Source organism: Caenimonas sedimenti, assembly GCF_007833165.1.
Taxonomy (GTDB): domain Bacteria; phylum Pseudomonadota; class Gammaproteobacteria; order Burkholderiales; family Burkholderiaceae_C; genus Ramlibacter; species Ramlibacter sedimenti.
The window spans coordinates 168,493-254,709 of sequence record NZ_VOBQ01000014.1 but is presented as its reverse complement, the minus strand read 5'-3'; the positions used below and the strand labels follow the sequence as shown (position 1 = coordinate 254,709).

Annotated in this window: 79 protein-coding genes and 1 pseudogene (1 of these 80 only partly in view); 32 read left to right on the top strand and 48 right to left on the bottom strand. The window is 68.6% G+C overall.

Going from position 1 to position 86,217, the window contains the following annotated elements; all coding sequences use genetic code 11:
- Positions 1 to 298: 298 nt before the first annotated feature.
- Positions 299 to 1,210, bottom strand: a complete 912-nt coding sequence (gene rsmI, locus FN976_RS18775; protein WP_145894572.1) for a 16S rRNA (cytidine(1402)-2'-O)-methyltransferase — start codon at positions 1,208 to 1,210, stop codon at positions 299 to 301.
- Here rsmI and FN976_RS18770 point away from each other — a divergent pair.
- Positions 1,210 to 1,590, top strand: coding sequence for a YraN family protein (locus FN976_RS18770; RefSeq protein WP_145894571.1), 381 nt, complete (start codon positions 1,210 to 1,212; stop codon positions 1,588 to 1,590). The two genes, rsmI and FN976_RS18770, sit on opposite strands and share 1 nt — an antisense overlap.
- Before the next feature lie 150 nt (positions 1,591 to 1,740).
- Here FN976_RS18770 and FN976_RS18765 read toward each other — a convergent pair whose 3' ends face one another.
- Positions 1,741 to 2,100 (bottom strand): hypothetical protein, encoded by a 360-nt coding sequence (locus tag FN976_RS18765; RefSeq protein WP_186510994.1) that lies wholly within the window; start codon positions 2,098 to 2,100, stop codon positions 1,741 to 1,743.
- Between the two features lie 296 nt (positions 2,101 to 2,396).
- Between FN976_RS18765 and FN976_RS18760 the strand changes: the two genes are divergently transcribed.
- The gene (locus tag FN976_RS18760; protein ID WP_145894569.1) at positions 2,397 to 2,996 is read left to right on the top strand and encodes a phosphoheptose isomerase; all 600 of its coding nucleotides are present in this window, start codon (positions 2,397 to 2,399) and stop codon (positions 2,994 to 2,996) included.
- A complete protein-coding gene (locus FN976_RS18755; RefSeq protein WP_145894568.1) occupies positions 2,993 to 3,631 on the top strand; it encodes a BON domain-containing protein in 639 nt (212 codons plus the stop codon). Before FN976_RS18760 ends, FN976_RS18755 begins: the two co-directional genes overlap by 4 nt.
- 3 nt (positions 3,632 to 3,634) lie before the next feature.
- Here the strand turns inward: FN976_RS18755 and FN976_RS18750 are convergent, their stop codons facing one another.
- The 4 genes from FN976_RS18750 to FN976_RS18735 form a co-directional block, all read right to left on the bottom strand.
- Positions 3,635 to 4,537, bottom strand: coding sequence for an NAD(P)-dependent oxidoreductase (locus FN976_RS18750; RefSeq protein ID WP_145894567.1), 903 nt, complete (start codon positions 4,535 to 4,537; stop codon positions 3,635 to 3,637).
- A 32-nt stretch (positions 4,538 to 4,569) separates the two neighbouring features.
- The gene (locus FN976_RS18745; RefSeq protein ID WP_145894566.1) at positions 4,570 to 4,977 is read right to left on the bottom strand and encodes a tautomerase family protein; all 408 of its coding nucleotides are present in this window, start codon (positions 4,975 to 4,977) and stop codon (positions 4,570 to 4,572) included.
- Between the two features lie 105 nt (positions 4,978 to 5,082).
- Positions 5,083 to 6,219, bottom strand: coding sequence for a PilT/PilU family type 4a pilus ATPase (locus tag FN976_RS18740; RefSeq protein ID WP_145894565.1), 1,137 nt, complete (start codon positions 6,217 to 6,219; stop codon positions 5,083 to 5,085).
- Positions 6,220 to 6,259: 40 nt separating this feature from the next.
- Positions 6,260 to 7,303: a type IV pilus twitching motility protein PilT gene (locus FN976_RS18735; RefSeq protein WP_145894564.1), complete on the bottom strand. Its 1,044-nt coding sequence runs from the start codon at positions 7,301 to 7,303 to the stop codon at positions 6,260 to 6,262.
- 52 nt (positions 7,304 to 7,355) lie between these two features.
- Between FN976_RS18735 and FN976_RS18730 the strand changes: the two genes are divergently transcribed.
- Positions 7,356 to 8,045: a YggS family pyridoxal phosphate-dependent enzyme gene (locus tag FN976_RS18730; RefSeq protein WP_145894563.1), complete on the top strand. Its 690-nt coding sequence runs from the start codon at positions 7,356 to 7,358 to the stop codon at positions 8,043 to 8,045.
- Between the two features lie 29 nt (positions 8,046 to 8,074).
- Here FN976_RS18730 and FN976_RS18725 read toward each other — a convergent pair whose 3' ends face one another.
- Both FN976_RS18725 and FN976_RS18720 read right to left on the bottom strand, forming a co-directional pair.
- On the bottom strand, positions 8,075 to 8,626 hold the full coding sequence (locus FN976_RS18725; protein ID WP_145894562.1) for a DUF3617 domain-containing protein: 552 nt from the start codon (positions 8,624 to 8,626) through the stop codon (positions 8,075 to 8,077).
- 81 nt (positions 8,627 to 8,707) lie between these two features.
- Complete coding sequence (locus FN976_RS18720) at positions 8,708 to 9,187, bottom strand: Lrp/AsnC ligand binding domain-containing protein (protein ID WP_145894561.1); 480 nt, start codon at positions 9,185 to 9,187, stop codon at positions 8,708 to 8,710.
- A 74-nt stretch (positions 9,188 to 9,261) separates the two neighbouring features.
- Between FN976_RS18720 and putA the strand changes: the two genes are divergently transcribed.
- Entirely contained in the window at positions 9,262 to 12,231 is a 2,970-nt protein-coding gene (gene putA / locus FN976_RS18715) for a bifunctional proline dehydrogenase/L-glutamate gamma-semialdehyde dehydrogenase PutA (protein WP_145894560.1), read from the top strand.
- Between the two features lie 7 nt (positions 12,232 to 12,238).
- Here putA and FN976_RS18710 read toward each other — a convergent pair whose 3' ends face one another.
- Positions 12,239 to 12,496, bottom strand: coding sequence for a hypothetical protein (locus FN976_RS18710; protein WP_145894559.1), 258 nt, complete (start codon positions 12,494 to 12,496; stop codon positions 12,239 to 12,241).
- 146 nt (positions 12,497 to 12,642) lie between these two features.
- The gene (locus FN976_RS18705) at positions 12,643 to 14,190 is read right to left on the bottom strand and encodes a class I adenylate-forming enzyme family protein (protein WP_145894558.1); all 1,548 of its coding nucleotides are present in this window, start codon (positions 14,188 to 14,190) and stop codon (positions 12,643 to 12,645) included.
- Between the two features lie 163 nt (positions 14,191 to 14,353).
- On the opposite strand from FN976_RS18705, the gene FN976_RS18700 reads away from it, so the two are divergent.
- The gene (locus FN976_RS18700) at positions 14,354 to 14,695 is read left to right on the top strand and encodes a hypothetical protein (protein ID WP_145894557.1); all 342 of its coding nucleotides are present in this window, start codon (positions 14,354 to 14,356) and stop codon (positions 14,693 to 14,695) included.
- 11 nt (positions 14,696 to 14,706) lie between these two features.
- On the top strand, positions 14,707 to 16,479 hold the full coding sequence (locus FN976_RS18695) for a RecQ family ATP-dependent DNA helicase (protein ID WP_255440578.1): 1,773 nt from the start codon (positions 14,707 to 14,709) through the stop codon (positions 16,477 to 16,479).
- Here FN976_RS18695 and FN976_RS18690 read toward each other — a convergent pair.
- Genes FN976_RS18690 through FN976_RS18680 form a run of 3 tightly spaced genes read right to left on the bottom strand, consistent with a single transcriptional unit; the run spans position 16,385 to position 19,830 of the window.
- A complete protein-coding gene (locus tag FN976_RS18690) occupies positions 16,385 to 17,842 on the bottom strand; it encodes an SH3 domain-containing protein (RefSeq protein WP_145894555.1) in 1,458 nt (485 codons plus the stop codon). The genes FN976_RS18695 and FN976_RS18690 overlap by 95 nt on opposite strands.
- Before the next feature lie 4 nt (positions 17,843 to 17,846).
- A complete protein-coding gene (locus FN976_RS18685) occupies positions 17,847 to 19,148 on the bottom strand; it encodes an SPFH domain-containing protein (protein ID WP_145894554.1) in 1,302 nt (433 codons plus the stop codon).
- 40 nt (positions 19,149 to 19,188) lie between these two features.
- Positions 19,189 to 19,830 carry a hypothetical protein gene (locus FN976_RS18680; protein ID WP_145894553.1) on the bottom strand — a complete coding sequence of 214 codons (642 nt, stop codon included), beginning with the start codon at positions 19,828 to 19,830 and terminating at the stop codon, positions 19,189 to 19,191.
- A 143-nt stretch (positions 19,831 to 19,973) separates the two neighbouring features.
- Between FN976_RS18680 and FN976_RS18675 the strand changes: the two genes are divergently transcribed.
- The 3 genes from FN976_RS18675 to FN976_RS18665 are packed head-to-tail and all read left to right on the top strand — an operon-like array spanning position 19,974 to position 23,400.
- Positions 19,974 to 20,693: a response regulator transcription factor gene (locus tag FN976_RS18675; RefSeq protein WP_145894552.1), complete on the top strand. Its 720-nt coding sequence runs from the start codon at positions 19,974 to 19,976 to the stop codon at positions 20,691 to 20,693.
- Positions 20,657 to 22,783 carry a sensor histidine kinase gene (locus FN976_RS18670; RefSeq protein WP_255440577.1) on the top strand — a complete coding sequence of 709 codons (2,127 nt, stop codon included), beginning with the start codon at positions 20,657 to 20,659 and terminating at the stop codon, positions 22,781 to 22,783. Before FN976_RS18675 ends, FN976_RS18670 begins: the two co-directional genes overlap by 37 nt.
- 5 nt (positions 22,784 to 22,788) lie before the next feature.
- Entirely contained in the window at positions 22,789 to 23,400 is a 612-nt protein-coding gene (locus FN976_RS18665) for a D-Ala-D-Ala carboxypeptidase family metallohydrolase (RefSeq protein ID WP_145894551.1), read from the top strand.
- A 3-nt stretch (positions 23,401 to 23,403) separates the two neighbouring features.
- Here the strand turns inward: FN976_RS18665 and FN976_RS18660 are convergent, their stop codons facing one another.
- Positions 23,404 to 23,910 (bottom strand): pyridoxamine 5'-phosphate oxidase family protein, encoded by a 507-nt coding sequence (locus tag FN976_RS18660; protein ID WP_145894550.1) that lies wholly within the window; start codon positions 23,908 to 23,910, stop codon positions 23,404 to 23,406.
- Between the two features lie 169 nt (positions 23,911 to 24,079).
- On the opposite strand from FN976_RS18660, the gene FN976_RS18655 reads away from it, so the two are divergent.
- Together FN976_RS18655 and FN976_RS18650 are read left to right on the top strand one after the other, a co-directional pair.
- The gene (locus tag FN976_RS18655; protein WP_186510992.1) at positions 24,080 to 25,048 is read left to right on the top strand and encodes a Bug family tripartite tricarboxylate transporter substrate binding protein; all 969 of its coding nucleotides are present in this window, start codon (positions 24,080 to 24,082) and stop codon (positions 25,046 to 25,048) included.
- 2 nt (positions 25,049 to 25,050) lie between these two features.
- Positions 25,051 to 26,706: an FAD-dependent oxidoreductase gene (locus FN976_RS18650; protein WP_145894548.1), complete on the top strand. Its 1,656-nt coding sequence runs from the start codon at positions 25,051 to 25,053 to the stop codon at positions 26,704 to 26,706.
- Between the two features lie 6 nt (positions 26,707 to 26,712).
- On the opposite strand, the gene FN976_RS18645 is transcribed toward FN976_RS18650, so the two are convergent.
- The 3 genes from FN976_RS18645 to FN976_RS18635 form a co-directional block, all read right to left on the bottom strand.
- On the bottom strand, positions 26,713 to 27,702 hold the full coding sequence (locus FN976_RS18645) for a hypothetical protein (RefSeq protein ID WP_222432842.1): 990 nt from the start codon (positions 27,700 to 27,702) through the stop codon (positions 26,713 to 26,715).
- A 211-nt stretch (positions 27,703 to 27,913) separates the two neighbouring features.
- Complete coding sequence (locus tag FN976_RS18640) at positions 27,914 to 29,911, bottom strand: aconitase family protein (protein ID WP_145894546.1); 1,998 nt, start codon at positions 29,909 to 29,911, stop codon at positions 27,914 to 27,916.
- A complete protein-coding gene (locus FN976_RS18635; RefSeq protein ID WP_145894545.1) occupies positions 29,908 to 30,810 on the bottom strand; it encodes a LysR family transcriptional regulator in 903 nt (300 codons plus the stop codon). Before FN976_RS18635 ends, FN976_RS18640 begins: the two co-directional genes overlap by 4 nt.
- A gap of 73 nt (positions 30,811 to 30,883) precedes the next feature.
- Here FN976_RS18635 and FN976_RS18630 point away from each other — a divergent pair, with 73 nt between their 5' ends.
- Genes FN976_RS18630 through FN976_RS18620 form a run of 3 tightly spaced genes read left to right on the top strand, consistent with a single transcriptional unit; the run spans position 30,884 to position 34,084 of the window.
- A complete protein-coding gene (locus FN976_RS18630) occupies positions 30,884 to 31,846 on the top strand; it encodes a hydroxymethylglutaryl-CoA lyase (RefSeq protein ID WP_145894544.1) in 963 nt (320 codons plus the stop codon).
- Positions 31,839 to 33,071 (top strand): CaiB/BaiF CoA transferase family protein, encoded by a 1,233-nt coding sequence (locus FN976_RS18625; protein ID WP_145894543.1) that lies wholly within the window; start codon positions 31,839 to 31,841, stop codon positions 33,069 to 33,071. The genes FN976_RS18630 and FN976_RS18625 overlap by 8 nt, the downstream gene beginning before the upstream one ends.
- 35 nt (positions 33,072 to 33,106) lie before the next feature.
- Complete coding sequence (locus FN976_RS18620; RefSeq protein ID WP_145894542.1) at positions 33,107 to 34,084, top strand: Bug family tripartite tricarboxylate transporter substrate binding protein; 978 nt, start codon at positions 33,107 to 33,109, stop codon at positions 34,082 to 34,084.
- A 116-nt stretch (positions 34,085 to 34,200) separates the two neighbouring features.
- On the opposite strand, the gene rocF is transcribed toward FN976_RS18620, so the two are convergent.
- The gene (rocF, locus tag FN976_RS18615) at positions 34,201 to 35,118 is read right to left on the bottom strand and encodes an arginase (protein ID WP_145894541.1); all 918 of its coding nucleotides are present in this window, start codon (positions 35,116 to 35,118) and stop codon (positions 34,201 to 34,203) included.
- A 129-nt stretch (positions 35,119 to 35,247) separates the two neighbouring features.
- Between rocF and FN976_RS18610 the strand changes: the two genes are divergently transcribed.
- Positions 35,248 to 36,402, top strand: a complete 1,155-nt coding sequence (locus FN976_RS18610; RefSeq protein WP_145894540.1) for a zinc-dependent alcohol dehydrogenase — start codon at positions 35,248 to 35,250, stop codon at positions 36,400 to 36,402.
- Between the two features lie 14 nt (positions 36,403 to 36,416).
- The gene (locus FN976_RS18605) at positions 36,417 to 36,953 is read left to right on the top strand and encodes a hypothetical protein (RefSeq protein WP_255440575.1); all 537 of its coding nucleotides are present in this window, start codon (positions 36,417 to 36,419) and stop codon (positions 36,951 to 36,953) included.
- Between the two features lie 5 nt (positions 36,954 to 36,958).
- Here FN976_RS18605 and FN976_RS18600 read toward each other — a convergent pair whose 3' ends face one another.
- Positions 36,959 to 37,975 carry an asparaginase gene (locus tag FN976_RS18600; protein ID WP_145894539.1) on the bottom strand — a complete coding sequence of 339 codons (1,017 nt, stop codon included), beginning with the start codon at positions 37,973 to 37,975 and terminating at the stop codon, positions 36,959 to 36,961.
- Between the two features lie 48 nt (positions 37,976 to 38,023).
- On the opposite strand from FN976_RS18600, the gene FN976_RS18595 reads away from it, so the two are divergent.
- Positions 38,024 to 39,688, top strand: coding sequence for a 7TMR-DISM family protein (locus FN976_RS18595; RefSeq protein WP_145894538.1), 1,665 nt, complete (start codon positions 38,024 to 38,026; stop codon positions 39,686 to 39,688).
- Between the two features lie 16 nt (positions 39,689 to 39,704).
- Here FN976_RS18595 and FN976_RS18590 read toward each other — a convergent pair whose 3' ends face one another.
- Positions 39,705 to 40,334, bottom strand: coding sequence for a hypothetical protein (locus FN976_RS18590; protein ID WP_145894537.1), 630 nt, complete (start codon positions 40,332 to 40,334; stop codon positions 39,705 to 39,707).
- 105 nt (positions 40,335 to 40,439) lie between these two features.
- On the opposite strand from FN976_RS18590, the gene cls reads away from it, so the two are divergent.
- Positions 40,440 to 41,699: a cardiolipin synthase gene (gene cls, locus FN976_RS18585; protein WP_145894536.1), complete on the top strand. Its 1,260-nt coding sequence runs from the start codon at positions 40,440 to 40,442 to the stop codon at positions 41,697 to 41,699.
- Between the two features lie 12 nt (positions 41,700 to 41,711).
- Here the strand turns inward: cls and FN976_RS18580 are convergent, their stop codons facing one another.
- The 11 genes and pseudogenes from FN976_RS18580 to FN976_RS18530 form a co-directional block, all read right to left on the bottom strand.
- Positions 41,712 to 42,428 carry a suppressor of fused domain protein gene (locus FN976_RS18580; RefSeq protein WP_145894535.1) on the bottom strand — a complete coding sequence of 239 codons (717 nt, stop codon included), beginning with the start codon at positions 42,426 to 42,428 and terminating at the stop codon, positions 41,712 to 41,714.
- Positions 42,425 to 43,198, bottom strand: coding sequence for a tetratricopeptide repeat protein (locus FN976_RS18575; protein WP_145894534.1), 774 nt, complete (start codon positions 43,196 to 43,198; stop codon positions 42,425 to 42,427). The genes FN976_RS18580 and FN976_RS18575 overlap by 4 nt, the downstream gene beginning before the upstream one ends.
- 400 nt (positions 43,199 to 43,598) lie before the next feature.
- On the bottom strand, positions 43,599 to 44,174 hold the full coding sequence (locus FN976_RS18570; protein ID WP_145894533.1) for a hypothetical protein: 576 nt from the start codon (positions 44,172 to 44,174) through the stop codon (positions 43,599 to 43,601).
- An 18-nt stretch (positions 44,175 to 44,192) separates the two neighbouring features.
- Positions 44,193 to 44,335 (bottom strand): annotated as a pseudogene (locus FN976_RS18565) (DUF1801 domain-containing protein); the annotation flags it as partial.
- A gap of 221 nt (positions 44,336 to 44,556) precedes the next feature.
- Entirely contained in the window at positions 44,557 to 45,027 is a 471-nt protein-coding gene (locus FN976_RS18560) for a group II truncated hemoglobin (RefSeq protein ID WP_145894532.1), read from the bottom strand.
- Between the two features lie 120 nt (positions 45,028 to 45,147).
- Positions 45,148 to 45,471, bottom strand: coding sequence for a hypothetical protein (locus tag FN976_RS18555; RefSeq protein WP_145894531.1), 324 nt, complete (start codon positions 45,469 to 45,471; stop codon positions 45,148 to 45,150).
- 19 nt (positions 45,472 to 45,490) lie between these two features.
- Positions 45,491 to 46,048: a dihydrofolate reductase family protein gene (locus FN976_RS18550; protein WP_145894530.1), complete on the bottom strand. Its 558-nt coding sequence runs from the start codon at positions 46,046 to 46,048 to the stop codon at positions 45,491 to 45,493.
- 594 nt (positions 46,049 to 46,642) lie between these two features.
- Positions 46,643 to 46,963, bottom strand: a complete 321-nt coding sequence (locus FN976_RS18545) for a hypothetical protein (protein ID WP_145894529.1) — start codon at positions 46,961 to 46,963, stop codon at positions 46,643 to 46,645.
- Positions 46,964 to 47,437: 474 nt separating this feature from the next.
- Positions 47,438 to 47,980, bottom strand: a complete 543-nt coding sequence (locus tag FN976_RS18540) for a hypothetical protein (protein WP_145894528.1) — start codon at positions 47,978 to 47,980, stop codon at positions 47,438 to 47,440.
- A gap of 451 nt (positions 47,981 to 48,431) precedes the next feature.
- A complete protein-coding gene (locus FN976_RS18535; RefSeq protein WP_145894527.1) occupies positions 48,432 to 48,782 on the bottom strand; it encodes a hypothetical protein in 351 nt (116 codons plus the stop codon).
- Between the two features lie 101 nt (positions 48,783 to 48,883).
- On the bottom strand, positions 48,884 to 49,849 hold the full coding sequence (locus FN976_RS18530; RefSeq protein ID WP_145894526.1) for an AEC family transporter: 966 nt from the start codon (positions 49,847 to 49,849) through the stop codon (positions 48,884 to 48,886).
- An 82-nt stretch (positions 49,850 to 49,931) separates the two neighbouring features.
- Here FN976_RS18530 and FN976_RS18525 point away from each other — a divergent pair, with 82 nt between their 5' ends.
- Positions 49,932 to 52,004, top strand: a complete 2,073-nt coding sequence (locus tag FN976_RS18525) for an ATP-dependent helicase (protein WP_145894525.1) — start codon at positions 49,932 to 49,934, stop codon at positions 52,002 to 52,004.
- A 9-nt stretch (positions 52,005 to 52,013) separates the two neighbouring features.
- Here FN976_RS18525 and FN976_RS18520 read toward each other — a convergent pair whose 3' ends face one another.
- A complete protein-coding gene (locus FN976_RS18520) occupies positions 52,014 to 53,309 on the bottom strand; it encodes an NAD(P)-binding domain-containing protein (RefSeq protein WP_145894524.1) in 1,296 nt (431 codons plus the stop codon).
- 150 nt (positions 53,310 to 53,459) lie between these two features.
- On the opposite strand from FN976_RS18520, the gene FN976_RS18515 reads away from it, so the two are divergent.
- On the top strand, positions 53,460 to 53,786 hold the full coding sequence (locus FN976_RS18515; protein WP_145894523.1) for a hypothetical protein: 327 nt from the start codon (positions 53,460 to 53,462) through the stop codon (positions 53,784 to 53,786).
- A 2-nt stretch (positions 53,787 to 53,788) separates the two neighbouring features.
- Positions 53,789 to 54,937, top strand: coding sequence for a phospholipase A (locus FN976_RS18510; RefSeq protein ID WP_145894522.1), 1,149 nt, complete (start codon positions 53,789 to 53,791; stop codon positions 54,935 to 54,937).
- 11 nt (positions 54,938 to 54,948) lie between these two features.
- On the opposite strand, the gene FN976_RS18505 is transcribed toward FN976_RS18510, so the two are convergent.
- Complete coding sequence (locus FN976_RS18505; protein WP_145894521.1) at positions 54,949 to 55,560, bottom strand: DUF937 domain-containing protein; 612 nt, start codon at positions 55,558 to 55,560, stop codon at positions 54,949 to 54,951.
- 13 nt (positions 55,561 to 55,573) lie between these two features.
- Positions 55,574 to 55,993, bottom strand: a complete 420-nt coding sequence (locus FN976_RS18500; protein WP_145894520.1) for a DUF3597 domain-containing protein — start codon at positions 55,991 to 55,993, stop codon at positions 55,574 to 55,576.
- Positions 55,994 to 56,100: 107 nt separating this feature from the next.
- Here FN976_RS18500 and FN976_RS18495 point away from each other — a divergent pair, with 107 nt between their 5' ends.
- Genes FN976_RS18495 through FN976_RS18485 form a run of 3 tightly spaced genes read left to right on the top strand, consistent with a single transcriptional unit; the run spans position 56,101 to position 59,050 of the window.
- Entirely contained in the window at positions 56,101 to 57,540 is a 1,440-nt protein-coding gene (locus FN976_RS18495) for a cytochrome P450 (RefSeq protein ID WP_145894519.1), read from the top strand.
- Positions 57,537 to 58,421, top strand: coding sequence for a glutathione-dependent disulfide-bond oxidoreductase (gene yghU, locus FN976_RS18490; protein WP_145894518.1), 885 nt, complete (start codon positions 57,537 to 57,539; stop codon positions 58,419 to 58,421). Before FN976_RS18495 ends, yghU begins: the two co-directional genes overlap by 4 nt.
- A complete protein-coding gene (locus FN976_RS18485; RefSeq protein ID WP_145894517.1) occupies positions 58,418 to 59,050 on the top strand; it encodes a glutathione S-transferase family protein in 633 nt (210 codons plus the stop codon). Before yghU ends, FN976_RS18485 begins: the two co-directional genes overlap by 4 nt.
- 10 nt (positions 59,051 to 59,060) lie before the next feature.
- On the opposite strand, the gene FN976_RS18480 is transcribed toward FN976_RS18485, so the two are convergent.
- Positions 59,061 to 59,858, bottom strand: coding sequence for an exodeoxyribonuclease III (locus FN976_RS18480; protein WP_145894592.1), 798 nt, complete (start codon positions 59,856 to 59,858; stop codon positions 59,061 to 59,063).
- Positions 59,859 to 59,868: 10 nt separating this feature from the next.
- Here FN976_RS18480 and pyrE point away from each other — a divergent pair, with 10 nt between their 5' ends.
- Positions 59,869 to 60,549, top strand: a complete 681-nt coding sequence (gene pyrE / locus FN976_RS18475; protein WP_145894516.1) for an orotate phosphoribosyltransferase — start codon at positions 59,869 to 59,871, stop codon at positions 60,547 to 60,549.
- Positions 60,550 to 60,560: 11 nt separating this feature from the next.
- Positions 60,561 to 61,238: a DUF4124 domain-containing protein gene (locus tag FN976_RS18470; protein WP_255440573.1), complete on the top strand. Its 678-nt coding sequence runs from the start codon at positions 60,561 to 60,563 to the stop codon at positions 61,236 to 61,238.
- Between the two features lie 7 nt (positions 61,239 to 61,245).
- On the opposite strand, the gene gatB is transcribed toward FN976_RS18470, so the two are convergent.
- The 3 genes from gatB to gatC are packed head-to-tail and all read right to left on the bottom strand — an operon-like array spanning position 61,246 to position 64,458.
- Entirely contained in the window at positions 61,246 to 62,694 is a 1,449-nt protein-coding gene (gene gatB / locus FN976_RS18465) for an Asp-tRNA(Asn)/Glu-tRNA(Gln) amidotransferase subunit GatB (protein ID WP_145894515.1), read from the bottom strand.
- Between the two features lies 1 nt (position 62,695).
- Entirely contained in the window at positions 62,696 to 64,162 is a 1,467-nt protein-coding gene (gatA, locus tag FN976_RS18460; protein ID WP_145894514.1) for an Asp-tRNA(Asn)/Glu-tRNA(Gln) amidotransferase subunit GatA, read from the bottom strand.
- Positions 64,159 to 64,458: an Asp-tRNA(Asn)/Glu-tRNA(Gln) amidotransferase subunit GatC gene (gene gatC / locus FN976_RS18455; protein WP_145894513.1), complete on the bottom strand. Its 300-nt coding sequence runs from the start codon at positions 64,456 to 64,458 to the stop codon at positions 64,159 to 64,161. The genes gatA and gatC overlap by 4 nt, the downstream gene beginning before the upstream one ends.
- Before the next feature lie 147 nt (positions 64,459 to 64,605).
- On the opposite strand from gatC, the gene FN976_RS18450 reads away from it, so the two are divergent.
- The 4 genes from FN976_RS18450 (at position 64,606) to mrdA (ending at position 69,428) form a co-directional block, all read left to right on the top strand.
- Positions 64,606 to 65,649, top strand: a complete 1,044-nt coding sequence (locus FN976_RS18450; RefSeq protein WP_145894512.1) for a rod shape-determining protein — start codon at positions 64,606 to 64,608, stop codon at positions 65,647 to 65,649.
- A gap of 35 nt (positions 65,650 to 65,684) precedes the next feature.
- Positions 65,685 to 66,611, top strand: a complete 927-nt coding sequence (gene mreC / locus FN976_RS18445) for a rod shape-determining protein MreC (RefSeq protein WP_145894511.1) — start codon at positions 65,685 to 65,687, stop codon at positions 66,609 to 66,611.
- Between the two features lie 13 nt (positions 66,612 to 66,624).
- A complete protein-coding gene (gene mreD / locus FN976_RS18440; RefSeq protein WP_145894510.1) occupies positions 66,625 to 67,143 on the top strand; it encodes a rod shape-determining protein MreD in 519 nt (172 codons plus the stop codon).
- Positions 67,144 to 67,211: 68 nt separating this feature from the next.
- Entirely contained in the window at positions 67,212 to 69,428 is a 2,217-nt protein-coding gene (gene mrdA, locus FN976_RS18435; protein ID WP_145894509.1) for a penicillin-binding protein 2, read from the top strand.
- 13 nt (positions 69,429 to 69,441) lie between these two features.
- Here the strand turns inward: mrdA and FN976_RS18430 are convergent, their stop codons facing one another.
- The 7 genes from FN976_RS18430 to FN976_RS29525 form a co-directional block, all read right to left on the bottom strand.
- Positions 69,442 to 71,217: a patatin-like phospholipase family protein gene (locus FN976_RS18430; RefSeq protein WP_145894508.1), complete on the bottom strand. Its 1,776-nt coding sequence runs from the start codon at positions 71,215 to 71,217 to the stop codon at positions 69,442 to 69,444.
- The gene (locus FN976_RS18425; protein WP_145894507.1) at positions 71,210 to 71,866 is read right to left on the bottom strand and encodes a hypothetical protein; all 657 of its coding nucleotides are present in this window, start codon (positions 71,864 to 71,866) and stop codon (positions 71,210 to 71,212) included. Before FN976_RS18425 ends, FN976_RS18430 begins: the two co-directional genes overlap by 8 nt.
- A 53-nt stretch (positions 71,867 to 71,919) precedes the next feature.
- Positions 71,920 to 73,635 (bottom strand): ShlB/FhaC/HecB family hemolysin secretion/activation protein, encoded by a 1,716-nt coding sequence (locus tag FN976_RS18420; protein ID WP_145894506.1) that lies wholly within the window; start codon positions 73,633 to 73,635, stop codon positions 71,920 to 71,922.
- On the bottom strand, positions 73,632 to 77,387 hold the full coding sequence (locus FN976_RS18415; RefSeq protein WP_145894505.1) for a two-partner secretion domain-containing protein: 3,756 nt from the start codon (positions 77,385 to 77,387) through the stop codon (positions 73,632 to 73,634). Before FN976_RS18415 ends, FN976_RS18420 begins: the two co-directional genes overlap by 4 nt.
- Positions 77,384 to 79,573: a CHAT domain-containing protein gene (locus FN976_RS18410; RefSeq protein ID WP_186510989.1), complete on the bottom strand. Its 2,190-nt coding sequence runs from the start codon at positions 79,571 to 79,573 to the stop codon at positions 77,384 to 77,386. The genes FN976_RS18415 and FN976_RS18410 overlap by 4 nt, the downstream gene beginning before the upstream one ends.
- A gap of 277 nt (positions 79,574 to 79,850) precedes the next feature.
- A complete protein-coding gene (locus FN976_RS18405) occupies positions 79,851 to 83,318 on the bottom strand; it encodes a two-partner secretion domain-containing protein (RefSeq protein WP_186510988.1) in 3,468 nt (1,155 codons plus the stop codon).
- Between the two features lie 41 nt (positions 83,319 to 83,359).
- Positions 83,360 to 83,875, bottom strand: a complete 516-nt coding sequence (locus FN976_RS29525) for a CHAT domain-containing protein (protein WP_255440587.1) — start codon at positions 83,873 to 83,875, stop codon at positions 83,360 to 83,362.
- Between FN976_RS29525 and FN976_RS28920 the strand changes: the two genes are divergently transcribed.
- Positions 83,778 to 84,026, top strand: a complete 249-nt coding sequence (locus FN976_RS28920) for a hypothetical protein (protein ID WP_186510984.1) — start codon at positions 83,778 to 83,780, stop codon at positions 84,024 to 84,026. The genes FN976_RS29525 and FN976_RS28920 overlap by 98 nt on opposite strands.
- 94 nt (positions 84,027 to 84,120) lie before the next feature.
- On the opposite strand, the gene FN976_RS18395 is transcribed toward FN976_RS28920, so the two are convergent.
- The 3 genes in view from FN976_RS18395 to FN976_RS18385 are tightly spaced (at most 27 nt apart) and all read right to left on the bottom strand, a layout consistent with a single transcriptional unit that may run on beyond the window.
- Positions 84,121 to 85,140, bottom strand: coding sequence for a sterol desaturase family protein (locus FN976_RS18395; protein ID WP_145894501.1), 1,020 nt, complete (start codon positions 85,138 to 85,140; stop codon positions 84,121 to 84,123).
- A 27-nt stretch (positions 85,141 to 85,167) separates the two neighbouring features.
- On the bottom strand, positions 85,168 to 86,148 hold the full coding sequence (locus FN976_RS18390; RefSeq protein WP_145894500.1) for a YheT family hydrolase: 981 nt from the start codon (positions 86,146 to 86,148) through the stop codon (positions 85,168 to 85,170).
- 8 nt (positions 86,149 to 86,156) lie between these two features.
- Positions 86,157 to 86,217, bottom strand: the end of a protein-coding gene (locus FN976_RS18385; RefSeq protein ID WP_145894499.1) for a YybH family protein. It continues 389 nt past the right edge of the window; only the last 61 of its 450 coding nucleotides appear in the window; the start codon falls outside the window, past its right edge — the gene reads right to left on this strand; it ends in the stop codon at positions 86,157 to 86,159.

Sequence of the window (86,217 nt, the reverse complement as noted above, 5' to 3'; positions counted from 1 at the left end):
CGTCAATCGGGCATTCTTATGGGTGTTCATCCGGGTGTTCGTGGAGAGTTGACTGGGGGTTTGGCGATTTCCAGTCTCTCAAAACTTCTCCGGGTGAACACCCGAAACAACCTATTGAACCTTCACAGCTAGGAGCCTGGGCGGCAGAGAAACGGGCCTGCGCCGGCACCTGAATCAGCGCCAGGCTAGGCGCGGCTGACGCGGTGTGCTTCCGCACATCAGGAGGCCGTAACGACGCCTGGCGCTGATTCAGGTACCGGCCCGGAGGGTTGGGCCCGTTTCTCTGCCGCCCAGGCTCCTAGCCGCGCGTGGCGTCCTTCAGCTGCAACGCCGCTTCATACAGCGTGTTGCGCGGCGCCCCGGTGATCTCCGCCGCCAGCTTCACCGCCGACTTGAGCGGCAGCTCCGCCAGCAGCAGCCGCAGCACGCGCAGCGGCTCGTCACTGTCCACCACCCGAGCGACCGGGTGCAGTGCCAGCGCGAACTCGCCCCGGCCGCGTTGCGGCCCGGCCTGCAGCCATGCGCTGAATCCGGCGCAGGGCAACGTGGCAATCTCCTCGAACTGCTTGGTGAGTTCGCGGCCGACCGTCACGGGCCGCTCGCCCAGCACGGCCAGTGACGCCGCCAGCGCCGCGATCCGGTGAGGCGCTTCCAGCACGACCACCGCCCGCCGCTCCAGCGCCAGGGCCGCCACCGCGCTGTCGCGCTCGCCGGCCTTGGCCGGCAGGAAGCCGGCGAACACGAAGCCCGGGTCGTCGTCAACTGCGCCTGCAGCGCTCAGCAGTGCGGTCACACTGCTCGCGCCCGGCAGCGGCACCACCGCGTGGCCGGCCGCGCGGACCGCGGCGACGAGACGCGCCCCCGGATCGCTGACGCCCGGCGTGCCGGCGTCACTGGCATAGGCCACGCGCTGGCCCAGCCGCAGGCGCTCCAGCACGGCCTGGGCCGCTTCCGTTTCGTTGTGCTGGTGCACGGCCAGCAACGCGGTGCCCGGCTTGTCGATGCCGTAGGCGCGCAACAGTGTTTGGGTATGGCGGGTGTCCTCGCAAGCGACCGCATCGGCGAGCCCCAGCAGGTGCAGCGCGCGCATACTGATGTCCGCCAGGTTGCCGATGGGCGTGGCGACGACGTACAGGGCGCCTTCGGGATAATGCTGCGCACCGGCGGCCGCGCGTGCGGCGCCCAGTGCGGAGGCGAAAGAAGCGCTCAATGCAACCCCTGTCCAGGAAGACCAGCACCAAGCAGGACGGCGACGCGGCGGAAGGCCGCGCGCTGGCCCACCTGCAGGGCCACGGACTGCGGCTGGTGGCGCGCAATTATCGGACGCCGGGGCGCGGCGGCGGCGAGATCGACCTGGTGATGCGCGAACCCGACGGCACGCTGGTCTTCGTGGAGGTGCGCAAACGCGCGAGCGCCGCCTACGGCGGAGCCGCCGGCAGCGTCCTCGGTGTGAAGCAGCGCCGCATCATCTTCGCGGCGCGCCATTTCCTGATGCGGCTGGCCGGCGACCCGCCGCCCTGCCGTTTCGACATCGTCGGCATGGAAGGCGAGCGCATCCAGTGGCTGCGCGCGGCGTTCGACGCCGGCTAACGCAAAACGGGCAGCCCATGCTGCCCGCCTCGAAGACTGCGCGGAGCATCGCGCAGCGCAGTCTTCCCTGTGGTCAGGATCCGGCTTTGCCGGTCCTGTCCACACTGATCAAGCCACTTGCAAAAGTCGCGCAGCGACTTTTGCAAGTGATCAATTCCGGTCCGCCTTGGCAACCATCGGGGCCGGCTCGGAAGCGACCGGCGCCGGGGCGGCACCCATCTGCTGCTGCTCGACCACCGGCGCCGGGGCTTGAGCCACCGGGGCGGGAGCGGGCTCGGCCACCTGGGCGGTCTGCTGCACCGTGGTCACTTGCGCGGTCGCGACTTGGTCCACGAAGCCGGGAACACCCGTTTCACCCATGGAGGTCAGGTGCGAGCTTTGCTGGCCGGCGCCCAGGGCGTGGTTGGTGACGAAGGGGTTGGGCGGAACGCCCTGAGCCACGGCGACGCCGAACACGGCGACAGCGGACACACCAGCGATGAGACCGGCGATTTTTTTCATAGCAGCCATTGCAACTTCTCCTAGATTTGTGAAAGGGGTTCTGAATTCAGCGGGCTTCAGAGCCTGCGACACGTAGAGTAGGCAGCGGTTCGTGCCGGCGGAGTCAGCCTCATGCGGCAGTCCGTGTCGGGTCGCGTCGGCGGGTGCGTCGGCTTATCGCTGGCTGGACGCGTCCATTGAGGACTACATCGCGGTATTTCGTCACCAGGCGGCCTGTGACCGGGTTGGTCCAGACGTGATCAGGCGTTTCGCGCCGGACCGTGCGTTCACATTCGTTCACAGGGGGCCGGGTATCATCCCCAGTCATGCTCGAGCAACGCATACAGCAGAACTTCATCGACAGCGCGGACCTGAAGTACCAGTCCGCGCAGACCCTCAGCAAGCCGGTGGCGCAAGCCGTGCAGGCGATGCTGGCCTGCGTGACCAGCGGCGGCAAGGTGCTCGCCTGCGGCAACGGGGGCTCCGCCGCCGACGCGCAGCATTTCTCGGCGGAATTCGTCGGCCGCTTCGAACGCGAGCGGCCCGAGCTGGCCGCGCTGTCCCTGACCACCGACAGCTCGATCCTCACGGCGATCGGCAACGACTACGACTTCAATCGCATCTTCTCCAAGCAGGTCCGCGCGCTCGGCCAGGCCGGCGACGTGCTGCTGGCGCTCTCCACCAGCGGCAACTCCGCCAACATCATCGCGGCCATCGAGGCCGCCCACGAGCGCGAGATGACCGTGGTGGCGCTCACCGGGCGCGGCGGCGGCAAGATCGGGAACCTGTTGCGCGAAACCGATGTCCATGTCTGCGTGCCGCACGACCGCACGGCCCGCATCCAGGAAGTCCATATCCTGGTGCTGCACTGCATCTGCGACGGCGTCGATGCCCAGTTGCTGGGCGAACAGGAAACCCCGACATGAGATTGCACTTCCCCTCCCTGGCCGCCAAGGCGCTGTGCGCGGCACTGGCCGCCGCGGCACTGGCCGGCTGCGCGCCCCTGCTGATCGGAGGCGCCGCCGTGGGCGCGATGATGGCGACCGACCGCCGCACCTCCGGCGCGCAGATCGACGACGAGGCCATCGAGCTGCGCGCCGGGGCGCGCATGCGCGAATCGTTCGGCGACAACGCGCACATCAGCGTCAACAGCTACAACCGGCAGGTGCTGCTGACGGGCGAGGTGCCCAGCGAGGCCGTGAAGCAGCAGGCCGAACAGCTGGCCGGCCGCGTCGAGAACGTGCGCGCGGTGATCAACGAGCTCGCCGTGATGCCGGCGACCACGCTGCCCCAGCGTTCGAACGACGTGCTGGTCACCGGCAAGGTGCGCGCCTCCTTCGTCGACGCCTCGGAGCTGCAGGCCAATGCCTTCCGCGTCGTCACCGAACGCGGCACGGTCTACCTGATGGGCCGCGTCACGCAGGCCGAGGCCGACCGGGCGACGCAGATCACGCGCCAGATCCCGGGTGTGCAGCGGGTCGTGCGGATCTTCGAACTGGTGCAGGCCGCGGACGTGCGGCCGGCCACCGTGGCCTCGCCAGCGGCCAGCGCGCCGCGCTAGCGTCTACGTCAGGCGTTTGATCAGGCTGGACGTGTCCCAGCGCTTGCCGCCCAGGGCCTGCACGTCCGCGTAGAACTGGTCGACCAACGCCGTGACCGGCAGCCGCGCGCCGTTGCGCTTGGCTTCGTCGAGCACCAGTCCGAGGTCCTTGCGCATCCAGTCGACCGCGAAGCCGAACTCGAACTTGCCGGCGATCATGGTCTTGCCGCGGTTGTCCATCTGCCAGCTCTGGGCGGCGCCCTTGCCGATCACTTCCAGCACCTGCTCCATGTCGAGCCCGGCTTTCTGGCCGAAGGCAATGGCTTCCGACAGGCCCTGCACCAGGCCCGCGATGGCGATCTGGTTCACCATCTTGGCGAGCTGGCCGGCGCCGCTCGCGCCCAGCAGCGTGAAGGCCCGGGCGAACGCCATGGCGACCGGCTTGGCCGTTTCGAAGGCGGCGGCGTCGCCGCCGCACATCACCGTCAGCAAGCCGTTCTGCGCCCCCGCCTGACCGCCCGAGACAGGAGCGTCCACGAACTGCAGGCCGAGCTTCAAAGCCTGCGCCGCGAGTTCGCGGGCCACATTGGCCGACGCGGTCGTGTGGTCGACCAGGATCGCCCCCTTCTTCATGCCGGCGAAGGCACCATCGGCACCGAGCACGACGGAGCGCAGGTCGTCGTCGTTGCCGACGCAGCAGAACACCAGATCGCAACCGGCAACTGCCTCGCGTGGCGTCGCGGCCGCCGAGCCCTTGAACTCCCTGGTCCAGGCCTCGCGCTTCTCCGCGCTGCGGTTGTAGACGGTGACCTGGTGACCCGCGAGCGCCAGGTGGCCCGCCATGGGAAATCCCATCACGCCGAGGCCGAGGAATGCGACTTGGCGGGCCGGGGCCGGTTCGTAGGTCTTGGGATTGGTGCTGCTCATGGGAATCCTCGGGGTGGTATGACAACCCGATTCTAGGAGGCCGGCCGGGCGCGGTCCGCCACCGCGTAGTGGGCGACGCCGCCGCCGAAGGACCAGTTCTCGCGCAGCGTCTCCACCAGGTTGATCAGGACGTCGTCGGCCAGGAACCCGGTCTCGCGCGCCGCATCGCGCGCCACCTGCGCATAGAAGGCTTCCTTGCGCCCGACCGTGCGCCCCGGCGCCAGGAAGACCTGGATGAACGCGACCCGGTCCGTGTGGCGCACGCCCAGGTATTCAGGCGTGCACACGATCTCGTCCGGCGCCCGGCGCGAGATCAGCTGAAACAGGTCGTCCGGCGGAACGGTGAAGTGCTCGACGAGGGCGTTGTGCACGGCGCGCGAGAGCGCCGCGGCTTCAGCGGACGAAGTGGCGGCGGGGATGTCGATGCGGACGAGTGGCATGGCGGGCTCCTGATGTGGAACCGCCACTTTGCCGGTTCGCGGCCCGCGCGGAAACCGCGGGAGCCGCAGAACAGCTTTGCGGTTCGCGCAAAGCCGCCCAGGTGCCTAGACGATGGCCAGGTGCTCGGTGCCGGCCGAGAGGTCGGAGGACTTCGCGCGCTGGCTGTTCAGCTTGATCTGCAGCCGCAGGTCGTTCACCGAGTCCGCGTTGCGCAGCGCATCTTCGTACGTGACCATGTTGTTTTCGTAGAGGTCGAACAGCGCCTGGTCGAAGGTCTGCATGCCCAGGTTGCGGCTCTTCTTCATGATCTCCTTGATCTCGGAGACTTCGCCCTTGAAGATCAGGTCGGAGATCAGCGGCGTGTTGAGCATGATCTCGACGGCCGGTGCGCGGCCCTTGCCGTCCTGCTTGGGCACGAGGCGCTGCGACACGAAGGCCTTCAGGTTGAGCGACAGGTCCATCAGCAGCTGCGGGCGGCGCTCTTCCGGGAAGAAGTTGATCACACGGTCCAGCGCCTGGTTGGCGCTGTTGGCGTGCAGGGTGGCCATGCAAAGGTGGCCGGTCTCGGCGAAGGCCATGGCGTGTTCCATGGTCTCGCGGTCGCGGATCTCGCCCATCAGGATGACGTCGGGGGCCTGCCGCAGCGTGTTCTTCAGCGCGGCTTCCCAGCTGTCGGTGTCCAGCCCCACTTCGCGCTGGGTGATCACGCAGTTCTTGTGCGGGTGCACGAACTCCACCGGGTCTTCGATGGTGATGATGTGGCCGTAGGTCTGCTCGTTGCGCCAGTCGATCATGGCGGCCAGCGTCGTCGACTTGCCGGAACCGGTGGCACCCACCAGCACGACCAGGCCGCGCTTGGTGAGGACGATCTCCTTGAGCACCTGCGGCACGCCCAGGCCGTCGATGGTCGGCAGCACCTGCGGGATCACCCGCATCACCAGGCCCACCTTGCCCTGCTGCACGAATGCGTTGCAGCGGAAGCGGCCGACGCCCGGGGGCTGGATGGCGAAGTTGCACTCCTTGGTGCGCTCGAACTCGGCCGACTGCTTGTCGTTCATGATCGAACGCGCCAGCGCCAGCGTGTGATTCGCGTTCAGCGGCTGGGGCGAGACCTTGGTGACCTTGCCGTCCACCTTCATGGCGGGCGGGAAGTCGGCCGTGATGAAGAGGTCGCTGCCCTTGCGGCCGACCATCAGCTTCAACAGGTCGTTGATGAATTTTGTCGCCTGGTCGCGCTCCATGAGAGCCTGCCTTTCTCGAAAAACGTACTGCTGGGGATCTCTAGCCTGGGAAATTCTCGGGGATCTTGGCCTTGCCGCGGGCTTCGGCCGGGCTGATCACGTTGCGCTTGACCAGCTCCGTCAGGTTCTGGTCGAGCGTCTGCATGCCGAACGCGTTGCCGGTCTGGATCGACGAATACATCTGCGCCACCTTGGCCTCGCGGATCAGGTTGCGGATGGCGGGGGTGCCCAGCATGATCTCGTGCGCGGCGACCCGGCCGGAGCCGTCCTTGGTCTTGCACAACGTCTGCGAGATCACGGCCTGCAGCGATTCCGACAGCATCGCGCGGACCATTTCCTTCTCGTCGGCGGGGAACACGTCGATGATCCGGTCGATCGTCTTGGCGGCGCTCGACGTGTGCAGCGTGCCGAACACGATGTGGCCGGTTTCCGCCGCCGTCATGGCCAGGCGGATGGTTTCCAGGTCGCGCATTTCGCCGACGAGAATACAGTCCGGGTCCTCCCGCAGCGCGGAACGCAGCGCGGCGGCGAACGACAGCGTCATCGGCCCCACTTCGCGCTGGTTGACCAGGCACTTCTTGGACTCGTGCACGAACTCGATCGGGTCTTCGACGGTCAGGATGTGGCCGTACTCCGTCTCGTTCAGGTAGTTGATCATCGCGGCCAGCGTCGTGGACTTGCCCGAGCCCGTGGGGCCCGTGACCAGCACCATGCCGCGCGGCTTGAGCGCGAGCTCGCCGAAGATCTTGGGCGCGTTCAGCTGCTCGAGCGTCAGGATCTTGGAGGGAATCGTCCGGAACACGGCGGCGGCGCCGCGGTTCTGGTTGAAGGCGTTCACCCGGAAGCGCGCCAGGCCCTCGATCTCGAACGAGAAGTCGCACTCGAGGAACTCTTCGTAGTTCTTCCGCTGCGTGTCGTTCATGATGTCGTAGACCATGGAGTGGACCTGCTTGTGGTCCATGGCGTCGACGTTGATCCGCCGCACGTCGCCGTGGACGCGGATCATGGGGGGAAGACCGGCAGAGAGGTGCAGGTCGGAAGCTTTGTTCTTGACGCTGAAGGCCAGCAGCTGGGTAATATCCACGAATCCCTCTTCCTTATCTTTTGCCCCGGGCGGCATTGGGGGCCGGCCCATTATGACGACGATTGGCGACAAGCTCCAGAGCGTTCAAACCCGGATCGCCTCGGCCTGCGAGGCGGCGGGACGCCCCGTGACCGATGTCACGTTGCTCGCCGTGTCCAAGACCTTCGGCCCCGATGCGGTGCGCGCGGCCTTCGCCGCGGGGCAGAAGGCCTTCGGCGAGAACTACATCCAGGAGGCGGTGGAGAAGATCGCCCTGCTGGCGGACCTGCCGCTGGAATGGCACTGCATCGGCCCGATCCAGAGCAACAAGACGCGGCTGGTGGCCGCCCACTTTCATTGGGCGCACAGCATCGACCGCCTGAAGACGGCCCAGCGGCTGGACGAGCAAAGGCCCGAGGGCCTGCCACCCCTGCAGGTCTGCCTCCAGGTGAACATCGACGGGGGAAGCACCAAATCGGGCATCCCGCCCGGCGAGGCACTGGATCTGGCGCGCGCTGTCGCCGCCCTGCCACGGCTGCGGCTGCGCGGGCTGATGACGATTCCCGAGCCCTTGGAAGACTTCGACGAGCAGGTGGCGGTGCACCGCCGCGCGCGCGAGCTGTTCCAGTCGCTGCGAGCGGCTGGCCTGGCGCTGGACACGCTGTCGATGGGGATGACCGCCGACCTGGAAGCGGCGATCCACGCCGGCAGCACGATGGTGCGGGTGGGCACGGCCATCTTCGGGGGCCGGCCGCCGGCCTAGTCCGGGCTCGGGCGGGCCGCGCCGCCTCGTTATTTCGCGGGCATCTGCATCGGCTTGACCGTGCCGCAGTCGGCGCCCAGCCACTTGCCCGAGGTGTCCATGCTCATGGTCTCGGGCTTTCCGGCCACCACGGTCTTCATCGTCATCTTGCTCCGGTACGCCTCCGGACTGACCATGGTGTATTCGCCCTCCCCGCTGCTGGGCGGGTTGGCGCAGCTGAACGCCATCTTGGTGGTGCTGCCGGATTTCGACTGGCTGGTGATCTTGCAATCGCTCTGGTGCATGGGCACCTCGTTGCGCTCGGTCATCTCCTTGGTCATGCACATGCGCACCGCCATGCCGCCGCCGGGGCCGGATGGCGCCATCTGGACGCCGCTCTTGGCCATCGCGGCTTCCATCTGCTTGCGCTGTTCGGGGGGCATGGCCGCCATCTGCTTCTGCATTTCGGCCATCGCCTGGTCCATCTGCGGGTTGTTCATCTTGTTGTTGATTTCCCACAGGCCGGGCTTCATGGTCTGGGCCGAGGCGGCCAAAGTGGCGCCGGCGAGCACGGCGGCAGACAGGATGGCGGGGATGCGCATGGGTCGGTACTCCTCGAAATGCGCGATTCTGCCGCGACGGAACGCTATAGCGGCAAAGCAGCGGCGGCTTCCCGTGAAAAGCTACACAGGCAGCGGCAACCGCGTGGTGTTCTTCACTTCCTCCATCACCGCGTAAGTCCGCGTCTCGCGCACCCCGGGCAATTGCCACAGCACGGTGCCGGCGAACTCGCGGTAGGCCTGCATGTCCGCCGTGCGCGTCTTCATCAGGTAGTCGAAACCGCCGGCCACCATGTGGCACTCCATGATTTCCGGATGCACTTGCACCGCCGCCTTGAAGGCTTCGAAGACGTTCGGCGTGGTTCGATCGAGCAGCACCTCGACGAAGACCAGCATCCCGGCGCCCAGCTTCAAAGGGTCGAGCCGCGCCTCGTAGCCCAGGATGTAGCCGTCCCGGGTGAGCCGTTGCACGCGAGCCAGCACCGCAGTCGGCGAGAGCGCGACGGCCTCGGCCAGCTTGAGGTTGGCCAGGCGGCCGTCGGCCTGAAGGACATTCAGGATTTTCAGGTCGATGCGGTCGAGATCGCCGAGATCAGAGGCCATGCGCAGCAGAATCGGTCGTGGTAGCGCTCGACTTTAGCGAAAAACTCATCACCAAGACAGGGAACATGGAGGGCATGCATTTCAAGGAATCTTCCGTGTCCGTTCCGCAACGCCTGCCCTCTCCATACCGCCCTGAAGCCGGCATCGTGGCCGACCGGCTGCGCAGCCTGTCGACCGCCCTCGACTGGGCCGCGGCCGTCCAGGCGGCGAGTCCCTGGGTGCAGGCGGTGCGCCGCCACCCGCCGCCGTTCTGGGCGATGGAAAGCCTGCTGAAGGAATACCCGATCTCCAGCGCCGAAGGCCTGGCGCTGATGCGGCTGGCCGAGGCCTTGCTGCGTGTGCCGGACGCCGAGACCGCGATCGCCCTGACGGCCGACCAGTTGTCGCGGGCCGATTTCGATGGCGCCACCGACGGGGCGCTGGCGCGCCTGTCGCAAAGCGCCATCGCCATGTCCAAGCGCTTCCTGCCGGCCGGCGAGCCGGGGCTGTTCGGCAAGCTGGGCGCCCGCACGGTGGTCGCGGCCACCCTGCGGGCCGTGCAGTTGCTCGGCCGCCAGTTCGTGCTGGGGCAGGACATCGCCGAGGCGATGGACGAAGCGGTGGCAGCCAAACGGCGCCAGCCGAACCTGCGGTTCTCGTACGACATGCTGGGAGAAGGTGCGCGCACCGCGGAGGATGCGGGGCGCTACCTGTCCCACTACCGCGCCGCCATCGCCGCGATCGCGCAAGGCGCCGACCCCACCCGGCCCGTGCAGCACAACGACGGCATCTCCATCAAGCTGAGCGCGCTGCACCCGCGCTACGAGGCCTTGCAGCGTGAGCGCGTGCTGCGGGAACTCGTGCCCCAGGTGGCCGCGCTGTGCGCGCAGGCGGCCGCGGCCAACATCAATCTCACCATCGACGCCGAAGAGGTCGACCGGCTCGAACTGTCGCTGGAAGTGTTTGAGGCGCTGGCCGCGCAGGTCGGACAAAACCACCCGCAATGGCACGGCTTCGGCCTGGCGCTGCAGGCCTACCAGACCCGTGCACTGGAGCTGATCGCCCATGTGGCCGGTGTCGCGCGCCGGCACCGCATCCGCCTGATGTGCCGGCTGGTCAAGGGCGCCTACTGGGACGCCGAGATCAAGCGCGCGCAGGAACTCGGGTTGCCGCACTACCCGGTGTTCACGCACAAGAACCACACGGACATCTCGTACCTCGCGTGCGCCCGCGCACTGCTGGAGGCGCACGACGTGATCTATCCGCAGTTCGCGACGCACAACGCCGGGACCATCGCCGCGATCATTCAGATGGCAAATCGCACGGGCGCACCCTTCGAACTGCAGCGGCTGCACGGGATGGGGGAAGGCGTGTACCGCGAGGTGCTGAAGAACCCGCTGCTGGCCTGCCGTGTCTACGCGCCGGTCGGCCAGCACCGCGACCTGCTCGCCTACCTCGTGCGCCGCCTGCTGGAAAACGGCGCGAACTCGTCGTTCGTGCACCAGCTGAACGACGAGTCCATCGGCATGCAGGAGTTGCTGCAGTCGCCGTTGCACCTGCAGCCGGTGCCGTCGCAGCCGCTGCCGCCGGACCTGTACGGCCCGCTGCGGCGCAACAGCGCCGGGCTGGATTTGGCGATGCCGGACCTGCGCGCGCCGCTGGAACAGGCCGCCGCGCAGGTGACGGTGCCCGCCGTGCCGGAAGCGGACCCCGCGCGCATCGCCGAGGCGGTGGCGCGCAGCCGCACGGCCTGCCCGGGCTGGTCGCGCGCGCCGGTGGAGCAACGCGCCGGCATGCTCCGGCGCGCGGCCGACGCGATGGAGGAGCGCATGGCGCCCCTGTGCGCGCTGCTGGTGAAGGAAGCCGCCAAGACCTGGGGCGACTGTGTGGCCGAAGTGCGTGAGGCCGTTGATTTTCTGCGCTACTACGCGGGCGAAGCCGAGCGCATCCTCCAGCCGGTGACCTTGCCCGGACCCACCGGCGAGAGCAACACCCTGCGGCTCACCGCCCGCGGGCCCTGGGTCTGCATCAGCCCCTGGAACTTCCCGCTGGCCATCTTCACCGGACAGGTCGCGGCGGCGCTGGCCACCGGCAACACCGTGCTGGCGAAGCCGGCCGAACAGACGCCCGCCATCGCGCTCGAAGCGGTCAAGCTGCTGCATGCGGCCGGCGTGCCGCCGGACGTGCTGCAACTGCTGCATGGTCCGGGCGAGACCGTGGGCGCCGCATTGGTGGCCGACCCGCGCATCGCCGGCGTCGTCTTCACCGGCTCCACCCAGGTGGCCAAGATCATCCAGCGCGCGCTGGCCGCCAAGGACGGCCCCATCGTGCCCCTGATCGCAGAAACCGGCGGCATCAACGCGATGCTGGTGGACTCCACCGCACTGCCGGAGCAGGTGGCGGACGCGGTGGTGCAGAGCGCTTTCCGGTCCGCCGGCCAGCGCTGCTCCGCGCTCCGGTTGCTGTGCGTGCACGAAGCCATCGCCGATGGCGTGATCGCGATGATCCAGGGCGCCGCGCGCGAACTGGTCACCGGCGATCCGGCGCAGTGGGCGACCGATGTCGGACCCGTGATCGACGATGAAGCCTTTGAAGGTTTGCAGAAGCACTTGCGCCGCCTGCATGCAGAAGCGCGGCCGTTGCTGCCGCCGGGCGAGGCCGCGCCAGCCTCTCGGCTGATCCCGCCCCAGGCCTTCGAGCTCTCGGACATTGCCGAGGTGAAGCAGGAGATCTTCGGGCCGGTCCTGCACGTGGTGCGCTGGCGCGGCGACCCGTTGCAGGTGATCGAGGCGATCAACGTGCTGGGCTACGGTCTCACGCTCGGGATCCAGACCCGCATCGACAGCCGTTCACTGGCCCTGGCCGACAGTGCGCACATCGGCAACGTCTACGTCAACCGCAACATGATCGGTGCCGTGGTGGGGGTGCAGCCGTTCGGTGGCGAAGGCCTTTCCGGGACCGGCCCGAAGGCGGGCGGGCCGCACTACCTGTATCGCTTCTGCGCGGAGCAGACCGTCACGATCAACACCACCGCCGCGGGCGGCAACGTCGCCTTGCTGGCGTGAGGGCGGCTCAGCCCTTGAGTAGATTCCGCGCGACGAGCTGCTTGGCCGGGTCGCCCAGGAGTTCGTTGGCGGTCGGCAGCGGCGCGTCGTAGCTGCCGAGCATGTCCTGCAGGGCTTGCAGCGTGCGCAGCACCTGCGCGTCGGCCTCATGCCGCATCACCTCGGCACGCACGTCTTCCACGGCACGGTACAGCAGGGCGCGGCTGTTGCCGCGGATCACCAGATGGCCGTCGGGTTGCCAGAGGGCCTTGTGCATGTATTTCATGGGTTCATCTCCTGGGGTGCCCCCAGGATCGCCCGCGCGCGCCAGCGCCGTTGTGCGCCGGCCGGGTGATTTGCCGCCAGCAGCCGGCGAGCCTCGCCGTCAGCGTTCAGCGCGACCGTAGGCGTCGATTTGCGAGCAGCGGCTTGTCAGCCGACTGCCCGGCCATAGTCGTCGCGCAGCTGCCGCTTCAGCACCTTGCCGATGTCGCTGCGCGGCAGCTCGTCGATGAAGCGCAGGTCCGCCAGCCGCTGCGTCTTGCCCAGGCGCTCGTTGGCCCACGCCTTGAGCGCCGTGGCGGCAGGGGCACCCGCTTTCGCGACCACGAAAGCCACCGGCGATTCGCCCCATTCCGGCGAAGGCACGCCCACCACGGCCACGTCCGCCACCGCTTCATGCTGGCGCAGCACGGCCTCCAGGTCGCTCGGGTAGATGTTGAAGCCGCCGCTGATGACCATGTCCTTGCGGCGGTCCATCAAGGTCATGAAGCCATCGGCGTCGAAGCGCGCGACGTCCCCGGTGCGGATGAACCGGTTGCCGTCCGCGTCGTACCACTCGGCTTCCCGCGTCTTGCCCGGCTGGTTGTGATACGCCGTCATCATCGAGACCGAGCGGCCCACCACCTCGCCGATCTCGCCGGCCGGCACCTCCTTGCCGTCCTCGTCGATCAGGCGGATGTCGTGCCCTTCGGCCGGCTTGCCCACCGTGTGCAGCTTGTCTGGGAAGTTGTGCGCCTCCAGCACGCAGGTGCCGCCGCCCTCCGTCATGCCGTAGTACTCCACCAGGCCGCCGGGCCAGCGCTTCAGCACGTCCGCCTTCAGCTCGGCGCGGAAGGGCGCGCTGGTGCAAAACTTCATGTGGAAGGACGAAAGGTCGTAGCGGTCGAAGTCCGGCACGGCCATGATGCGGTGGTACTGCACCGGCACCAGCATCGCGTGGGTGGCACGGACCTTCTCCGCCAGCGCCAGGTACTTCGCGGCATCGAAGCGGCCTTCGGTCAGCACGACCGTGCCGCCCTTGGCCAGGCAGGGGAAGAAGCAGACCAGCGTGGTGTTGGAGCACAGCGACGTCGCGATCATCGCGACGGCGTCCGGGCCGTAGCCGTAGGCATCGGCCCTGGCCACGTGCGCCCAGCGCATCGCATGCGCCTGGATGATGCCCTTGGGCGTGCCGGTCGTGCCCGACGAATAGATGATGTTGAAGGCCCACTCGGGCTGGATGGCCACCGGCTCGGGCGTGCTGCCGGGCGGCGCCAGCCAGTCCTCGAAAGCCAGGCCCTGGCCGCCCGCGTCCAGGGCGATCCGCCTGACGTCCGCCGCCAACGCCGGCACGCTCGCGTCGGCGAACAGCAACCGTGCGCCGCTGTCGGCCAGCATGCCGGACAGCTGCTCCGGCAGCGATCCGGTCGGCAGGGGCGCCACGGCTGCGCCAGCGCGCAGCGCGCCCAGGAAGACGAGCGCGTATTCGATCGAGTTGGCGGCGCAGATGGCGATGCTCTGCCGCGGCTGGAGCCCGTCGCGCTGCAGCGCTGCCGCCACCCGGTCCACCTGCTGATCGAACGCGCTCCAGGCCAGGGAGCGGTCGCCTTGCCGGACAGCCAGCTGCCCCGGCCGTGCCCGTGCATGCGCGCGGATGAGATCGGGAATGGCCTCGAAGGGCGGCAGGCCGGCAGGCGCCGGAGGTGCGGGGGTTTGCATTCCGGGAACTTTACGACATGGGCCGGCGCATTCGCTGTTGCCGACTCGACAGCCCATGCCCGACGCGCAGTCCCCGTCCGACAGCCGCGCGCCACCCCAGCCGACGCCATGGCCCAAAGCCGCGTTCCAGACTCCCCGCAACGATTCAAAGGAGTCAACGAACATGGCATACAGCAGCATCTACGGCGCGGACGTGGCGCCGACGCAACGCAGCGGCCGCGAGTCGGAACTGCTGGGCCCGAGCGACAACTCCGACAGCGGCAGCGACACCATCGGCACCTCCGAGGCGCACGCCGACAGCGACTCGCGCGGCACGGGTGAACGCGGGGCCGTGGCCGGCAGCGACGCCCGCGAGGGCGGCGACATCATGCCCGACCGGATCGTCAACCTGGCGGCCGGCGAGGTGGCACGTGAAGAGGACGATCTCACCCTCACCGACCTCGACGCCGCCGACGATGCCGCTTCCGGCGAAGACGACGACGACGCAAGCGGCGAGACCCGCTGAGCCGCCGCCGCGTGCGAGCCGACACGACCCGCCGCGCCCTGCGCGCGCTGTTGCGCGACACCTTCGGCCTGCGCCGGCTTCGGCCTGGGCAGCAGGAGGTGATCGACCGCGTGCTCGCCGGCCAGCCCACGCTGGCCGTGATGCCCACCGGCGCCGGCAAATCGCTGTGCTACCAGTTGCCCGCGCTGATGCTGCCCGGCCGGACGGTGGTCGTCTCGCCGTTGATCGCGCTGATGAAGGACCAGGTCGAAGGCCTGCGTTCGCTCGGCGTCGCCGCGGTCCAGGTGAACAGCGCGAACGACGCCGACGATGCGAAGGCGGCCGAAGCCGCCGTTGCCGACGGCAGCGCCCGCATCATCATGACGACCCCGGAGCGGCTGGCCGACCCGGCCTTCATCGACCTGCTGCGCGCGCATCCTGTGAGCCTGCTGACCGTCGACGAGGCGCATTGCATCTCCCACTGGGGCCATGACTTTCGCCCCGCCTTCCTGGAGATCGGCGCCGTTGCAGCGCGCCTGGGCAAGCCCTGCGTGCTGGCTCTGACCGCCACCGCCACCGACGAAGTCGCGGCCGACATCTGCCAGCAACTCGGCATTCCCGCGGACGGCGTCGTCAACACCAGCGTGTACCGGCCCAACCTCGACTTCCGCGTCGTGCCGGTCGCGCGTGAGGCGGACAAGCTCGCCCAGGTGCTGAAGGTGGTGCAGGGCACGGAAGGCTCGGGCATCGTCTACACGGCCACCGTGAAGGCAGCCCAGGCGGTGCACGAGGCGCTGCTGGCGGCCGACGTCGCCGCGGGCCTGTACCACGGCAAGCTCCCCGCGGCCGAGCGGCACGCGATGCAAGAGGCCTTCATGGCGGGCGAGCGCCGCGTCATGGTTGCCACCAATGCCTTCGGGCTTGGCATCGACAAGCCCGACATCCGCTTCGTGCTGCACTACCAGTTGCCGGCGACGCTGGAGGCGTACTACCAGGAAGCCGGGCGCGCCGGGCGCGCCGGGCGCGATGGCGAGCCGGCTCGCTGCACCCTGTTGTTCCTGCGCGGCGACAAGGCCATCCAGCAGTTCTTCATGGCTGGGCGCTATCCGACCGAGGAAGATGCCGCCGCCGTGGTCGACGCATTGCAACAGCCGCCGCCGGATGGCGCCGGCTGGACTCTGCCGCTGTTGCAAGGCCGGCTGGCCCGCGCCCGCGGCAAGCTCCAGGTGGCGCTCGGGCTGCTGCGCAAGAGCAAGGTGGTGACGCAAGCCAAGGACGGCACGCTGCGCCTGCTGCGCCGTGCCGCCGACTTGCGCCTGCAGGACCTCACGGACGAATACGGCCGCAAGCGGGACCTGGACCGCGAGGCGCTGGAGCGCATGGTGTTCTACGCGCAGACCGGCCAGTGCCGCTGGCGCGTGCTGCTGGACCACCTGGAAGGCGAAGCGCCGTTCGAGCGTTGCAGCCATTGCGACAACTGCCGCCGCATCGCCGCACATGAAGCGGTGGTCGAAGAGCTGCTGCGCAATGCGCCGGCCGCGGAGGAGGAACAGCAGGAGGCCGGCGAAGCACCGGCCTTGGCCCGGGGCGACCTGGTCGAGGTGCGGCGCTACGGCCGCGGCGTGGTGGAGGAGGCGACGGCGCTGCAGGTCACTGTCGTCTTCTCGGACCGCGCACGGCGCAGCTTCCTCCCCGAATACGTGCGCAAAGCTAACGCAGGGCCACGCTCATCCGCTTCCAGGAAGGGTCCTGCCAGCGCTGGAAAGGCCCGAGCGCCGAAGGATCGCCGGTCTGCCGCTGCGTGACCAGGTTGTCCAGGCTCAGCACCTCGTAATTGCGCTTGTACTTGCCCTCGCCGCGCGCTTCGCGCGCCACCAGCACCTGCTGCCCACCCGGCACCCAGCCGGCGAATTCGGCGTAACCCAGTTCCGGCTGCAAGGTCGCGGGCGGCAGCACATCGATGGCCCAGCTCTTGCCGGTCTTGCGGAACAGCCAGAGCTCGCGCCACGCTTCCATCGGTTGCACGGCCAGCGCCAGCGCGTTGCCTTCGCGGTTCAGGCTGGCGGACTGTGCCCACACCAGGGAGAACGTGCAGCGGCGGGCCAAGGGGTTGCGCACGTCGTTCTTCGCATCCACCAGCAGCACGCAGGTCTCCCCAGGCTGCCCGGCTTCGGTCACGATGCTCGGGCGCGGGCCCAAGGGCTGCGCGGCAGCCGGCGGCATGGCCGCCCAGCGCGAAGCGTTCACGCGCATCGCCGCATCGTTGTAGCGTGACTGGTCGTCGTCCGTGAGCTCGCTGCGCTGCACCTGGGTCAGCTCCGCGATGGCGCGCTGCGCCGCCGCGTCCGGGCCTTGGCCCAGGCGAGCCCGCTCATAGGCCACGGTGCTCCAGACCGAAGCACGGCGCATCGCGACCTGGTTCTTCGCGGTCGCCGGCAAGGCCGCGGTGTCCACGCGCTCCAGCACGTCGGCGCGCCACAGGTTGACCTGGTGCCGTTCCAGCGGCTTCAGGTTCGGGTCCATGCACTCGGGCTGCGTCAAGGCCAGGGCGGCGCGGGCCTTCTGCTCCGGCCGTGCCGCCAGCGCCAGCACCCGCCGGAAGGCTTCGCCGTCATAGCAGATGCGCATCTGGCTGTCGCGCTCGTAGCTCACGAACTTGACGCCATAGCGCGCGGCGACTTCCAGGTGCGCGGACACCGCCGCCTGGCCGTTCTTCGACAGGCCGGCTTGCCCGGAGGCGCGCTGTGCCAGCCGCTCGCCCAACTGCCCCAAGGCGTCCAGCGTCTCGGTGCCGGCCTCGCCACGCACGGCCTCGGCCGGCGCCGCCTGCAGCCAGGCCGCGGCGAGACCGATGCCCAGCGCTTCCGAGCCCGGCGTCTCGCGAACGAAGCGCAGCACGGCCAGGATGTCCGGTGCCTCCGTGGGTGCCAGCGCCGTGCGTTTCACCTGGCTGGCCTTCACGTAGCCGCCGCGCTCGCGCCGGTGGTCCCAGACCTGCAGGTAGTCGAGGCGCTCCCCCCGCACCTCGAGCACTTCGCCCTGCCACAGCTGGGCCTGTTGCGGCGCCGAGTCGCGCGGCCCGGCGCGCAGCACCGCCTGGTCGGTCGTGACGATGGCGCTGGTCATGGTCGCCGCGACGGCGGCGGAGGCGATGGCACTGCCGATCATGGCTTCACTCCTCGGCTTGCGTTTCGCGCGTCGCGGCCTGCTGCATGCCTTCGCGCTGCGCCCCGTTGCCCAGCAGGTTGGCGGCCAGGAAGCCGCCGCCGCTGCCGGGCGGCGCGATGATCACCTGGATCTTGTCCGACAGCTTGTCGGCCAGGGTCTTCTGGATCAACAGCGGATGGCGGGTGATCAGCGCGCCTTCGCGCGCCATCTGCTCCGCGTTGGCCTGGCCCACGCGCTCCATGCGGAACACCTCGGCCTCCGCCAGCTTGCGGCGGGCGTCGGCCTCGCCGGTCGCTTCGATGCGGCGCGCGTGCGCGTTGCCTTCGGCCACCTTCATGCGCGACTGCTTCTCGGCCTCGGCCTCCAGCTGGCGCTGTTCGATCTGGCGCTGCTTGAACGGCAGGACGTGCTTCATCGCCTCCTCCTGGCCCTTGGCCGCGATCACCTGCTCGCGGGCGGCGGCTTCAGCCCGCACTTCGCGCTGCACCTTCTCGGCCGAGGCTTCCAGCTCGACCTGCCGCACCCGCTTGTCCTTCAGCTCCAGCGTGTAGCGCATCTTCTGCGTCTCCAGCTCCTCGGCCAGCAGGCCCTCCATGCCGCGCTTGTAGTCGGCCGGCAGATCGACCTTACCAACCAGCACGCTGCGCAGCACCAGGCCATCAGCCGCCAGCTTGGGCTTGAGTTCGGCTTCCAGTGTCTGCTGGATCTCGGCCCGCTTGGTCGAGAAGATCTCGCGTACGGTGTAGCGGGCGAACACCTTGTAGACGACGCCCAGCACCGCCGGCTCCACCACTTCGGCGGGATCGGACGGCAGGCTCCGCGCCGCCGTGGCGACACGCTGCGGATCCAGCGCATAACGCACCACCAGGTCCACGCCCACCGAGAGCCCTTCCACCGATTGCAGCGGCGCCTGGCCGGAGGACTGCGTCATCTGCTGCGGCTTGTACGTCTGGTCGCGCAGCGAGAACACCTGTGCATGGTGCAGGCCCGGCAGCACCAGGATGCTGCCGTCGCGCCATTGCGTGACGGTGCCGGTGAGCTGGTTGGTGCGCACGCCCAGTTCGCCGGGCTGGGCAGTGGCGATGGGCGGATGGGCGTAGAGCAGCCAGCCGGCGGCGGCCAGGCCCGCCACAACCGCGACGGTGCGGCGCGCGCGCAGGATCTGGGTGAAGGTACCGTCCGCCCGGAAGGCCGTGCCTTCCTCTCCCTCTCCCGCTTTCGGGAGAGCGCCGGGGTGAGGGCGCCGGAGCGCCCGGGCCATGGTGATCCGCGCGGCGCGGGCGATGTTCTTCAGTTTGTGCAGCATGGAAATTCTCCGGAAGTTGGTGTGTGACAGCGAATTCGTTTCAGCAGCCCTTGGCCCACAACTCCGCCGTCGGCAGGTTGGCGCCGGGGCGGGCCTTGGTGGACAGCAGCAGGTAGGTCGCGTCGTCGCCGACGTCGATCAGGAAGTCGGGCCGGGCATCGCCGTCCAGGTCGGCCACGGCCTTGACCGACGTCTTGGTGGCGTCGAACGGGCCGAGCACGTAGGTATAGGTCTGCTGGCCGTAGGTGATCGCGTATTCCATGCCCTTGACGCCGGACTCGACACGCAGGCCGAAGCGGCCCTGGCCCAGCGTCAGCTCGTAGTCCTGGCCCAGCCGCGGCTGCTGCAGGACGGTGCCGGCGTAGACGGCGCGCAAGCCTTGCTTGAGCTGGGTGCCCGGCAGCCGGAAATACAGCGCGTCGGCAGCGGGGGCGCCCGGCTGGCCGCGCTGCGCCGCGCTCACTTCGATCCCGCGGCCTTGCGGCACCAGGCGGAACCAGCCCTCGGCGGGCCACTGGCTGTCCGGCGACGCGGCCACCTCTTCCTGCCACATCTCGGCGTCCAGCAGATAGCCCTCCTCCGGCAGGCCGGCGGCCCAGATGGAGGCGGCCGCCAGGCTGATGGCGCTGACGAGGCCGAAGTCGCGCAGGGCGCGCAGGGTGGTGTTCTTGGCGGTGTTCATCGTGCTTCTCCTGTGTGTGTGCTCGATGAAGTGATTCTTCGCAGGGAGGCAGGAGCAAACAATGCGAACGCCGGGGCACTGTGTTCACGGCCCGGAAGAAATCTTCCGGGCCCCCGCCCCGTGGCCACCGCGATAATTCGCGCATGCCCCGCATCGCCGTGATCGAAGACGACCAGCCCACCAGCAACCAGCTCGCGGGCTGGATCCGGGCCGCCCGGCCGGACGTGCAGGTCGACCAGTGGTTCACCCGCGATGACGCCGAGGCCGCGCTCGCGCGCGAGCCTTACGACGTGGTGGTGCTCGACATCGAGCTGGGCCGTGAACGCCATGCCGGCGTCGCGCTCATCAACGCCATCAACAAGCAGCGCAAGGGCGTGCCCGTGCTGGTGGTGTCGGCGATGCCGGCCGCCATCTACCGCAGCATCATGAAGGCGCTCGACGCCTGGGATTACCTGCAGAAGACGACCTTCGAGGAAGCCGATTTCATCGAGACCTTCCTGGAGATCCTGCGGGTGGCGAAGGAGCGCCGGTCACAAGCGGCCCCCGCGGCGCCAGCCGCGGACGAACTTGCGCTCGACCCGCTTTGGCAACGCACGCCCATGTGGCGCGGCGAGCGCGTGAACCTGCCGCTCACCGCCCAGCGCATCCTGGCGACGCTGTACCAGCGCCGCGGCCAGGTGGTCTCCTACGACGACCTGTTCGACGTGGTGAAGAGCGGCCGCAACCGCGACAACGTGCGCAAGCATGTCAGCACCATCCGCGATGCGTTCCGCGAGGTCGATCCCACCTTCGAGGGGATCGAGAACGTCCCGATGCGCGGCTTCAGATGGACGGACGCCGGCAGCGGCAAAGCCCGGCCCTGATGGCGCGCCTGACGCTGCCCCGGCTCGACGTCCCGCGCCTGGGCCTGGCGTCGTTCCGCCGGCGCATCCTCTTCCGCATGGTGTTCCTGCTGCTGGCGATCGCCACGGCGGCACTGGCGGTCGTCCTGCTGCAGGACGAGAAGGACCGCAGCTACCGCAACTACCAGCAGAACTTCCGCAAGACCCAGGCCGAGGTGATGGCGCGCCTGCGGCATCCGGCCGGCCTGCTGGCGCTGCTGAACCCGGGCGTCTCGGGCGCCGTCACGCCGCTGCGTCCGTGGGTCCTGCCCTACGCCGCGCTCGACTTCGACGACCAGAACAAGGCCCAGCAGGCGGTGGAGATGGCCGGGTGCTCGGTGCGCTACACCGACGGCAGCGCTGTCTGCGCCGCCGTCGGCAACAACGCCTACTCGGGCGGCTACATCTACCTCGTGGGCAGCTTCCGGGCGGGCGACCTGATCGCGCGCGAGCCCACCGACCTCGACGTCGAGTCCGTGCATCGCGCGCGCATCCGGCTCGACATGCGCGGCACCACGACCGCCTGGGTCGCGCCCTTCGAACGCCAGTCGCTGCGCGGCGAACCGCTGGTGCGCGGGCGCCTCACCGGCTTCGTGGAAGACGGCGACCCGACGCTCGCCGATGCGCGGCCGGTGCGCGACTTCCGCGGTTTCCTCTGGCAAAGCGCCACCTGCTCCGCGGGCGGCGAATTGCCGGATTGCCTGCGCCGGGTTTTCTATTCCATCCGGCTGCCGGTGGAAGCGTTCCGGCAGGCGCTCTACGCGCAACCGCGCCCGGAATGGCCGCCGGCCGACCTCGACCGCATCCGTGTGCACGTGCAGATGCTGGCCCCGGGCAACGTGCCGCCACTGTTCGACAGCAACGCGTCCGACGCGATTCCCCCGCCTTCGCTGGAAGATCTTTCGCAAGCGCTGCTGCCCGGCGAAACGCTCACCATCACGCGGCAGGACAGCAAGGGCGCCCCGCTCGTGCTCAAGGGGCGCGAGGACAACGCGGCGCGCTCTTCTCCGCTGATCCTGCAGCTGATCGACCGCCTGCCGGTGGCCAATCGGCCGCCTCCACTCGAAGCCATTGAAGTGATCACCACCCCGGTGGCGAGTTTCGACGTGCGCCTGAGCGGCGACGCGCGCGGCATCGACCGCGGGCTGGGCGTGATCGCGACGCGCATGTCTTGGTATGTCGCCGCGATGCTGGGGGCCATCGGCCTCGCCTGGCTGGTGATCGAGGTCGGGCTGATCCGGCGCATCACCGTGTTGACCCGGCGCGCGGCCGCCGTTTCGCACAACATGCAGAAGGACGCGCCAGGTGATGCCCGCATCGGCCAGCTGGACGTGTCGGACCTGCGCGGTTCCGACGAACTCGGCATCCTGGCCGGCAGCCTGTCGGACCTGCTGCAGCGCGTGAAGGACGACCAGCAGCGCGAGCAGCTGCGCGCGCAACGCGAGCGCGACACGCTGCAGGCGGTGGGCCACGAGATCCTGTCGCCGCTGCAGTCGCTGATGGTGCTGCACCCGGATGCCGGCGACCCGGCGCACCGCTATGTGCAGCGCATGCAGCAGGCCGTTCGGGTGCTGTACGGCCAGGCTTCGCCGAGCGAGGCGCTGGAGGCCGCGCAACTCGAACTCGCGCCGCTGGACCTCGACGCCTTCCTGCGCGAGGTCGCGGACAACGCGCACTTCGCCGGTCTTGCCGACGTGCGCTACGCCTCCGGCGAACAGCCGGTGATGGTTCGCGCCGATGCCTTCTCGCTGGAAGACGTGGTCACGCACATCCTCCGCAACGCGGACCGGCATCGCTCACCAGGCACGCCGATCACCTTGTCCCTCGAAACGAGCGACACCCACGCGACCGTCGGCATCCACAACGCCGGCGCCGCGATCGAGGAAACCCGCCTGGAACGCATCTTCGACTATGGCGTCAGCGATGCCGCGACGGACGAAGCCACCGAGCGGCGCGGCCAGGGCCTGTTCGTCGCGCGAACCTACCTGGCCAAGATGGGCGGCACCGTGCGCGCGCGCAACGTCGAAGGGGGTGTGCGCTTCGACATCACCCTGCCGCGCGCGGCTGCCTGAGTGCCATGCGCCGCGGCATTGGCGTCCTGCTGTTCCTCATCGCGTGGCTGGGCGGCAATGCGGCCCGGGCCCAGGCCGACGAGCGCGACGCGACGCAGTTCGCGCAATGGCGCCTATCCCGTCAAGCCCAGGTGGAAGCGTTCCAGACATTCCTGGACCAGGAGAACCTGGCCCACGTCTCGCCGCTGCACGAATTGCTGCGCTCGGCTTCGATGTGGAAGGAATGCAAAGCCGAACCCTTCCAGATCCCGCCGGCGGCGCAGTGGTCCGAGGTCCGCAAGGTGCTGCAGTTGCTGGTCACGCTGCGTGAGCGCAAATTGCTGGATCGGATCGAAGTGGTGTCCGGCTACCGCGATGAGGCGCTGAACCGCTGCGCCGGCGGCTCCCCGCGCAGCGCCCACCGGCGCAGCTTTGCGGTGGACCTCGCACCGTTGTCGCGCGCGCAGGGCCTGGCCCTGTGCCGCTTCTGGCGCGACCAGGGCGAGCCGCTGGACATGGGCCTGAGCCGGTACCCCACCGGGCGGGTGCACATCGATCGGGCAGGCTACCGCACCTGGGGCGAGGACCACACCAGGTTGACCAGCTTCTGCAACCTGGAGGCCGCGCCGCACCGGTGAGGCTCAGTTGTTGAAGTTCAACTCCGCGTGCTCGCCCATCTTCTTCGGCTTGTTCCCGGTGGCGGCCGCGGTCGCCATCTTGATCAGCTGCAGCAGCTTGTTCTCCTTGACGTTCCAGTACTCGGCCTCGTCGATCACGACCTCGACCAGTTCCAGGTCGGGGTCTTCCGCGCCGCCCGGGAACCAGGCCTTGGCGATCACGTTGAAAAGCTCTTTCTTCTTCGCCATGTCCTCCAGCACGCGCGCCGTGCCGGTGATGGAAACCCAGGTGTCCTTGCCGGGGTTGGCATAGGCCAGGTTGACATTGCCGTCGCTTTGCAGGCGCTGACCCAGCTCCGTCTTCTTCGAGACGAAGAAGTACAGACTGCCGCCTTCGTCCAGCGCCTTGTTCTGCGTGGTGAGCGGGTGCGAATGCAGCGACCCGTCGGTGTGGCGATGCGCCAGCATGCAGAACCTGGTGTCCTTGATCAGCTCCCAAAGCGTTTCGTGGGAGGGCTTCTTCTCATCCATCGTTTTGCTCCTGCAAATGCAAAGCGCCATGGTGGGCCAGCCGGTCGGCTGACGAGGTCGGCCTGCCGCCTACATGCACGTGCGTGCGGACCGACACGGCGAGCCGCCCAGCGGGCGCCTCACACGAGGCACGCCAATGCAGCAAAATCGCCGAAACAGGAGACACACCATGCGCCCCATCCTTCGCGCTTTCGCCGCACTGCTGACTGCCGCAGTGACCGCGGCTTCGGCGCAAACCGACTTCCCGAACAAGCCGCTGCGGATGGTCGTGACCTTCCCACCGGGGGGCAGCGCGGACGCGGTGGTGCGCATGCTGGTGCCGCGGCTCAACGAGAAGCTCGGCCAGCAGGTCGTGGTCGACAACCGCCCCGGCGCCGGCGGCAACATCGGCCTCGCCATCGTCGCCAAGGCGCCGCCGGACGGCTACACGCTGGGCGTCGGCGCGGCCGGGGCCTTGTCCGCCAACAGCAGCCTCTATGCGCAGATGCCGTTCGACCCGGTGAAGGATTTCAAGCCCGTCAGCATGCTGGCGGCGATCCCCTTCGTGCTGATCGGCCATCCGACGCTGGCGGCCAAGACGCAGCGGGAGCTGGTGGCGCTGGCGAAGGCGCAGCCCGGCAAGCTCTCGATCGCCCATGGCGGCAACGGCACGGCCATGCACCTGTCCGCGGCCCTCTTCGCGCAGATGGCCGATGTGAAACTGGTGGAGGTGCCGTACAAGGGCTCCGGCCCGGCCGCGCTGGACGTGCTCGCCGGCAACGTGCCGCTGGCGGTGGTCGACCTGCCTTCGGCCTTGCAGCACATCAAGGCCGGCAAGCTGCTGGCGTTCGCCGTGACCAGCCCGCAGCGCCTGCCCCAGCTGCCGGACGTGCCAACGGCTTCCGAGGCCGGGCTCAGCGGCTACGACTCCACCGGCTGGTTCGGTGTGGTCGCACCGGCGGGCACGCCGCCTGCCATCATCGCCCGCCTGAACGCGGAGATCACGGCGGCGCTGAACGACGAGCAGATCAAGACCAGCATGCGCAACCTGGGCGTGGAACCCGCGCCCAGCCGGCCGGAAGCCTTCGAGGCCTATATCGCCGCTGAAACGCAGAAGTGGTCCAGGGTGATCCGGCAGGCGAACATCAAACTGGAGTGAGCATGGCGCGCGATGAAGTGCTCCAGGCCGACGTGCTGGTCGTGGGCGCCGGCCCGGTGGGCCTCACGCTGGCGATGGATCTCGCCGGGCGCGGCGTCAAGGTGGCCATCGCCGAGATCCGCCGCTACGCGGAGCCGCCCAACGTCAAGTGCAACCACGTCGCCGCGCGCACCATGGAACGCTTCCGCCGGCTCGGCGTGGCGCAGAAGGTGCGCGCCGCCGGCCTGCCGCCCGATCACTCGAACGACGTCGTGTTCCGCACCAGCGTCTGCGGCACCGAACTCACGCGCATCCCGATCCCCGGGCGGGCCGAACGCTACACCTCGCGCGAAGGTCCGGACACCTGGTGGCCAACCCCGGAGCCGCCGCACCGCATCAACCAGTTGTTCCTGGAGCCGATCCTGCTGGAACACGCTGCAGCCCTGCCGGGCATCCAGCTGTTGAACCGGACGCAGGTGACCTCATTCGTGCAGGACGCCGAAGGCGTGGAAGCCGTCGCCCTGGACCTCGACACCGGGGAAGAGCGCCAGATCCACGCGCGCTACCTCGTCGGCTGCGACGGCGGCAGTTCGAGCGTGCGCAAGTCCATCGGCGCCAAGCTCGAGGGCACGCCGGTGATCCAGCGCGTGCAGTCCACCTACATCCGCGCGCCAGGGCTGCTGGAGCGCATTCCCGGCAAGCCGGCGTGGTCGTACTACTCGGTGAACCCGCGCCGCTGCGGCACGGTGTTCGCCATCGACGGCCACACGACCTGGCTGGTGCACAACCACCTGAATGTCGACGAACCGGAGTTCGACTCGATCGACCGCGACTGGTCGATCCGCCAGATCCTGGGCGTCGACGACCGGTTCGAGTACGAGGTGATCAGCAAGGAGGACTGGGTCGGCCGCCGCCTCGTCGCGACGCGCTTTCGCGACCGCCGGGTGTTCATTGCGGGGGACGCCGCGCATCTGTGGGTGCCTTACGCCGGCTACGGCATGAACGCGGGCATCGCCGATGCGCTGCACCTCTCCTGGCTGCTGGGCGCGCGGCTGCAGGGCTGGGGCGAGGAAGCCCTGCTTGCCGCCTACGAGGCGGAGCGCCAGCCGATCACCGAGCAGGTCTCGCAGTTCGCGATGGACCATGCGCAGAAGATGATGAAGGCCAGGCGTGCCGTGCCGGCGAACATCGAAGCAGATGACGCGGACGGCGCGCGGGCCCGCGCCGAGGTGGGCGAGGAGGCGTATGCGTTGAACGTGCAGCAGTTCTGTTGCGCCGGCCTCAACTTCGGCTACTACTACGAAGGCTCCCCGATCATCGCCGCCGACGGCGAAGCGCCGCCGCCGTATTCGATGGGGGACTTCACGCCTTCCACGGTGCCCGGCTGCCGCGCGCCCCACTTCTGGCTGAACGATGGGCGCTCCTTGTACGACGCATTCGGTCCCGGCTACACCTTGCTGCGCCTGAAGGCCGAGGCCGACATCGCGCCGTTGGTCGAGGCCGCGCGCCAGCGCCGGGTGCCCTTGCAGGTGGTCGAACTTGCGGGAGAGCCGGCGCCAGAGGCCTACCGGCACGCCTTGCTGCTGTGCCGCGAGGACCAGCACGTGGCCTGGCGCGGCGACGCGGCGCCGGCGGATGCGCTGGTGCTGATCGATCGCCTACGTGGCGCCGCGGGCTGAACGCGGCTACTGGATCGTGCCCGTCGAACCGGTGGCCGCGCCGGGCGGCTCTTCGATCACGACGGCAGGCTCCTGCGGCGGCTCCGCGCGCGGCCGCGGTGGTGCCGGACGCTCCACTGCGACGCGCGGTTCCGGCGCCCGGGACTGGATGGGCGGCGCCTCCACCACACGTGCCTCGACGTCGCGCGGCCGAGCTTCGACGTCACGCGGCCGGGCCTCGACGTCGCGACGCTGAGGGGCAGACGCCAGCTCCGGCGGCGGCACCGGGACACGAGGTTCCGCGGGTGCCCGTGCCTCGCTCCGCGGCCGGGGCGGTGCCTTGGCCACGGGCGGCGCGGGCAACGCGGCCGGCGGCGCCTCGGGTGGGGCCCGCACGATCACCGGTGCGGGGGCCGGCGCCGGCTCGGCGGACGCAGGCGGCGCGACAGCCACAGCCGCCGGCGCCTTCGCAGGCTTGGGCGCTTCGGCAACAGCAGGCTCGGGCTTGGGCGCGGGGTCAGCAGCCGGCTTGGGCGCCGGGTCAGCTTTCGCCGTCTTCGGCGCCTCGTCATCCGCGCCCGCAGGCGGCAGTGCTGCCAGCCCCTGCGCCGCGAATCGGGTCTTCTCGTGGCTCTCGCCGTGCTGCGCGCGCAAGGCTTGCAGGGCATCCGTGTAAAGCACGCGGGCGCGGCGCAGCAGTTCGGGCCTGGACGCATCCGATTCGGTGGTCCGGGCCACCATCGCGTAGTGCCGGCCCAACTGGTACTTGGCGTCGGCGTAGACCCCCGAGCCCGGCGGGCCCAGTTCGCGTCCGATGCGACAGGCGGTGAGGAAGGCGACCTCGGCGTCGCGCTGGCGGCCTGCCGCCGCGCTTTCCTTGCCCGTCACCAGCAGCGGCGGCACCCCGGCCGCGGTGCGGCCCGTGAGGTCCGCGGGGATGCGGCTGGTCCCGTCTTCGCTGCCCGCGGCCTTGATCACCGGCTCGAACTCGCAACGCGTGCCTTCGGCCGCGGCCACCGAGGGCGTGCCTGCGGCAGTTGCCGCATTTGAAGATTTGCTCGCATCGGCGTCGCCGCTGAAAGCGAACCACGCCGCCGCCGCGGCACCCAATGCGATTCCCGAGGCAAATACGGCTGCCTGACGCCCGTTGATGGCCATGCTCCCGAAGGTACGCGGTGCACGTTGCCAAGACGGCGGGACGCTGCAGCGTGCCGTGGAAAGACTGTTCCTACGTATGCGGTGTCGCGACGCGTCTGCGCAACTCGGGGAAGGAGACCAGTTCGCCCGCGAGCGCGCTCGCCATCACCGTCGCCGGGCTGGCCAGCCAGACCTCGCCCGGCCCCGACCGCCCCGGGAAGTTGCGGTTGATCGCGCTGACGGTCACCTGGCCAGGGCTGGTGGACGAGCCGGGTCCGCAGTTGGCGCAGGCGCCGCACGAGGGCTGCAGGATGCGCGCGCCCACGGCCGCGAAGGTCCGGTCGTAGCCCCGTTCGGCGCAGTAGTCGCGGACGGCCGTGGTGCCGTACTGCAGGTAAAGCTGGACCGAAGGCGGCACCCGCAACCCGCGCTCCAGCCCCCAGGCCAGCACGGCGTGGTAGTGGTCGAAGTCCTCGCGCTTGCCGGCCGTGCAGGAGCCGCCATAGGCGATGTCGACCTTCACCGGTTGGGTCAGGGACTCGATGGGGATGCCGTTGCCGGGGTCACCCGGCGCGGCGACCATGGGGCCCAGCCGGGCGCAATCGACCCGGATGGTTTCGCAATACGCGGCGCCGGGATCGCTGGCCATCCAGGGTTCCAGCACGAAGTCGACGTCGCGCCGCTCCTTGAGGAAGCGCACGGTCTCGGCATCCGGCGCCACGATGCCGGTGAGGCCGCCCAGCTCCGCCGTCATGTTGGTCAGGGTGGCGCGTTCGTCCGTCGACAAGGCTCGCACGGCGCTGCCGGTGAACTCGAACACCTTGCCGACACCTCTGCCCGCCCGAATGGCCGGCAGCTGCAGCAGGTGCAGCACGACGTCCTTGGCCGCGACGCTGGCTGTCAGCACGCCGTCGAGTTCCACCCGCAGCACCTGCGGCATGGTCAGGCGCACGGCGCCGGTGACGAACGCATTCGCCATGTCGGTCGTGCCCACGCCGAAAGCGACGCAGCCCAAGGCACCGCTGTGCGGCGTGTGCGAATCGGTGCCCACGACCACCTGCCCCGGCAAGGCGTAGCGCTCGGCCATCATTGCGTGCGAGATGCCCGCGACGTTGGAGCCGTCGTCCGCCGCCGCTTCGGCATCGGTCAGCGTGCGGTGGGTGCGCAGGCCGTAGGCTGCCGCGAAGTCACGCTGCGCCTGCATCATCGCCCGCATGTTGGGCACCAGCCCACCGGCCAGGTGCGCCGGGCTTTCCTCCACGTAGGAGGTGTGGTCCTCGAACACGACGACGGATTCGGGCGCGTGCAATGCCAGCGCCTGGCCGAGCGCTGCGTGCAGCATGTGCGCGGCCATGCCGGTGTAGTACTCGTGGATGAAGCGCCAGTCGGCGCGGATGAAGCAGCCTTCACCAGGTTGCGGCTTGGTCGAGGTCACCGGGGTGGCGAGGATGTGGCGCGCGATGATCTTTTCGAAGAGGGTGCGCGGCGTGGCATCCTGGATCCCAGCCTGCGCTGGGATGACGTCCGCTTGGCGCAGATGCGCCTGGCCGAAGGCCAGCAGGCCGCCGCTGCGCAGGATCGCCGAGGCGAGTGCATCGCGCCCAGCCACCAGTTCGTCCAAAGGGACCGCTTCGCCGCGCTGCAACCGCTCGATCAGCCCGAAGTCGGTGGACGTGAGCAGGCCGATGTTGTCGGCGTTCTGGCGGTAGATGCGCTCGAAGCTTTCCGCGATCACCAGCCGGACGCCGGCGAGTTTCTCGGCCGCAGGACTGTGCTCGCGCGAGGACCCCTTGCCGTAGCGCCGCCCCGCCACGACCACCTGGAAGCCGCCCTGTTGCACGGCGCCGGGCCCGATGGGCTGCTCGCCGCCGGCCTGGAAGCCGGTGTACGGAAAGCGCGCGAGCCGCTCGTCGTAGTAAGAGAGGATGCGCACCGGCGTGATCTCGTCGGTGGACACGTCGTCGCGCAAGGGGCCGGCGGCTTCGCGCGTGAGTGGCTGGCCGGAAAGTTGTTCACGCACCCGTGCAGGGTCGGCCGCCAGGAACAGCAGCCTGGGCGCGGCGCCGAGGTCGAGTGCGGAAACGCTCATGGCGTTGCCTGCGCCGCCAGATGCTCCACCAGCAGCCGCGCCGCCGGCGAGAGCAAAGCTTCGTCGCGGTAGCAGACGATGAAGCGGCGCTGCGCCCACGGTTCGGCCAGCGGGATGAGGTGCAAGCCGTAGACGGCCGCCGGACCCTCGGCGACTTCGCGCGGCACCAGGCTGATGGCCAGGCCCGCGCGCACCACGCGCAGCGCGGCCTCGAAGTTGGTGACGATCACGCGGTGGATCAGCGAGCGGCCCAGCCGGGCCGCGGCCCGCTGCAGCATCACCTGCACCGCGCTGTTGACGGGCAGGCTGACGTGCTCGTAGTCGAGCGTCTGCTCGAACCGCACCGACTTGCGTTTGGCGAGCGCATGACCCGGCGGCACCACGATGCACAAGTGGTCGCTGCGGTACGCCCGCGCTTGCAGCGCTCCCAGATCGGCCGCATCCCAGCAGACCCCCAGCGACGCCAGGCCGTCGCGCACGCCGCGCACGATCTCGGGGCTGACGCGCTCCTCCATGTCCACCTGGATGCTGCGATGCGCCGGCATCTGCAGGAAGGCCGCGACGTCATCGGCCAGCGACTCCGTCATGGCGGAGACGGACGCCAGGATCCGCACCTGGCCGCGCGCGCCAGCCACGTAGCTCTCCATGTCCCGCTCGATGCGCGCCGCGCTGTCCAGCATGCCGCGCGCGTGCTCCAGCAAGGTCTGGCCGGCCGCCGTGGGCACCACGCCGTGCCGCTTGCGCGCCAGCAGCGGCGTGCCGACCTGGTGCTCCAGTTGCGCGAGCCGCTTGCTGATGGCCGAGCCGACGATGCTGGCGCGCTCGCCGGCACGCGCGATGTTGCCGGTTTCGCACACGGAGACGAAGAGGCGCAAGGTGGTGAGATCGAAGTCGCGCAAGATATTCCAAACGGGAAAGATACGGTTCTCAAATTGAGATGCCGGCTCGTTTCGGAAATTCTAAACTGCGGCCATGCAAACTCCTTCCCTTTCGGCGACGACCCTGCCGAAGCAAGTGGTGATCCGCGAGATGGGCCTGCGTGACGGCCTGCAGAGCATCGCGACCATCGTCCCCACCGCCGCCAAGCTGGAATGGATCCGCGACGCTTACGACGCCGGCGAGCGCGAGATCGAGGTCGGCTCCTTCGTCCCCGCGAAGCTGCTGCCCCAGTTGGCCGACACCGCGGAAGTGCTGGCCTTCGCGCAAACGCTGCCGGGACTGCGCGCCTCCGTGCTCGTGCCCAATTTCAAGGGTGCGGAGCGCGCGCTGGCCGCCAACGCCGAGTGGATGCTGCTGCCGCTGTCGGCGAGCCACGCGCACAGCCTGGCCAACCTGCGCAAGGTGCCGGACGACGTGGTGGCCGAGATCGCGCGCATCCGCGCCGAGCGCGATGCCACCGGAGCGCGCACGAAGATCGAGGTGGGCATCAGCACCGCGTTCGGCTGCACGATCCAGGGGGAGGTCGATCCCCACGAGGTGGTGCGGCTGGTGCAGGCCGTGCTGGACCTCGGCGCCGACAGCGTGAGCCTGGCCGACACGGTGGGCTACGCCGACCCGGCGATGGTCGCGCGCCTGTTCGAGCGGGTGCTGCGCGTGGCCGGCGACAGGCTGACGTGCGGGCACTTCCACGACACGCGGGGCCTGGCGCTGGCGAATGTGTATGCCGCGCTGCAACTGGGCATGACGCGATTCGACGCTTCCACCGCCGGCATCGGCGGCTGCCCGCATGCGCCCGGCGCGAGCGGCAACGTGGCCACCGAAGACCTGGCCTACATGCTGGGGAGCATGGGGATTGAAACCGGCATCGATTTCGACAAACTCATCGCGCTGCGCGGCAAGGTCGCGCGCTGGCTGGAAGGCGAAACGCTGCACGGCAGCGTCTGGCGCGCGGGCCTGCCCAAGACCATGAAAATCCAGGAAGCCGCCCATGCATGACAGCAACGCGCCCCAGCCACTGAAAGGTTTGCAGTCACAGGTGCCGCAGCCCCTTGCGGGACTGCGGGTGGTCGAATTCACCCACATGGTGATGGGCCCGACCTGCGGCATGGTGCTGGCCGACATGGGCGCTGAAGTCATCAAGGTGGAGCCGGTCGATGGGGACCGCACCCGCGCGCTGCTCGGCGCGGGCTCCGGCTTCTTCCCGATGTTCAACCGCAACAAGAAGAGCATCGCCATCAACCTGCACGACCCGCGCGGTGCGGAACTGGCGCGCAAGTTGTGCGCAACCGCCGACGTGGTGGCCGAGAACTTCAAGCCCGGCACCATGGCCAAGTACGGGCTGGACTACGCCGCACTCAGCAAGACCAACCCGCGGCTGATCTACGCCACGCACAAGGGCTTCCTGCCCGGCCCCTACGACCACCGCACGGCGCTCGACGAAGTGGTGCAGATGATGGGCGGCCTGGCCTACATGACGGGCCGCCCGGGCGATCCGCTGCGTGCCGGCACCAGCATCAACGACATCATGGGCGGCATGTTCGGCGCCATCGGCGTGCTGGGCGCGCTGATCCAGCGGAGCATCACCGGCAAGGGCATGGAAGTGCAGTCCGCGCTCTACGAGAACAACGTGTTCCTGGTCGGCCAGCACATGCTGCAGTTCGCCATGACCGGCAAGCATCCCGCGCCGATGCCCGCCCGCGACAACCCCTGGGCCGTGTACGACGTGTTCACGGTGAAGGACGGTGAGCAGATCTTCCTGGCGGCCGTGAGCGACGCGCAATGGAACACTTTCTGCGGCGTGCTCGGCTTCGCCGACCTGCAGGCCGAGCCGGAACTCGCCAGCAACAATCTGCGGGTGCAGCAGCGGCCGCGCCTGCTGAAGGCGATCAGCGAGCGCATCGCCCATCGCAGCGCGGCAGAACTGGCCTCGTTGATGGAGAAGGCCGGCCTGCCCTTCGCGCCCATCCGCCGGCCGGAAGACCTGTACGATGACGAACACCTGCTGGCCACCGGCGGGCTGGCCGATGTGCGGCTGCCGGACGGCCCGCGCGCTGGCGAAAGCGTGAAGACGACGCTGTTCCCTTTCACGCTCGCCGGGGAGCGCCTGGGCGTGCGGCTCGACCCGCCGAAGCTGGGCGAGCACAGCACCGAACTGCTCGCCGGCCTCGGCCTCGGCGACGACGAGATCCGGGCCCTGCGCGCGAACGCGGTGGTGGCCTGAGGCCGGCAACGAACGATCCCAAGGAGACACCAACCATGAACCGCATCCAACAACTCTCCCGCCGCACCCTGCTGGCCGCATCGGCCGGCGCGGCGTTCCTGCCCTGGGCCGCGCAGGCCCAGAGCGGCACCGTCAAGTTCATCCTGCCCAACGCCACCGGCTCCGGCGTCGATGCGATCACGCGCTCCGCGCAGCAGGCCCTGGGCAAGGCGCTCAATGCCAACGTGGTGGTGGAGAACCAGCCCGGCGCCGGTGGCGTGGTCGGCCTGCAGGCGCTGGCGAAGTCCGCGCCGGACGGCAGCACGCTGTCGGTCGTGTCGAACAACGTCGTGATCTTCCCCAGCGTGCTCAAGTCGCTGCCGTTCGACATGCCCGGCGACTTCACGCCCATCGCGGTCGTTGGCTCCACGCCGATGGTGCTGGTCGTGAACCCGGCCAAGGTGCCGGCCACCACTGGCAAGGACTTCATCGCGCTGCTGAAAAGCAAGCCGGGCCAGCTGAACTTCGCCTCCGGCGGCAACGGCACCATCCTGCACCTGGCCGCGGAGCTGTTCCTGGAAGCGGCCGGGGCGACCGCCAAGCACATCCCCTACAAGGGCGTGGGCCCGATGGTCACCGACCTGATCGGCGGCCAGGTGGATTTCGGCGTCGCCGCCCTGCCGAGCGTGCAGGCGCACATCAAGAGCGGCGCGCTGCGCGCCATCGGCACGCTGACGCCGCAGCGCACGCAGGCCGCGGCCGAGATCCCGACCTTCGCCGAGCAGGGCCTCACCAACTTCGCGGTGGAAGCCTGGTTCGCGGTGATCGGTCCCAAGGGCTTGCCGCCCGCGCAGGTGAAGAAGGCGCACGATGCCGTCGTCGCGGCTTTCAACGACCCGGCGGTCAAGGAAACGATGGCCAAGCAGGGCAACACCATCGCCATCAGCACGCCGGAAGAGGCGCAGGCCGCGTTCCGGCGCGAGCTGGCGAAGTACGCGGCGCTGGTGAAGAAGGTGGGGCTGGAGCCGCAGTAGTCCTGACTTGCTCCTTCCCCCTCTGGGGGAAGGTTGGGATGGGGGCGCCGGTGGCAAGCCGTGGTGCCATGCGCGCCCCCACCCCACCCTCCCCCGGAGGGGGAGGGAGAAAAGGATCACCGCGCCAACGTCGACGCCCCGAACAAGCTCTGGATGAACTCCACGGCCAGCTGCGCCGTCTGGTTCCGCACATCGAGCGCGGGGTTGATCTCCACCACGTCGACGGAGGCCAGCTGCCCCGTGTCGGCGATCATCTCCATGCACAGCTGCATCTCGCGGTAGGTCGGGCCGCCCCGCACGCCGGTGCCGACGCCGGGCGCCTCCATCGGGTCGAGGCAGTCCAGGTCGAAGCTCACGTGCAAGTGGGTGTCCTCATCCACGTCCTGCAGCACCTCCGTCATGGTGTTGCGCATCCCGTGCTCGTCGATGTGCCGCATGTCGAACACTTGCAGGCCCAGCAGGCGGATGGCCTGCTTCTCGTCCGCATCGACGCTGCGGATGCCGATGAAATCGATGTTGTCGGCCGCGATGGCGGCACGCTCGCCGCTCCAGCCGACCAATTGCGCCGGGCCATGGCCCAGCAGGCAGCTCACCGGCATGCCATGCAGGTTGCCGCTGGGGCTGATCGCCTCGGTGTTCACGTCGGTGTGGGCGTCGAGCCAGACCACGCGCAGGTTCTTCCTGCGTTCGCGGCAGTGCCGCGCGATGGCGCTGATGGAACCGATCGCCAGGCAATGGTCTCCTCCCATCAGCAGCGGCACGTGGCCGCGCCCCAGCGCGGCGGCCACCTCGTCGAACACCGCGCGGTTCCAGGCCACGACCTCGTCCATGTGCCGCACCCCCTGCGTCGGCGGCATCCAGGGGTTCGGCGGCCCGGCGAGATTGCCGCGGTCGACCACAGTCAGCCGTTGCGAACGCAGGGCCTCGGCCAGCCCGGCCACGCGCAGCGCCTCCGGCCCCATGCCCGCGCCACGCACGCTGGCGCCCACGTCCGTGGGGGCGCCGATGAGGCTGACAGTCCTGGCGATGGTCATGCGTGCGCCGGATTGTGGCCGAAGCGCGGCCGTCGCGGGATTCTTGCTACAGGTTGCTTCAGGCGCCGCATGGATGGGGACGGGTACGCAGAATGAAGTCTTGTCATTCAGCGAATGGGAGCTTTTTGCATGCTGGCCATGAACTACCGGGGCCCTTACCGCGTCCGCGCGGTGAACAAGGCCGAACCCGAAATCGAACACCCCAACGACGCGATCGTCCGGGTGACACGATCCTGCATTTGCGGATCGGACCTGCATCTTTACCACGGGCTCGTCCCCGACACGCGCGTCGGCATGACCTTCGGTCATGAATTCACGGGCATCGTCGAGGAAGTCGGGCCGTCGGTGCAGAACCTGAAGAAGGGTGACCACGTGCTGGTGCCCTTCAACATCTTCTGCGGCAGCTGCTTCTTCTGCAAGAAGGAGCTTTACTCCAACTGCCACAACACCAATCCCGAGGCCACCGCCGTCGGCGGCATCTACGGCTATTCGCACACGACGGGCGGCTACGACGGCGGCCAGGCGGAATACGTGCGCGTGCCGATGGCGGACGTGGGGCCCACCGTGCTGCCGGCCGACATGGACATCGAGGACGCGGTGCTGCTCACCGATGCCTTCCCCACGGGCTACCAGGCCGCGGAAATGGGCGGCATCCGGGAGGGCGACACGGTGGTGGTGTTCGGCGCCGGGCCGGTCGGCATCTTCGCGGCCAAGTCGGCCTGGCTGCTGGGCGCAGGCCGCGTGATCGTCGTCGACCACGTCGACTACCGGCTGGAGTTCGTCAAGCGCTTCGCGCAATGCGAGATCGTGAACTTCAAGGAAGTGAACGACATGGCGGAGCACATCAAGAAGATGACCGACTGGCTCGGCGCGGACGTGTGCATCGATGCCGTCGGGGCCGAGGCGGTGGGCAGCGCGCTGCAGCACCTCACCGGCGTCAAGCTCAAGCTGCAGGCCGGCTCGGCCATCGTGCTGCACTGGTGCATCAACTCCGTGCGCAAGGGCGGCACGGTGTCCGTCGTCGGCGTCTATGGCCCGACGGGCAACATGGTGCCGATCGGCAACGTCGTCAACAAGGGGCTCACGATCCGCGCCAACCAGGCCAGCGTCAAGCGCCACCTGCCACGCCTGATCGAGCACATCCAGGCCGGGCGCATCAAGCCCAGCGAGATCATCACGCACCGCTTCCCGCTGGACGCGGTTTCCGACGCGTACCACATCTTCTCCAGCAAGCTGGACAACTGCATCAAGCCGGTGCTGATTCCACCGTCCGTCACGCATTGAAAGCGAGGACCGCCATGCACGATCACACCGACGACGACGTCGTCTACGTCGAGAAGACTGAACCGCAGGCGCGGCAGAAAACCCCGCCGCCCGATATCCAGGGCTGGGGCGCCGACCTCGACCCGAAGATGCGGCCGGCCGTGCCCATGGAACGGACGCCGCCCCGCCTGGACAACGTGCACTGGGACGCCCCGGCGCATCAGCCGCGCACCGTCAAGGTGTTTCACTCCACGGAGCGGCCGGGGCTCACGCCGGTGTTCGGCACGAGCACCCCGCCGTCGGGCGTTTCCGGCCTGATCCGCGGCGCAGCCTTCCGCTACAGCGAGAACGACCTGCGCCACTGGCTGATGCTGCTGTTCGCCGACCGGGTCAATGTGGTCGAGGGGATCCTGCAGGATCTGGCCCATGGTCACATCCCGAACATCTATGCCGAGATGGGCGGGCCGGCCGAGTGGCGGCACAACCGCGCGGGCTTCATCCGCAAGGCGATGATCGCGGGGGCGGTGCTGGCGGCGATGGTGTACATCGTCCGCCAGAAGCGCCGGTCGTAGCGCAGCTAAGCGGCCGGCCGCTCCAGGCGAAACACGGCGCGCCGGTCGCCCACCCTCGTGCCGCGCAAGTTGGCAATGGCCTCGTTGCGCCACGGCCGCAGCTCCTCGCGCTGGCGCCCATCGAGCCAGCCCAGCTGGTCCAGGGCCTCCACCGTCGCGGCGAACAAGGCCGTGGTGTTCCCGTCGCTGATTTTCAGGGCCAGCGCTTCGCCGCGCGCGCGGCTCGCCACCACCTGAATGCCGTCGGCTCCGATCTTGGTCACCCAGTCGCCGCGGCCGGCCTGCATGAAGGCGAGGTCGTTGCGCCGGGTGCCGGAGACGAGTTCCGGATGCGCAGTCATGGCATCGGCCAGTTGCGCGAAGGATCCCCCATAGACCGGATCGGCGGCGCCGGTCGCCAGCCGGGCGAAGCCCCAGGCAAGGTTGACGAGCGGCAACGCGTAGTTGGGCGCTGAACAGCCGTCCACCCCCATCGCCAGCTGCTCCGGCGCGAGACCCACAGCAGCCGCGACGTCACGCCGGATCGACTGCTGCAGCGGATGAGCCGGTGCCAGGTAGTTGTGAAGCGGGTGGCCGTGCTGCACGCAGTACGCCAGGAAGCCGCTGTGCTTGCCGCTGCAATTGTGGTGGCGCTCGTCGTAAGTGCCCGGGGCCGGCGCGGGCGCCACGCCCAGCTCGGCAAACATGGGCACGTGACAGCCGCATTGCAGCGTCTTGTGGTTCACGCCTGCCAGGTCGAGGATCCGCTGCACCTGCTCCACGTGCATGGGCTCGCCGCTGTGACTCGCGCACAGCAGGGCCAGCTGCGCCGGTGCCAGGCCGAAGCGGCGCATGCCCCCCGCCTGCAGGAAGGGCAGCGCCTGCAGGGGCTTGAGGCACGAGCGGGTGAAGCAGATCCTGTGCGCGTCGCCCGCGTGCGCCAGCAACCGGCCACGCGCGTCGGCGACGGCGAGCGCACCGAAATGCAGGCCCTCCGGCGTCCCCCCGCGGCGGGTTTCGATCATGGGGACCAGGTCTTGCATGCGCTCATTATCGCGAGCCGTCTATCATCACGCCGCCCGGAGGAATGAATGAAAGTGTTGCCGTGGTTGGCGGGGCTGTGGCTGCTGGTCGTGGCCCTGGCCGCCGCTGCCGCCCCGCCCCCGCAGATCGTGAGCGTCAAGAGCTGGCAGCCGCCGGAAGGCGGGGACACTTTTGCGCAGGCCAGGGAGCTGCTGGACGCGCTGGCGCCCACGGCCGTGCGCCCGGGCGAAGACGCGGAGTTCCGCGCTGCCGCGCGGCGTCCGACCTGGCTGGCCATCACGCTGCCGGAGCTGTCGCGCAGCTGGGTGCTCGAATTCACCCATCCGTCGCTCCGCACCGCCGAGCTCTATCTCGCCGACGGCGCCGGTACGCCCGTGGGCCGCAGCGGCCGCGACGTGCCAGCCTCCGAACGGCTGCACCAGCGCTTCCCCGCCACGCTGGCGCTGCCCCCCACCGTGGGGCCGCGCACGGTCTATGTGCGCCTGCAGGCGACCGTGCCCGCGCAAGGGCATGTGCTCCTGGCGCCGCAGGGCCAATGGGAGCTGCAATCGCGCCTCACGCTGGCCGGCATGACGCTGGGTTTCTCGGTGGCGGCGCTGGCGGCGCTTTACGCGCTGGTGATGGCCCTGGTTCACCGCAGCGGCGCCTACGTCTGCTACGGCCTGTTGACACTGGCCATCATCGCGCACGGCTTGTTCGTCACCGGCCTCGGGGAGGCGGTGCTCTGGCCCATGCTGGCCGCCTGGCGCACGCAATGCGTCGCGCTGTCAGCCTGCTTCGCCTCGGGCCTGGCCTTGCTGCTGCTCGAACGCGCCTTCGCGCTGGAGCGCAGCACGCCGCGCTTCAGCCGCCTGCTCCGGGTCGCGGGCCTGCTGTGCCTGCTGACGGGCGCGGCCCTCCTGCCGCTGGCGCTGCCGGTGGAGCAAGCCGTGTCGCTCGGCGTCATGGGCGTCGCGGTCACGCTCGGCTTCATCGGCATGGTCCTGGCCTGGCGAACGCACAACCGGGCGGCCGGCTGGCTGCTGGCCGGCTACCTGCCCTTGCTGGCGGGCGTCGGCACCGTCGCCATGGCCCTCGATGGGCAGGTGCGCTTCGCCGAATGGGTACTGATGGTGCTGCCGTTCGCCGGCATGTTGCAGATCCCCTTCCAGCTGCATGGCCTGCGCCTGCTGGAGCACCGGCGCGGCGAAGTCCGCCGGCACCTGCGCAAGCTGGAGGAGATCGCCGGGCCGCAGGAGGAGTCCCGCGACGAGATCGGGGCGCGCCTGGCGTTTCCGCGGCAGGAGGGCGAGGAAAAGGCCTTGCGGGCCACCCTGCTGCTGCTGCGCTTCACCGGCCTCACGCCGGGACGCACGGTGCTGCGCGAGCACGACGGCAGCGCGGTCGAAAAGTACCTGCAATCGATGATGGCGGCGGCCGCCCGCCCCGGCGGGCAGATCGGGCGCTGGTCCTTCCATGAGCTGGTGGTGCGCGACATGCTGCACGACAGCGACGCCGAGATCGAAGGATTCATCGCCGCCCTCTTCGCCGAGGCGCTGCGCAGCGAGCGCTTCGGCATCCCCTCGCGCGAACCCGACCTGCGCATCGCCTTCGTCCGCGTCACGGCGCCGCAGATTCCGGTGATGCAGCTCACGCGCAAGCTCTCACGGGCGCTGGACGATCCAGCCCGCCGCGACCTCCGGCACATCGAGATCGAGGCCTGGGAGGACTGACGCTGGCTCGGCCTGTCTAACGCCCGCCGGCGCGTGAGAAGCACTCCGAGAAGGCGTCCTCGATCACGCCACTGCCCTCGTTGATCGTCTTGCCCGAGAACGCCAGCTTCACGACCGATTCGACGGTTTCATCCTTGATGTCGGGGCGATGGGTCCGCAACTCCTGCCTGGCCTGCTCCTCGGGGCGGCCTTCCGCGCGCGCCCGCGCCACGATGTCGAGGGCGCCGATCATGCGGAAGCAATGTTCGGCATTGCCGCCGTGCTGCATCTGGGGGTTGAGTTTCAGCGCGTTGGCGCAGCGGATGAAGCGGGCGGCGGCCATCTGGTGGTGCGTCTTGAAGCCACCCCTCTCCAGCTGGTCATAGTCCGCGATCTCGACCATGGCGGCGTTCTTGCCCAGCCGCTCACCCGCCCAGCGCTTCGCCTGCCCCAGCGAGATCTTGCCTTCCGCCACCATGCCGCCCACCCGCCAGGCCCGCTTGGCATAGACCACGCAATAGCGGAATTCCGCCGGGCCGCCCCTCACCGCGGGCACGGGGTAGCTGGCCAGCCCGCCGTAGTCATCGGTCCGCGGTGCCTGGGCGCCGACGGTGGCGGCGGCGGTGGCGGCCAGCAGGAGAAGCAGGATGGTGGCGAAACGTGGCAAAGGAAGACCTCCCGGCAGGATGGCGCGTAGGACGCGAACGGCATCGTAGCCGGTTCGTGCCGTTGCGCTCCCTGAGCGCCTCAGCTTTGAGTAGCATCTTCCGCCATGTGGATCGCCCTGACCGTCGCCCTCGTCCTGCTCGCCACCCTGCTCCTGGTCAACCTGAACCTGGGCGAACGCCGCGTCTCCCACCAGATCCCGCACCTGTACCCGGTGGACGACCCGCAGTTCGACCGCTCCATGGGCATGCTGCTGGGCCCGGACATCACCGAGGGCAACCGGGTCGACGTGCTGATCAATGGCGACGAGATCTTCCCCGCGATGCTGGAGGCCATCCGCGGCGCGCGCGAGACCGTGCTGTTCGAAACCTTCATCTACTGGTCGGGCGAGATCGGTGAGGAGTTCGCCGAAGCGCTGGCCGAGCGCGCGCGTGCCGGCGTGCGGGTGCACGTGCTGCTCGACTGGGTGGGCAGCCTCGAGATCGACCAGTCCGTGCGCAAGCGCATGGAGGAGGCCGGGGGCGAAGTCCACATGTTCCACCCGCTGCGCTGGTACAACCTGGGCCGCATCAACAACCGGACCCACCGCAAGCTGCTGATCGTGGATGGCCGCACCGGCTTCACCGGCGGCGTCGGGATCGCGCCGCCCTGGACGGGCCACGCGCAGGACGAGGAGCATTGGCGCGACATGCACTTCCGCGTGCAGGGGCCGGTGGTGGCGCAGATGCAGAGCGTGATGCTCTCCAACTGGAGCAAGACGACGGGCCGGGTGCTGCACGGCGCCGACTACTTCCCCGAACTGGAAGCGGCCGGCACGCTGCGCGCCCAGATGTTCTCCAGCTCACCGAGCGCCGGCAGCGACAGCATGCAGCTGATGTACCTGATCGCCATCACTGCGGCCGTGCGCAGCATCGACATCGCCAGCGCGTACTTCGTGCCCGACGAAGTGGTGCGCGAGGCGCTGGTCGCGGCGTTGCGGCGCGGCGTGCGGCTGCGTGTCATCACCCCCGGCAAGCGCATCGACACCCAGACGGTGCGTCATGCTTCGCGCGCCTTGTGGGGCGAACTGCTGGAGGCCGGCGCCGAGATCCACGAGTACCAGCCCACCATGTACCACTGCAAGATGGTCATCGTCGACGGCTTGCTGGCTTCGGTGGGCTCGACCAACTTCGACCCGCGCTCGTTCCACCTGAACGACGAGGCCAACCTGAACGTCTACGAAGCCGGGTTCGCGCGCCGGCTGACGGAGGTGTTCGAGGACGACTTGCGCCGCTGCAAGCAGATCACGCTCGCGCAGTGGCAGCGGCGCCCGGCCTGGGAAAAGGCGCGGGAGCGGGTGACGGCGCTGCTGGCGCCGGTGCTGTGAGCGCGATCGGACTCAGAAGAACCCGAACCGTTTGCGCGCAACGTTCGTCCGTGCGGGGTCGATGAGGTCACTGAAACCCGCCTTGTCGAACTTCTCCAGCAGCTTCTGCGTGCCGGACCGGAGCTTCAGGTCCATCTCCTGCGGGTACAAGGGGATGACGGACATGAAGTGGATTTCCTTCGCTGGGTCCACCCGCAGGATCTGAAAGTCTTCCGGCAACGTGATGGGCGGCAGGATGATGGCTCCCGCCAGGCCGGTGCCGGGCGCATAGGGCTCGGGCGGATCACCGTTGGGAACGGTGTGGCCAAAACCCAGCCACGTGTCGTACTTGTGCGGCAGCCGCGCGAGGAACTTCAGCATGCGGATCGGCCAGTACCAGCGCTCGTCCTTGAGGTCCTCCTGCGTCAGCCGCCAGCCGGCCGGCAAGGTCACCATGAGTTCCAGGTGGCGCGGCGCGCCCGCGTCGGCCGGAACGTTCATGGGGCGGTCGCTCATCCCGGACGTGACCAGGCGCACGAAGGAAGACGCTGGCCCGGGTCGGACGACGTGGACGTCGATGTGGACCGCATCGGAAACGAGTTCGTGAAAGACCACGTCCACGGGACCCAGGTGGGCCTGGATGTGTTCGCTGATCCGGGGCTCGGACGAGTCGCCGCCGGCAGCCTCCCATTGGGCCGCTTCACCATGCCGCAGGATGGGGTTGCCGCTGGGCGACACGAGCTCGCTCATGCGCGGGCCACCTCGCCCTGCCGAACGGCCAGGTCCCGTGCGGTCTGCAGCCGGCTTTGCGACACCTCGTTCAGCTCGCGCGTCAGCGGGTTCCAACGCGCCGCGATCTTGTCCAGCTCGGCCTGCAGGCGGCTCGCGGTGGTTGCGTCGCCGATGCCATAGGCCCAGATGGCGTACTCCGCCTTCACCTCGTACGTCCCGAAGCGCGCCTCGGCCGCCTCGAACTCGGCGCGCGTCTCGGCCGCCTGCTTGCACCCGGCATGGGCCCGCGCGAACAGCAACGCCACAGGCTCGGGCCGGTAGTCCGGCCGTTCCTGCCGCAAGGGCTGCAGCAGGTGCAGCGCTTCGGCGAAGCGCTGGCATTCCACGAAAGCGCGGGCTGCGCCGAGCCGGATCTCCGGGTCCGCCGCGAAGGGGCCGGTGAGGCAGGCTTCGTATTCGGCGGCAGCCCCCGGCGCGTCACCGACGTCGAGGAGCGCCGTGGCCAGGCGCATGCGGTTCTGCGCGGTCGGCGTCTCGTCGTAGAGAAGCCGTGCCTCGCGCACCTCGCGTTGCGGGTCGATGGCACGCGCGGCCGCCGACACGGCCTTCAGCGCGTTGCGCTGCAGCCTGGAATTGGGCAGGTAGATGGCGAAGAAGTAGACGAGGCTGCCCAGCAAAGGGAAAGCGAACAGGATGAACAGCCAGTAGAGAGGCTGGCGGTGGCGCACCGCATGGATGGCGCAAAAGATGGCCAGCGCGAAATACAGCCCGATACCGAAAATAGGCATGCTTTCTCCCTCCCGTTTGATCGAATGAGAAAACTATAGCTGTAACACTGCCGGGCTGTAAATGCCCAGGATGTCACACGGATGGCGCTACGCCAGCATGGCCGCGGCCGCGGAAATCGGTGGGTCACGACGTTCTCGATCACGCCGTACGGCCGGCAGCTGCGCGTGAGGTTGGGCACGATGGTGAGCGTGCAGCTGGCGACCAGCCGGTCCTCCACGAACACACCGAAGTACGGGTGCCGGTCGCTGCCCATCAGTTCCGACCAGACCGCGAGAACCTCGGCACGCACAGGAAGTGCCGTGTCGGCGGTGTGCGAGTGCGCATAGAGCGCCAGCAGCGCATCGAGGTCCGCTGCCGCCAGGCGGCGAATGGCGGGCAGGGCGTCGCGGATCGGCAGGCTCACAACTTCCTCAGTTCCGGCCAGAGTTGGGTGTGATCGATTCCTCCATACCAGTCCAGGAACGCCTTGCGCTGCGATTCGAAGGGCTCCGCGAGGGGCGAACGCGGATCTTCGCTCAACCCATAGGCCATGCCCTCGACCACCCACGCCGGCTTGAACAGCAGCGTGATGGGTCCGAGGCGGTCGCTCTGCGCATGGTGCAGCAGTTCATGCCGGACGTAGTGCGGTTTCCATGCATTCGGGCCGATGACCGTGGCCACCGATGCCAGCGTGACGGCGGAGCGCGCCCCCAGGCCGAAGTAATCGGCGCAGGCTTGCCGCGCGCAAAAGATCACCCGCGGGCGGCGGCCGAACGCCCCCACTTGCCTCTCGACATGGGCCTGCGCTTCCGCCAGGAGCTGCTCCGCCTCGCTCGCCCGGCGCATGTCGTCGGTGCAGAGGGCGCCGGCGCAGGTGACGTCCGCCCAGCCCGGCATCACCACCCGCACCGGCTTGACGAAGGCCCAGGCCAACGCCGGCACCACCAGGCAGAGCAGGACGGCCAGGCGTTTGAATGACGGAGGTTTGCGCCACATGACGACGATGCGCAGCCGCTAGGCCTTCGCTTTCTTCACTGGCTTCGCCTTGGCGGCATTGAGCGCCGCAGCCTCGCGAACGAGCGCCTTGAACGCGGCCGCGTCACGGATTCCCCTTCATGGATGTCGATCGCGCGGCGGGCGTTGCCGTCGAGGCTGGCGATCTTTTCGGAGATGAGCGCCGATGCCGGCTGGGCGGGGCTCGCGTCAGAAGGCTTCTTCATGGGGTTGTCCTCGAAGTGGGGATCAAGGATCGGGACTGCTTGTCGCGACATGTCGCGGACAGGACCAGGCCAACCACATCAGCCCCGACGAGCATTGCCTCGCCGGCCTTCTGCCTGAGCGCGGGAAAAATGGCGGGGACGAACTTTGCCATCGGACGCTAGCCCTGGTACGGCCCCTTCACCTCGCCCCAACCCCACTTGGGCATCGGCGCGTTCTCTTCCGCACTGGCACCCGGCTGCGAATTGAGGACCGCCAGCCGCGACCCCCATTCGAGGTAACCGACCAGGGCCGAGCGAAACTCCGGATCGTCCGGCAGCTTGAGTTCGTCCGCCGTGTCGAGCAGCAGGTTGACCCACTGGCGCCGCTGCTCCTGGGAGAGATGGCGATTCAGGTGCTGCCGGATCATGTGCGGGTGGCCGCCATGCTGCTCGGAGTAGGTGGTGGGACCGCCCAGCACCTCCCCCAGAAAGGCCGCGACGTGCGCCGGATGGCCGGCGTCCATGTGGGCGAAGACCGGCCCCAGCAGGGCATCGCTCTTCACGCGCTCGTAGAAGCGGGTGCTCAGGCGATCGAGCGCCTCGATGCCGCCTAGCCATTCATAGAGGGTGGGGACGTTCTGTTCGGGCATGTGATGGATCGGGTTGCGCTCCTGGACTGCACATCGTGGCCTGTTCCCTGCGCGCTGCCGCAAGCATACGCAAGGCCGGCCCGGTTGCGGCATGCGCGTGACCGTGGCGGAGGATCGTGATCAGTCGGCACTGCTGCCGATCTCCGGTCCCGCGCTGCCGGTCCGCGCCTGGACGCGATCATCCTCTTGCTCAGGGTTCGAGGAGCCACCGCCGGCCAGCGCGCCAGACAGCTGCGGGAGGATGAGGTATCCGATCAGTGCACCTCCACACCCGAATCCCCCGACCACCGCCAGCGACAGCACGACCGACCATTCCGGGGAGTGGGGCCCGCTCACGAGAATTCCCACGAGCACGCCCAGCGTGGCGCCGCCGAACAAGCCGTAGCCTTTGAATCGGCGGATGGTGGCCTTGGGTGTCTGCATGTTGTGCGCTTCGTCTTTCATGCTGTGGAGCATCTCCTGGTCAGCGTGCCCGCCGGTAGTGCATGGCAACCGCACCGCAGCGCAACGCCGTCGCCGAGATCAACTCGAGCCGTCGCGTGCCGGGCAGCCCGCCCTCGAACAGGGTCGGGCCGTGGCCGGCGATCCTGGGGTGGACGAGCAACTGGTACTCGTCGATCAGATCCAGCCGGTCCAGTTCGGTCGCGAGCTTGCCGCTGCCGAGGAGAACGCCGTTCGGTGTCGCCTCCTTGAGCTGCCGGACGCCTGCGCGCGGGTCACCGCCGATGTGGTGGCTGTTCGTCCAGGGGAAGTCCTTTCGCGTCGAGGACACCACGTACTTCGGCTTGGCCTCCAGCTTGACCGCCCACTGGCGCAAGGCCGGCGGCGCCTCCGCGTCGCCGCGGGCGACCGCGGGCCAGTAGCTCTCCATCATCTCGTAGGTGACGCGGCCCCACAGCATCGCCCCGCGCTCGTCCATGAGGCGGGTGAAGAACGCGTGCGTCTCGTCGTCGGCGATGCCTTCCTGGTGGTCGACGCAGCCGTCCAGGGTGACGTTGATGCTGAAGGTCAAGAGTCCCATGGTGTCCTGAGCCAAGGCTCAGCATTGATGCCTGGTTAGTCTCCGACAGACGTCCTTGAACCATGGATGCAGGAACCAGCAATGCGCATCGTCTTCCAACAAGAAGAGACACTGGAACTCGTCTCCGTCGCGGTAGCCAATCTCAAGTGCCAAAGGTGAGCCTGATGAATGAAACGAAGGAGGCCATGGATATTGTCACTCTAGGCATCGATCTGGCAAACAACGAGTTTGACCTGCATGGGGTAGATGCAACGGGCAGGGCGCTGCCACGTGCCTGATCGGGCTGAAGGCGTGTTCCGGCGGCCCACGATGGGGCGCGCCTCTTTGCCTCGCACGGCCAGACGGTGTGCCCGGCCGCTCCGAAGGATGCCCTAGGACTCGGCCACGTCCTTGATCAGCACTCCGGGCTGGTTGCTCAGCTGGACGGCTCTGAGCTTGAATTCAAGTCCGTGGTCCTTGATCGTCCCGGGTCCGGGTTTCGCCGCGGATTGCTCTCTGAGTTAGGTCAGAGTGTCAATCGAAGTGAAGCAAGCTCCGTGTCCGTGTTGACTAGCTGGTTAGCCCGTCTTAGCGCGGCGCCACTCGTTCCTTGCTTCACTCTATCCCCTTCCCGGCTGTGACATAGAGGCGCTTTGCTCGTTCTTCATTTTTCCACATGGGCAGCCGCAACAGCAAATACAACCCAAGCCAAGAGGCCAAGAATGAAGCGACTAGCCACCCCCACTCCTCAAAGTGCTTCGCACCTGCCGATGCGATTGTTCCCAGAAACATCAGCGGCATGACAGGCGAAAAGAACCACACAAATACAAAGATTCCGTCATTGCCGTGCGGAGCACCACCGCGCAGGAAGGCAAACGCACAAATCACGTAGCTTGCGGCGATGTATGCCAGCAATGCGGACAGCCAGCGCGGCATTGAAGTACGTGGCATGGGCATGAGGGCTAACGTGGAGATGACCGGCGACCGAGGACAGGTGCGCAAGGAGCACAGCGACTGAGCGGACGCCCTTGGGCGTCCGTGTCGATCGCCATGTTATGTGAAGCCGTGGTAGTGCCCACGAGATGCATGCCAGGCACAGGCGGCATGGCTCCACGGAGACTACATGCGGTCGAGCGCTCGGGACAGAACACTCGAAGCGCATCCGGAGAGGACTCGGTCTTAGCCCGCGTGGTCACACGGGCGCACCACCCCACCCGAGTACCGGCAGCCTCCAACGCGCCCCGCGCGTGAGGTGCCCGCGAGCGACACCAGCTTGGCCGGAGTTCATTCATTGGCACTGTGCCCATGCCACATAACGTCGGAGATGACCGGCGGAGAGTAGGCCGGCGAAGCCGGCCGACAGGACGTCCGTGTCGATCGACTTGTTAGAGCGCAGGACACCCGTGGTGCTCATTGAAATCTACTCCAGTTGAACCTCGCAAACATTTCATGGTCGATAGAAAAGCGGAGGCCCATGAAGGCCTGCAAATCCCTTGGCGGGACGATGAATTGTGTTGTGACTTTGATCGGTTCGTAAGCATTCTCGCGCTGCTCCTGTGCGCTGTAGCAAATCTGCATTCCAGGCCATGTCTGCGCGCGAACATTGATCGTCAGTCCGGCAGAACCGAAGGTTCCCTTGATTCGGACGTCCCTGATCCGGAAGACATCAAACTCTCCATCCTTCCCGCCGCCATCGTCATACACACCAATCGTTATCCCTGAGAGTACAAGTTCGTATCCGGTTTCCAGAACATCGGTGCGCTCGGAATGCTTGCTCGTTCCAAAGAACATGCACCCTTGAAAGGGCGAGATGCTTAGCATCGAGCGGCCGATCGTTCGCTCTCGACCGACAACCGACATCGAGCAGTCATCGACGTAAACCGTCAGTGGGCCCTCAATGTCTTCCCTAGAGCCCGCCGAGAATCGGCCCTCGAAAATGTACTTGGCTTGCATCTGCGCTCTAACGTGGAGATGACCGGCGACCACGGAAAGGTGCGCAGGGAGCGCAGCGACTGAGCGGACGCCCTTGGGCGTCCGTGTCGATCGCCATGTTATGTGAAGCCGTGGTAGTGCCCACGAGATGCATGCCAGGCACAGGCGGCATGGCTCCACGGAGACTACATACGGTCGAGCGCTCGGGACAGAACATTCGAAGCGCATCCGGAGAGGACTCGGTCTGAGCCCGCGAGGTCACACGGGCGCACCACCCCACCCGAGTACCGGCAGCCTCCAACGCGCCCCGCGCGTGAGGTGACCGCGAGCGACGCCGGCTTGGCCGGAGTTCATTCATTGGCGCTGTGCCCATGCCACATAACGTAATATAGACCGCACGCCAACCACCCATCCCTGCCCACAACTGGCTAGATGTGCACTGTTCCGGATAGATGTGGCTTGCATGGGGATGCTAACTTTCTTCTCCCGTCCATTCTTGCAGATTCAGCGCTCGCGCGACACGCAGAGGCATCCGCCAGACCTTGGCATCGCGATCCCACGTTGCACCGGCGGCGATGGCCGCGGCCCTTGACGCGCGATCCCCGAACCCGATCCGGACCGTGACAACGGTGTCGCTCCTGCGATGGATCGGTGTCCGTTCGACCACCAGTTCCACGGTGGTGAGGCGGGTCGTCCCGGTCGGGTCCACCCGGTGGCGCACGCAGACGAGCTTCTGCCCAAAGCGTTCGGCCAGCTTCAGCGCGCCGTGCCGCGACGGCGCCATCGTCTTGATCACCTTGTACTGGCTCGCCTTGCTCGTCATCCGGTGCCGTGGCACACCTCCCTTGCACGGCACTATCGCGCCGGCCTCAGCGCCAGGCAAGTGATGGATTTCACACCGGCGTGTGGCGAGCCCGCGAACGCTCACCGCACGAGCGCCACCGCCCCCGAAAAAGTCAGGAACGCCGTCGCCGTCGTCAGCAGGATGATCCTGGCGATGCGGCCGGTGTCCGCGCCGAATCTCTCCGCGAGCAGCGACACATTGCTGGCACTCGGCAGCGCCGCCACCAGCACCATCACGGTCAGCGTGAACGCATCCAGCGGCAGCCCCGCCATGCGCGCCAGCGTGCCCGCGCCCCAGACCAGCAGGGGATGCACCACCAGTTTGGCCACCGACACCGGCACGAAGTCCGCCGCCGGCATGGGCCCGTGCTCCTGCGCTGCCGCCAGGAACTGGGACCGCGCGAGCACGGCACCGATGGTGAACAACGCCACCGGTGAGGCGGCATCCGCCAGCAGGCCCAGCGTGTTCATCACGGGCGCGATCGGCTTCCACTGCAACGCCGACGAGACCCCGCCGAGCACGATGGCCCAGGGCATCGGGTTGACCAACATCCCTTTCAGCGCCTTCTTTGCCGCTTCGGCCGCGCCGTGCTCGTCGGCGCCGTCCAGGCGCGACAGCGCGATGCACAGCGAGCTGGTGATCACGAGATCGACCAGGATGGTGAGGATGGCCGGGCCGGCCGCCTGCGCGCCCAGCAACGCCACCAGCAACGGCACGCCCATGAAGCCGGTGTTGGGGAAAGCGCCGACCAGCGCGCCGAAGGCGGCGTCGTTCCAGCGGATGCGCGCGTTCATGCTGAACTTCACGAGGGCGGCGACCATCACGAGTGCGCACGCCAGGTAGACCACCACCGCGGCCGGGTCCAGCAACTGCGCGATGGGCGTGCTGGCGCCGAACCGGTACAGCATGCAAGGCAGCGCGAAATACAGCACGAACGTGTTGAGGCCGCCGATGGCTTCGAACGGCAGCATGCGCCGGCGCGCGGCGATGTAGCCGCACAGGACGAGCGCGAAGAAGGGGAAGGTGATCAGCAGGATCGCTAGCACAACGGGATTGTCCCGGAAACGAGGGCACGGTCATGCCTCCCCTATATGATTCGTCGCTCTTTCTGCTGTACCCCTCCCCCGAATGTCCGCCGGCCTCAACCTCGCCCAGCAAGAAGCGGTGAACTACCTGCATGGTCCTTGCCTGGTGCTGGCCGGTGCTGGCTCCGGCAAGACGCGCGTCATCACGCACAAGATCGGGCGGCTGATCCAGGCCGGGCTGGAGGCGAAGCGCATCGCCGCCATCACCTTCACCAACAAGGCCGCTGCCGAAATGCGGGAGCGCGCGAAACAGTTGGTCGGCCGCGAAGCCAAGGAAGTGCTGATCTGCACCTTCCACGCACTGGGTGTGCGCATGATGCGGCAGGACGGCGCGGCACTCGGCCTGAAGCCGCAGTTCTCGATCCTCGACACCGACGACGTCACCAGCATCCTCAAGGACGCGGGCGGCACCACCGACGCCGCCACCGCGCGCCAGTGGCAGTGGGCCATCAGCTCCTGGAAGAACCAGGGCCTGAACGCGGCCCAGGCCGAGGCGCAGGCCAAGGACGACCTCGAGCGCACCACGGCGCGCATCATGGCGCGCTATGAAGAGCGGCTCACGGCCTACCAGAGCGTCGACTTCGACGACCTGATCGGCCTGCCGCTCAAGCTGCTACGCGACCACGCCGAGGTGCGCGACAAGTGGCAGCAGCAACTGGGCCACGTGCTGGTCGATGAGTACCAGGACACCAACGCCACCCAGTACGAGCTGCTCAAGCTGCTGGTGGGCGAGCGCGGCCGCTTCACCGCGGTGGGAGACGACGACCAGTCCATCTACGGCTGGCGCGGCGCCACGCTCGACAACCTCAAGAAGCTGCCGCAGGACTACCCGACGCTGAAGGTGGTGAAGCTGGAGCAGAACTACCGCTCCACCAGCGCCATCCTGCGCGCGGCCAACAACGTGATCGGTCCCAACCCGAAGCTGTTTCCCAAGACCCTGTTCTCCGAACTGGGCGAGGGCGAGCCGGTGCGCATCGTCGATTGCGACCACGAGGAGCACGAAGCGGAACGCACCGTGGCGCGCATCCAGTCCATCCGAGCCAACGGGCTCGGCAAGGATTGGAAGGACTTCGCGGTGCTGTACCGCGCCAACCACCAGGCCCGCGTGTTCGAGCAGGCGCTGCGCAAGGCCCAGATCCCCTACAAGGTGTCAGGGGGCCAGAGCTTTTTCGACCGCGCCGAGATTCGTGACCTGTGCGCCTGGTTGCGTTTGTGGGTGAACAACGACGACGATCCGGCGTTCCTGCGTTCGGTCACCACGCCGAAGCGCGGCATCGGCCACCAGACGCTGCAAAGCCTGGGCACCTTCGCCAGCAAGTACAAGCTGAGCCTGTTCGAAGCGCTGTTCTCTTCATCGCTCGGGAGCGTGTTGCCGGCGCGCGCCGTGGGCAGCCTGCACGAGTTCGGCCGCTACGTGAATGACCTGGAGTTCCGCGCGCGCCATACCGAAGGCGCCGAGAGCGCCCGCGCCTTCCTGCTGGAGTGGCTCAAGGACATCGCCTACGAGAAGCACCTGTACGACGGTGAAGACAGCGAGAAGGTCGCGGCGGCCCGCTGGACCAACGTGCTGGAGTTCTGCGACTGGATGGCGCAACGTTGCGGTGGCGAGATCGACGACACGGCCGGTGTCTCGCTCACCAGCGAGAAGAAGAACCTGCTCGAAGTGGCGCAGACCATCGCGCTGCTCTCCACCATCAGCGAGCGCGAGAAAGACCAGAACGTGGTGACGCTCTCCACGCTGCACGCCGCCAAGGGCTTGGAGTGGCCGCACGTGGTGCTGGCCGGCTGCGTCGAGGGCCTGCTGCCCTTCAAGCCCGAGGACGAAGGCGGCAAGCCGGTGAGCGAGGAGTTCGCCCAGCGCCTGCAGGAGGAGCGCCGGTTGATGTACGTGGGCATCACGCGCGCGCAGCGCTCGCTGGCGGTCAGCTACAGCAAGCGCCGCAAGAAGGGCCGCGAGATGGTGCCGGCCATGCCCAGCCGCTTCATCGCGGAGATGGCGCTGGAGAAAACGACGACGAAGGAAGATCCGCGCGAAAAGCTCAAGGCGCTGCGCGCGGAGTTCGCGAAGAAGGCGACGGAGACGGCCGCGGCGGCCGCCGCTACGGGCAACGGCTAGGCGCCGGCGTCAGCCCGGGACTGGGTACGGCCGATCATCCGGCGTGTTCAGCGCCAGCTCGCGGTATTGCGCGCGCCAGCCCGGTGGATAGTTCGCCGGGTCGCGCTCGGCCAGATACGCGACCAGCTCGAAATGGTTCACCTTGTGCCCCACCGGCACCTTGTCCAGCTTTGCCGTGCCGCGCACGTGCGACATGATCGTGCGGGCCAGCAGCGAATAGGCCCAGGGCGCGGCGCCAATGCCGTCGAGGCCGACGCCGGGGAAGTAGAGGTTCTCGGCATCCAGGCTGCAGACGATGCCGCCGCAGCGCGCCACGAGCTCGTTCACGCTGCGGATCCCCGCGATGCGCGGCTCGGCAAAATACGAAAGGTCGGTGGCGTAGCCCGTGCCCCACAGCAGCAAGTCCGCATCGATTTGTTCACCGGCCGACGTGGTCACGGTGCGGCCATCGATGCGCGCCACACTGCCACCGAAACGCCCGATGCGCGCGAACTCGGCCAGCATGCGCTGCCGGCCCGGAATCAACTGGTCCTGCAGCACGTCGAACGGCTGCGCGGGAATGATGCCGCTCAGCCCGAACTTCTCGTAGCGTGACCGCATCTCGGCCTGGATCGCCGCGCTCTGCTGCGCCGGCGTCATGCCGCTGTGCTGCAGCCGCGCGAAGCCGCGCACGCTGCCCGCGATGTGCTTGGGCTTGCCCGTCGGCTGGAACCACTTCAGCCCGCGGTGCAGCCAGGTGATGCGGCGCGCGCCGTGCTCGAGGCAGAGATCGAGCAGGTCGAAGGCGGAGGCGCCCCCACCCACCACCAGGACGTCGCGGCCATGCAGTTCCCCGGGGTCGTGCAGCGCGCTGGAATGCAGCTCACGGACCTGGCTTTGCACCCGCTCCACCGGCGGCACCACAGGTGTGTTGTGCGCGCCCGAAGCGGCGACCAGGTGGCGGGCCCGCACCACGCCCTGGGGTGTCTCCAGCACCCAGCCCGTGCCTTCCTGGCGCGCTTGCAGCACCGGCGTGTCCAGGCGGATGCAGTCCGCGAGGCCGAAGCGCTCGACCCACGCTTCGATGTTGGCCACGATGTCCGGCTGCAGCGCGCCCGCCAGCGGCAGGTCGCCCAGTGCCCAGTCGGGCGGGCTGATCTGGATGTCCTGCCAGGCCGGCAGCTGGCGCCACAGGCCACCGACCGCGGACTGCTTCTCGAACAGCAGCGCATCCAGGCCCGCGCGCTGCGCGTAGTGCAGCGCGATCACCCCGCCGATGCCGCCACCCACGATGGCCACGTCCAGGGGAGTCTCGGTGCCGGGCATGCGGCACTATAGTCATGTATCGTGAAACCCGCCCGACTTTTCCCTGCCCTTTCCGTCCTGCCCGCGCTCGCCCTCGTCGCTGGAGCCGCATTCGCACAAGCGCCGGCGCCGGCCGCCCCGGCGTCTGCCAACTGTCCCAAGCCCACGGAGGTGAGGCAAGCCCACCTGCTCGGCCTCTGGCGCGCCGAATTCCAGGGCCTGTGGCAAGGCGCCACGCTGTTGTTCGAGAAGCATCCCGAGGACGAAGGCCGGCTCACCGGCTCGATCAACCGCAACGGCCAGCGCTCGCAGTTGGCCGCCGACGTCGACAAGGGCGAGTTCTCGATGGAGGAATCGGACGACGGCCGGCGCATCAGCGCCGTGTGGACCGGCGACCTGGTCGAAGGCTCTTGCGGCAAGGAGATCCGCGGGGTGTGGCAGGAAGAAAAAGATCCGCCGAAACCGCACCGCTTCGTGCTGCGGAAGATGCCGAATTGAGCATGCTCACTGTCCGCTCCTGGCGCCTGGCGCCCCTGCTCCTGCTCCTTCCGATCGCCGCCACGGCCCAGGCGCCTGCCAGTTGGCAGGCCTGCGCGGACATTTCTGCACCGGCCGACCGGCTGGTGTGCTTCGATCGCTGGGCCGAGAGCCAGCGCGCGCCGGGCACGGCCGCCACCGCTACGCCGCCCGCCAGCGCGCTCGCGCAGCCACCGGCCGTGCCGGCGAGCGCCCCGGCCACCGGCCTGACGCGCGGCGACGTGGCCAAGGCACGGCGCGTCGCGCGCCTGACCACGCTGGACGGCTGCCATGACGAGGCCCTCACGCCGCTCTCCCGCTTCTGGGAGCTGGAGCCCAAGGCGGACTGCGGCCCCTTCGGCATCCGCGGCTACCGGCCCATCACGCTGGCGGCGGTGACGGCCGACACGGTGAATCGCCAGCCGACCTCCGGCAACCCGGAGAACAGCGCACCGGAGGCACAGGACTACCGGACCACCGAGGCGCGGCTGCAGTTGTCGGTGCGCACGAAGATCGCCTCGACGCTGCTGCCCTTCGTGGCCAACGGCAGCGATTCGCTCTGGCTCGGGTACACGCAGCAGTCTTACTGGCAGTTGTTCAGCCCAAGCCTGTCGCGCCCGTTCCGCAGCACCGACCACGAACCGGAAATCATGTACGTGATGCCGCTGCAGGACGCGAAGAAGGGCGAATGGCGGCTGCGCTACGCCGGGCTGGGCCTGGTGCACCAGTCGAACGGCCAATCGCTGCCCTACTCGCGCAGCTGGAACCGCGGCTACCTGATGGCCGGGGCCGAGAAGGGACCGTTCCAGGTGGACGCACGCATCTGGCGCCGGCTGCCCGAAGGCGGCACCGACGACAACCCGGGCATCAGCGATTTCATCGGCCGCGCGGAGCTGCGCGGCCAGTGGCAGGTGAACCCCAATCACCTGCTGGCTGCGACGGTGCGCCATTCTCTGGACAAGCCGGGGCACGGCTCGCTGCGGCTCGAATGGTTCCGCTCGCTGGGCGAAGACACGCCCGCCGGCGGGCTGCAGCTGCACACCCAGCTCTTCACGGGCTGGGGTGACAGCCTGCTCGATTACAACCGGCGCCGCACGGTGTTCACCGTGGGCTTCAGCCTGGTGGAGTGGTAGCCCTCTGATCGTCAGCGCATGGCCTTGCCGGCCATGCGCATGATGTCGTCGAGGGCGTTGCCGTCGCCGTTCATGTCGAGCATGGCGCCGAGGCCGCCCAGGCCTCCGAGGCCACCGGCGGCGCCGCCCGCGGGCTTGCCTCCACCCAGCATGCCGCCGAGCCCCCCGATCAGGTCGCCCAGGCCGCCGCCGGAAGGGCTTGGCGCGCCGCTCGCCGCTCCGGCCTGCTTCGCCAGGAAGCCGGTGACCAGCATGGCCAGCAGCGGCAGCATCTTGCGCAGCAGGCTGGGATCCAGCCCCGTCTGGGTGGCTGCGTTCTGCGCCACCGTGCGGCTCACGTCCTTGGAGCCGAAGATCTGCCCCAGCACGTCGTTGCCCGCGCTCACGTCGGTGCGTTGCGGGCTCAGCACCTGGTCCAGCAGCCCGCCGCCGCCCAACTGGCCAAGCAGGCCACCCAGGCCCTCCAGCCCCGCCGGTTGCGCCTGCGCCTGCTTCTTCATGCCGCCCAGGATGGCGGGCAGCAGCGCCTCGGCGCCGCTCGCCACCTGGCTTTCGCTCACGCCCAGGTCACGGGCGACGGATTGCAGGCCGCCTGCCTGCGCCAGGATGTCGGTGAGGTTCATGGCGCGCTGCCGGTTACAGCAGTTCCTTGGGCACGTTGCCGCCGTTGGCGGCGAGCTTCGCCAGCACCGCCTTGTGCAGCGCCATGTTCTGCTCCGCGCTGCCGTCGGCGCCGGCCCTCACGTTCAACTCGCCGGCCAGTTCCTTGCGGGCGGCCAGGCTGCTATCGAGATCCAGCAATTTGAGCAGGTCGACGATCGAGGTCTTCCAGTTCAATTTCTGCGAATTGGCGGCGGCCTTCGCGTCGAGCTGCGCGACCACGTCCACTTCCTTCATCGGCACCGCCGCGGGGCCTCCCATGGACGCCGTGCTGGTTGGAGCGGCGCCGCCGACCACCGTGGCCGTCGAAGTGCCCGTGCCCTTGAGCATCTCGTCGACTTTGTTGTTGCCGGCGTCAAAACCCAGCTTGTCCAGAATCTTGCTGAAAAAACCCATGGTCGTTCTCCTTCGGTCGTTGGTAGCGCCCCATGGTACGCAAGTTTTGGGTCCTCCGGGGTCTCATCGCAGAATGCTGCACTTCCACACAATTGAGGGGCCACCCCATGGAGACCGCGACGGCGCAGACCGCGACCCGGCAGCTTGCCGACCTGCCCGCCCCCGGCGGCCTGCCCGTGGTGGGCAACCTGCTTGCGCTCAGACCCGAACGCCTGCACACCCAGCTGGAGGCTTGGCAGGCCGAACTTGGATCGCCTTATCGCCTGAAGCTCGGGCCGCAGCAGGTGTACGTGAGCGCCGACCCGGAGGTGCTGCAGACGGTGCTGCGGGACCGGCCCGAGCGCTATCGGCGCGTGCACCAGATCGAGCGTTGCATCGCCGAGATGGGCTCCAACGGCGTGTTCTCGGTCGAGGGCGATGCCTGGCGGCCGCAACGCCGGCTGGTGATGGAGGCGCTCAACGCCACGCATTTCCGCGGATTCCTGCCGGTGATCGAGAAGATCACCGCGCGGCTGCTGCGCCACTGGCAGGCAGCGGCCGCCGCGGGCACCGTGGTGGACATGAGCCGCGACCTGATGCGCTTCACCGTGGACGTGACCACGGCCCTCGCATTCGGCGAAGACCCGAACACCATGGACAACGACGGTGACGTGATCCAGAACCACCTGGCCGAAGTCTTTCCGCGCCTGATGGCCCGCATCAATGCGCCCGTGGCCTACTGGCGCCACGTCCGGCTGCCGGCGGACCGCCGCTTCGACCGTTCACTCGCCGCGATCCACGCCCACGTGGACCGGCTGATCGCGGCCGCCCACGAACGCCTGCGCGCCGCGCCGCCGGGGCGGGCGCCGGGCAACGTGCTCGAGTCCATGCTGCGCGCCAGCGAGCAACCCGGTTCGCAGGTGAACGACGCCGTGGTGCACGCCAACGTCATGACGCTGCTGCTGGCGGGCGAAGACACCACCGCGCACACGCTGGCCTGGACACTCTACTTCCTGGCGCAGCATCCGCATTGGCAGGAACAACTGCACCTGAAGAGCCGGGAGGCGCTGGGCGACGCCGCCCTGCCGGCCACGCTGGAGCAGGTGCGCGCACTGGACCTGCTGGAGTCGGCGGCGAACGAGGCGCAGCGGCTGCGGCCCATCGCACCGGTGCTGTTCTTCGAGCCCAACCAGGACGTGGTGCTGGACGGCGTGGCGTTGAAGGCGCGCACGCCGCTGTTCTTCGTGCTCCGGCCTGCCATGCTGGACGCCGCACATTTCGCCTCACCGCTGGAATACCGCCCCGACCGCTGGGCGCCCGGCCACGTCGTCGGCACCCACAACTCCCGCGCCTTCCTGCAGTTCGGCGCCGGCCCGCGGGTCTGTCCGGGGCGCCACCTGGCGGGCGTGGAGGTGCGCATGGTGCTGGCGATGCTGATGCGCAATTTCAGGATCGAACTCATGGTCGATCCGGCCGCGGTGCGCGAAGTGCTGGCGTTCACGATGATGCCGAGCGAGATGCCCGTGCGACTGCACGCCCGGGCCCAAGCGGCCAGAATCCCGGCATGACCGAACCGACTGCCTACACGCCCCCGAAGATCTGGCGGGCACCCGCCCAGCCCGAGGGCCGCTTCGCCAACATCAACCGGCCCACCGCCGGGGCCACCCACCAGAAGGAACTGCCGGTGGGCCGGCATCCCCTGCAGCTCTACTCGCTGGGCACCCCCAACGGCGTGAAGGTGACGGTGATGCTGGAGGAGCTGCTGGCGCTCGGCCACGCCGGCGCCGAATACGACGCCTGGCTGGTCCGCATCAACCAGGGCGAGCAGTTCGCAAGCGGCTTCGTGGCGGCCAACCCCAACTCCAAGATCCCGGTGCTGGTGGACCACAGCGTGTCGCCGCCACTGCGCGTGTTCGAGTCGGGCGCGATCCTGGTCTACCTGGCCGAGAAGTTCGGCGCCTTCCTGCCCACGGAACCCCGGCAGCGCGCCGAATGCATGGCCTGGTTGTTCTGGCAGATGGGCAGCGCGCCCTTTCTCGGCGGCGGCTTCGGCCATTTCTACGCCTACGCGCCGGCCAAGATCGAATATGCGATCGACCGCTACGCCATGGAGGTCAAGCGCCAGCTCGATGTGCTCGACCAGCACCTGGCCCACCACGAGTACCTGGCCGGCGCCGACTACACCATCGCCGACATGGCGGTGTGGCCCTGGTACGGCACCATGGTCAAGGGACAGCTGTACGAAGCGGGCGAATTCCTGCAGGTGCAGGAGTACACCCACGTGCTGCGCTGGACGGACCAGATCGCGCAGCGGCCCGCCGCGCAGCGCGGGCGCATGGTCAACCGCGTCTGGGGCCAGCCTTCGAGCCAGTTGCACGAGCGGCATGAGGCCAGCGACTTCGATACCAAAACCCAGGACAAGCTCGCACCCGAGCCGCCGAAGCCATGATCACCCTCTACGACTGCGCCACCGCGCCCAGCCCGCGCCGCGCCCGCATCCTGCTGGCGGAGAAGGGCGTCGCCCACGAAACGGTGGCCGTGGACCTGCGCACCGGCGAGCAGATGGGCGACGCGTTCCGCCAGATCAATCCGCAATGCACGGTGCCCGCCCTTCGGACCGAAGACGCGGGCGTGCTGGCCGACAACGCCGCCATCACGGCGTATCTCGAAGCGCGCTTTCCGCAACCGCCGCTCCTGGGCGTGACGCCGCAGGAGAAGGCGGAGATCGCCAGCTGGAACTGGCGCGTGGAATTCGAAGGCCTGATCGCCATCGCCGAGGCGCTGCGCAACGGCTCGCCGGCCATGGCCAACCGCGCGCTGCCGGGACCGGTGGACTACGCACAGATCCCCGAGCTGGCGCAGCGCGGAGTGGCGCGGGTGCGCCAGTTCTTCGCCACGCTCGATGCGCGGCTGGCGGAGCGGGAATTCATCGCCACGGAGAGGTTCAGCGTGGCCGACATCACCGCCGTGGTGGCGGTGGACTTCGCGCGGGTGGTGAAGGTGAAGCCCGGCGACGAACACCCGCACCTGCAGCGCTGGCGTGCCGCCATGGCCCTGCGGCCGGCGATGGCCTTGTAAAGCAGCGCCTTCAGGCGCCGAGCGACAGCTCGTAGTCCATCGTGATCGGCGCGTGGTCCGAGAAGCGCTCGGTCTTGTAGATCGCTTCCTGGCGCGCCAGCTGCGCCAGCGCCGGCGTCGCCAGGTGGTAGTCCAGCCGCCACCCCACGTTGTTGGCCCAGGCCTGGCCGCGGTTGCTCCACCACGTGTAGCAGGTCTCGGTGGTGTCCGGCCGCAGCCGACGATAAACGTCCACCAACCCGGTTTCGGATAACAGTTTTGTCATCCAGGCGCGTTCCTCCGGCAGGAAGCCGCTGTTCTTGCGGTTGCTGCGCCAATTCTTCAGGTCGATCTCCTGGTGCGCGATGTTCACGTCGCCGCAAAGAATGAACTCGCGTTGTTTCTTCAGCGCAACGAGATAAGGATCGAATTCATCCAGGAACCGGAATTTCGCCTGTTGCCGGACTTCGCCGGAACTTCCGCTCGGGAAGTAACAACTGATGATGGACAGCTTGCGCTGCGGCGTGTCGAAGCGCAGTTCGACGTAGCGGCCTTCGGCGTCGAATTCGCTGGAGCCGAAGCCGGCGCGGACGTCGCTCGGGGTGTGCCGGCTGTAGATGGCCACGCCGGAATAGCCCTTCTTCTCGGCGTAGTGGAAGTGGCCTTGCAGGCCCGCCAGGACTTCGAACCGGCCGTCCACGTCGGCGGCCTGGGCCTTGACCTCCTGGAAACAGACACAATCCGGCTTGGTTTTTGCAATCCAGGCTTCGACGCCCTTGCTTGCTGCGGAACGGATCCCGTTCAAATTGAGGCTGGTGAGGCGGAACAAGGAATTTCCCATGTCAGTGGAAGCGGGCCAGGACGGCCTGGCGCAGGAGTTCGTGGCGTTCGCCGTCGAGGCGGGCGTGTTGCGCTTTGGCGAGTTCAAGACCAAGGCGGGCCGGCTGTCGCCCTATTTCTTCAACGCCGGCCTGTTCGACGACGGCGCCAAGCTCGGCCGGCTCGCGCAATTCTATGCACAGCGCATCCTGGCCTCCGGCGTGCAATTCGACATGCTGTTCGGCCCCGCCTACAAGGGAATTCCCTTGGCCGCGGCGGTCGCCATCGAACTGGCCCGCCTGGGGCGCAACGTGCCCTACGCCTACAACCGCAAGGAAGCCAAGGACCACGGCGAAGGCGGCACGCTGGTCGGCGCCCCGGTTCGCGGCAAGGTCCTCATCATTGACGACGTCATGTCCGCCGGCACCGCGGCGCGCGAGTCCATCGCGCTGATCCAGGCGGCGGGCGCCACGCCGCACGCGGTGGCCATCGCCCTCGACCGCCAGGAAAAGGCCACCGAAGGCGGGCAGGACGTCGCCTGGAGTGCCGTCCAGTACGTGCGCGAACGCCTCGGGCTGCAGGTTTGCGCAATTGCGCAGCTGGCGGATTTGCTTCACTATCTGCAATCGCATGCCGGCGGCACGCTGGGGCAGCACCATGCGCAGGTGCTGGCCTATCGCGACCGCTACGGCGTCAGTTGAGAGGTCATCCAGTGTCGGGAAGCGTTCGTCTCTTTGCCCTGTCCGCGGTGCTCGCAGCCGTGGCGGGCGACCTGTGGGCACAGCGCAGCATCTACACCTGTGTCGATGGCAAGGGCCGCCGGCTCACGTCCGACCGGCCCATCCCGGAATGCATGGACCGCGAACAGAAGGAACTCAACGCCAGCGGCACGGTCCGCAAGACGGTCGGCCCGTCGCTCACGGCCGCCGAACGCGCGGTGATCGAGGAACAGGAACGCAAGGCCGCCGAGGAGCGGCAGCGCCAGTCCGAAGAGAAGCGCCGCGAGCGTGCCCTGCTGGGCCGCTACCCGAACCAGGGCGTGCACGACGCCGAACGCGTCAAGGCGCTGAATGCCGTGCAGGAAGTGATCATCGCCGGGCACAAGCGCACGCAGGACCTGCGCGACCAGCGCAAGTCGCTCGAGGTCGAGGCGGAGTTCTACAAGAAGGATCCGTCGAAGATGCCCGCCAAGCTGCGCCGGTCGCTCGATGAAAACGAGCAGATGGTTTCGGGGCAAGCCCGCTTCCTGGCGAACCAGGAAGAGGAGAAGCGCCGCGTCAATGCGCAGTTCGACCAGGAACTCGTGCGGCTGAAGGTGCTGTGGGCGCAGGCCCGCGGCATTCCGGCGACCGCGGCGGCCGCCCCGGCGTCCGCGCCCACGCGCCAGTAGGCGTTTTTCAGATCCCCAGTTTCGCGCGCAGCAGCTCGCCCACCTGCTGCGGGTTGGCCTTGCCCTTGGACGCTTTCATGGCCTGGCCGACCAGCGCGTTGAACGCCTTGTCCTTGCCGGCACGGATCTGCGCCACGTTGTCCGCGTTGGCGGCGATCACCTCGTCGATGATCTTCTCCAGGGCGCCGCTGTCGTTCATCTGCCGCAGGCCCCTGGCTTCGATCACGGAATCGACATCTTTGCCTTCGCCGCTCCAGAGCGCGTCGAACACCTGCCGGGCGGCATTGTTGGAGATGGTGCCGTCGGCGATGCGGGCGACCAGCTTCGCGAGGACGGTGGCGGCCACCGGCGCCTGCTCGATGCCGATGTCCTGCGCGTTCAGCCGGCGCGACATCTCGCCCATGATCCAGTTGCTGGCGAGCTTCGGCTGGCCACTCGCTTTCGCCGCCTCCTCGAAGTAGGCGCCCATCGCCTTGCTCTGCGTGAGCGTGGTGGCGTCGTATTCGGGCAGGCCGAACTCGTTGACGAAGCGCGCCGCCATCACGCGCGGCAGTTCTGGCATGCCCGCCTTCACGCTTTCGATCCACTCGGGCGGGATCACCAGCGGCGGCAGGTCCGGATCGGGGAAGTAGCGGTAGTCCGCCGAGTCTTCCTTGTCGCGCATGGCGCGCGTTTCGCCGGTGTCTGGGTTGAACAGCACGGTGGCCTGCCGGATGGCGCGGCCTTCCTCGATCTCCTCGATCTGCCAGCGGATCTCGAAGTCGATCGCCTGCTGCATGAACTTGAAGCTGTTCAGGTTCTTGATCTCGCGCCGCGTGCCGAGCGGCCCGCCCGGCTTGCGCACCGACACGTTGGCGTCGCAGCGGAAGCTGCCTTCCTGCATGTTGCCGTCGCAGATGCCGATCCAGGTGACGATCTTGTGGAGCTCTTTCGCGTAGGCGACCGCCTCGTCCGAGGAACGCATGTCGGGCTCGGTGACGATCTCCAGCAGCGGCGTGCCGGCGCGGTTCAGGTCGATGCCGGATTGGCCGATGAAATCCTCATGCAGCGACTTGCCGGCGTCCTCTTCGAGGTGGGCGCGCACCAGGCGCACCGACTTCTTCTCTTCGCCGAGATAGAACTCCACCGCGCCGCCCTGCACGACGGGGATCTCGAACTGGCTGATCTGGTAGCCCTTGGGCAGGTCGGGGTAGAAGTAGTTCTTGCGCGCGAAGACGCTGCGCGGCGCCACGTGCGCGCCGATCGCCAGGCCGAAGCGGATGGCGCGCTCGACCGCGCCCTTGTTCATCACGGGCAAGGTGCCGGGCAGCGCCAAGTCCACCGGAGAAGCCTGCGTGTTGGGCTCGGCGCCGAAGGCCGTGGGCGAGCGGCTGAAGATCTTGCTCTGGGTGGAGAGCTGCGCATGCGTTTCGAAGCCGATCACGACTTCGTAGCCCTGGATCAGTTTGGCCGTCATTTCAATAGCCCTCCGGCTTGCGGAGGTGGAAATCGGTGGTTTGCTGGAAGCGATGCGCCGCGTTCAGCAACTGGCCTTCCTTGAAGTAGTTGCCGATCAACTGCAGCCCCACCGGCATGCCACCGGCGCCAAAGCCGCAAGGCACACTCATCCCAGGCAATCCCGCGAGCGAACCCGGCAAGGTGAAGATGTCGGCCAGGTAGTTCGCCACCGGGTCGTCGGATTTTTCGTCGAGCTTCCACGCCACCATCGGTGCAGCAGGCCCGGCGATCAGGTCGCAGTGCTTGAACGCCTGCTGGAAATCGTCGGCGATCATGCGGCGGATCTTCTGCGCCTGCAGGTAGTACGCGTCGTAGTAGCCGTGCGAGAGCACGTAGGTGCCGATCATGATGCGGCGCTTCACCTCGTCGCCAAAGCCTTCGGCACGGGTCTTCTTGTACATGTCCAGCAGGTCACCGTGCTGCTTCGCGCGGTGCCCGAACTTCACGCCGTCGAAGCGCGAGAGGTTCGACGACGCCTCGGCGGGCGCGATGATGTAGTACACGGGGATCGAAAGCTCCGTGCGCGGCAGCGTGATGTCGACCAGCTTCGCGCCGAGCTTCACGTACTGCTCCAGCGAGGCGTCGATGGCCGCTCGAACGTCATCCGACAGGCCCGCGCCGAAGAACTCCTTCGGCACGCCAATGCGCAGGCCTTCGATGGAAGCTTCGAGGCCGCGCGTGAAGTCTTCGGCCGGCACGTCGAGCGAGGTCGAATCGCGATCGGGATCGGGCCCGCACATCGCCGAAAGCAGCAGCGCGCAATCCTGCGCGGTGCGGGCCATCGGGCCGGCCTGATCCAGGCTCGATGCGAACGCGATCATCCCGTAGCGCGACGCGCGCCCGTAGGTCGGCTTGATGCCGGTGATGCCGCAGAAGGACGCGGGCTGGCGAATGGAACCGCCGGTGTCGGTGCCGGTGGCGGCGGGCGCGAGCCGCGCGGCCACGGCCGCGGCGCTGCCGCCGGAGGAGCCGCCAGGAATGCGGCTGGTGTCCCACGGATTCTTCACCGGCGCGTACGCCGAGTTCTCGTTCGACGAGCCCATCGCGAATTCGTCGCAGTTCAACTTGCCGAGCGTCACCGCACCGGCCTGGGCCAGGCGATCCACGACCGTGGCATCGAAGGGCGATCGGTAGCCCTCCAGCATCTTCGAACCCGCCGTCGAAGGGAAGTCCTTGGTGACGAAGATGTCCTTGTGGGCGATCGGCACGCCAAGAAGGGGGGCGCTGTCGCCAGCCGCGATGCGAGCATCGGCGGCGCGCGCCTGCGCCAGCGTGACGTCTTCGTTGGTGGCGAGGTAGACGCCGAGACTCGCGTGCGTCTTGCCGCGCGCGAGGAAGTGCTGCGCCGCCTCGATCGCCGACACCTTCTTCGCCCTCAACTGCGTGGCCAGCTCGGCCACGCTCAGTTCGTGCAGCGCGCCGCTCATTCGATCACCTTCGGCACCAGAAAGAGCCCGCGCTCCACCGCCGGTGCGCTCCGCTGGTTCGCCTCGCGCTGGTTGGGCTCGCTGGCGGTGTCTTCGCGCAGGCGCAGCGCCACTTGCTGGATGGCGGCCACGGGGTGCGGCAGCGGCTCGACGCCGGTGGTGTCGACCGCCCGCATCTTCTCGACGATGTCGAAGAAGCCGTTGAGCTGGGTCAGCATGCGCTCGCTCTCGTCGGCGCGCAGTTCCAGCCGCGCCAGATGGGCGATGCGGCTGATGTCTTGGGAGGTCAGGGACATGGAGGTGTAACGGTGCGCGGCGAGCCGCGCCACGCCGGTTCGGCACAGGGGATGGGGTATTATCCCGCCTTCGGCCGGCGCCCTGCGCAGGCCCGTGCAACGGCCGCGCAAGCGGCCGATTTCACAGAAGAAACGAGGATTTCCCCCATGTTCGGAGCATTCCGACGCTATTTCTCGACCGACCTGGCGATCGACCTCGGTACGGCGAACACCCTGATCTTCGTGCGCGACAAGGGCATCGTCCTCGACGAGCCTTCCGTCGTGGCCATCCGCCACGAGGGCGGTCCGCAGGGCAAGAAGACCATCCAGGCGGTCGGCCGCGAGGCCAAGGCCATGCTCGGCAAGGTGCCCGGCAACATCGAGGCGATCCGCCCGATGAAAGACGGCGTGATCGCCGACTTCACGGTCACCGAGCAGATGCTCAAGCAGTTCATCAAGATGGTGCATCCGCGCTCGGTGCTCAAGCCCAGCCCGCGCATCATCATCTGCGTGCCCTGCGGCTCCACCCAGGTCGAGCGCCGCGCCATCCGTGAATCGGCGCTGGGTGCCGGCGCCAGCGAGGTCTACCTGATCGAGGAACCCATGGCCGCGGCCATCGGCGCGGGCCTGCCGGTGTCGGAAGCGTCGGGCTCCATGGTGGTCGACATCGGCGGCGGCACGACCGAAGTCGGTGTCATTTCGCTCGGCGGCATGGTCTACAAGGGCTCGGTGCGCGTCGGCGGCGACAAGTTCGACGAAGCCATCATCAGCTACATCCGCCGCAACTACGGCATGCTCATCGGCGAGCCCACGGCCGAAGCGATCAAGAAGCAGATCGGCTCCGCCTTCCCCGGCAGCGAGGTGAAGGAGATGGAAGTGAAGGGCCGCAACCTCTCCGAGGGCGTGCCGCGCAGCTTCACCATCAGCTCCAACGAAATCCTGGAAGCGCTGACCGATCCGCTGAACAACATCGTCTCGGCGGTCAAGAACGCGCTCGAACAGACCCCGCCCGAGCTGGGCGCCGACATCGCCGAGCGCGGGATGATGCTCACCGGCGGCGGCGCGCTGCTGCGCGACCTCGACCGCCTGTTGGCCGAGGAGACCGGCCTGCCGGTGCTGGTGGCCGAAGACCCGCTCACTTGCGTGGTCCGCGGCTGCGGCATCGCGCTGGAACGCATGGAGCGGCTGGGCTCGATCTTCACGAGCGAGTGACCCCTTCGGGGTAGGCGGCGGGGCACAATCAATTCATGCCGCTCGGCACCCTCGACCGCACGCCGCCCCCCTTCTTCAAGCAGGGGCCGTCGGCCCTGTCCAAGCTGGCGGTGTTCAGCGCACTGGCGCTGCTGCTGATGGTGGCGGACGCCCGCTTCCGCTTCACGCAGCCCCTGCGCACCGCCGTGGCAGCGGTGCTCTTCCCGATTCAATGGATGGCGATGCGGCCGGTGCTGGGCGTGCGCTTCGCCAGCGACTATTTCACCTCGCTGCATGAGGCGCAGACCGCCGAAGAGGCGGCGCGCCGCAAGCTCATCCTGCAGGCGCAACGCGCCAACCAGGTGGAGCAACTGACGACCGAAAACGTGCAGCTGCGCAAGCTCCTGGCCCTGCGCGACCGCCTGAACGCCCCGGCGCAAGCCGCCGAGGTCCTCTACGACGCGGCCGACCCGTACACCCGCAAGATCATCATCGACAAGGGCAGCGCGCAGGGCGTCGAGGCCGGCTCGCCCGTCATCGACGAGTCGGGCGTGCTGGGCCAGGTGACGCGCGCCCACATGATGATCAGCGAGGTGACGCTGGTCACCGACCGCGAGCAGGCGATCCCCGTGCTGAACACGCGCACCGGCTCGCGGGGCGTCGCGTATGGCGACGCCGGCGCCCACGGCAGCGGCGGGCTCGAGCTGCGCTACATGGCCGCCAATGCCGACGTCCAGGCGGGCGACCTGCTCACCACCAGCGGCGTGGATGGCGTCTACCCGCCGGGCATCCCGGTGGCCAAGGTCGAAAAGGTGGAGCGGCGCGCCGATTCCGCCTTCGCCCGCATCTCCTGCGCGCCGGCCGCGCTGGTGGACGGCGCGCGCCACGTGATGGTGCTGAAGCCGCTGACCGCGCAGCTGCCGCCGCGGCCGGCCGCGGAAGACCCGGGCCCCACGCCCAAGCGCGGCAGCATGCGCAAATGAGGACGCCGCGCCCATGATCATGCGTCCCGGCCAGCCGCTGCTGCTGCCCGCCAACCCCTTCTTCATCTGGTTCAGCCTGATCGTGGCCATGATGGCCAACATGCTGCCGGTGGGCCGCGTCGCCTGGATGCCGGACTTCCTGGCGCTGGTGCTGGTGTTCTGGAGCGTGCACCAACCCCTGCGCATCGGGGTGGGCGCGGCCTTCATTTTCGGCCTGGCGGTCGACGTCCACCAGGCGTCGCTGCTCGGGCAGCACGCGCTGGCCTACACCACGCTCAGCTATTTCGCGATCACCATCCACCGCCGGCTGCTGTGGTTCAGCGTGCCTTCGCAGGCGGTGCAGGTGCTGCCGTTGTTCGTGGCCGCGCACGCCATCGAAATGGCGATCCGCCTGCTGGCCGGCGGCTCCTTCCCGGGCTGGACGGTGCTGCTCGCCCCGGTCGTCGAGTCCGCGTTATGGCCCGTGGTCAGCATTCTTTTGCTGCTGCCGCAACGCAGGGCGCCCGATCCGGACGAAAATAGGCCTCTGTAAGACCTGTGGGACAGACCCATCAGGCGCGCACACGCGCCGTTTGCTCTGTCCCCAACTGATCAAGACCAATGACAGAGCTGCGCAACGTCGAAGCCGACCTCTCGCGGTTCCGCGGCCGCATCCTCGCCGCCAGCGCCGTGGTGCTGATGTGCTTCCTGCTGCTGGCCGGCCGCCTCACCTGGCTGCAGGTGGTCAAGCACGCCGAGCTGGACGAACAGGCCGAGGCCAACCGCACGGCCATCGTGCCCATCGTGCCCAACCGCGGCCTGATCCAGGACCGCAACGGCATCGTGCTCGCCACCAACTACTCGGCGTACACGCTCGAGATCATGCCCTCGCGCCTGAACCGGCCGCTCGACCAGGTCATTGAAGAGCTGGGCACGCTGGTGGAGATCCAGGCACGGGACAAACGGCGCTTCCGCAAGCTGATGGAGGAGTCCAAGAGCTTCGAGTCGCTGCCCATCCGCACCAAGCTCACGGACGAGGAAGTCGCGCGCTTCGCCGCCCAGCGCTTCCGCTTCCCCGGCGTGGACATCAAGGCGCGCCTGTTCCGCAACTACCCCTGGGGCGAACTCGCCAGCCACGTCATCGGCTACATCGGCCGCATCAACCTGGCCGAGAAGAAGCAGATGGAAGAGTGGCCCGAGGAAGAACAGGGCAATTACCGGGGCACGGAATACATCGGCAAGCTGGGCGTGGAACAGAGCTTCGAGAAGCAGCTGCACGGCCATACCGGCGTCGAGCAGGTCGAAACGTCGGCCGGCGGCCGCGCCGTGCGCAAGCTGGCCAGCAGCGCGGCGACGCCCGGCAACACCGTGGTGCTGTCCATCGACATCAAGTTGCAGCGCCTGATCGAGGACATGTACGGCGACCGCCGCGGCGCACTCGTCGCGCTCGACCCGAAGACGGGCGAAGTGCTGGCCTTCGTCAGCAAGCCCACCTTCGATCCCAACCTGTTCGTGGACGGCATCGACCAGGAGAACTGGTCGATGCTCAACGAATCGATCGACAAACCGCTGCTCAACCGTGCGCTGCGCGGGACCTACCCGCCGGGCTCCACCTACAAGCCCTTCATGGCGCTGGGCGCACTGACCACCGGCAAGCGCACGGCCACGCAGGTGATCCATGACGGCGGCTCCTGGTCGTTCGGCGGACACGTCTTCCGCAGCCATGGTGACCACGGCCTGGGCGCGGTGGACATGCACACCAGCATCGTCAAATCGAGCAACGTCTACTACTACTCGCTCGCCAACGAGATGGGCGTGGACCTGATGCACGACTTCATGAAGCCGCTGGGCTTCGGCCAGTACACCGGCATCGACATCTTCGGCGAGGTGCGCGGCGTGCTGCCGAGCCAGGAGTGGAAGCGCAACTACTACCGCAAGCCCGAGCAGAAGAAGTGGTACGCGGGCGAAACCATTTCGCTCGGCATCGGCCAGGGCTACAACAGCTTCACCATGCTGCAGCTGGCGCAGGCCACGGCCATCCTCACCAACAACGGCGTCAAGCACAAGCCGCACATCGTCGTCGCCACCCAGGACGCCATGTCGAAGCAGCGCGAACCGATCGTGCGCGACCCGCCGGTGGACCTGGGATTGAAGCCGGAGCACATGGCCGTGATCCGCAAGGCGATGGTGGGCGTGACGCAGGGCGGCACTTCGACGCGCGTGTTCGCGGGCGCCGGTTACCTGTCCGGCGGCAAGACCGGCACGGCGCAGGCGGTGGGCGTGGCCCAGGGCGCGAAGTACAACGCGTCGAAGCTCGAGGAGCACCAGCGCGACCACTCGCTCTACATCGCGTTCGCGCCGGCGGAAGACCCGAAGATCGTGATCGCCGCCGTGGTGGAAAACTCGGGCTTCGGGGCCGCGCACGCCGCGCCGATCGCCCGGCGTATCTTCGACTACTGGCTGATGAACCAGTATCCCAGCGAAGAAGACATGGCCGCCGTGCGCCTTGGGCAGGCGGCCGCCCCGATTGGCAAGCCGCGCGTGGCGAGCGAAGCGGCCTGGCCGCCTTCGACCGGCGGCACCGGGATGCCCATGAGCCCGGCGTCGGCGGCGCAGTCGGCCGCCGCCGGTTCGATGCCGTCGGCCGCGGTCGCGGCGGCGGTGCCTGCATCCGCTGCGGTCCTGGCGCGCGCCACGCCGCCGGTCGCGGCCGTCGCCGAAGCCAGGAAGAAACCCAGGACGGAACTTCGAGCGGCCGCGCCAGCCGCTTCGCCCGTGTCACCGGTGCCGGAGCCCGAACCGCCCGTGGTCGCGCAGCCGACAGCCGCCACGCCCTAGGAGCCTTGAACCTTCACCGGAAGGGCAGCGTCTCCGGCAGTGCGGGCGTGACCAGCAGCCGGGCCGGCCCGGCGCACTTCACGAAGCGGTCGGTCATCTGCTCGGACTCGGTGAGATTCAGCGGCTCGCGGATGGGCAGCACCTGCAATTCCGGGCGCACCAGCGGCTCGCTCTCCAGCCGGCACTGCCCGGCCCCGTCCAGGCCGCGGGCCTTGAACCATGGGCAGACTTCCGTGAGCGACATCCGGTCCTGCCGCACCGCGACGCGCGCGGCGTCGTAGAGCAGGTCCTGCAGCTGCGCCTGGCTGCAGTTCGGCGGGCCGCTCAGGCGGTAGCTGGTGGCCACCTGGCTGATCAGGCGGCCCAGGCGCGACCGGTAGGCGAATACCGCCTTGTCGTCGGCGGCCCCCAGGTCCAACGGCTTCTCCTGGCCGTCGCGCACGCGCCAGGGCACGATGGCCTGGATGTCGTCCAGCGCGATGTGCCAGGCGTGGCAATCGAATTCGCGGCGCTCCGCGACCCGGACGGCCGAAAAATCGAGCGCATTGGTCACCGTGAGGAAGCGGGCCTCGGTGAAAGCCCGGCCGTCCAGGGTGTAGTACTCGATGGGGAAGCGGCTGACGCGCCGATAGGGCCGGATCTTGTAGTCCCACAATCCGGGCGCCAGTTCCACGTTGAACTGCCCTTGCGGCACATCGCGCCGGATGCCCATCTGCGCGAGCGTCTGGTCGCGGCGGTTCGACAGCATCGCGTCGATGGCGTCCAGGAAATTCAGGTCCATCAGCACCGAGCCGAAATTGCGCCGGTCGGACTGGCGCATTTCCGCCACGCCGGCACTCGGGACATGCGAATCCAGCACCAGGATCATGCAACCCTGCGAAGGCTGCTGCGCATTCAAGCGATTGACATGGTGCTCGCGCGCCAGCCGGATCAGGGTCTCCACGCCCAGGTTGTCGCTGGGGCCGCCGTCGATCAGGTGCAGGTAGCGCTTGTCGTTGGGATCTTCCGTGCCCTCGCGGCGCTTGGCGGGGTCAAGGCTGTGGCGGCGCAGGGTGACGGAATTGAAGACGCCGGGGAAAGCGCCGGACGACGCCATGGCCCACGCGATGGGAAACTTGCTGAGGTCGGAGCCCGTGGAGCGCAGGAACTGCTGGTCGCTGAAGACGAAGCGCGCGCCGCCATTGGTGGTGTCCGTGGCGTTGAAATAGACCGCCGGCCGGCGCGGCCCGCGGGGCCCGAGATCGCCGAAGGTCACGCGTCGGCCGTCGAACAGCTTCGCCTCGAACAGCTCGGCCAGGTTGTCGCTGCGGTCCAGGTCCGAGAAGGTCGTCAGCGCCAGGTTGATGGGATTGAGCAGCTTGCCGATGAGGGGCAGCGCGAAGTCCGTGCCGGCCAGCTGGCGTCCGCGCACCGACCACCCCGGCTGGTCGCCTTGCAGGGCGAAGTAGGCGGCGGGGATCGAGCCGCCGCTCACCGCGGACACCGCGTCGACATGCTGCAGCACGCCCAGGTGGTCCAGCTCGGTCAGGACGGCCATCCCGAAGTTGGCCGACCGGCTGCCGCCACCGCTCATGGCCAAGCCGACGAACTGGGGCTTGTCGGCGACCCATTCGGTGGCGGCCCGCGGCACGGGCGTGAGAGGCCGCACGAACGAGCGGCCGGTGTCCGGCTCGTTGCGGTAGCTGAGCCCGGGCCGCCCGCTCACCACGGTGCAGCCCGCCAGGCACGCCACGGCCAATGCCAGGCCGAGAGCGGCCCGCCAGGTGCGGCGGGCCACCGCCTCAGTCATGGAAGAAGGTCAGCATGACGGCCTGCGCGCTCCGGTTCGTGACGACGACCTTCACGTCCGCGGGCGTGCCGGACACCCATTCGCAGAATTTTTCGCCGCCCGCCACGGCGGGCTCGCACAGGCGTTCTTCCCTGGCGCCCTGAACCGTGAAATCGATGTCCTGCATGCGGTCGCTGGAAACGCCGAAGAAAGCCTTCTGACCGGGTTTGTACGACAGCAGGATCGGCTTGGTGTCGCGCGCGCCCATCAGGAGCGGCTGCACCTGGGGGCCGATCACCGTGCCCCGGCGCCGTCGCACGACCATCGATTCCTCGATCAGGGCCAGCAGCTCGGGCTGGTCCTTGGCGAGAGTCTTCGCCTGCGCCAGCAGGCCGGCCGCATCGGTCTGCGCCACCACGTCCTTCTGATCCGCCTCCACTCGCGCGCGTGAGGGCTGCATCCCCGACTGGCGCTGCAGCCTTGCCGCAGCGAGCAGGACATACGGATCGTTCTGCGCCAGTCCGTAGCGCCCCAGTTCCTGCCCCAGTCGCCATTGCTGCAGCATGAGCGGCGTCACGGGCGAAGTGGCTTGCGCCAAGGCCGGCGGCACGCTGGCGGCCGCCCAGGACAGCAGGCAGAGAAGGAGGAGTCGCTTGGATGACTTGATCATGGGAACAATTATTAACAAAAGCTCGTCCGGACTGCCACGATTGACGCTCTGATTTACCTGCCAGTCACATAGCTCAGCTGGAAATGGAGCCCGTGATCCTGCAGCGAACGGCCCGTCCGCTCGCGGCTGATGGTGGAAAGCACGCGGTAGCCCCACGCGGCATCCGCCGCCCAGCGCCCCGAGCGCCAGCGCAGGGCCAGCCCCACCGAGCCGATCGCGTCGGGCGACTGGCCCTGGTTGCGGCCCCGGCCGTAGTCCAGGAACGGCAGCAACTGCACGCTCGTGTCGCTCGCGCCCCAACGCAGCACTGGGATGTCCAGCTCCAGGTTGAGGATGAACCCCCGATCGCGGATCAACTGGTTTTCGCGCCAGCCGCGGACGGTCGACACGCCGCCGATCGACAAACCATCGAGCGCCACCAGCCGGTCCGCCGTGTGCTGCACCGTCGCCCGGGCCACCGCCTGAAGGCCGGTGTCGCCGAGGCGGCGCGCGACCTGCGCCTGGCCCAGCCAGAAACGGGCGCGACTTGGGCCGGCCACAGCCGGCGTCCCCGCGGGCAAGGGCTCGAGATTGTTGCGCGTCGCGGCGAAGGTCGAGCGCATAGCGAACACTTCCGATTCGGAGCGGTAGGTGTACTCCTGCCAGACGCGCACCGACTTGGTCCGCAGGCCATCGTCGGGCACTCCCGCCACGAAAGGAAAGCGCTCGCCGCCGAGCCAGGTCTGGCTGCGCCGCTCCTGCCACGTGACGCCGGCCGCGGCCCGGTGCCGCAGGTTCTCGAACAGAAGTTGGCCGAGCGTGACTTCTCGCGCGCTCAGGCGGCTCTTCACGTCAGCCGCGGCCAACGGCTCCTCGACCACCGTCGAGTCGCTGTCGTCGAACTGCAGGGTCAGCAGCGTGCCAGGGTAGAGCACAGGCACGGTCCAGGCGAAGCCCAGGCGAGCGAATCCGCGCGCATCCCTGCCGGGCTGCGCGCTGAGGCGCAAGGCGTCACCGCGGCCGGTCAGGTTGCGCAGGCCGGCCTCCACCAGCAGCGCCTGCTCGCCGATCGATGCGGGCCGATGATTGTTGTAGCGTGCGGCGAAGGACCAGGGCTGGGCACGCTCCACCTCCACGTCCAGCGCCGCGGAACCGGGTCCGGCGTCGGGCAGCAGGCGCGCGTTCATCCGCTGGATCAGCGGATCGTCGAGCAGCAGCTGGTAGCGCTCGCGCAACGCGTTGAGATCCAGCGGTTGATCCGCGTCGGGCCACAGGCGCGTGGCGACATAGCGTTCGTCCAGCCCGTCGAGCCCCGAGAAGCGCAGGCTGGACAGCTTGCCTTCGACGATGTCGATGGCGAGCACCCCGCCCTGCACGCCGTTCGGGTCCAGCAACGCGCCTGAATTCACGAAGCCGCGGTCGACGTAGTGGCGGGTGAGCGCCACGCGCAGGGCTTCGAGGTCGGCTGCGTTGGCGGAGTGGCCGAGCCAGGGGCGCGCGACCTCCTGCAGCGCATCCGCCGGGATGGCCGTGTTGCCGCGGATCACGACCGTATGCAGGAGTTCGCCGCTGGCGCGCGGGCCGGTGCGGCGACCTTCCGGGGCGGCGATGGGCGGCAGTTGCAGGACGTCGGGCGCTGCACGCGGCAGGAACGGCGGGCGGGCCAGCTCAGGGGGTGCAGCAGGGTTGTCGCGGAGTTGGGCGCCCACGCCCGCCGAGCCAAACACGCATGCCAGCGCGAGCAAGGTGAGCCGGAATGCCTGTTCGGTCTGACGGGAGACGCTTGTCATCGCGATCCCGCGCAGCCAGTGCGTCCTGCGAGGCGCACGACCGATGCCCCGGCCGAAGTGCTTACCGCCTGTCCCAGTTGCGATCCCACTGGATCGGTCGCGGACAGTGCGAGGCCGCCGCGTCCTGCGATCCCCAGCGCGCTGCCGCCGGTGCGACGGCAGGGGCTCTTGCCGAGCGGCTCGGCGGGCAGGGTGTCGCCCGCCATCGGCGTCAGCGCGCCCACCAAGTCGAGCTGCGGCGCCGCGATGGCGATGCTGCCGCTGATGCCGGTGGGCGCAGCGGCCTGGATGACGTTGCCGCCGACGCGGTTGGCCTCGAACACGGCCACTGTATCGCCCCCCACGCGCAGACTCTCATGGCTGGACAGCAGCGCGCGCACATCCATGAAGATGTTGCCGCCGGCTGCGCCGGCCGCGGTGGCGTTGGCCTGAACGAAGCCGGTTTCCAGCGCCATCACCGGCGCGGTGATGCGGATGCTGCCGCCGTTGCCCGCGCTGCCGGTGGCAGAGGTGATGATGCGGCCGTTCTGGACAGTGACCAAGCTGCCGGCCTCGATCTGGATGTCGCTCGCGGCGACGTTGCCGGTGGAAGCCGCATTGACGGAGGCATTGTTGCCACGCACTTCGATGCGCGGAGCGGACAGGCGCAACGTGCCGCGTGACGGGAGAGCCGGATCCTTGACCGTGGCACTGTTTTGCATGTTGATCAGAGCACCGTCCGCGACCACGATGCTCTGCGCCGCAGTCACCGAGACGTTGCCGGATTGGCCAGACGCAGGCGTGTTCAGGGGGTCGGGCAGCGCCACGACAGACGCTGAAATGCTGCTGCTGCCGAACAAGCACTCGCCGCATTCCATCGGCCCGTCGTAAACCCCCGTCAACCTGATATTGGCTGCATTCACCTGAACCGCGCCCGCCGCGCCCTGCACGGCGGAGGAACTGATCCGGGAGCCGCCGCGCACTGCCAGATCACCCGCCAGCCGGATGACGACGCTGCCGGCATTCCCCGCAACGAAGCCGTCGAAGAAGGCATGCACCGATTCGCTCAGGACGCCTCCGCGCCCGCTTCCGTGCGTATCGATCAGAAGGCTGCCCGCATCGATCGACAAATCACCCGCGTTTCCCAAGCCAAGGGTCGTCGTTGAAATGTACGCTCCGTGGTGCAACTCGATGGGGCCGCCGATCCGCAACACGAGGTCGCGCGCACGATCATTCGTGCCCGCGGTGGTACGGCTGGTGATGTATGCACGGTGGTCGGCCGAAGTCGCGTCGAGGAGCAGGCTGCCCGCCTGAATGTCGACCCCGATGTTTCCCGCCGCGCCATCGTTCGCATCGAAGAGACCGAGCTCCCTGACGAAACTCCCGATGATTGCATCCCCTCGCAGGGTGATCGGCCCCGACGCGCGCAGCCTGATCCTGCCGCCGCCACCCAAGCCGCTGCTGACACTCCCGTCGCTGATGATGCTTGACCCCCGTTCCTTGCCCGACAGGTGGATTTCCGGCGCTTCCACACTAATGTCGCCGCCACGGCTCACACGAGTCTCGGTGATCGCACGGCTGGCGGTGCTGATGTCGCTTTCCTCCAGCACCACGGACGTCCCGGATTTCAGGCTGATCGCGCCGCTGTTCCCGCCGTACACGCCCTCGGACACCACGAAGGCGTTGCGCAGGAGCACCGGGCCGCGTGCCTCGATGTCCAGCTTGCCTGCCCTGCCGCGCCAACTCGAGGTGTAGATGCCGGTGTTCAACGGGTACTCGTCCGAAGGCTGGTCGAGTTGGCCGTCCAGGACCAGTTCGCCGGCCCGGATCACCACGCTCCCGGCGGTAGCGCCCTGCGCCATCGGGCCGTCTCCCTCACGGACGACCCGGATGCCGGCGAAGGCACCGCTGCCGTCGTCCGCCACGAGAAGCTTCTCCTCAACATCCAGCGTCACATCGCCGCCGCGGCCATGCACGGAGTCATTGATGCCTTCGAGCAGGCCGCCGCGCAGCGACAGCGACTTGGCCCGGAGCGTGATGCTGCCTCCCGCGTTGTGATCCAGGCCGCTCCCGGTGGAGCCGATCGTCTCCGTAGCCAGCCTGCCGTTGTTGCGCAACTCCGCGCCGCCGGCCACCGAAACGAGGACGTCCCCGCCGCGTGCCGACGTCTCCGCCCGGCTGCGGATTTCGCTGGCGTCTACCAGCAGCCGGCCCGCCGTCAACTTCAGCGGGCCGCTGCTTCCCGCGCTCAAGAAGATTGTCTCGATGGTGCTGCCGTTAAGCAGCTCCACCGCCTCCGAGGCGGTCACGGTCAGCCCCGCAGCATCCACGGAACCAATCGCGTAGCTCTCCAGCGAGCCATTGTCCAGCAGCACCTGCCGCGCCTGCACGCGCAGCGGCCCGCCCGAGTAGGTGGAAATACTCGCGCCGTCCTGGATGCGCAAGGTGTCCTGCACGGTGACGTCCACTGCGACGGGCACCTCGCTAAACGACACGATGCGGCTGCGCGCGACGGTCAGGTTCTCGGCGGAGATGGCCAGCGCGCCGCCTCTTCCGGAATCGGCATAGGCCTGGATGCGGGCGCGGTCCTCCAGCCAGAGATGCTTCGCGGTCAAGCGGACCGGCCCCGCGAACCCCGCCTCGCCCGAGGCTTCGGTGCCGATCAAAGCGCCCCTGAGGCGAGCGTCGCCCGCGATGTGGACGGTGACGTCACCGCTCGCCCCGCTGGCGGTCGCGAGGGACCGAATCGAAGTCACCGAAGCGTCGCCATCGACGGCATCCATCAGCAGCGAGCCGGCCGCCACCTGCACCCGGCCGGCCGCGCCACTTCCATGGGCCGCGCTGCCGATCTCCGCGCCATGCGACAGCACCAGGCTTTCATCTGCGCGCACCGACACTGCACCGCCGGTGCCCGTCACCTGCGCAGTGCTGCGGATGCCGGTTACGGCGCCTTCGGTCGCACCCTCCGCCTCGACGCGCCCGGCCGCCACCCGGATCGCGCCGCCCGCAATGTCGGCGCGGGATTCGGTCTGCAAGGAGCTGCCCGGTTCGATCCGAAGCCTGCCACGCAGCAGGCCGGGATCTCCGGTGAGCGGAATTGTCACGGCCTGTTGGCCCACCGCCACCGCCTTCAGCTTGCCGCCGCGGTTGCGTACCGAGGCTGCGTCGCGCAGAGTCACATCGCCGGCGACAATGGACAGTGGCGCATCACCGTTTGTCAACTGCGCACCACGCAGTTCGACCGAACCGTGGCGCTCTCCCAGGAAGCCAAATGCCTCCGGCGGCGCCGACGAGAACGTGCTGGCCCGCGCCGGGTCGGCATTGAAAGCGCCGTCGGGAAAGCGGATGGAATCCGCCGTGCTCGCGTAAAAGGCGCCGGGCACGTCGATCGCCGCACCGGCCCCGAATACGATGCCCGCCGGGTTGATGAGGAACAGCGCCGGAACCCCGGCGGCAGCCTTCAGCCGGATCGTGCCGTCGATGGTGGACACTTGGCCGCCCGTCACGCGCCCGAAAACGTTGGCGATCGCGGGCGTCGCCGTGCTGAACAGCGCGGTCTCTCCGCCGCCAATTCGGAAGGTGTCGAAGCTGTGGAAGAGGTTGGTGCCGACGCGGCGCCCTAGGTCCTCAGTGATCGCATACGTGGGCCCGGACAGATTGCGCGCCGCTCCGACGCTGCCGTCGGTGCGGACCTGGGCACCAGCCACGAGGGGGCCGAGCAAGGCCAGGACAGCCAGGGAAAGTGGAAGCAGTCGCGGTCGCATCGCGGTCATCTCCAGTTGCCGATCAGGCTGAACGGGGCCCAGAAGTAGGGGTGCCGGGTGGCGGGCTGCCGCAGCAGCTCGAGCTGCGCGTCACGCAGGGCGACCGCCTTGCTCTGCCCGCCGTGCGCCAAGCCCCGATAGAAGCCTTCCATCAGCTGCCGTGCGGCATCGTCGTCCACCGGCCACAAGGTGCCGAGCACGCTGCGCGCACGCGCGCGCATCGCCGCGCCGGCGATGCCGAGCGGCGCCCGGTCGTTGCCCTCCGCCGTCTCGCAGGCGGAGAGCGTTAGCAGGTCGATCGGGGACTGCTGCAGCTTGTCGGAGCGCAACACGCTTTGCAGGCGGTTGATGCCCAGCAGGTCATCGAAGGCGAGGATGTAGCTGGTTTCCGCGCTGCCGCCGAACACCCCGTGCGAAGCGATGTGCACAAGCCGGTAGTCACCGCCCTCCGCTTCGCGCTCGAACGCGTTGACCGTGAACGCGCCATCCAGCAGCACCTTGCCGCCCGTCAGCGCCGCGATGGCGATCACTTCGTCACGCACGCCGGGCAACGCGAGGTCGCGCCGCATGGCCTCGGCCTCACGCTCGCCCAGTGCGCGCGCCGCCGAGCGCGAAGTGCGCGAAGCGAGCATAGGGGCGCGGCCGGCGACGCTGCGGGCCACCGGCGCGGACCGCAGCACATCGCTCAACGCCAGCTTCTCGACGACGGGGCCCGGCAGGGCCACGCCCGCGAGCAGCGTGGTGGGGCGGCCCGTCCGCGGGCGGCCCGCGTCCGTCATGCTCATGCCCGTGACCGTGCCGAGCGCGATGCGCTGCAGCAGCGGCCGCTCGCCATCGTTCAGCGCGGCAAACGGCACCAGGCGCAGCGGCCCGTCAGGCACGACCACCAGCGTGTGCATCCCCACCAGGTCACCTTCCACCGGTCGCAACAGCCAGTCGTACAGGCGCCTGGCCGGTCCGACGTAGTTGTCCTGGCCGGAGCGCAATGCGCTCGCCAAGGCTCGCGCGGCGGCGATGACCTCTTCGCGCGCGACGGACCGGGTCACGCGGCTCAGGCTGTCCCGTGTCTGCACCAGCAGCTCGACGCGATCGGACAGCAGAATTGGGTAGAGCGCCACCGCACCCGGCTCGAGCCGGGCGGCATCGGCCTCTTCGACGGTGCAGCGATCGCCCAGGAAATCCTGCATCTCGGACTGGCGCATCGCCTCGACAGCCTCGCGCACGCGAGTCAGCGCGACTGCCTGGCGCGCGGGCGGCAGGGCATCGATGGCGCCAAGCTGGAGGTCGACGAAAAGCTCGAACAGCGGTTGCAGCACCGCCTGGTAGGTCGAGCGTCCATCCACCTGCTCGATCGGCATGTCGGGGCGGATCGCCTGCGCGTGGTCCACGGCGCGCATGGCGGCAGCCAGCGCCAGATCGGAACGGCCGCGCTGCCGCCAGCCGCGGGCCTGCCGCCACTCAATGGCCAGCAGCAAGTCCTGCAGCGGTCGTACCGGTGCGGGTCGCGCCGCGTCCAGCGCGGTTTCGCCCAGGCGCAGCGCGTCGTCCCATCGCCCCTGCGCTTCATGCACTTGCGCCAAGCCTTCCAGCGCGGCGATGTGCGTCCGCGATGCCGGGTCAGGCCGCGCAAGTGCGCGCGCCCTTTCCATGGCCACCTGGGCCAGCGGCAGCGCGGCAGCGCCGGACTCTGCCGCCACTTGACCGGCGTGCAGCAGCAGATGCGCACGGGCTGGCGGGTCAGGCAGCAGCCTGTCTACTTCAGGCAGCAGGGCGACGAGCAGTTCCACCCGGCCGGATACGGGGGCCAAGCGTGCGAGATTCAGCCGGGCGGCGAGCGCCAGCGGACCGGTGCCCCCGCTGGTCGCAACTTCCGAGTAGTAGGTATGCGCTTGCTGAGGCTGCTTGCGCATCAGCGCAAGATTGCCCAGCTCCAGGGCGGCGGCTGCGCGCGCAGGCGCATCGGCGGCAGCACGGTAGGCAGCGAGCAAGGCTTCTTCGGCGTCGTCGAGCCGCCGGGCCTGCAGCAAGGCTGCGCCGAGCGACGTGCCGGCTTGCACGGCTTCGACGTTCGAGACTGCGCGCGCACGGGCTTGGCGCAGCAGCACAACGGCCGCGTCGACATCGCCCTGCCAACGCAGCTGCTCACCCTGGGCGCGCAGCGATTGGCTTTCGCCGGCCCAGGCGACGGGGAGCATCAAGCAAACCAGGCAGGTCAACAAACCCAGCCGGGCATTCACAGCTACATCCATTTACAACTCCCTCGGCCGATTTTCACCTCAGGCGCGCCAATGTCAATGCGCGCGCGACGCGGGTGGACCACAGGGTTGGTACCAGTTGCCGTGGCACGGGATGGCGCAGACATGCCAGCCCACAGGGCGGCGGAAAAACCGACGTGCCCACCTTGTGGGGGCTGCCAGAGCGTCACGTGCGAGCGAACCTCGTCCACCCGCGTGAGGCTCCGCTCCGGAACAATCACGATCCCACGCAGCCGGCGCGACCCGCGAGGCGCACGACCGACGCGCCGGCCGGAGCGCTTGCCCACTGGCCCAATTGCGAACCCACGGGGTCCATCGCCGAAGGCGCGAGCCCGCCGCGCCCGGCGAGCCCCAGTGCGCTGCCCCCGGTGCGCCGGCACGGGCTCTTGCCCAGGGGTTCGTTGGGGAGGGTGCCGGCCGTGACCAGCGTCAGCGTGCCAGCCAGGTCGAGCTGTGGGGAGGCGATCTGGATGTTGCCGCTGACGCCGGTGGGCGCGACGGCTTGGATCACGTTGCCGCCCGCGCGTCCCGCTTCGAACACGGCCACTGAGTCACCGCCCACGTGCAGGCTCTCGTGGCTCGAGAGCAGCGCCCGCACATTGACCGCGATGTCGCCGCCGGCCGCGCTGCTCGCGATCGCGTTGGCCTGCACGAAGCCGGTGGAAAGTGCCATCACGGGTGCGTTCACACGGATGAAGCCTCCGTCGCCCGCCGTGCCGACGGCGGAGGTCACGATGCGGCTGTCCTGGATGACAACGGCCCGGCCCGCATCGATCTGGATGTCACCGGCCCCGACGTTGCCGGTGGACGCGGCACTGATGGTGGCATTGTTTCCGCGCAACTCGATCAGCGGCGCCGCCAATTGCAGCAGGCCGCGCGCGGGTGCGTCGCCGCCGACGATCGCGTCGTTGCGGATCGTGATCTGCGCCCCGTCCTCCACCCGGATCCGGCCGGACGCGGTAATGGAAACGTTGCCGCCCTGGCCGGATGCCGGGATGCGCTGCGTTCCCAATGGAAGGATGAAGGCGGCGATGCTGCTGCGGTAAGCGCTGTCCGGGCAGATGAGGCATTCGATCGGCGGTCCGGTGTACCCGCCCGTCAGCAGCACGTTGGCCGCTTCGACACGGACGGTCCCCGCGGCGCCTTGCACCGACGACGAGCTGATCCTGCCCCCCGCACGCACCTCGAGATCGCCGCGCAGCCGCACGGAGATGTCCCCGGCATCGCCGGTGATGAAGCCGCCGGCCCAGGCCAGGGATTCGCTCGACACGCCGCCCAACCGGCCGCTGCCGTTGTTGTCGATCAGCAGGCTGCCGGCCTCGATGGAGAGGGTACCGGCGTTGCCGATGCCCATGGTCGTCGTCGTCATGAATGCGCCGTGGCGCAGTTCGATGGGGCCGTCGACTTTCAGCAGGAGATCGCGCGCAACGCCGCCCGACCCGCTGGGCACGCGGCTGGCGATCTGCGTGACCGTGTCGGCGTCGAGGGCGTCGAGCAGCAGGCTGCCCGCACGGATGTCCACCCCGACGGGACCGCCGGAACCGCCGCTCCTGTCCATCAGTCCGAGCGAGGTGGTGATGCTCGAGACCCCACCGCCCCCTTGCACGGTCATGGGCCCCGCGACGCGGAGCCGGATCGTTCCCGCGCCGCCCGTGCCCTGGTCCGTGACGCCCGAGGTGGTGATGTAGGACGACCATTCCCGGCCCACCAGGTGGAGAGCGGGCGCCTCCACGTCGATATCGCCGGCCAGGCCCACGAAGGTCTCCGAAACCAGCTGGGAGTCCGTTTCCATCGAGGTGTCTTCCAGCAGCACGGCCCCGCCAGCGCGCAGCCTGATCGATCCCGTGCTGCCCCCGAATTGGCCGCGCGACCGGATCGTGGCATTGCGCAGCGATGCCGCGCCGGCGACCTCGATCCCGATGTTCCCCGCCGTGTTGCCGTAGGTCGAGGTGGCGATGCCGGTCAGCGTGCTTTGGCGGTTGTCCCCGTCGTCGCCGCCCACACCCTCCATACTGAGCTGGCCCGCGCGGATCCCGATGCGGCCGGACGTTTCGCCCTGCAGCCCGAGCAGGGGGGACTCCTCCGCCGTGGCGAAGATGCCCGACCAGGTTCCCGGCACGTCATTCGCCACGTGCAACCTGCCTTCCAGGTCGAGCGTCACGTCACCGCCCCGCCCCGTGTCATAGGCGGCGGTCTGGATCACGCTGTTGCGGATCTCCACCTCCTTGGCCCGCACGGCAATGTCGCCGCCCCGCCCTGCCCCCACGCTCGTCGTCACCAGGATGCTGTTCTCGCCCAGATGCAGCTGCTCTGCGGCGCTCACCGTGATCCCCCCACCGTTCGCATCGCCGGTGTTGACCGTGTAGATGCCTCCCCCCGCGAGAGTGAGGTTGCCGGCCTGGATGGCGATCGACCCAGCCTGGCCGGACGACCCCGCCTCCGTTCCGAGGGCGGCCCCGTTTTCCAGCCGCAGCCGGCCCGCGTTCACCTTGACGGCGCCGCTGGAACTGACATACGCCATGCTGCCGATGAATGCCTGCCCTGCCGTGATGCGGCCATCACCGGACTGCCACCAGGCGAATCCATCCTCCAGTGGGCGCGCTCCCGCGATCCGCGCATTCCCCCGGACATCGACACCCACGTCGCCGGCAGGCCCTCCGCCAAAGAAAGATTTGGACTGGATGCGGGTGAAGAAATCGCCCTGGCTATCGATCAGCAGCGAGCCGGCCGACACATGCACCGGGCCGCCCGCACCCTCGCCCCAGGCGATGCTTTCGATGGCGGCTCCGCGCGACAGCACGAGAGCGTCATCGGCCCGCACCCACACGGCGCCCCCTGGGCCTGCCGCATCGGCGGAACTGACGATCCCGGTGGTGCCGGGAGCGTCCGGGTCGGCTGGCCCGGCCACTTCGACGCGCCCGGCCGCGACCTGGATCGCCCCGCCAGCGGCGGCGTCCCGCGACACCGTTTGCACGATGCCGCCTGGCTCGATGCGAAGGGTCCCCTGCAGCGGACCGGGCTCGCCGTCCAGCGGCACCTGCATTGCCTGCCGGCCCACGGCGACCAGCCTCAGCGGGCCGGCGCGATTGCTGACCGAAGCGCCGTCCTGCAGCATGACGTCCCCCGCCACGATGGCCACCGGCGCATCGCCGTTCGCCAACTGGGCACCGCGCAGCACCACGGCCGCGCGCTGCTCTCCGAGGAAGCCAAAGGCCTCCGGCGGCGCAGCCGAGAAGGTGCTGGCCCGCGCGAGACCGGCGTGGAAAACACCGTCGGCGAAACGGATCGAGTCGGCCGTGCTCACGTGGAACGCACCGGGCACGTCGATCGCGGAGCCTGCTCCGAAAACGACGCCGGCGGGATTGATGAGGAACAGCGCCGGGGCGCCGGCGGCGGCCTGCAAGCGGATCGTTCCGTCGATGGTGGAAACCGCGCCTCCGGTGACTCGCCCGAACACGTTGGCGATGGTCGGCGTGCTCGTGCTGAACAGCGCGGTCTCGCCCGCGCCGATGCGAAAGGTCTGGAAGCTGTGGAACAGGTTGTTGCCCGCCCGCTGGCCCAGGCTTTCGGTGATCGCGTAGGTGGGGCCGGCGAGACTGCGCGCGGCACCACCGAGGCTGCCATCGGTGCGGACCTGGGCACCGGCCAGGACGGGAGACAGCAAGGCCAGGACGGGAGACAGCAAGGCTAGGACGGCCAAGGGAAGTGCACGCAGGCGCGGTCGCATCAACAGTTATCTCCAATTGCCGACCAGGCTGAACGGCGCCCAGGGTGGCGGTTGGCCGGCTTCCGCAGCAACTCGACCTGCGCATCGCGCAATGCCGCCGCTTTGCTGCGCCCGTCGATGGCGAGGCCCCGGTAGAAAAGTTCCGTCAGCTGGCGCGCCGCATCGTCGTCCACCGGCCGCGGGGTGCCCAGCACGCTGCGCGCCCACGCCCGCATGGCGGCACCGGCAATGCCGAGCGGCGCTCGGTCGTTGCCTTCCGCCGTCTCGCAGGCGGACAGCGTGAGCAGATCGATCGGCGAGTGCTGGAGCTTGTCGGAGCACAGCACGCTTTGCAGGCGGTTGATCCCGAGTAGGTCGTCGAAGGCCAGGATGTAGCTCGTGTCCCGCGGTGCCCCCGAACACAGCGTGCGAGGCGATATGGACGAGCCGGTAGTCGAGGCGGCGGGCCTGCAGCAAGGCAGCGCCAAGCGAAATGGCCGCTTGCACGGCCTCGGAGTTCGTGCTGGCGCGTGCACGGGACTGGCGCAGCAAGCCCACGGCCGCATCGACATCACCTTGCCAGCGGCGCTGCTCACCCTGGACACGCAGCGCTTCACTTTCACCCGCCCAAGCCGCGGGGAGCATCAAGCAACCCAGGCAAGCCAACAGCACGAGCCTGGCTCTTGACGATACATCCATTTACAACTTCTCCCGAGGCCGATTCTGGCCAACGGTGCGCAAATGTCAAGGCGGCGACGCGTCTCAGCGACGGGCTGCGACGCTAGTGGCTCTTGCCCAGGGCCTCGTCGGTCGCGTCGGCCTTGGCCGGCCGCAGGCGCCGCGACAGCACGCGCAGCGGAGTGAAAAGGTAGTCGCGCAGGCCCTCGGGATGCGGAACGTCCACCAGGCCCACCGGCAGCTGGTGCGCATCGGCCGGCGGCAGCACCTGCGTGCCGAACAGGCGGTCCCACAGCGAGAAGGTGCCGGCGAAATTCTTGTCGTAGTGCTCCGTGGCCAGGGAGTGGTGCACCCGGTGGTACCACGGGTCCGCGAACACGTTGCGCAGCAACGGGCCGAAATGCAGGTGCGTGTCCATGTGGTTGACGAAGCCCCAGGTGGCGACGAACGCGGAGACGAAGGCCAGTTGCGGCGCCTCGATCTCGATGGTGAGCGCGAGGGGCAGCATCATGAACGGGATGCGCAGGACGTCTTCCAGCGGGTGGTGGTAGGAACCGACGCCGTTCAGCGAGCGGTTCGCATGGTGCGTGCTGTGAAAGGCCCACAGCAGCGGCACCGCGTGCTGCATCCGGTGGAACCAGTAGACGAAGAAGTCCAGCACGATCGCGCCCAGCAGCACCAGCGCGGCGCCGGCCACCGTCTGCCAGGGGTTCTCCAGGCGCAGGTCCGCCAAGCCCACGGACAGGAGCGGCTCGATGCCGTGCCGCGTGACGAAGTCGTGCACGGCGTTGCCGCACCAGACGGCCACGGGGATGTACCAGGCCCAGAACCATAGCGCCTGCAAGTAGCGCTTGGGCGACGCGCTGCCGGGGAACAGCCGCTCGACCAGCGCCAGCATGAAGCCGATCACGCCAAGGTGCAGCAGCAGGTCCAGGCACTGGCCGAGGTAGGGCGTGGGCCACTGGCGGGGGATGAGCAGGTGCGCCGCGTCGACCAGCTCGAACCCGGCTTCCAGCAGCAGCACGAGCGCGGCGAAGCCGGCCAGCAGCGGCCACGCCGCCCCGCTCCGCCTCGACCAATGTCCCAACCGCCGCGTGGGCGCCCAACTTCTGAATGCTCGCACTGGAGCTAGTCTAGCGGCCGCGGCGCATCAGGCGATGTGCGCGAGCAGAAAGCCCCCGACCGCTTCCGGCATCGCGCGCACGTGGCTCGGCCATGGGCCGGCGGGAAAACCGACGTGCCCGCCCTGCTGGGGCTGCCAGAGCGTCACGTGCGGCCCCACTTCACTGGCGCCCGGCAGGCTCTGGGCCGGGATGAAGGGGTCGTTGCCGGCGTTGAGCACCAGCGCCGGAATGCGGATGCGGTGCAGGTGCGGCTTGGCGGACGCGCGCGCCCAGTAGTCCTCGGTGTCGCGAAAGCCGTGCAGCGGGGCGGTGAAGATGTTGTCGAACTCGTAGAGGTCGCGCGCGGCGAGCAGCGCTTCGCGGTCGAACAGGCCGGGATGCTGCGCCCACTTGCGCAGCGCCTTGGGCTTCATGCTGCGCAGGAACATCGTCGTGTAGACCAGCCGGTTGAAACCGCGGCCGATGGCGTGGCCGCCCGCCGCGAGGTCGAGAGGGGAGCACACCGAGGCGACTGCGTCGGCCAGCCGGCCCGCAGCCTCGCCATGCTCGCCGGCCCAGCGCATCAATGCATTGCCGCCCAGCGAAACGCCCACGGCGGCCAACCGGCCCGTGTGGTGCTCGCGCACGCGGGTCAGGATCCAGCCGATCTCCTCGTGGTCGCCGGAGTGATACGCCCGCGGGCCCCAGTTCAGCTCGCCGCTGCAGCCGCGGAAGTGCGGGACGACGAAGCGCAAACCGTGCGCGGCGGCGAAATCGGCAAACGCCTCGGCATAGTGGCTGCGCGAGGAGCCCTCCAGGCCGTGGAACAGCACCAGCAGCGGCGCGTCGGCCGGCGGCGGCACTTCCGGATCCAGCCAGTCGACGTCGACGAAGTCGCCGTCAGGCGTGCTCCAGCGCTCGCGGCGGTAGCGTGGCGGGGCGGCATGGGTGCGGCGCGCCGCCAGCGCGGCCCAGATGGTCTGCAGGTTGCCGCCGGGCAGCCACCAGGGCGCTCGGTAATCTTGCATCGATGGATTCAGTGGAGGACGGATGGCGCGTCCGACACTTCCTGGATCTCGCTCACCGTGCCGGGGCTG

Coding starts and splice junctions, on each gene's coding strand:
- FN976_RS18670 (WP_255440577.1), top strand. CDS start 20,657: ATGGACGGACGCCGGCAGCGGCAAAGCCCGGCCCTGATGGCGCGCCTG.
- FN976_RS18685 (WP_145894554.1), bottom strand. CDS start 19,148: ATGCTGCACAAACTGAAGAACATCGCCCGCGCCGCGCGGATCACCATG.
- FN976_RS18410 (WP_186510989.1), bottom strand. CDS start 79,573: ATGCTCCCCGTCGCCTGGGCCGGCGAAAGCCAATCGCTGCGCGCCCAG.
- FN976_RS18630 (WP_145894544.1), top strand. CDS start 30,884: ATGCAAACTCCTTCCCTTTCGGCGACGACCCTGCCGAAGCAAGTGGTG.
- rocF (WP_145894541.1), bottom strand. CDS start 35,118: ATGACCATCGCCAGGACTGTCAGCCTCATCGGCGCCCCCACGGACGTG.
- FN976_RS18495 (WP_145894519.1), top strand. CDS start 56,101: ATGGAGACCGCGACGGCGCAGACCGCGACCCGGCAGCTTGCCGACCTG.
- FN976_RS18690 (WP_145894555.1), bottom strand. CDS start 17,842: ATGATCGGCAGTGCCATCGCCTCCGCCGCCGTCGCGGCGACCATGACC.
- mreD (WP_145894510.1), top strand. CDS start 66,625: ATGATCATGCGTCCCGGCCAGCCGCTGCTGCTGCCCGCCAACCCCTTC.
- FN976_RS18550 (WP_145894530.1), bottom strand. CDS start 46,048: ATGGGACTCTTGACCTTCAGCATCAACGTCACCCTGGACGGCTGCGTC.
- FN976_RS18745 (WP_145894566.1), bottom strand. CDS start 4,977: ATGCCACTCGTCCGCATCGACATCCCCGCCGCCACTTCGTCCGCTGAA.
- FN976_RS18700 (WP_145894557.1), top strand. CDS start 14,354: ATGGCATACAGCAGCATCTACGGCGCGGACGTGGCGCCGACGCAACGC.
- FN976_RS18425 (WP_145894507.1), bottom strand. CDS start 71,866: ATGATCAAGTCATCCAAGCGACTCCTCCTTCTCTGCCTGCTGTCCTGG.
- gatB (WP_145894515.1), bottom strand. CDS start 62,694: ATGACGGCCAAACTGATCCAGGGCTACGAAGTCGTGATCGGCTTCGAA.
- FN976_RS18580 (WP_145894535.1), bottom strand. CDS start 42,428: ATGAGCGAGCTCGTGTCGCCCAGCGGCAACCCCATCCTGCGGCATGGT.
- FN976_RS18625 (WP_145894543.1), top strand. CDS start 31,839: ATGCATGACAGCAACGCGCCCCAGCCACTGAAAGGTTTGCAGTCACAG.
- FN976_RS18555 (WP_145894531.1), bottom strand. CDS start 45,471: ATGAAAGACGAAGCGCACAACATGCAGACACCCAAGGCCACCATCCGC.
- cls (WP_145894536.1), top strand. CDS start 40,440: ATGTGGATCGCCCTGACCGTCGCCCTCGTCCTGCTCGCCACCCTGCTC.
- FN976_RS18415 (WP_145894505.1), bottom strand. CDS start 77,387: ATGACCGCGATGCGACCGCGACTGCTTCCACTTTCCCTGGCTGTCCTG.
- FN976_RS18655 (WP_186510992.1), top strand. CDS start 24,080: ATGCGCCCCATCCTTCGCGCTTTCGCCGCACTGCTGACTGCCGCAGTG.
- FN976_RS18610 (WP_145894540.1), top strand. CDS start 35,248: ATGCTGGCCATGAACTACCGGGGCCCTTACCGCGTCCGCGCGGTGAAC.
- FN976_RS18750 (WP_145894567.1), bottom strand. CDS start 4,537: ATGAGCAGCACCAATCCCAAGACCTACGAACCGGCCCCGGCCCGCCAA.
- FN976_RS18500 (WP_145894520.1), bottom strand. CDS start 55,993: ATGGGTTTTTTCAGCAAGATTCTGGACAAGCTGGGTTTTGACGCCGGC.
- FN976_RS18525 (WP_145894525.1), top strand. CDS start 49,932: ATGTCCGCCGGCCTCAACCTCGCCCAGCAAGAAGCGGTGAACTACCTG.
- FN976_RS18720 (WP_145894561.1), bottom strand. CDS start 9,187: ATGGCCTCTGATCTCGGCGATCTCGACCGCATCGACCTGAAAATCCTG.
- FN976_RS18760 (WP_145894569.1), top strand. CDS start 2,397: ATGCTCGAGCAACGCATACAGCAGAACTTCATCGACAGCGCGGACCTG.
- FN976_RS18660 (WP_145894550.1), bottom strand. CDS start 23,910: ATGGATGAGAAGAAGCCCTCCCACGAAACGCTTTGGGAGCTGATCAAG.
- FN976_RS18560 (WP_145894532.1), bottom strand. CDS start 45,027: ATGCCCGAACAGAACGTCCCCACCCTCTATGAATGGCTAGGCGGCATC.
- FN976_RS18600 (WP_145894539.1), bottom strand. CDS start 37,975: ATGCAAGACCTGGTCCCCATGATCGAAACCCGCCGCGGGGGGACGCCG.
- FN976_RS18540 (WP_145894528.1), bottom strand. CDS start 47,980: ATGCAAGCCAAGTACATTTTCGAGGGCCGATTCTCGGCGGGCTCTAGG.
- FN976_RS28920 (WP_186510984.1), top strand. CDS start 83,778: ATGGACGAGCCGGTAGTCGAGGCGGCGGGCCTGCAGCAAGGCAGCGCC.
- FN976_RS18650 (WP_145894548.1), top strand. CDS start 25,051: ATGGCGCGCGATGAAGTGCTCCAGGCCGACGTGCTGGTCGTGGGCGCC.
- FN976_RS18770 (WP_145894571.1), top strand. CDS start 1,210: ATGCAACCCCTGTCCAGGAAGACCAGCACCAAGCAGGACGGCGACGCG.
- FN976_RS18595 (WP_145894538.1), top strand. CDS start 38,024: ATGAAAGTGTTGCCGTGGTTGGCGGGGCTGTGGCTGCTGGTCGTGGCC.
- FN976_RS18705 (WP_145894558.1), bottom strand. CDS start 14,190: ATGCAAACCCCCGCACCTCCGGCGCCTGCCGGCCTGCCGCCCTTCGAG.
- FN976_RS18575 (WP_145894534.1), bottom strand. CDS start 43,198: ATGCCTATTTTCGGTATCGGGCTGTATTTCGCGCTGGCCATCTTTTGC.
- FN976_RS18510 (WP_145894522.1), top strand. CDS start 53,789: ATGCTCACTGTCCGCTCCTGGCGCCTGGCGCCCCTGCTCCTGCTCCTT.
- FN976_RS18640 (WP_145894546.1), bottom strand. CDS start 29,911: ATGAGCGTTTCCGCACTCGACCTCGGCGCCGCGCCCAGGCTGCTGTTC.
- FN976_RS18675 (WP_145894552.1), top strand. CDS start 19,974: ATGCCCCGCATCGCCGTGATCGAAGACGACCAGCCCACCAGCAACCAG.
- gatC (WP_145894513.1), bottom strand. CDS start 64,458: ATGTCCCTGACCTCCCAAGACATCAGCCGCATCGCCCATCTGGCGCGG.
- FN976_RS18520 (WP_145894524.1), bottom strand. CDS start 53,309: ATGCCCGGCACCGAGACTCCCCTGGACGTGGCCATCGTGGGTGGCGGC.
- FN976_RS18390 (WP_145894500.1), bottom strand. CDS start 86,148: ATGCAAGATTACCGAGCGCCCTGGTGGCTGCCCGGCGGCAACCTGCAG.
- FN976_RS18430 (WP_145894508.1), bottom strand. CDS start 71,217: ATGACTGAGGCGGTGGCCCGCCGCACCTGGCGGGCCGCTCTCGGCCTG.
- putA (WP_145894560.1), top strand. CDS start 9,262: ATGCATTTCAAGGAATCTTCCGTGTCCGTTCCGCAACGCCTGCCCTCT.
- FN976_RS18755 (WP_145894568.1), top strand. CDS start 2,993: ATGAGATTGCACTTCCCCTCCCTGGCCGCCAAGGCGCTGTGCGCGGCA.
- FN976_RS18420 (WP_145894506.1), bottom strand. CDS start 73,635: ATGACAAGCGTCTCCCGTCAGACCGAACAGGCATTCCGGCTCACCTTG.
- FN976_RS18505 (WP_145894521.1), bottom strand. CDS start 55,560: ATGAACCTCACCGACATCCTGGCGCAGGCAGGCGGCCTGCAATCCGTC.
- mrdA (WP_145894509.1), top strand. CDS start 67,212: ATGACAGAGCTGCGCAACGTCGAAGCCGACCTCTCGCGGTTCCGCGGC.
- FN976_RS18740 (WP_145894565.1), bottom strand. CDS start 6,219: ATGGAGCGCGACCAGGCGACAAAATTCATCAACGACCTGTTGAAGCTG.
- mreC (WP_145894511.1), top strand. CDS start 65,685: ATGCCGCTCGGCACCCTCGACCGCACGCCGCCCCCCTTCTTCAAGCAG.
- gatA (WP_145894514.1), bottom strand. CDS start 64,162: ATGAGCGGCGCGCTGCACGAACTGAGCGTGGCCGAGCTGGCCACGCAG.
- FN976_RS18450 (WP_145894512.1), top strand. CDS start 64,606: ATGTTCGGAGCATTCCGACGCTATTTCTCGACCGACCTGGCGATCGAC.
- FN976_RS18730 (WP_145894563.1), top strand. CDS start 7,356: ATGACGACGATTGGCGACAAGCTCCAGAGCGTTCAAACCCGGATCGCC.
- FN976_RS18570 (WP_145894533.1), bottom strand. CDS start 44,174: ATGTGGCGCAAACCTCCGTCATTCAAACGCCTGGCCGTCCTGCTCTGC.
- FN976_RS18710 (WP_145894559.1), bottom strand. CDS start 12,496: ATGAAATACATGCACAAGGCCCTCTGGCAACCCGACGGCCATCTGGTG.
- FN976_RS18725 (WP_145894562.1), bottom strand. CDS start 8,626: ATGCGCATCCCCGCCATCCTGTCTGCCGCCGTGCTCGCCGGCGCCACT.
- FN976_RS18665 (WP_145894551.1), top strand. CDS start 22,789: ATGCGCCGCGGCATTGGCGTCCTGCTGTTCCTCATCGCGTGGCTGGGC.
- FN976_RS18620 (WP_145894542.1), top strand. CDS start 33,107: ATGAACCGCATCCAACAACTCTCCCGCCGCACCCTGCTGGCCGCATCG.
- FN976_RS18680 (WP_145894553.1), bottom strand. CDS start 19,830: ATGAACACCGCCAAGAACACCACCCTGCGCGCCCTGCGCGACTTCGGC.
- FN976_RS18765 (WP_186510994.1), bottom strand. CDS start 2,100: ATGGCTGCTATGAAAAAAATCGCCGGTCTCATCGCTGGTGTGTCCGCT.
- FN976_RS18485 (WP_145894517.1), top strand. CDS start 58,418: ATGATCACCCTCTACGACTGCGCCACCGCGCCCAGCCCGCGCCGCGCC.
- FN976_RS18545 (WP_145894529.1), bottom strand. CDS start 46,963: ATGCCGCGCTGGCTGTCCGCATTGCTGGCATACATCGCCGCAAGCTAC.
- FN976_RS18535 (WP_145894527.1), bottom strand. CDS start 48,782: ATGACGAGCAAGGCGAGCCAGTACAAGGTGATCAAGACGATGGCGCCG.
- yghU (WP_145894518.1), top strand. CDS start 57,537: ATGACCGAACCGACTGCCTACACGCCCCCGAAGATCTGGCGGGCACCC.
- FN976_RS18605 (WP_255440575.1), top strand. CDS start 36,417: ATGCACGATCACACCGACGACGACGTCGTCTACGTCGAGAAGACTGAA.
- pyrE (WP_145894516.1), top strand. CDS start 59,869: ATGTCAGTGGAAGCGGGCCAGGACGGCCTGGCGCAGGAGTTCGTGGCG.